77 protein-coding genes, 1 tRNA gene and 1 pseudogene are annotated in these 97097 nt (G+C 71.7%); 48 read left to right on the plus strand and 31 right to left on the minus strand.

The annotated features are described in order from the left end of the window. Positions 1–127 precede the first annotated feature (127 nt). From ACFYXC_RS06160 to ACFYXC_RS06235, 16 genes are all read left to right on the plus strand, one after another. Positions 128–1309, plus strand: a complete 1182-nt coding sequence (locus ACFYXC_RS06160) for an ROK family protein (RefSeq protein ID WP_388917412.1) — start codon at positions 128–130, stop codon at positions 1307–1309. A gap of 108 nt (positions 1310–1417) precedes the next feature. Next, entirely contained in the window at positions 1418–2935 is a 1518-nt protein-coding gene (locus ACFYXC_RS06165) for a sugar ABC transporter ATP-binding protein (RefSeq protein WP_388916966.1), read from the plus strand. After that, positions 2932–3951 carry an ABC transporter permease gene (locus ACFYXC_RS06170; RefSeq protein WP_388916963.1) on the plus strand — a complete coding sequence of 340 codons (1020 nt, stop codon included), beginning with the start codon at positions 2932–2934 and terminating at the stop codon, positions 3949–3951. The genes ACFYXC_RS06165 and ACFYXC_RS06170 overlap by 4 nt, the downstream gene beginning before the upstream one ends. A 136-nt stretch (positions 3952–4087) precedes the next feature. Beyond that, on the plus strand, positions 4088–5125 hold the full coding sequence (locus tag ACFYXC_RS06175) for a substrate-binding domain-containing protein (RefSeq protein WP_388916960.1): 1038 nt from the start codon (positions 4088–4090) through the stop codon (positions 5123–5125). Positions 5126–5210: 85 nt separating this feature from the next. After that, positions 5211–6449, plus strand: coding sequence for a Gfo/Idh/MocA family protein (locus tag ACFYXC_RS06180; protein ID WP_389547518.1), 1239 nt, complete (start codon positions 5211–5213; stop codon positions 6447–6449). 14 nt (positions 6450–6463) lie between these two features. Continuing rightward, positions 6464–7468, plus strand: coding sequence for a sugar phosphate isomerase/epimerase family protein (locus ACFYXC_RS06185; RefSeq protein ID WP_389547522.1), 1005 nt, complete (start codon positions 6464–6466; stop codon positions 7466–7468). A gap of 90 nt (positions 7469–7558) precedes the next feature. Further along, positions 7559–10120: a PQQ-dependent sugar dehydrogenase gene (locus ACFYXC_RS06190; protein ID WP_388916951.1), complete on the plus strand. Its 2562-nt coding sequence runs from the start codon at positions 7559–7561 to the stop codon at positions 10118–10120. Between the two features lie 12 nt (positions 10121–10132). Further along, positions 10133–11533 (plus strand): ThuA domain-containing protein, encoded by a 1401-nt coding sequence (locus ACFYXC_RS06195; RefSeq protein WP_389547526.1) that lies wholly within the window; start codon positions 10133–10135, stop codon positions 11531–11533. Between the two features lie 186 nt (positions 11534–11719). After that, positions 11720–12922: an inositol-3-phosphate synthase gene (locus ACFYXC_RS06200; RefSeq protein WP_389547529.1), complete on the plus strand. Its 1203-nt coding sequence runs from the start codon at positions 11720–11722 to the stop codon at positions 12920–12922. Beyond that, positions 12919–14313, plus strand: coding sequence for an SCO3242 family prenyltransferase (locus tag ACFYXC_RS06205; protein ID WP_389547532.1), 1395 nt, complete (start codon positions 12919–12921; stop codon positions 14311–14313). Before ACFYXC_RS06200 ends, ACFYXC_RS06205 begins: the two co-directional genes overlap by 4 nt. Next, positions 14310–15356 carry a sugar phosphate isomerase/epimerase family protein gene (locus ACFYXC_RS06210; protein WP_389547535.1) on the plus strand — a complete coding sequence of 349 codons (1047 nt, stop codon included), beginning with the start codon at positions 14310–14312 and terminating at the stop codon, positions 15354–15356. The genes ACFYXC_RS06205 and ACFYXC_RS06210 overlap by 4 nt, the downstream gene beginning before the upstream one ends. Continuing rightward, positions 15353–16096 (plus strand): EboA domain-containing protein, encoded by a 744-nt coding sequence (locus ACFYXC_RS06215; RefSeq protein ID WP_389547539.1) that lies wholly within the window; start codon positions 15353–15355, stop codon positions 16094–16096. Before ACFYXC_RS06210 ends, ACFYXC_RS06215 begins: the two co-directional genes overlap by 4 nt. Continuing rightward, on the plus strand, positions 16096–17061 hold the full coding sequence (locus ACFYXC_RS06220) for a TatD family hydrolase (RefSeq protein ID WP_389547542.1): 966 nt from the start codon (positions 16096–16098) through the stop codon (positions 17059–17061). Before ACFYXC_RS06215 ends, ACFYXC_RS06220 begins: the two co-directional genes overlap by 1 nt. Positions 17062–17064: 3 nt before the next feature. Beyond that, the gene (eboE, locus tag ACFYXC_RS06225) at positions 17065–18234 is read left to right on the plus strand and encodes a metabolite traffic protein EboE (protein ID WP_388916928.1); all 1170 of its coding nucleotides are present in this window, start codon (positions 17065–17067) and stop codon (positions 18232–18234) included. 122 nt (positions 18235–18356) lie between these two features. After that, positions 18357–19700 carry an alkaline phosphatase family protein gene (locus ACFYXC_RS06230; RefSeq protein ID WP_388917409.1) on the plus strand — a complete coding sequence of 448 codons (1344 nt, stop codon included), beginning with the start codon at positions 18357–18359 and terminating at the stop codon, positions 19698–19700. A gap of 177 nt (positions 19701–19877) precedes the next feature. Further along, positions 19878–21053, plus strand: coding sequence for a sugar phosphate isomerase/epimerase family protein (locus ACFYXC_RS06235; protein WP_389547546.1), 1176 nt, complete (start codon positions 19878–19880; stop codon positions 21051–21053). Positions 21054–21291: 238 nt separating this feature from the next. Here the strand turns inward: ACFYXC_RS06235 and ACFYXC_RS06240 are convergent, their stop codons facing one another. From ACFYXC_RS06240 to ACFYXC_RS06255, 4 genes are all read right to left on the minus strand, one after another. Next, positions 21292–22680, minus strand: coding sequence for an OFA family MFS transporter (locus ACFYXC_RS06240; protein ID WP_388916922.1), 1389 nt, complete (start codon positions 22678–22680; stop codon positions 21292–21294). Between the two features lie 123 nt (positions 22681–22803). After that, the gene (locus ACFYXC_RS06245) at positions 22804–24948 is read right to left on the minus strand and encodes an acetate--CoA ligase family protein (protein WP_389547549.1); all 2145 of its coding nucleotides are present in this window, start codon (positions 24946–24948) and stop codon (positions 22804–22806) included. 3 nt (positions 24949–24951) lie between these two features. Then, entirely contained in the window at positions 24952–26229 is a 1278-nt protein-coding gene (gene frc / locus ACFYXC_RS06250; protein WP_388916916.1) for a formyl-CoA transferase, read from the minus strand. 10 nt (positions 26230–26239) lie between these two features. Beyond that, on the minus strand, positions 26240–27925 hold the full coding sequence (locus tag ACFYXC_RS06255) for a thiamine pyrophosphate-binding protein (protein WP_389547552.1): 1686 nt from the start codon (positions 27923–27925) through the stop codon (positions 26240–26242). Between the two features lie 200 nt (positions 27926–28125). On the opposite strand from ACFYXC_RS06255, the gene sucC reads away from it, so the two are divergent. From sucC to ACFYXC_RS06275, 4 genes are all read left to right on the plus strand, one after another. Continuing rightward, the gene (gene sucC / locus ACFYXC_RS06260; RefSeq protein WP_389547555.1) at positions 28126–29256 is read left to right on the plus strand and encodes an ADP-forming succinate--CoA ligase subunit beta; all 1131 of its coding nucleotides are present in this window, start codon (positions 28126–28128) and stop codon (positions 29254–29256) included. An 11-nt stretch (positions 29257–29267) separates the two neighbouring features. Further along, positions 29268–30167, plus strand: coding sequence for a succinate--CoA ligase subunit alpha (gene sucD, locus ACFYXC_RS06265; protein WP_388916907.1), 900 nt, complete (start codon positions 29268–29270; stop codon positions 30165–30167). 133 nt (positions 30168–30300) lie between these two features. Continuing rightward, the gene (locus tag ACFYXC_RS06270) at positions 30301–31854 is read left to right on the plus strand and encodes an aldehyde dehydrogenase family protein (RefSeq protein ID WP_389547558.1); all 1554 of its coding nucleotides are present in this window, start codon (positions 30301–30303) and stop codon (positions 31852–31854) included. A 218-nt stretch (positions 31855–32072) separates the two neighbouring features. Then, positions 32073–32157 (plus strand) — tRNA-Leu (locus ACFYXC_RS06275). 184 nt (positions 32158–32341) lie between these two features. Here ACFYXC_RS06275 and ACFYXC_RS06280 read toward each other — a convergent pair. Together ACFYXC_RS06280 and ACFYXC_RS06285 are read right to left on the minus strand one after the other, a co-directional pair. Continuing rightward, positions 32342–33253: a hypothetical protein gene (locus ACFYXC_RS06280; RefSeq protein WP_389547561.1), complete on the minus strand. Its 912-nt coding sequence runs from the start codon at positions 33251–33253 to the stop codon at positions 32342–32344. Positions 33254–33340: 87 nt separating this feature from the next. Beyond that, positions 33341–34102 (minus strand): SDR family oxidoreductase, encoded by a 762-nt coding sequence (locus ACFYXC_RS06285; protein WP_389547563.1) that lies wholly within the window; start codon positions 34100–34102, stop codon positions 33341–33343. 191 nt (positions 34103–34293) lie between these two features. Between ACFYXC_RS06285 and ACFYXC_RS06290 the strand changes: the two genes are divergently transcribed. The 5 genes from ACFYXC_RS06290 to fusA all read left to right on the plus strand — a co-directional run bounded on the left by ACFYXC_RS06290 (position 34294) and on the right by fusA (position 41014). Further along, positions 34294–35145, plus strand: coding sequence for a helix-turn-helix transcriptional regulator (locus ACFYXC_RS06290; protein ID WP_389547566.1), 852 nt, complete (start codon positions 34294–34296; stop codon positions 35143–35145). A 55-nt stretch (positions 35146–35200) separates the two neighbouring features. Continuing rightward, on the plus strand, positions 35201–35596 hold the full coding sequence (locus ACFYXC_RS06295; RefSeq protein WP_388916891.1) for a hypothetical protein: 396 nt from the start codon (positions 35201–35203) through the stop codon (positions 35594–35596). Positions 35597–35830: 234 nt separating this feature from the next. Further along, positions 35831–37486, plus strand: a complete 1656-nt coding sequence (locus ACFYXC_RS06300) for a serine/threonine-protein kinase (protein ID WP_389547569.1) — start codon at positions 35831–35833, stop codon at positions 37484–37486. Positions 37487–37524: 38 nt separating this feature from the next. Further along, positions 37525–38346 carry an N-formylglutamate amidohydrolase gene (locus tag ACFYXC_RS06305; protein WP_389547572.1) on the plus strand — a complete coding sequence of 274 codons (822 nt, stop codon included), beginning with the start codon at positions 37525–37527 and terminating at the stop codon, positions 38344–38346. A 523-nt stretch (positions 38347–38869) separates the two neighbouring features. Continuing rightward, entirely contained in the window at positions 38870–41014 is a 2145-nt protein-coding gene (gene fusA, locus ACFYXC_RS06310) for an elongation factor G (protein WP_389548391.1), read from the plus strand. A gap of 504 nt (positions 41015–41518) precedes the next feature. On the opposite strand, the gene ACFYXC_RS06315 is transcribed toward fusA, so the two are convergent. Next, positions 41519–42559 (minus strand): hypothetical protein, encoded by a 1041-nt coding sequence (locus tag ACFYXC_RS06315; protein ID WP_389547575.1) that lies wholly within the window; start codon positions 42557–42559, stop codon positions 41519–41521. Between the two features lie 391 nt (positions 42560–42950). Between ACFYXC_RS06315 and ACFYXC_RS06320 the strand changes: the two genes are divergently transcribed. From ACFYXC_RS06320 to ACFYXC_RS06330, 3 genes are read left to right on the plus strand one after another with little or no spacing between them, the layout of a single operon-like run. Continuing rightward, complete coding sequence (locus ACFYXC_RS06320) at positions 42951–43679, plus strand: DUF1684 domain-containing protein (protein WP_389547577.1); 729 nt, start codon at positions 42951–42953, stop codon at positions 43677–43679. 42 nt (positions 43680–43721) lie between these two features. Beyond that, entirely contained in the window at positions 43722–43814 is a 93-nt protein-coding gene (locus ACFYXC_RS06325; protein WP_389548393.1) for a hypothetical protein, read from the plus strand. A 30-nt stretch (positions 43815–43844) separates the two neighbouring features. Beyond that, positions 43845–44606: a DUF1990 family protein gene (locus tag ACFYXC_RS06330; protein ID WP_389547580.1), complete on the plus strand. Its 762-nt coding sequence runs from the start codon at positions 43845–43847 to the stop codon at positions 44604–44606. Between the two features lie 233 nt (positions 44607–44839). Here ACFYXC_RS06330 and ACFYXC_RS06335 read toward each other — a convergent pair whose 3' ends face one another. From ACFYXC_RS06335 to ACFYXC_RS06345, 3 genes are all read right to left on the minus strand, one after another. Beyond that, positions 44840–45511 (minus strand): response regulator, encoded by a 672-nt coding sequence (locus ACFYXC_RS06335; RefSeq protein WP_388916870.1) that lies wholly within the window; start codon positions 45509–45511, stop codon positions 44840–44842. Then, positions 45480–46826 carry a sensor histidine kinase gene (locus ACFYXC_RS06340; RefSeq protein ID WP_389547583.1) on the minus strand — a complete coding sequence of 449 codons (1347 nt, stop codon included), beginning with the start codon at positions 46824–46826 and terminating at the stop codon, positions 45480–45482. The genes ACFYXC_RS06335 and ACFYXC_RS06340 overlap by 32 nt, the downstream gene beginning before the upstream one ends. Before the next feature lie 170 nt (positions 46827–46996). Then, on the minus strand, positions 46997–47575 hold the full coding sequence (locus tag ACFYXC_RS06345; RefSeq protein ID WP_388916864.1) for a TetR/AcrR family transcriptional regulator: 579 nt from the start codon (positions 47573–47575) through the stop codon (positions 46997–46999). 359 nt (positions 47576–47934) lie between these two features. Here ACFYXC_RS06345 and ACFYXC_RS06350 point away from each other — a divergent pair, with 359 nt between their 5' ends. After that, entirely contained in the window at positions 47935–49410 is a 1476-nt protein-coding gene (locus tag ACFYXC_RS06350; RefSeq protein WP_389547586.1) for an MFS transporter, read from the plus strand. 156 nt (positions 49411–49566) lie between these two features. On the opposite strand, the gene ACFYXC_RS06355 is transcribed toward ACFYXC_RS06350, so the two are convergent. After that, positions 49567–50349 (minus strand): CDP-alcohol phosphatidyltransferase family protein, encoded by a 783-nt coding sequence (locus ACFYXC_RS06355; RefSeq protein ID WP_389547589.1) that lies wholly within the window; start codon positions 50347–50349, stop codon positions 49567–49569. Between the two features lie 144 nt (positions 50350–50493). On the opposite strand from ACFYXC_RS06355, the gene ACFYXC_RS06360 reads away from it, so the two are divergent. The 5 genes and pseudogenes from ACFYXC_RS06360 to ACFYXC_RS06380 form a co-directional block, all read left to right on the plus strand. Then, positions 50494–51477: a dehydrogenase gene (locus ACFYXC_RS06360; RefSeq protein ID WP_389547592.1), complete on the plus strand. Its 984-nt coding sequence runs from the start codon at positions 50494–50496 to the stop codon at positions 51475–51477. Positions 51478–51697: 220 nt separating this feature from the next. Next, positions 51698–52096, plus strand: a complete 399-nt coding sequence (locus tag ACFYXC_RS06365) for a 6-pyruvoyl tetrahydropterin synthase family protein (protein ID WP_388916851.1) — start codon at positions 51698–51700, stop codon at positions 52094–52096. A gap of 23 nt (positions 52097–52119) precedes the next feature. Continuing rightward, positions 52120–53220: a glycosyltransferase family 4 protein gene (locus ACFYXC_RS06370; protein ID WP_389548396.1), complete on the plus strand. Its 1101-nt coding sequence runs from the start codon at positions 52120–52122 to the stop codon at positions 53218–53220. Further along, complete coding sequence (locus ACFYXC_RS06375; protein ID WP_389547595.1) at positions 53217–54209, plus strand: class I SAM-dependent methyltransferase; 993 nt, start codon at positions 53217–53219, stop codon at positions 54207–54209. The genes ACFYXC_RS06370 and ACFYXC_RS06375 overlap by 4 nt, the downstream gene beginning before the upstream one ends. Further along, a pseudogene (locus ACFYXC_RS06380) lies at positions 54209–55273 on the plus strand (lysylphosphatidylglycerol synthase transmembrane domain-containing protein); the annotation flags it as partial. The gene ACFYXC_RS06375 and the pseudogene ACFYXC_RS06380, both read left to right, overlap by 1 nt. A 161-nt stretch (positions 55274–55434) precedes the next feature. Here the strand turns inward: ACFYXC_RS06380 and ACFYXC_RS06385 are convergent. Continuing rightward, the gene (locus ACFYXC_RS06385) at positions 55435–56226 is read right to left on the minus strand and encodes a creatininase family protein (protein WP_388916844.1); all 792 of its coding nucleotides are present in this window, start codon (positions 56224–56226) and stop codon (positions 55435–55437) included. A gap of 39 nt (positions 56227–56265) precedes the next feature. Here ACFYXC_RS06385 and ribA point away from each other — a divergent pair, with 39 nt between their 5' ends. From ribA to tgmB, 3 genes are all read left to right on the plus strand, one after another. Beyond that, positions 56266–56925, plus strand: coding sequence for a GTP cyclohydrolase II (ribA, locus tag ACFYXC_RS06390; protein WP_388916841.1), 660 nt, complete (start codon positions 56266–56268; stop codon positions 56923–56925). A gap of 926 nt (positions 56926–57851) precedes the next feature. Beyond that, complete coding sequence (gene tgmA / locus ACFYXC_RS06395; RefSeq protein ID WP_388916838.1) at positions 57852–58043, plus strand: putative ATP-grasp-modified RiPP; 192 nt, start codon at positions 57852–57854, stop codon at positions 58041–58043. A 16-nt stretch (positions 58044–58059) separates the two neighbouring features. Then, positions 58060–59049: an ATP-grasp ribosomal peptide maturase gene (tgmB, locus tag ACFYXC_RS06400; protein WP_388916835.1), complete on the plus strand. Its 990-nt coding sequence runs from the start codon at positions 58060–58062 to the stop codon at positions 59047–59049. 46 nt (positions 59050–59095) lie between these two features. On the opposite strand, the gene ACFYXC_RS06405 is transcribed toward tgmB, so the two are convergent. Together ACFYXC_RS06405 and ACFYXC_RS06410 are read right to left on the minus strand one after the other, a co-directional pair. Continuing rightward, positions 59096–60451 (minus strand): MFS transporter, encoded by a 1356-nt coding sequence (locus ACFYXC_RS06405; RefSeq protein ID WP_389547599.1) that lies wholly within the window; start codon positions 60449–60451, stop codon positions 59096–59098. 252 nt (positions 60452–60703) lie between these two features. Next, complete coding sequence (locus ACFYXC_RS06410; protein WP_388916829.1) at positions 60704–61369, minus strand: TetR family transcriptional regulator; 666 nt, start codon at positions 61367–61369, stop codon at positions 60704–60706. A 164-nt stretch (positions 61370–61533) separates the two neighbouring features. Between ACFYXC_RS06410 and ACFYXC_RS06415 the strand changes: the two genes are divergently transcribed. Both ACFYXC_RS06415 and ACFYXC_RS06420 read left to right on the plus strand, forming a co-directional pair. Continuing rightward, complete coding sequence (locus ACFYXC_RS06415) at positions 61534–62439, plus strand: shikimate dehydrogenase (RefSeq protein ID WP_389547602.1); 906 nt, start codon at positions 61534–61536, stop codon at positions 62437–62439. 89 nt (positions 62440–62528) lie between these two features. Further along, the gene (locus tag ACFYXC_RS06420; RefSeq protein WP_389547605.1) at positions 62529–64328 is read left to right on the plus strand and encodes a bifunctional sugar phosphate isomerase/epimerase/4-hydroxyphenylpyruvate dioxygenase family protein; all 1800 of its coding nucleotides are present in this window, start codon (positions 62529–62531) and stop codon (positions 64326–64328) included. A gap of 222 nt (positions 64329–64550) precedes the next feature. On the opposite strand, the gene ACFYXC_RS06425 is transcribed toward ACFYXC_RS06420, so the two are convergent. The 7 genes from ACFYXC_RS06425 to tkt form a co-directional block, all read right to left on the minus strand. Next, a complete protein-coding gene (locus ACFYXC_RS06425; RefSeq protein ID WP_388916820.1) occupies positions 64551–65138 on the minus strand; it encodes a histidine phosphatase family protein in 588 nt (195 codons plus the stop codon). A gap of 14 nt (positions 65139–65152) precedes the next feature. Further along, positions 65153–66037, minus strand: a complete 885-nt coding sequence (gnd, locus tag ACFYXC_RS06430; RefSeq protein WP_389548399.1) for a phosphogluconate dehydrogenase (NAD(+)-dependent, decarboxylating) — start codon at positions 66035–66037, stop codon at positions 65153–65155. A gap of 15 nt (positions 66038–66052) precedes the next feature. Further along, positions 66053–67702, minus strand: a complete 1650-nt coding sequence (gene pgi, locus ACFYXC_RS06435) for a glucose-6-phosphate isomerase (RefSeq protein WP_389547608.1) — start codon at positions 67700–67702, stop codon at positions 66053–66055. Then, a complete protein-coding gene (gene opcA, locus ACFYXC_RS06440) occupies positions 67695–68657 on the minus strand; it encodes a glucose-6-phosphate dehydrogenase assembly protein OpcA (protein ID WP_389547610.1) in 963 nt (320 codons plus the stop codon). Before opcA ends, pgi begins: the two co-directional genes overlap by 8 nt. Then, positions 68654–70237 (minus strand): glucose-6-phosphate dehydrogenase, encoded by a 1584-nt coding sequence (zwf, locus tag ACFYXC_RS06445; RefSeq protein ID WP_389548401.1) that lies wholly within the window; start codon positions 70235–70237, stop codon positions 68654–68656. Before zwf ends, opcA begins: the two co-directional genes overlap by 4 nt. Positions 70238–70416: 179 nt before the next feature. Then, positions 70417–71562, minus strand: coding sequence for a transaldolase (tal, locus tag ACFYXC_RS06450; RefSeq protein ID WP_389547613.1), 1146 nt, complete (start codon positions 71560–71562; stop codon positions 70417–70419). 19 nt (positions 71563–71581) lie between these two features. After that, complete coding sequence (gene tkt, locus ACFYXC_RS06455; protein ID WP_389547615.1) at positions 71582–73657, minus strand: transketolase; 2076 nt, start codon at positions 73655–73657, stop codon at positions 71582–71584. Between the two features lie 145 nt (positions 73658–73802). Here tkt and ACFYXC_RS06460 point away from each other — a divergent pair, with 145 nt between their 5' ends. Beyond that, positions 73803–74771: a helix-turn-helix domain-containing protein gene (locus tag ACFYXC_RS06460; protein ID WP_389547618.1), complete on the plus strand. Its 969-nt coding sequence runs from the start codon at positions 73803–73805 to the stop codon at positions 74769–74771. An 80-nt stretch (positions 74772–74851) separates the two neighbouring features. Here the strand turns inward: ACFYXC_RS06460 and ACFYXC_RS06465 are convergent, their stop codons facing one another. The 4 genes from ACFYXC_RS06465 to ACFYXC_RS06480 all read right to left on the minus strand — a co-directional run bounded on the left by ACFYXC_RS06465 (position 74852) and on the right by ACFYXC_RS06480 (position 78700). Next, positions 74852–76228 (minus strand): glycoside hydrolase family 16 protein, encoded by a 1377-nt coding sequence (locus ACFYXC_RS06465; RefSeq protein WP_389547621.1) that lies wholly within the window; start codon positions 76226–76228, stop codon positions 74852–74854. Between the two features lie 178 nt (positions 76229–76406). Further along, the gene (locus ACFYXC_RS06470) at positions 76407–77357 is read right to left on the minus strand and encodes a DUF72 domain-containing protein (protein ID WP_389547624.1); all 951 of its coding nucleotides are present in this window, start codon (positions 77355–77357) and stop codon (positions 76407–76409) included. Positions 77358–77454: 97 nt separating this feature from the next. Further along, a complete protein-coding gene (locus tag ACFYXC_RS06475; protein WP_389547627.1) occupies positions 77455–78216 on the minus strand; it encodes an IclR family transcriptional regulator in 762 nt (253 codons plus the stop codon). Between the two features lie 13 nt (positions 78217–78229). Continuing rightward, a complete protein-coding gene (locus ACFYXC_RS06480) occupies positions 78230–78700 on the minus strand; it encodes a MarR family winged helix-turn-helix transcriptional regulator (protein WP_388926626.1) in 471 nt (156 codons plus the stop codon). Positions 78701–78972: 272 nt separating this feature from the next. Here ACFYXC_RS06480 and ACFYXC_RS06485 point away from each other — a divergent pair, with 272 nt between their 5' ends. Genes ACFYXC_RS06485 through ACFYXC_RS06500 form a run of 4 tightly spaced genes read left to right on the plus strand, consistent with a single transcriptional unit; the run spans position 78973 to position 82763 of the window. Next, positions 78973–79890, plus strand: coding sequence for an SDR family NAD(P)-dependent oxidoreductase (locus tag ACFYXC_RS06485; protein WP_389547630.1), 918 nt, complete (start codon positions 78973–78975; stop codon positions 79888–79890). Between the two features lie 2 nt (positions 79891–79892). Further along, positions 79893–80798 carry an amidohydrolase family protein gene (locus tag ACFYXC_RS06490; RefSeq protein WP_389547632.1) on the plus strand — a complete coding sequence of 302 codons (906 nt, stop codon included), beginning with the start codon at positions 79893–79895 and terminating at the stop codon, positions 80796–80798. Continuing rightward, positions 80788–82296 (plus strand): o-succinylbenzoate--CoA ligase, encoded by a 1509-nt coding sequence (gene menE / locus ACFYXC_RS06495; RefSeq protein ID WP_389547635.1) that lies wholly within the window; start codon positions 80788–80790, stop codon positions 82294–82296. The genes ACFYXC_RS06490 and menE overlap by 11 nt, the downstream gene beginning before the upstream one ends. Before the next feature lie 11 nt (positions 82297–82307). After that, positions 82308–82763 (plus strand): MaoC family dehydratase, encoded by a 456-nt coding sequence (locus ACFYXC_RS06500; RefSeq protein ID WP_388926614.1) that lies wholly within the window; start codon positions 82308–82310, stop codon positions 82761–82763. 66 nt (positions 82764–82829) lie between these two features. On the opposite strand, the gene ACFYXC_RS06505 is transcribed toward ACFYXC_RS06500, so the two are convergent. The 6 genes from ACFYXC_RS06505 to ACFYXC_RS06530 all read right to left on the minus strand — a co-directional run bounded on the left by ACFYXC_RS06505 (position 82830) and on the right by ACFYXC_RS06530 (position 90935). Then, entirely contained in the window at positions 82830–83657 is an 828-nt protein-coding gene (locus tag ACFYXC_RS06505) for a PaaX family transcriptional regulator C-terminal domain-containing protein (protein ID WP_389547638.1), read from the minus strand. Positions 83658–83755: 98 nt separating this feature from the next. Further along, the gene (locus ACFYXC_RS06510) at positions 83756–86689 is read right to left on the minus strand and encodes a glycoside hydrolase family 2 TIM barrel-domain containing protein (RefSeq protein ID WP_389547640.1); all 2934 of its coding nucleotides are present in this window, start codon (positions 86687–86689) and stop codon (positions 83756–83758) included. After that, the gene (locus tag ACFYXC_RS06515; RefSeq protein ID WP_388926605.1) at positions 86689–87588 is read right to left on the minus strand and encodes a carbohydrate ABC transporter permease; all 900 of its coding nucleotides are present in this window, start codon (positions 87586–87588) and stop codon (positions 86689–86691) included. Before ACFYXC_RS06515 ends, ACFYXC_RS06510 begins: the two co-directional genes overlap by 1 nt. Before the next feature lie 14 nt (positions 87589–87602). Beyond that, the gene (locus tag ACFYXC_RS06520) at positions 87603–88565 is read right to left on the minus strand and encodes a carbohydrate ABC transporter permease (protein WP_388926601.1); all 963 of its coding nucleotides are present in this window, start codon (positions 88563–88565) and stop codon (positions 87603–87605) included. Then, positions 88565–89851: an extracellular solute-binding protein gene (locus ACFYXC_RS06525; RefSeq protein WP_389547646.1), complete on the minus strand. Its 1287-nt coding sequence runs from the start codon at positions 89849–89851 to the stop codon at positions 88565–88567. Before ACFYXC_RS06525 ends, ACFYXC_RS06520 begins: the two co-directional genes overlap by 1 nt. Before the next feature lie 37 nt (positions 89852–89888). Beyond that, positions 89889–90935, minus strand: a complete 1047-nt coding sequence (locus ACFYXC_RS06530) for a carbohydrate kinase family protein (RefSeq protein ID WP_389547648.1) — start codon at positions 90933–90935, stop codon at positions 89889–89891. 156 nt (positions 90936–91091) lie between these two features. Between ACFYXC_RS06530 and ACFYXC_RS06535 the strand changes: the two genes are divergently transcribed. The 4 genes from ACFYXC_RS06535 (at position 91092) to ACFYXC_RS06550 (ending at position 97041) form a co-directional block, all read left to right on the plus strand. Further along, complete coding sequence (locus ACFYXC_RS06535; protein WP_389547651.1) at positions 91092–91841, plus strand: DeoR/GlpR family DNA-binding transcription regulator; 750 nt, start codon at positions 91092–91094, stop codon at positions 91839–91841. A gap of 79 nt (positions 91842–91920) precedes the next feature. Beyond that, the gene (locus ACFYXC_RS06540) at positions 91921–93258 is read left to right on the plus strand and encodes a 6-phospho-beta-glucosidase (RefSeq protein WP_389547654.1); all 1338 of its coding nucleotides are present in this window, start codon (positions 91921–91923) and stop codon (positions 93256–93258) included. Between the two features lie 86 nt (positions 93259–93344). Further along, the gene (locus ACFYXC_RS06545) at positions 93345–96407 is read left to right on the plus strand and encodes an alpha-mannosidase (protein ID WP_389547657.1); all 3063 of its coding nucleotides are present in this window, start codon (positions 93345–93347) and stop codon (positions 96405–96407) included. A 112-nt stretch (positions 96408–96519) separates the two neighbouring features. Beyond that, positions 96520–97041: a cupin domain-containing protein gene (locus ACFYXC_RS06550; RefSeq protein WP_389547660.1), complete on the plus strand. Its 522-nt coding sequence runs from the start codon at positions 96520–96522 to the stop codon at positions 97039–97041. Positions 97042–97097: the final 56 nt, after the last annotated feature.

Below are 97097 nucleotides of genomic sequence, written 5' to 3' on the forward strand. Positions count from 1 at the left end.
CTGTGAGTGGAAAAAGTCGTGGGTAATTCCTGCGCAACTTCTTCCCAGGTTCGGCAGCCGCTGCTACGTTCCCCTCGAAAGACAACGACGGCGGTGCCGATGAGGCGGGGAGGGGCTCGTGAGACGTATGACAGCGCGACCCGGGAACGCCCACCAGGCGCGGCTGCTCAGACTGCTGCGCGACGGCGGCCCCAACTCCCGCGCCCAACTGGGGGACCAGGTCGATCTCTCGCGGTCCAAGCTGGCCGTGGAGGTCGAACGGCTCCTGGAGACGGGCCTCGTCGTGGCCGACGGCCTCGCCGCCTCGCGCGGCGGACGCCGGTCCCACAACATCCGGCTCGCTCCCGCGCTGCGCTTCCTCGGCGTCGACATCGGGGCCACCTCGATAGACGTCGCGGTCACCAACGCGGAGCTGGAGGTGCTGGGGCACATCAACCAGCCCATGGACGTACGCGAGGGCCCGGTCGCGGTCTTCGAGCAAGTCCTGTCCATGGCGGCGAAGCTGAAGGCTTCGGGACTCGCGGAGGGGTTCGACGGCGCCGGCATCGGGGTACCCGGACCGGTTCGCTTCCCCGAAGGTGTCCCGGTCGCCCCGCCGATCATGCCGGGCTGGGACGGGTTCCCGGTGCGCGAGGCGCTGAGCCAGGACCTCGGCTGCCCCGTCATGGTCGACAACGACGTGAACCTGATGGCGATGGGGGAGCAGCACGCGGGCGTGGCCCGCTCCGTGGGCGACTTCCTCTGCGTCAAGATCGGCACCGGTATCGGCTGCGGGATCGTCGTCGGCGGTGAGGTCTACCGCGGTACGACGGGCAGCGCGGGCGACATCGGCCACATCCAGGCCGTGCCGGACGGCCGCCCGTGCGCGTGCGGCAACCGGGGCTGCCTGGAGGCCCACTTCAGCGGTGCCGCCCTGGCCCGCGACGCCACGGACGCCGCCCATCAGGGGCTCTCCCAGGAACTCGCGGCACGACTGGAGGTGGTGGGCGCCCTGAGCGCCGTCGACGTCGCCGCCGCCGCTGCCGCGGGTGACGCCACCGCACTCGACCTGATCCGTGAGGGCGGCACCCGCACGGGCCAGGTCATCGCCGGACTCGTCAGCTTCTTCAACCCGGGCCTGGTGGTGATCGGCGGCGGAGTGACCGGCCTCGGCCACACCCTGCTCGCCGCGATCCGCACCCAGGTCTACCGCCAGTCGCTGCCTCTCGCGACCGGCAACCTGCCCATCGTGCTGGGGGAGTTGGGCCCCACCGCCGGAGTCATCGGCGCGGCCCGGCTCATCAGCGACCACCTGTTCTCACCCGCGTAACACCCGCGTCCGCACACCCACGTCCACACACCTTCACCACTCGACCGGCTCCGCCCTGCCCTACTCCGCCCTGCCCTGCAACCGGCCCGCATGCCGAGGGGAACCGTCATGGCACCAGAACCACCCCTTCTCACGATGTCCGGCATCACCAAGTCGTTCCCCGGTGTCCGGGCCCTCGACGGCGTCGACCTCGACGTCCAGTCCGGTGAAGTGCACTGCCTGCTCGGCCAGAACGGCGCCGGAAAGTCCACTCTCATCAAGGTCCTCGCCGGCGCCCACCAGCCCGACGACGGCACGATCGGCTGGCGCGGCGAGCAGGTCACGCTCCGCTCGCCCATCGCCGCCATGCGCCTCGGCATCGCCACCATCTACCAGGAACTCGACCTGGTGGAGGGCCTGTCGGTGGCCGAGAACGTCTACCTCGGCCACGAACCGACCTCGGCCGGATTCGTCGTACGCGGCAAGGACGCGCGGGCCTCGACGGCCGCACTGCTCAAGCGGCTCGGGCACCCGGAGATCGACCCGGCGCGGCTCGTCGGCGAACTGTCCGCCGCGCACCAGCAGATCGTCTCCATGGCCCGGGCACTCTCCCACCACGTGCGCCTCATCGTCATGGACGAACCGTCAGCGGCCCTCGACCCGGACGAGGTCGACAACCTCTTCCGCATCGTCGGGGACCTCACCGCCGAGGGCGTCGCCGTCGTCTACATCTCGCACCGCCTGGAGGAGATCCGGCGCATCGGCGACCGGGTCACCGTACTCAAGGACGGCCGGGCGGTGGCCGGCGGACTGCCCGCGAAGTCGACACCGACCCGTGAGGTCGTCGCGCTGATGACCGGACGGAACGTCGAGTACGTCTTCCCGCCCCGGCGCACGCACCAGGCGCTGCCCGACCCGGTGCTCGAAGTGCAGGGACTGTCCCGCGACGGTGAGTTCGAGTCGCTCGACCTCACCCTGCGCCCCGGCGAGATCGTCGGCCTCGCGGGACTCGTCGGCTCCGGCCGCTCCGAGATCCTGGAGACCATCTACGGCGCCCGCAAACCGTCCACCGGGCAGGTCCGCGTCGACGGCAAGCAGTTGAGGCCGGGCAGCGTCCGGGCGGCCGTCGCCGCCGGCCTCGGTCTGGCCCCCGAGGAGCGCAAGGCGCAGGCCCTGCTGATGCTGGAGTCCGTCACCCGCAACGTCTCCGTGTCCTCCATGTCCCGCTTCTCGTACGGCGGCTGGCTGGACCGGAACGCCGAACGGGACGCGGCGCGCAAGGCGACACGCGAGCTGTCGCTGCGCCCCGACAACCCCGCCGCCCTCATCCGCACACTCTCCGGCGGCAACCAGCAGAAGGCGGTCCTCGCCCGCTGGCTGCTGCGCGGCTGCCGGGTGCTGCTGCTCGACGAACCCACGCGCGGCGTCGACGTCGGCGCCCGCGCCGAGCTGTACGCCGTCATCCGCCGCCTCGCCGACGACGGCCTGGCCGTGCTCATGGTCTCCAGTGAAGTACCCGAGGTCCTCGGCCTCGCCGACCGCGTCCTGGTGCTCCGAGAAGGCCGGGTCGTCCACACGGCGCCCGCCGAGGAGCTCGACGAACACCGCGTACTCGACCTCGTCATGGAAGGAAGCCCGGCGTCATGACGCAGCCCGTGTCCCCGCCCCGGGACGACATACCGAAGCTGTCACCGCAGGCGGAACCCAGTCCGTGGCGGGTGGTCGTGGCCCGCGCCGACGTCCGCACCCTGTCACTGCTCGGTGTGCTCGCCGCCCTGATCCTCATCGGAGGCATCACCAAGCCCGACGAGTTCCTCGACACCCGCAACCTCCAACTCGTCCTCACCCAGGCATCGGTGATCGGCGTCGTCACGGTCGGGATGACCTTCGTCATCACCTCCGGCGGCATCGACCTGTCCGTCGGCGCGATCGTGGCACTCGCCTCGGTCTGGGCGACCACCCTCGCCACCCAGGAGTACGGCTTCGCGGGCGTCCTGTTCACCGCGGTGCTCGTCGGCGTCGGCTGCGGCCTGGTGAACGGGCTGCTGATCGCGTACGGCGCCATGGTGCCGTTCATCGCGACCCTCGCCATGCTCGCCTCGGCCCGCGGCCTCGCCCTGCAGATCACCGACGGCAACACGCAGGTCGTCACCATCGACGGCATCCTCGACCTCGGCGAGCGGGACTCCTACATCCTCGGCATCCCGCCGCTGGTCCTGATGTTCGCGGTCGTGACGGTCATCGGCTGGCTCGTGCTCAACCGCACCACCTTCGGACGCCGCACGGTGGCCGTCGGCGGCAACGCGGAGGCGACCCGGCTCGCCGGCATCGACGTACGCCGCCAGCGCCTCTACCTCTACCTGCTCTCCGGACTGTGCTGCGGCATCGCCGCCTTCATGCTGATCATCCTGTCCGGCTCGGGCCAGAACACCAACGGCAACCTGTACGAGCTCGACGCCATCGCCGCGGCCATCATCGGCGGCACCCTGCTCAGCGGGGGACGCGGCACCATCATCGGTTCGGTGCTCGGGGTCCTGATCTTCACCACGATCACGAACATCTTCGCCCTGAACAACCTGCAGAGCGACGTCCAGCAGATCGCCAAGGGCGCGATCATCGTCGCCGCGGTGCTCGTCCAGCGCCGCACCGCGAACACCACGTAGAGCCGCACGTGGAGCAGTACGTGAACCAGCGCGGGGAGCCCTCCGCGAAGCACCGCCCCGCACAGCCCTGCACCACCCCGCACAGCAGCGCCCTGCACGACCCGAGGGACACGCCTTGAGGAAAGGGACCACCGCCATGCCAGAGCTCACGAGCCGCAGAGGACTGCTCTTCGGCACCGCCGCCGTCTCGGCCGGTGTCCTCCTCGCCGGTTGCACCAGCAACGAACCCGACGACGAGCCGGCCTCCAACGACCAGCCCGCCGCCGACGACAAGAAGGGCAAGCAGGTCACCATCGGCTTCGCCGGTCCGCAGGCCGACCACGGCTGGCTCAACGCGATCAACGACAACGCCAAGAGCCGCGCCAAGAAGTACGAGGACGTGACGCTGGAGATCACCGAGGGCTCCAATGACACCGCGGCCCAGATCGGCCAGATAGAGACGCTGATCAACAAGAAGGTCGACGTCCTGGTCATCCTGCCCGCCGACGGCAAGGCCCTCACCCAGGTCGGCCTCAAGGCCATGCGGGCCGGCATCCCGGTGGTCAACCTCGACCGCATCTTCAACTCCCCGCAGGCGTACCGCTGCTACATCGGCGGTGACAACTTCGGCATGGGTCTCAACGCCGGTCACTACATCGGCGAGAAGCTCAAGGACAAGAAGAACGCCAAGGTCATCGAGCTGGCCGGACTCGACAACCTGGAACTCACCAAGCAGCGCACGGCCGGCTTCGACGCGGCCCTCAAGAACTACCCGAACATCAAGAAGGTGGCCCGCCAGGCCGCCGAGTTCACCGTCGAGTCGGGACAGGCCAAGATGTCCCAGCTCCTGCAGGCCCAGTCGAAGTTCGACGCGCTGTGGAACCACGACGACGACCAGGGCGTCGGCGCGCTGCGCGCCATCGAGCAGGCCGGCCGGGACGACTTCCTGATGGTCGGCGGAGCGGGCGCGCTGTCCGCCATGCAGGCCATCGAGTCGGACAACGGCGTCCTCAAGGCCACCGTCCTCTACCCGCCCACCATGGCCGCGTCGGCGATCGACCTCGCCCGCGCACTCGGCCAGGGCAAGGGCGTCGGCGGCCTCGCGGAGTTCGAGATCCCCTCGTCCCTGACCCTCTACTCGGCGGTCGTCGACAAGGAGAACGTGAAGACGTACCTGCCCACCGGCTTCAAGTAGGCCGTGCGCCCGTTCGCAACGGGGCGCCCGCCAGGGGCGCCCCGCACCCCCCACCGCGCGCCACGACGAAGAGGAGGACCTCCGCATGGCACAGCCGCAGCAGCCCGACGGGGCACAGGCACAGGCCGGGGCACAGGCCGAGGCGGCGGCCGGAAGGCCCCCGCTGGGCGTCGGCATGGTCGGATACGCGTTCATGGGCGCGGCCCACTCCCAGGGCTGGCGCACCGCGGGCCACGTCTTCGACCTGCCGCGCCGCCCCGTCCTCGCCGCCGTCTGCGGCCGTGACGCGGGAGCCGTACGCGTGGCGGCCGGCCGGCTCGGCTGGGCGGCCGCCGAGACGGACTGGCGGGCCCTGATCGCCCGCGACGACGTCGACCTCGTCGACATCTGCACCCCCGGCGACAGCCACGCCGAGATCGCCGTCGCCGCGCTGGCCGCGGGCAAGCACGTGCTGTGCGAGAAGCCCCTCGCCAACACCGTCGAGGAGGCCGAGGCGATGGCCGAGGCCGCCGAGGCCGCCGCCGCGCGCGGACAGGTGGCGATGGTCGGCTTCAACTACCGCCGGCTGCCCGCGACCTCACTCGCCCGGCGGATGGTCGCCGAGGGCCGCCTGGGCGCCCTGCGGCACGTACGGGTGACGTACCTCCAGGACTGGCTGGTCGACCGGGAGTTCCCGCTGACCTGGCGGCTGCGCAAGGAGTCGGCCGGCTCGGGCGCCCTCGGCGACCTGGGCGCCCACATCGTCGACCTCGCGCAGTACCTCGTCGGCGAACCGGTCACCGGGGTGTCCGCCCTCACCGAGACCTTCGTACGGGAGCGGCCGCTGCTCTCCGGAGCGTCCAGCGGCCTCTCGGCGGCCGGCGGCGGCGAGAGCGGGCCCGTCACCGTCGACGACGCCGCCCTGTTCACCGGACGGTTCGCCTCGGGAGCCCTCGCCTCCTTCGAGGCCACCCGGTTCGCGACCGGCCGCAAGAACTCCCTGCGCATCGAACTCAACGGCGAGAAGGGCTCGTTGGCCTTCGACCTGGAACGCCTCAACGAACTCCACTACCACGACGGCACCGAACCCGGCACACACGCCGGCTTCCGCCGCATCCTCGTCACCGAGCCCGACCACCCCTACCTGGACGCCTGGTGGCCGCCGGGCCACGGCCTGGGCTACGAGCACACCTTCGTGCACCAGGCCCGCGACCTGGTCCACGCGATCGCCGAGGGCGGGCAGCCGCTGCCCTCCTTCGCCGACGGGCTGCAGGTGCAGCGCGTGCTCGCCGCGGTCGAGGAGAGCGCCGAGAAGAACTCCGTCTTCACCCCCATAGCGAGCTGAGGAGGGCCCGTCCCATGCCGCGCACCTTCACGCTGTTCACCGGCCAGTGGGCCGACCTGCCCCTGGAAGAGGTCTGCCGCCTCGCCCGCGACTTCGGCTACGACGGCCTCGAACTCGCCTGCTGGGGTGACCACTTCGAGGTCGACAAGGCACTCGCGGACCCCACGTACCTGGACTCCAGGCGGGAACTCCTCGACAAGTACGGCCTCAAGTGCTGGGCGATCTCCAACCACCTGGTCGGGCAGGCCGTCTGCGACGCCATCATCGACGAACGCCACCGGGCGATCCTCCCGGCCCGTATCTGGGGCGACGGCGAGGCGGAAGGCGTACGGCAGCGGGCGGCGGCCGAGATCGCCGACACCGCGCGGGCCGCCGCCGCCTTCGGCGTCGACACCGTCATCGGCTTCACCGGCTCCGCGATCTGGCACCTGGTCGCGATGTTCCCGCCCGCCCCCGAGTCGATGATCGAGCGCGGCTACGAGGACTTCGCGACCCGTTGGAACCCCATCCTCGACGTCTTCGACGCCGAGGGCGTGCGGTTCGCCCACGAGGTCCACCCCAGCGAGATCGCGTACGACTACTGGACGACCCAGCGCGCGCTGGAGGCCGTCGGTCACCGGCCGGCCTTCGGGCTGAACTTCGACCCGTCGCACTTCGTGTGGCAGGACCTCGACCCGGTCGGCTTCCTGTGGGACTTCCGCGACCGCATCTACCACGTCGACTGCAAGGAGGCGCGCAAGCGCCTCGACGGCCGCAACGGCCGCCTCGGCTCGCACCTCCCGTGGGGCGACCCGCGCCGCGGCTGGGACTTCGTGTCCGCGGGCCACGGCGACGTCCCGTGGGAGGACGTCTTCCGCATGCTGCGCTCCATCGACTACAAGGGACCGATCTCGGTCGAGTGGGAGGACGCGGGCATGGACCGCCTCCAGGGCGCACCGGAGGCACTCACCCGCCTGAAGACCTTCGACTTCGACGCGCCGACCGCCTCATTCGACGCGGCCTTCGGCGGCAACGACTAGCCACCCCCCTCGCAGAGTTCCTCCCGGGGTGACGGCGCACCCCGGCGTATCGCACCCGCATGAACCACCAGCCCCATCCTGGAGGCACCCGTGCACGCGAACGACCCCACCAGCACATCCAGAACCGAGAGCACCGCAGCCGACAGCACCAGAGCCGGCACCACCACGACCGACCGTCACAGAGACCGCCCGAAGATACGGTTCCGCAAGGCGCTCGCCCTGCTCACCGGAGCACTCCTCGCCGGTGCCTCGCTCACCCTCGCCACACCCCCGGCGGGCGCGGCCGTCGCCGACCCGGGCGCCGCCCCCGCCGCGCCGGCCGCCGCCGAGGACTTCCAGCAGGTCACCCTCGCCAAGGGGGAACCGGAGGTCGGCGAACCCATGTCCCTGGCCGTCCTCCCGGACCGCTCGGTGCTGCACACCTCGCGCGACGGCGAACTGCGGATCACCGACAGCGCCGGCAACACCCGGCTGGCGGGCAAGCTCGACGTCTACTCGCACGACGAGGAAGGTCTGCAGGGCGTCGGCATCGACCCCGGCTTCGCCGACAACCGCTTCATCTACCTCTACTACGCGCCGCCGCTCGACACCCCGGCCGGCGACGCCCCCGAGACGGGCACCGCGGCCGACTTCGCGCCCTTCGACGGCGTCAACCGCCTCTCCCGGTTCGTCCTGAAGGCCGACGGCACCCTCGACAACGCCAGCGAGAAGAAGATCCTCGACGTCCCGGCCACCCGCGGCATCTGCTGCCACGTCGGCGGCGACATCGACTTCGACGCGGCCGGCAACCTCTACCTGTCGACCGGTGACGACTCCAACCCGTTCCAGTCCGACGGCTACACGCCCATCGACGAGCGCCCCGACCGCAACCCCGTCTTCGACGCCCAGCGCACCTCGGGCAACACCAACGACCTGCGCGGCAAGATCCTGCGCGTCAAGGTGAACGCCGACGCCTCGTACTCGATCCCCGACGGCAACCTCTTCGCGCCGGGCACCGACAAGACGCGCCCCGAGATCTACGCGATGGGCTTCCGCAACCCGTTCCGCTTCAGCGTCGACAAGAAGACCGGCATCCTCTACGTCGGCGACTACGGCCCGGACGCCGGCGCCGCCGACCCCGCGCGCGGCCCCGCCGGACAGGTCGAGTTCGCCCGGGTGACCGGGCCCGGCAACTTCGGCTGGCCGTACTGCACCGGCGACAACGACGCCTACGTGGACTACGACTTCGCGACGGAGACCTCGGGCGCCGCCTTCGACTGCGCCGCACCGAAGAACACCTCGCCGAACAACACCGGTCTCACCGACCTGCCCCCGGCCCAGGCCGCCTGGATCCCCTACGACGGCGCGTCCGTGCCCGAGTTCGGCAGCGGCTCCGAGTCCCCGATGGGCGGCCCGGTCTACGACTACGACGCCTCGCTCGACTCCCCGGTCAAGTTCCCGGAAGCCTACGACGGGGACTTCTTCGCCGGTGAGTTCGGCCGCCAGTGGATCAAGCGGATCTCGTCGGACGACAGCGGCACCGTGCAGTCCATCGCCGACGTGCCGTGGACCGGCACCCAGATCATGGACATGGCCTTCGGCCCCGACGGCGCGCTCTACGTCCTCGACTACGGCCTGGCCTGGTTCGGCGGCGACGAGAACTCCGCCCTGTACCGCATCGAGAACGCCACCGACGGCCACTCGCCCGTGGCACAGGCCGCCGCCGACAGGACGTCCGGACAGGCACCGCTGAGGGTCAGGTTCTCCTCCGCGGGCTCCACGGACGCCGACGGCGACACCCTCACGTACAGCTGGGACTTCGGTGACGGCTCCACGTCCACCTCGGCCAACCCGACGCACCGGTACCGGACGAACGGCACCTACACCGCGACCCTGACGGCCAAGGACCCCGACGGCCGCACCGGCAGCAGCAGCGTGCAGATCGTCGTCGGCAACACCGCACCCAAGGTGACGCTCGAACTGCCCCAGGACGGGCAGCTGTTCGCCTTCGGTGACGCGGTGCCCTTCAAGGTGAGGGTGACCGACCCGGAGGACCGCACCATCGACTGCGCCAAGGTGAAGGTCACCTTCGTCCTCGGCCACGACAGCCACGGCCACCCGGTGACCTCGGCGAACGGCTGCTCGGGCACCATCCAGACCAGCGCCGACGGCGGCCACGACGAGGACGCCAACATCTTCGGAGTCTTCGACGCGGAGTACACCGACGGCGGAGGCGGCGGCCAGCAGGCCCTCACCACGCACGACCAGTCCGTCGTCCAGCCCAAGCACCGGCAGGCCGAGCACTTCGGCACCTCCGAGGGCGTGACCGTCACGGAGCGGGCCGGCGCGCACGGCGCGAAGACCGTCGGCGACATCGGCAACAGGGACTGGATCTCCTTCGAGCCGTACGTCCTGAGCAACGCCACGAAGCTCACCGCACGGGTGTCCTCCGCGGGCACGGGCGGCAAGCTGGAGGTCCGTGCCGGCTCGCCCACCGGCCGTCTGCTGGGCAGCGCGACCGTCCCGGTGACCGGCGGCTGGGAGACCTTCCAGGACGTCAGCGCCTCCCTGTCCAAGGCACCGCGCGGCACGACCACGCTCTACCTCGTCTTCAAGGGCAGCGGCACCGGTGCCCTCTACGAGGTGGACGACTTCACCTTCACGACCCGCTGAGGGAGGCCCGCCATGCGAGCAACAGGACGTACCGTCACCGCGGTCGTCGGCGCCGCCCTGCTCATCGGGTGCGTGTCGGGACCGGCCGCGTCGAAGCAGTCGCAGGGACCGACCGGGGGACCGACGGGGTCGAAGGGGTCCTCACAGGGCGAGCGGGTCCTGGTGTTCTCCAAGACCGCCGGGTTCCGGCACCACTCCATCCCCGAGGGCGTCGCCGCGGTGAAGGCCCTCGGAGTGGAACACGGGTTCGCGGTGGACGCCACCGAGGACGCGCGCGCCTTCTCCGCACGCTCCCTCGCGCGGTACGACGCCGTGGTGTTCCTCTCCACCACCGGGGACGTCCTGGACAAGGGACAGCAGAAGGCGTTCGAGCGGTACATCGGCCGGGGCGGCGGTTACGTGGGCATCCACGCGGCCGCCGACACCGAGTACGACTGGGAGTTCTACGGCGGCCTGGCCGGCGCCTACTTCCGGTCGCACCCGGCGATCCAGCCCGCCCGCGTCGAGGTCGAGGACCGGTCCCACCCGGCCACCTCGCACCTCGGGGAGTCCTGGAACCGCACGGACGAGTGGTACGACTACCGCTCCAACCCGCGCGAGAGGGCCCATGTCCTGGCCTCGCTCGACGAGTCGTCGTACACCGGCGGCACGATGGGCGGCGACCACCCGATCGCCTGGTGCCAGGAGTACCGCGGCGGCCGCTCCTTCTACACCGGCGGCGGCCACACCAAGGAGTCGTACGCCGATCCCGCCTTCCGGCAGCACCTGCTGGGCGGCATCCGCTGGGCCGTCGGCGCCGCACAGGCCGACTGCCGGCCGGAGAAGGGGTACACCCCCCTCTTCGACGGGACCGCGGAGTCCCTGGCGGACTGGAGGCAGGCGGGGCCGGGCTCGTTCTCGCTCGCGGACGACGGGACCCTCACGTCGTCCGGCGGCCTGGGCATGCTCTGGTACGGCGCCGCGGAGTTCGGCTCGTACTCGCTGAAGCTCGACTGGAAGATGGCGAGCGCCTCCGGTGACGACAACTCCGGTGTGTTCGTGGGCTTCCCGGCCTCCGACGACCCGTGGTCCGCGGTGGACAACGGGTACGAGATCCAGATCGACGCGTCCGACGCCCCCGACCGCACCACCGGGGCCGTGTACAGCTTCCAGTCCGCCGACGTGGACAAGCGCGACCGTGCGCTGAACCCGCCGGGGGAGTGGAACACGTACGAGATCCGCGTGGAGGGCGAACGCCTCCGCGTCTGGCTCAACGGCGTGAAGATCAACGACTACACCAACACCGATCCGGCGCGCAGCCTGCGGGACGGTCATATCGGCATCCAGAACCACGGTGCCGAGGACCGGGTCTCCTTCCGCGACGTCCGGATCAAGCACCTGCCGGCGCGAGCCGCCGCCGCGCAGGGCGACTGAGCGACGGCGGGCGGGGGACGCCGGACCCCCGCCCGCCGTCTTGTCCCCGCCACCCCTCCGGCACCGTCCGTACCGCTTCTTTGCCTGCTGTGCCGGATCCACCGCAGTTCCCGGACCGCGTACGACCGCGCCTCCGGTCCGCGTGCGAGTTCACGCATGAGTTCGCGTATGAGAGGGAGGCTGCCCATGTCCGCCGAACCGTCTGTTTCCCCTTCTCGGGTCGGAGTGTGGCTGATCGGAGCGAGGGGCTCCGTCGCCACGACCGCCGTCGCGGGCTGCGCGGCCGTCACGGCCGGGCTCCATCCGCCGACCGGCATGGTGACCGAGACCGGCGTCTTCCAGGACGCCGGCCTGCCCCCGCTGTCCTCCCTCGTCTTCGGCGGCCACGACGTGGTCGACTGCCCGCTGCCCAAACGGGCCGAGTCCCTCGCCGCCGGCGGTGTCCTGCCCCCCGACCTGCCCTCCGCCGTGACCGCCGAACTGGAGGCCGCCGACCGCGAGATCAGGATCGGCGGCCCCCTGCGCGGCGACACCCGCAGCGAGGACGAACTGGTCGAGGACCTCGCCCGCGACATCCGCGACTTCGTCCGCCGGGGCGCCCTCACCCGGGCCGTCGTGGTGAACGTGGCGTCCACGGAACCCGTCCCCGAGGGCGACGCGCTTCCCGCCAGCTCCCTGTACGCGGCCGCCGCGCTGCGGGCGGGCTGCCCGTACGTCAACTTCACCCCCTCCGCGGGCCTGCACCACCCGCGGCTCGCGCCGGCAGCCGCCGCGTCCGGGCTGCCGTACGCCGGCCGCGACGGCAAGACCGGCCAGACGCTGCTGCGGTCCGTCCTCGGCCCGATGTTCGCGCAACGCGCCCTGGCGGTCCGCGCCTGGTCCGGTACGAACCTGCTGGGCGGCGGTGACGGCGCGGCCCTCGCCGATCCGGCCGCCGCGGCGGCGAAGAACGCCGGCAAGGAACGCGTCCTCGCCGACACCCTCGGCACGGTTCCCGAGGGCGAGACCCACATCGACGACGTCCCGTCCCTCGGCGACTGGAAGACCGCCTGGGACCACATCGCCTTCGACGGTTTCCTCGGCACCCGCATGGTCCTCCAGACGACCTGGCAGGGCTGCGACTCCTCCCTCGCCGCCCCCCTGATCCTGGACCTGGCCCGCCTGGTGGCCCGGGCCCACGAGGCCGGCCTCGCGGGCCCGCTGTCCGAACTCGGCTTCTACTTCAAGGACCCGGTGGGCGCGGGGCCCGCCGCCCTGGGCGAGCAGTACGCGGCCCTGGTGGACCTCGCCGGCCGCCTGGGGACCACGGAGCAGCCGCCGGGGCCGGGGGATCCGCAGGCTGCCTCCGGTGACGGTGACGCGGACCGCCTCGCCGGGGGACCCCGATGACCGGCGTCCCGCGCGGGCTCGGCGGCCTGAGCGCGCTGACCGTCCTGAGCGGCCTGATACGACCCGAGCGGCGCGCGGTGTCCGGCCGACGCGAGACGTCCGGCCGACGGGGGAGGCCCGGCCGGCAGGAAGGGTCCGGGGAGGGCGTGACGCCCGCCGGGTGGCGCGAGCGCATCGGCCGGCGGGCGGGTTCGGGAACGACCGCCCGCTCCGCCGCGCCGACCCACCGGGCGGTCGAGGAGCCCACGTCGCGATCGAGGCCGGGGCCCGGCCCGGCGGGGCCGGCCGGGACGGCCGGCTCGGGACTGCGCGCCTGGGCCGAACTCCTGCGCCTGCCCGCGCTGTTCACCGTCCCCGGTGACGCACTCGCCGGCGTCGCCGCCGCCGGGGCCCGCCCCACCCCCCGCACCCTGCTGGCCATCGGTTCCTCCCTCTGCCTGTACGAGGCCGGTATGGCCCTCAACGACTGGGCCGACCGTGCCGAGGACGCCGTGGACCGCCCGCACCGGCCCCTGCCCTCCGGCCGCGTGCGACCGGCCGCCGCCCTGGCCGCGGCCGGCGGCCTGACGATGGCGGGTCTGGCCCTGGCATCCCGCGCGGGCCGCCGGCCGCTCGCGGTCGCCGGCGCCCTGGCGGCCACGGTCTGGTCGTACGACCTGGTCCTCAAACGCACGCCCGCCGGCCCCCTGGCGATGGCCGCGGCCCGAGGACTGGACCTCCTCCTCGGCGGGGTGACCGCAGGCGGCGACACCCGCAAGGTCGCGCCGTCCGCCCTGACCCTGGCCACCCACACCCTCGCCGTCACCACGGTCTCCCGCCAGGAGACCCGGGGCGGCTCCCCCTGGGCCCCCCTGACGGCCCTCGCCACGACCACGGCCCTGACCTGGACCCTGACGCGGAACGCCAGGACGAGCGACGGCTCCCGACCGGGGCGCGCGCAACCCCGCCGCGCCCGGAAGGCGGCCCTCGAGGAACCGCTCTCCGCGGCCCCAGCCCTCGGACAGGCCCCAGCCCTCGGACAGGCCCCAGCCCTCGGACAGGCCGCCGCAAGCGGCACGACCGCCTCAAGCAGACCGGCCGCCTCAAGAAGCCCCGCCTTCGGCGAACTCCCCTTCCAGGGTGCCCCTCCCAGGGGATTCACCCTGGACATCGCCACCTTGACCGGAGCGCTCACCGCCCTCTACGCCGCCACCTCCGCCCGCCCACTCCTCCACGCCGTCCTCAACCCGTCGCCCCCGCTCACCCAGAGAGCCGTCGGCGGCGGCATCCGGGCCATGATCCCGCTTCAGGCGGCGCTCGCCGCCCGCTCGGGGGCCCCGGTCACGGCCCTGCTGACGGCCGCCCTCGCCCCGGCGGCCCGCAGGTTCAGCCGAAAGGTGAGCGTGACATGAGCCCACAGCCGCGCCCCCACCCCGACGCCCGGCCGGCCCCGCACCCCCTCCGTTTCTCCTACGGCACCAACGGCCTGACCGACCTGCGCCTGGACGACGCCCTCTCCCTGCTGGCCGACCTCGGCTACGACGGCGTGGGACTGACCCTCGACCACATGCACCTCGACCCGTTCGCCCCCGACCTGGCGGCCCGCACCGACCGGCTCGCCCGCCGGCTGGACGCACTCGGTCTGGGCGTCACCCTCGAGACCGGCGCCCGCTACGTACTGGACCCGAGGCGCAAACACGGTCCGTCCCTGCTCGACCCGGACCCGGACCAACGTGCCCGGCGCGTCGACCTCCTCCTCCGCGCCGTCCGCATCGCGGAGGAACTCGGCGCCCACGCGGTGCACTGCTTCAGCGGCATCCTTCCGGTCGAGCCGTCCGGCGCCTTCGCCGCACCGGGGAGCGCCGTCACGGACGGCCCGGCCGAGGATCACGCCGACGACGTGGACGGCACGGCGGCCGAGGACGCCGCCTGGAAGCGCCTCGCCGAAGCCCTCACCCCCGTCCTCGACGCCGCCACCGCCGCCGGCATCCCCCTCGCCGTCGAACCCGAACCCGGTCACCTCCTCGCCACACTCGCCGACTTCCACCGCCTGCGCACCGCACTCGGCAGCCCGGACGCCCTCGGGCTCACCCTCGACATCGGCCACTGCCAGTGCCTCGAACCGCGGTCACCCGCCGACTGCGTGCGCGAGGCCGCCCCCTGGCTGCGGCACGTCCAGATCGAGGACATGCGCCGCGGTGTCCACGAACACCTCCCCTTCGGCGACGGGGAGATCGACTTCCCACCCGTACTCGAAGCCCTTGCCGGCACGGGCTACCGGGGACTGGTCTCCGTCGAACTGCCCCGCCACTCCCACGCCGGCCCACAACTCGCCCAGCAGTCCCTCCCCTTCCTCCAGCACGCGGCCTCGTCCTCCGTCCCCCCGCCCCCGGACACCGCCCGGCCGACCGTCCCCGGTGAGGGCCCCACCGCCTCCGAAGGGAGAACCCCGTGAACGACCTCCACGACGCCCCCGGCGCCGCCCGCACCTCCCCGACGGAGTCCCCGTCCGTGCTCACCGTCCTGCGCTCCCGGCTGAACTCCTCCCTGGGCGGCGCGGCCAGGGCCTGGCTGGACCAGGCCCTCGACGAGGCGGCCGCCCACCCCGGCACCAACGGCCCCGTCTCCGTGTGGGAACTGCGGCTCGCCGAGGCGGGCCGACGCTGCGGACCCGAACACGCCGAGGCGGTCCGTGTCCTCCTCCTGCACGCGGCCCGGGCCGACGCCCCGACCCTCGCCCGCGTCTACCGCCAGGGCACCGCCGACGAGCGCCGCGCCGTCCTGGAGGCCCTGCCCCACCTCGTGGACGGCCCCGAGGCCCTGCCGATCGTCGAGGACGCCCTGCGCACCAACGACACCCGGCTGGTGACCGCCGCCGTCGGTCCGTACGCCGCCCGGCACCTGGATGCCCACAACTGGCGGCACGCCGTCCTGAAGTGCCTGTTCACCGGTGTCCCCGTGGACGCCGTGGCCGACCTTCCCCGCCGTGCCCGCGCCGACGCCGAACTGGCCCGCATGCTCGGCGCCTACGCCGACGAGCGCCGCGCCGCCGACCGCCCCGTCCCCGACGACCTGCACCGCGTCCTGGCCCTCACCGGGCACCCGGCCACCCCCACCGGAACCGACGTGCCGGCCGAGCCGACCGCCCCCGGCGGTACGGACGGCACGTGCGGCCCCGACGGCAAGGAGTCCTGATGCGCATCTTCGACCCCCACATCCACATGACGTCACGGACCACCGACGACTACGAGGCCATGTACACCTCCGGTGTCCGCGCCGTCGTCGAACCCGCCTTCTGGCTCGGCCAGCCCCGCACCTCACCCGCCTCCTTCTTCGACTACTTCGACGCCCTCCTCGGCTGGGAACCCTTCCGGGCGGCGCAGTACGGCATCGCCCACCACTGCACCATCGCCCTGAACCCCAAGGAGGCCAACGACCCCCGCTGTGTCCCCGTCCTCGACGAACTGCCCCGGTATCTCGTGAAGGACCACGTGGTGGCGGTCGGCGAGATCGGCTACGACTCGATGACGCCCGCCGAGGACACCGCCCTCGCCGTACAGCTCCAGCTCGCCGCCGAGTACGCGCTGCCCGCCCTCGTCCACACGCCGCACCGCGACAAGCTGGCGGGCCTGCGCCGCACCCTCGACGTGGTCCGGGAGTCCGCACTGCCCCCGGACCACGTCCTGATCGACCACCTCAACGAGACCACGGTCAAGGAGGCCAAGGACGGCGGCTGCTGGCTCGGCTTCTCGGTCTATCCGGACACCAAGATGGACGAGGAACGGATGGTCGCGGTCCTGCGGGAGTACGGACCGGAGAAGGTGCTGGTCAACTCCGCGGCCGACTGGGGCAAAAGCGATCCCCTGAAGACCCGCAAGGTCGCCGACGCCATGCTGGAGGCCGGCTTCACCGAGGACGACGTCGACCGGGTGCTGTGGCGCAACCCCGTCGCCTTCTACGGCCTCAGCGGCCGCCTCGACCTCGACGTCGCGGGCACCGACGCCACCCACGAGGGCAACTCCATCCTCCGCGGCGTCCCCAAGACCGCCCCGCCCGCCGAGTCCGCACCCGCCCAGACTCCGCCCGCCGAGACCGAGGCCGGCCCGCGGTCCGGCGTCCGGACCGGCCACCGGTCCCTCCCGGCGACCACGGAGGCGTGAGCGATGCGCTTCCGGCACCCCGACGGCTCCACCGTCCACCTCGCCTACTGCACCAACGTCCACCCCGCCGAGACCCTCGACGGCGTCCTCGCCCAGCTCCGCGACCACTGTGAACCCGTACGCAGGCGACTCGGCCGCGACCGGCTCGGCATCGGCCTGTGGCTCGCCAAGGACGCCGCCCACGCCCTCGTCACCGACCCGTCCGCCCTGCGCGGCCTCCGCTCGGAACTCGACCACCGCGGCCTCGAAGTCGTCACCCTCAACGGCTTCCCGTACGAAGGATTCGGGTCCGAGGAGGTCAAGCACCGCGTCTACAAGCCGGACTGGGCCGACCCCGAGCGCCTCGACCACACGACCGCCCTCGCCCGCCTCCTCGCCGGTCTGCTCCCCGACGACGTCACCGAGGGCACCATCTCCACGCTCCCGCTCGCCTGGCGCACCGTGTACGACGACGACCGCGCCGCCAAGGCGCACACGGCTCTGCGCACACTCGCCGAACGCCTCGACGTGCTGGAGGAACTGACCGGACGCTCCATCCGCGTCGGCCTCGAACCCGAACCGGGCTGCACCGTCGAGACCACGGCCGACGCCATCGCCCCGCTCGACGCCATCGGACGCGACCGCATCGGCATCTGCGTCGACACCTGCCACCTCGCCACCTCCTTCGAAGATCCGCACACCGCCCTGGACCGGCTGGCCGCCGCAGGCATTCCCGTCGTCAAGTCCCAGCTGTCGGCCGCCCTGCACGCCGAACACCCCCACCTGCCCGAAGTCCGCGAGGCACTCGCCGCCTTCGACGAACCCCGCTTCCTGCACCAGACCCGCACCCTCACCGCCGCCGGACTCCGCGGCACGGACGACCTCGGCGAGGCCATCAAGGAGGACGCCCTGCCCGACGCCTCCCCGTGGCGCGCCCACTTCCACGTGCCGCTGCACGCGGACCCCGCCGCACCCCTCACCTCCACCCTGCCCGTCCTCAAGGACACCCTCGCCCGGCTGGTCGGCGGCCCGCGCCCGCTGACCCGCCACCTGGAGGTCGAGACGTACACCTGGCAGGCACTCCCGCCGGAGCTGCGCCCCCGGGGCCGGGCCCAGCTCGCCGACGGCATCGCCGCCGAACTCACCCTCGCCCGGGACCTGTTGACGGACCTGGGCCTGAAGGAGCTGCCGTGAACACCCCCGAGCCCCCTGCCGGCACGCCGGCCCGCACCCCGTCCGGAACACCGGCCGAGACCCCGTCCGGCCCCGCCGCAGGCAGCCCCGCGTCCCCCACCCCGCTCCTTGTCCTCGACGTCGTGGGCCTCACCCCCCGTCTCCTCGACCACATGCCCCACCTCAAGTCCCTCGCCCAGTCCGGCTCGCAGGCCCACCTCGGGACCGTGCTGCCCGCGGTCACCTGCGCCGCCCAGTCCACCTTCCTCACCGGCACCCACCCTTCCGAGCACGGCATCGTCGGCAACGGCTGGTACTTCCGAGACCTCGGTGACGTCCTCCTGTGGCGCCAGCACAACGGCCTGGTGTCCGGGGACAAGCTCTGGGACGCCGCCCGACGCGCCCACCCCGGCTACACGGTCGCCAACATCTGCTGGTGGTACGCCATGGGCGCCGACACCGACATCACCATCACCCCCCGTCCCGTCTACTACGCCGACGGCCGCAAGGAACCCGACTGCTACACCCGGCCCCCGGCCCTGCACGACGAACTCACCGAGAAATTCGGCACGTTTCCGCTCTTCCACTTCTGGGGTCCCGGCGCGGATCTCGTCTCCAGCCAGTGGATCATCGACGCCACCCGTCACGTCATCGCCACCCGCCGTCCGGACCTGACCCTCTGCTACCTCCCTCATCTCGACTACGACCTGCAGCGCTTCGGCCCCGACGACCCGCGCTCCCTGAAAGCGGCCGCCGACCTGGACAGGGCCATGGCGCCCCTGCTCGACGACGCCCGCGCGGAAGGCCGTACCGTCGTCGCCCTGTCCGAGTACGGCATCACCCGCGCGGACCGGCCGGTCGACATCAACCGTGCCCTGCGCCGCGCCGGACTCCTCGAGGTGCACACGCAGGACGGCATGGAGTACCTCGACCCGATGGCCTCGCGTGCCTTCGCCGTCGCCGACCACCAGATCGCCCACGTCTACGTACGCCGCCCCGAGGACCTGGAAGCCACGAAGGCGGCGCTCGCCGACCTGCCCGGCATCGAGCAACTCCTCGACGACGAGGGCAAGAAGAGCCATCACCTCGACCATCCGCGCTCCGGCGAACTCGTCGCCGTGGCGGAACCGGACGCCTGGTTCACGTACTACTACTGGCTCGACGACGCCCGAGCGCCCGACTTCGCCCAGCTCGTCGAGATCCACCGCAAACCCGGCTACGACCCGGTCGAGCTCTTCATGGATCCGCTCGACCCGTACGTCAAGGTCAAGGCCGCGGGTGCGCTGGCCCGCAAGAAGCTCGGCATGCGCTACCGCATGGCGGTCGTGCCCCTCGATCCCTCACCTATTCGAGGCAGCCACGGCCGCCTCCCCCTGAGCGACGACGAAGGTCCGCTCATCATCTGCTCCACCCCCCGCGCTGTCGGCGACCGCGTCGCGGCCACCGATGTGAAATCCCTGCTGCTCGACCTGGCCGGCCTCGGGTGACAGCACCCGGGAGCGACCGGACGGGCGAACACGAAAAGTGAAACACACGGCACCGACAGCGTGCTCGGCCTGTGGATAACTCACGTACGCCTCGGTATCCACCGTGGTCAGAGGCTTGCGGCCGCAGCTGAGCGCGCCCCCGCACCTGGCTGGACACCCAACCGAAAGAGAGACACCGTGACCGCGTTCAACGACGAATCCGGAACCGGCGACGCCCTGCGTCGCACTCTCGGCGTCGACCGCCGCCGTTTCCTCAGCACCTGCACCGCCGTCGCCGCCGGGGCGATCGCCGCCCCGGTGCTGGGCGCCGCACCCGCCCTGGCCCAGGACCGGGGCAGAGGCCACGACCACGACCACGGTCACGGCCGCGGTCACGTCCTCGTCCCGCCCGGCAAGCGCGGCATCATCCTCTACACCGTCCGCGACGCCACGGCCCGCGACCCGCTCGCCTCGGACCTGCCCTCGGGCTTCCGCGAGGTCTTCAAGCAGCTGGCCCGCCACGGCTACCGGCAGGTGGAGTTCGCCGGCTACAACCAGCACGCCAACGCGCCCGGCGGCGCGAGCCTCGAGTCCGTACAGGGTGCCAGGCTGCTGCGCTCCTGGCTCGACGACTACGGCCTGCGCGCCCAGGGCAACCACGGCTTCATACCGCCCTCCTGGCCGCTGACCAGCACCGACCTGGACACCTTCAAGAAGCACCTGGAGATCGCCAACATCCTCGGCATGGACCACATGGGAACCGGCGGCGACCCCACCGGCAGCTCCTACCGCGCCGACTGGGACGTGGCGGCCGACAAGTGGAACGCGCTGGGCGCGATCGCCCGCCGTGAGGGCATCAAGCTGTACACGCACAACCACGACTCGGCCTACGGCTTCCTGCTCGACGGAGGACCGAAGGACGACCAGGGACGGCCCACCCGCAGTTCCGGTGTCCGCAAGCTGGAGTACTTCCTGAAGGTCACCGACCCGAGGCTGGTCTGGCTGGAGATGGACATCTTCTGGGCGCACGTGGCCCAGTACAAGTTCCACACCTACACGGCCCTCGACGGCTCCACTCGCAAGCAGGTGTTCGACCCGGCCGGACTCGTCGCCCGGCACAACAGGCGCTACCCGCTGTTCCACGCCAAGGACGGCGTCGTGAGCACCACCAACGGCATGGGCTACGACATGGTGCCCTTCGGTACCGGCGTCATCGACTACCGGACGTTCTTCTCCCGTGTCGGGGAGCGGAACTACCACAACCCGATGATCGAGGACGACAACTCGCCCAGTGCCACCGACCCCGCGCAGTCGCTGCGTGAGGCCAAGATCAGCTACGACAACCTGGCGGCCCTCCGCTCGAAGCGCCACTGAGCCGGGACGTACAGCGGGCGGTCCTCCCCATGCGGTGCTGTGGGGAGGACCGCCGTCGTTCTCAAGGACTTGAAGGGCCTGTAGGACCTGTAGGACCTGTAGGACCTGAAGCGGATCGTGGGGGGACCAGGACGTCGGGGACGGGGACGGGGACGGGAACGGGGACGGGAGCAGGGACGGGGACGGAAACCGGGGTGGGGGACAGGAACGGGAACGGATGCGGCGCGGACGGCACGGCTCAGGCGGTCTCCTCACCGATCGGGTGCGGGTTGGGCACGACGCGCTTGGCGTGTGGCCGGCCGGGCGCGCGGAGGAAGAGCGCCAGGACCGCGGAACCGAGTCCGATGCCGCCGGCCAGCGCGAAGGCTCCTCCGTAGCCCCAGGCGCTCACCACGACGGCTCCCACGCCGGAGCCGACGAGCCCCGAGATGAGCTTGGAGCTGTAGACCATGCCGTAGTTGGAGGCGTTGTTGTTCTCACCGAAGTAGTCCGCCGTCATGGCCGCGAACAGCGGGAAGATCGCGCCGCCGCCGAATCCGGAGACCATCGAGCAGACCAGGAAGAACGGCATCGAGCCCATGTTCCCGGAGAAGAACACGCCGAACTGCGAGCAGCCGAGCACGATGCAGACGATGACGAGGGTGTTGCGGCGGCCGTAGCGGTCCGAGATCCAGCCGATGACACCACGTCCGGTGCCGTTCACGATGGCCTTGAGCGACATGGCGGTGGCCACGATGCCGCCCGCGAAACCCATCTCCTTCCCGAACGGGACCTGCATGGCGATGCCGAAGATGTTGATGCCGGCCGTGCACAGCAGGCAGAACCACATCATCCACAGCACGGGCGTCCTGGCCGCCTCGCGCGGTGTGTACTGCTTGACCGCCGGCGGGTTCTTCGCCAGGGCCCGCACGACCCGCGGGTCGGTCGAGGTCTTCAGCGGGTCGACGTGCGCGGGCCACCAGTTCTTCGGCGGGTCCTTGAAGAACCAGCCGGCGAACGCGACGACCGTGCAGCAGATCACGCCGACGGAAACCAGCACCGTCTCGTAGTTGGACAGGTCCATGTACGAGGTGAACAGGAACACGAAGGGCACGGAGCCGTAGGCGAAACCGCCGTTGACCATGCCGGTCTTGCCGCCCTTGCGCTCCGGATACCACTTGCCGACCATGTTCACACAGGTCGCGTAGACGAGGCCGGCGCCGATACCGCTGAACATGCCGAAGCCTATGTACGCGACGATCACATGCGGTGCGAAGGCCAGCGAGAGATAGCCCAGGACCGTGCCGAGCGCGCCGAGCATCATGGCGTACCGCGCGGGCAGCTTTCCGCTCTCGCGCAGCTGGCCGGCCGGGAAGGCCACGGCCGCCTGGAAGAACACCCAGACACCCATCAGCCAGAAGATGTGCCCGCTGTCCCAGAGGTGGGCCTCGTGCAGGGTGTCCTCGGCTGATGTGAACGCGTACTCCGAGGAGCTGATGCCCATCATGCCCATCCAGGGAAAGAGCACCATGGTCCAGCGTGGTCGCCCCATGATGTCCCGGTCGGTCTCGCCGATCCGGTACAGGCGGCCGTTGCGGTCCGTCACCTCCCTGTAGGGGACGGATGTCGTGAAGTCGGTGGTTGTCATGTCGCGTAGCACCCCTTGCGTCGAAAGATCTGGCCAGCGCCCCCTGTCCAATGCCTTTCGTGTGCGCACGGGTCCCGGGGCGGGCCGACGCGCACCGTCGGCCCGCCCCTTCGCCGGGTCATGTCATGAACCGCCCCCCAACAGCCCGGCCGCCCGTGCCCACCGGTACTTCGCGCCGAGCGCCGCCACCGGCTTCTCGGTCGTGTACGGGTACGCCACGACCCCGTGTTCGAAGAGGTACTGGCAGGCTTCCTCGACCTCGACGTCGCCCGCGAGCGACGCCACGACGGGCTTCTCGATGCCGCGCTCCCTGAATTCGGCCACCACGCGCGCGGTGAGCTCGGCGAAGACCATGGGAGGGGTCACGATGGTGTGCCAGTAGCCGAGGACCAGCGAGTGGATCCGGGGGTCCTCCAGACCGAGCCGGATCGTCGCCTCGTACGTCGACGGGGGTTCGCCGCCGGTGATGTCCACCGGGTTGCCGGCGGCCCCGAAGGGCGGGATGAACTCCCGGAAGGACGCGTCCAGGTCCGGCGGGATCTCCATCAGGGAGAGACCGTTGTCGGTCACCGCGTCCGACAGCAGTACGCCACTGCCGCCGGCGCCCGTGATGATCACGATGTTGTCGCCCCGGGGCGTCGGCAGCACCGGCAACGCGCGCGCGTACTCCAGCATCTCGTTCAGACCGGGCGCCCTGATGACACCGGCCTGCTTCAGGATGTCCTCGTACACGGCGTCGTCGCCCGCGAGGGCGCCCGTGTGCGAGCCCGCGGCCCTCGCCCCGGCCGCCGTACGGCCCGCCTTCAGGACGACCACCGGCTTCTTCGGGACGGTCGCCCGCGCGGCGGCCACGAAGGCACGGCCGTCCTTGAGGTCCTCCAGGTGCATGGCGATGCACTTGGTGTGGGGGTCCTCGCCGAACCAGGTCAGCAGGTCGTCCTCGTCGAGGTCCGACTTGTTGCCGAGCCCCACGATCGCGGAGACACCCGTCTTCGTGGTGCGCGCGAAGCCCAGGATGGCCATCCCTATGCCGCCGGACTGCGAGGTGAGCGCGACGCCGCCCTTCACGTCGTACGGCGTGCAGAACGTGGCACACAGGTCCTGCCACGTCGAGTAGTAGCCGTAGATGTTCGGACCCAGCAGCCGGACGCCGTACCGCTCGCCGATGGCCACGATCTCGTCCTGGAGTTCCTGCTCGCCGGTCTCCGCGAACCCGGAGGGGATCAGCACGGCGTTGGCGATCCCCTTGCGTCCCACCTCCTCCAGTGCCGCGGCCACGAACTTGGCGGGGATAGCGAAGACCGCCACATCCACCTCACCGGGAACGTCGGTGACACTCTTGTACGCCTTGCGGCCGAGAATGTCATCGGCCTTGGGGTTCACCGGATGGATCTCTCCGGAGAAGCCGCCGTCGATGAGGTTGCGCATGACCGAATTGCCGATCTTGCCCTGCTCGTTGGAGGCGCCGATCACGGCCACCGACGACGGCTGCATCAGCCGCCGCATCGATGTGAGGATCTCCTCGCGGCCGTACGTACGGCGGGGTTCGGGAACCGACTCGGCGAGGATGACCCGGATGTCCGCGGCCACCGCGCTCTCCGGGGTGGCGATCACCGGGTTCAGGTCCACCTCGGCGATCTCCGGGAAGTCCGACACCAGCTCGGAGACCCGGCGGATCTGCTCGGCGATCGCCCACCGGTCCACCGCCGGCGCGCCCCGCACACCGCGCAGGATCTCGGCGGCCCGGATGGAGTCCAGCATCGACAGTGCCTCGTCCGCGTCGACGGGCGCCAGGCGGAACGTGACGTCCTTGAGGACCTCGACCAGCACACCGCCGAGCCCGAACGCCACGACCTTCCCGAACGTCGGATCGGTCACCGCGCCGACGATGACCTCCTGCCCCTGGGGCAGCAGTTCCTGCACCTGTACGCCGTCGATGCGGGCCTGCGGGTCGTAGGCCCGGGCGCTCTCGATGATCTGGTGGAAGGCGTTCCGTACGTCGGCCGCTCCCTCCACGCCGACGATCACACCGCCCGCGTCGGTCTTGTGCAGGATGTCCGGCGAGACGATCTTCATCACGACGGGGCCGCCGAAGCGCGCCGCGTACGCGACGGCCTCGTCGACGTCGGTCGCCAGTTCTTCGCCGGGGACGGCGATCGCGTACGCGTCGGCGACCACCTTGCCCTCGGGTGCGGTCAGCGCCGTCCGTCCCTGGGCCCGCACGGCGTCGAGGAGCGCACGCACCCTCAGCACGCGGTCTTCGGCCATCAATCAGATCACTCCGTTCGACTTGAGCAGGCGCAGCTCCTCGTCGCCGAGACCGAGCTCGCCGACGTACACCTCTTCGTTGTGCTCGCCGAGCAGCGGCGAACTGGTCACGTCCACGGGGGAGTCGGAGAGCTTCAGCGGGCTGCCCACGGTCACGAAGTCGCCCCGCTCGGGGTGCGGCACCGTCACGACCATCTCGTTGGCGACCAGCGACCGGTCCTCGATGATCTCCTTGGTGGAGAGGATCGGACCGCACGGGATGTTGTGGGCGTTGAGTTTCTCCAGCACCTGCCATTTGGGGAGCGTGGACGACCACTCCTCGATCAGCTGGAACATCTTGGTGAGCTGCGGGAGGCGCGCCTCCGGGGTCGCCCACTCGGGGTCGTCGGCGAGCTCGGGCCGGCCGATGAGCTCGGTCATCGGCTTCCAGCCGACGGGCTGCACGATGACGTACACGTAGTCGTTGGGGCCGCCCGGTGCGCACTTGACGGCCCAGCCCGGCTGGCCGCCACCGGACGCGTTGCCGGACCGGGGAACTTCGTCGCCGAAGTCGTCGTTGGGATATTCAGCCAGCGGCCCCTGCCCGAGGCGCTGCTGGTCCCGCAGTTTCACCCGGCACAGATTCAGCACGGCGTGCTGCATCGCCACGTTCACGCGCTGCCCGCGCCCCGTGTTCTCCCGCTGGAACAGGGCGGCGAGGATCGCCGCCACCGCGTGGATGCCCGTGCCCGAGTCACCGATCTGGGCGCCCGTCGCCAGCGGCGGTCCGTCCTCGAAGCCGGTGGTCGACATCGACCCGCCCATGGCCTGAGCGACGACCTCGTACGCCTTGAAGTTGGTGTACGGGCCGTCCCCGAACCCCTTGATGGAGGCATAGACGATTCGCGGATTGATCTCCTGGATACGGTCCCAGGTGAAGCCCATGCGGTCGACCGCGCCCGGTCCGAAGTTCTCCACCATGACGTCGGAGCGCCGGATCAGCTCGGTGAGGATCTCCTTGCCGCGCTCGGTCTTGGTGTTGAGGGTGATGCTCCGCTTGTTGCAGTTGAGCATCGTGAAGTAGAGGGAGTCGACGTCCGGGAGGTCGCGCAGCTGCTTGCGCGTGATGTCTCCGGTCGGCGCCTCCAGCTTGACGACGTCCGCGCCGAGCCAGGCGAGCAGCTGGGTGGCGGAGGGACCGGACTGGACGTGCGTCATGTCGAGGACGCGGATGCCTTCGAGCGCCTTGCCCGAAGTTCCTGCCGCGGAGGCCGTCGGGGCCGTGGAGGTCACGGGGGTCATCGGGGACACCTCACTTGTACATCGTCTGGTTCATGGTTCCGGGGGCGTACGCGTCCGGGTCGACCCAGACGTTGATGAGCGACGGCTTGCCCGACTCACGGGCGCGCCGGAGCGCCGGGCCGATGTCGGCGGGGTCGCGGACCTCCTCGCCGTAGCCGCCCAGCATCTGCGCGAACTTGTCGTAGTGGACGTCGCCGAGGGTGTTGCCGACGCGCTCGCGCTCCAGGCCGTACTTGGCGGCCTGGCCGTAGCGGATCTGGTTCATCGAGGAGTTGTTGCCGACGATGCCGACGAAGGGGAGGTCGTAACGGACGAGGGTCTCGAAGTCCCAGCCGGTGAGGGAGAAGGCGCCGTCCCCGAACAGGGCGACGACCTCCTTGTCGGGCCGCGCCTTCTTGGCGGCGAGCACGAAGGGGACGCCGACGCCGAGCGTGCCGAGCGGTCCCGGGTCCATCCAGTGCCCGGGTGACTTGGGCTGCACGACCTGCCCGGAGAAGGTGACGATGTCACCGCCGTCGCCGATGTAGATCGAGTCCTCGGTCAGGAAGTCGTTGATCTCGCTGACCAGGCGGTACGGGTGGATCGGTGCGGCGTCCGACTTCAGGCTCGGCAGCCGCTTCTCGATGGCGGTCTGCTCGGCGGCGCGCAGCTCGTCGAGCCACTCCTTGCGCTTGGACGCACCCCCGTTGACGCGTCCGGAGGCGGCCTCGGTGACCGACTTCAGGACCAGCCCCGCATCCCCGACGATGCCGAGGTCGATGTCCCGGTTCTTGCCGACGGTCCGGTAGTCGAGGTCGATCTGCACGACGGTCGCGTCCTGCGACAGCCGCTTGCCGTAGCCCATGCGGAAGTCGAAGGGGGTGCCGACGATGACGATGACGTCGGCGTTGGAGAAGGCGTACCGGCGCGAGAGCTGGAAGTGGTGCGCGTCCCCGGGCGGCAGGGTGCCGCGTCCTGCGCCGTTCATGTAGGCGGGGATGTTCAGGGTGCGGACCAGGTCGATGGCGGATTCGGTGCCGCGGGTCGTCCACACCTGGCTGCCCAGCAGGATCGCCGGCTTCTCGGCGTGCACGAGGAGGTCGGCGAGCTTCTCGACGGCCTCGGGGTCACCGGCCGAGCGGGTCGAGGCCCGGTACCGGCCGGCGGCGGGCACCCGGGCCTTGTCCACCGGCACCTTGGCGTCCAGGACGTCGCGCGGGATCTCCAGGAAGGAGGGCCCGGGCGCCCCGTGGTAGCACTCGCGGAACGCCATGGACACCATGTCCGCGGCCCGGGCGGTGTCCGGGACGGTCGCCGCGAACTTGGTGATCGGCGTCATCATGTCGACGTGCGGCAGGTCCTGCAAGGACCCCATCTTGTGCTGCGTATGCGCTCCCTGGCCGCCGATCAGCAGCATCGGGGACTCCGCGCGGAAGGCGTTGGCGACGCCCGTCACGGCGTCGGTCGTGCCGGGTCCCGCGGTGACGACGGCGCAGCCGGGCTTCCCGGTGATGCGTGCGTACCCGTCGGCGGCGTGGGCGGCGACCTGCTCGTGGCGTACGTCGACCACCTCGATGCCTTCGTCGACGCAGCCGTCGTAGATGTCGATGATGTGGCCGCCGCAGAGCGTGTAGATGACCTCCACGCCCTCCGCTTTGAGTGCCTTGGCGACCAGGTGCCCACCGGAGATGAGGTTCTGGCTGTTGTCGTCGGGCATGGCGAAGTCCTGTCCCTTCGTAGGGGATTGGGCGCGCCGAAGCGCAGCTCATACGTGCAGCTCATACGTGGTGCGCGCACCGTTCGTGGATGCCGTCGCAGTACATTGCATACAGTCGACGAATACTGTATGAAGCTTGTTATCCCGCATCCGGTGGGTGGTGTCCAGGGGGCGTGCGGCACTTTTCAGAGGGAGTCGAGATGGACCTGTTCGAGCACCAGGCAAGGGAACTCTTCGAGGAACACGGCATCTCGGTGCCGAGGGCGGAGGTCACCGACTCGCCCAAGGAAGCACGCGGGATCGCTCGCGGACTGGGCGGCCGCGTCGTCGTCAAAGCGCAGGTCAAGACCGGGGGACGAGGCAAGGCCGGCGGTGTGAAACTCGCCGCCGACCCGGCCGCCGCCGAACTGACGGCACGCCAGATCCTCGGCATGGACATCAAGGGCCACACGGTCGGAAAGGTGATGCTGGCCCAACCCGTCGACATCGCGGACGAGTTCTACGTCGGTTACGTACTCGACCGGGCGGCCGGCCGGTTCCTCGCGATCGCCTCGGCGGAGGGCGGCATGGACATCGAGGAGGTCGCCGCCACCCGGCCGGACGCCGTGGCGCGCATCCACATCGACCCGGCGGAGGGGGTCACCTCGGCGAAGGCCACCCAGATCGCCGAGGCGGCCGGTCTGCCCCCGCAGACCGTCGACGTCCTCGTCAGGCTGTGGGACGTCCTCGTCCGCGAGGACGCCGTCCTCGTCGAGGTCAACCCCCTGGTGCGTACGGCGCGGGGGCAGATCCTCGCCCTCGACGGCAAGGTCACCCTCGACGACAACGCACGTTTCCGGCAGGCACGGTGGGGCGGTGAGCAGTCGGCGCACGACGACCCGCTGGAGGCAGCGGCCGCGGCCAGGGGCCTCAACTACGTGAAGCTGGACGGCGAGGTCGGCATCATCGGCAACGGTGCCGGCCTCGTCATGTCGACCCTCGACGTCGTCGCCGGCTGCGGCGCGCGCCCCGCCAACTTCCTCGACATCGGCGGTGGTGCCTCCGCCCAGATCATGGCCGACGGGCTCGCCGTCATCCTCTCCGACCCGGCCGTCAGGTCGGTCTTCGTCAACGTCTTCGGCGGTATCACCGCCTGCGACGCGGTCGCCGACGGCATCGTGCAGGCGCTGGACACCGTCCAGTTGACCAAACCGCTGGTCGTGCGCCTCGACGGCAACAACGCCGCGCGCGGCCGCGCGATCCTGGACGGCCGCGCGCACCCCCTGGTCCAGCAGGCCACCACCATGGACGGCGCCGCGCGCCGCGCCGCCGACCTCGCCAACGCAGCCTGAAGGAGCGGGACATGGCCATCTACCTGACCAAAGAGAGCAAGGTCCTCGTCCAGGGCATGACCGGCGGCGAGGGAATGAAGCACACCCGCCGCATGCTCGCCGCGGGCACGGACGTCGTCGGCGGCGTCAACCCGCGCAAGGCGGGCCGGAGCGTGGACTTCGACGACCGTGCCGTCCCCGTCTTCGGCTCCGTACGCGAAGGCGTCGAGGCGACCGGCGCCGACGTCAGCGTCGTCTTCGTCCCGCCCGCGTTCGCCAGGGCGGCAGTCGTCGAGGCCGCCGACGCGGGTATCGGGCTCGCCGTCGTCATCACGGAGGGCATCCCGGTCCACGACTCGGTCGCCTTCACCACGTACGCGAAGTCCAGGGGCACCCGGATCGTCGGCCCCAACTGCCCCGGCCTGATCACTCCGGGTCAGGCGAACGCGGGCATCATCCCCGCCGACATCACCAAACCCGGCCGCATCGGTCTGGTCTCCAAGTCCGGCACACTCACCTACCAACTCATGTACGAGCTGCGGGACATCGGCTTCTCCACCTGTGTCGGCATCGGCGGCGACCCCGTCGTCGGCACCAGCCACATCGACTGCCTGGCCGCCTTCCAGGACGATCCCGACACCGAACTCATCGTGCTCATAGGCGAGATCGGCGGTGACGCCGAGGAGCGCGCGGCCGCGTACGTCCGCGACCACGTCACCAAGCCCGTCATCGGCTACATCGCCGGCTTCACCGCGCCCGAGGGCAGGACGATGGGCCACGCGGGCGCCATCGTGTCCGGCTCGTCCGGCACGGCCCGAGCGAAGCAGGAAGCCCTGGAAGCCGCCGGAGTACAGGTGGGCGGCACCCCGACGGAGACGGCCCGACTGGTCCTCACGCGCCTCGAGACGCAACGTGATGTCACTCATAGGTGACACGGCGTCACTTACGGAAGCCGTCATGCCTCGCTAGCGTCCCCTTACGACGTCCCCGTACGTCCGCGTACGACCCCGCGGGACCAGCCATGTACGACCGCCCCCGACTGTGCACCGAGAGCGGAGCAACCGAATGGCATCCACCCATACGCCCACCCTCACCCTCAAGGCCCACACCGCGTGGGCCGACGCCTGGCGGCGCTGCCTGACCGCGGCTCCCGAGGCATTCCAGGACGACCGCGTCCTCAACCTCTGGAACGCCGCCTGGCAGGCCGACGGCCGGGCACTGCCCGCCACCAGCCCCGTCGACGGCAGCCCCATCGCGGGCCCGCCGCGACTGGACGGCGCCACGGCCCACCAGGCCGTCCGCGCCTCCCTCGACCACCACCGCGCCTGGCGGCACGTACCCCTCGGAGAACGCCGGGCCCGCGTCGCGGCCACCCTCGACGCACTCACCGAACACCGCGAACTGCTCGCCCTCCTCCTCGTCTGGGAGATCGGCAAGCCCTGGCGGCTCGCGCAGGCCGACGTCGACCGGGCCATCGACGGCGTGCGCTGGTACGTCGACGGCATCGAACCCATGATCGCGGACCGGGCCCCGCTGGACGGGCCCGTGTCCAACATCGCGAGCTGGAACTACCCGATGAGCGTGCTCGTTCACGCAGTGCTGGTGCAGGCACTGGCAGGCAACGCGGTCATCGCCAAGACCCCGACCGACGGCGGCGTCGCCTGCCTCACCCTCGCCTGCGCGCTCGCCGCCCGCGAGGGCATACCCGTCACCCTCGTCAGCGGCAGCGGACGCGAGCTGTCGCAGGCGCTCGTGCGCGCGCCCGAGATCGGCTGCGTCTCCTTCGTCGGCGGCCGCGACACGGGTGCCGCGGTGGCCACCGCCGTCGCCGACCTGGGCAAACGACACGTACTGGAACAGGAGGGCCTGAACACCTGGGGCATCTGGAACCACACCGACTGGGACGCGCTGACGGCAGTCATCCCGAAGCTCTTCGACTACGGCAAACAGCGCTGCACGGCCTACCCGCGCTTCGTCGTCCAGCGAGAGCTGTTCGACGAGTTCCTGGCCGCGTACCTCCCGGCGGTCCGCACCCTCCGCGTCGGCCACCCCCTGGCGGTCGAGCGGCCGCAGGACCCGTACCCGCAGCTGGACTTCGGACCGGTGATCAACGCGGCCAAGGCGAAGGAGCTGCACGACCAGGTCGCCGAGGCGATCGACCGCGGCGCCGTCCCCCTGCACCGCGGCAAACTCGCCGACGCCCGCTTCCTGCCCGGCCAGGACACCTCGGCCTACGTCCAGCCGGTCACGCTCCTGAACCCGCCCCCGTCCTCCCCGCTCCACCACGCCGAACCCTTCGGCCCGGTCGACACGATCGTCCTGGTCGACACGGAGGCGGAACTGCTCGCGGCCATGAACGCGTCGAACGGCGCGCTGGTCGCCACCCTGTCCACGGACGACGAGGCCACGTACAAACGCCTGGCCCCGCAGATCCGGGCCTTCAAGGTGGGGCACGGCCGGCCCCGGTCCCGCGGCGACCGTGACGAGCTCTTCGGCGGCTTCGGCGCGTCGTGGCGGGGCGCGTTCGTGGGCGGCGACCTGTTGGTGCGCGCGGTGACGCAGGGTCCGGCGGGGGAGAGGCTGCCGGGGAACTTCCCGGAGTACCACTCGATGCCGTAACGGGTGGCCGAACGACCACCCGGTCGTATTGCACGTGCAGTCACACCGCACGTGCAGTCACCCTGCACGTGCGCCCTACCTGGTCGCCTCCTCGCCCCGGCGGAGCTCCGCCGGACCCCCGCCGGGGCGAGGAAACGCAGGTGAAGGCCACTCCGAAAGCTTGGTATTGTTGTCCACGTCGCTGCGGGGAACACCCCCGTCCAGGCGGCAGACACCTGGTCCGGGTGGCGGAATGGCAGACGCGCTAGCTTGAGGTGCTAGTGCCCTTTATCGGGCGTGGGGGTTCAAGTCCCCCCTCGGACACTCGCTGAATCCCACAGCAACAGCACGTACATGAGGGTCCCGACCTGACGGTCGGGGCCCTCGTTTCGTGTGCGCCGCCGCATCCGCCGGTCGCAGGTAATAACAGGCCCTTAGGGCTGGTCATTACATGATCATTTACGAAAGAAAAAGCACCCGAAGGAGGGGAGGTTCGAAGGCGGGAGGTTCAGTCGGTGGGTGGGGCGAAGGGAGTCGGCGGGGTCTGGTCGAGGACGGCGCGGCGGAGTTGTTCCAGTTTGGGTGGCAGCAGCGTCATCAGGTCGTAGCGGGCCCGGCCGGCGCGGTAGCTGAGGAGCAGACCCTTTTCCTCCAGGGGCAGGCCGGGTGGGCGCAGGACGGCGCGGCCGTGCTGGTGGAGGGTGCCGTCGTGGTTGACGAACAGGCTCACCCACAGCCGGCTGGTGCCGTGGGCGCGTTCGACCAGTGGGGCGCGGACCGCGAACCAGCGTTCCACCGCGGCCTGTGCGAGGGGGGAGAGGGCGTACCAGACGTCCTCCGGGGTGTCGCCGCCGTTCTGGGGGCGCCGCTGTATGTACACCGCTGTGCGGTCGGGTGTGAGGTGGGACACGCGCAGTGCGGTCAGTTCTCCGGCGCGCGCAGCCGTGTCCAGGACCAGGGACAGGAGTGCGGTGAGTCTGGTGTGTCCCGGCGACATCACGGTGGCGAGGTCCTGGTCGAGGCGGCGGCGCAGGGCGGTGAGGGTGCTGTGGTCGGGGGTGGGGCGAAGCGGTATCCGGCCACCGCCGCCCAGGTGCAGCGGGGGCAGCCCGTGGGCGGCGCGCAGCAGGTGCAGGCACCGGTACCGGGCCGCGTTGGTGGCCTGCGAGGTGGGCGGACGGCCACCGTCGACCTGGCGCTCGCGCAGCGCCCCGGACTCGGCGAGGCGCAGGTAGGTCGTGAGCGCCTCCTTCTCCAGGAGGCGTCGCAGGCTGCGCCGGGCGCTCACCGGCAGGCCGCCGCGGTCCAGGGCCCGGTGCAGTTCCCCGCGGACCATGGCGAGCTGGCGGTACCGCGCCTCGCCGACCCGGAGGTCGTCGAGGAGCGTGTCGAGTGTGGTGATCGAGGCGTACTCCGGCACGTACCCGATTGTCCCGTACGCAGGTGCTGAGGTGATCCAGAGAAGGTTCGGTGGAGCGGACGGAAGACGTGCGCTGCCCGGGGGGAGTCAGTCCTGGCGGCCGGGGAGCATGCTCAGGGCCCGGGAGCGCTGGGCGACGAGGTCGTCGTAGGTGCCGTCGCGCTCGGCCCAGCGGTGCATGTGGACCCCCTTCACGAGGATTTCGCGGGGGGTCGGGTCGGTGGAGAGCAGGTGCATGACCTCGGTGGCGAAGTCGTCGAGCGGCAGCGCGTGCGGGTTCACCTTCTCCTGGCCCGCTGTGGCGACGGCCGGGGGGACGAGTTCGACGACGCCGACGCCGGTGCCGTCGAGCTGCGCGCGCAGGGCCTCGGAGTAGGCGTGCACCGCGGCCTTCGACGCGGCGTAGGTGGGCATGGGCGGGAAGGGCAGGAAGGCGATGCCGGAGGTGACGGTGACGAAGGTGCCGGCGCCCCGCCGGACCAGGTGCGGGGTGAACGCGTCGATGACCCGGATGGTGCCCACCAGGTTGGTGTCGATCGTCGTCTGCGCCGCCGCGAAGTGCGCGGGGTCGCGCAGGTCCTCCAGGAGCATGACGCCGGGCATCGTCACCACGGTGTCCAGCTCGGGATACCGGGCGAGTGCGGTGTCACGGGCCGCCGCGACGGAGGCGTCGTCGGTGACGTCGATCCTGAGGGTGCCGAAGCCTTCTTCCGCGAGTTCCGAGAGGGCCTGCGTGCTGCGGCCGCCGACGGCCACCGTGCTTCCCGCCGCGGCGAACCGGCGGGCCAGTTCCCGCCCGATACCCGAGGTCCCGCCGACGACGAGAACGGTGCGGTTGGAGAGATCCATTGACATCTTCCCTGCGGTCCAGGGCGCCGACGGGATGGGGGACCGTGGCGCCTTCGGTGGTGTTCCGCGGTTCTCCGCGGAACGCTGTTCCCGCAGTCTCGGCAGAATCTGCCGGCGGTGGGTAAGCCCCGGTCCTCCCTGGTCCTGCCAGGGCCCCCGCTGCGACATGCCCACCGCATTACGGTGGAGGGATGAAGGACGAGGACGCCGGCAACCGGCTCGGCGGCTACCTGCGGGCCAGGCGTGAACTGGTCTCCCCGGCGCAGGCGGGGCTCCCGCCCGGCGGCAACCGCCGGGTGCCCGGGCTGCGCCGTGAGGAAGTGGCCCTGCTCGCCGGTATCAGCCCCGACTACTACCTGCGCCTGGAACGTGGCCGCGACAGGAATCCGTCGCCCCAGGTCCTCGAATCCCTCGCGCGGGTCCTCCGTCTGGACGACGTCGAGCGGACGTATCTGCTCGGCCTCGCCGCGGTACGCCCCAGGTCACCGCGGCGGGCACGACCCGAGCGCGTACCGGTACGGGTGCACCAGCTCCTGGCCCACCTCACGATCCCGGCGTTCGTCGAAGGACGCGCCTTCGACGTCCTGGCCTCCAACCCCCTGGCCGTCGCGCTCTCCCCGCGCCTGCGGCCCGGCCAGAACCGATTGCGTTCCCTGTTTCTCGATCCCGAGGAGCAGGCGTTCCACCAGGACTGGACGAAGGCCGCCGTCAGCTTCGTCGCCGCTCTTCGCACCACCATCGGGGACGACACCGACAACCCCCGGTTCGTGGAACTCGTCGGGGAGCTCGCCCTGGCCAGTCAGCGGTTCCGCACCCTCTGGGCCCGCCATGACGTCCGTACCCTCGACGGGGGCACCACCACCGTCCACCACCCCGTGGTCGGTGACCTGCGGCTGCACCGCGACAAACTCCCCGTCGACGACGTCATCCTCGTCGTCTACTACCCCGACAAGGACAGCGACAGCGACGAGAAGCTGCACCTCCTCGCCGCACTCGCCCAGACCGGACCCACCGACGCGGCTCCCCTGCGGGGCACCTCGTAGTGCCGCCGGGTGGGGGACAGTACTGGGCGGCGAACGTAAGACTGGAGAATCACCTGTGGATTGGCTGTTCATCGTGAAGCCCGCGGATGCCTCCGCGAGCGGCGGCTCCGCCGCCAAGGACGACATGCTGGCACTCGCCGAGACCGCGCCCCGCCGGGAGTGGTGCCTGTCCAGGTGGCGGCGCGTGGCGGCCGGCGACCGTCTGTGGATCTACTTCGCCTCGCCGGTACAGGAGATCGCCGCGGTGGCCGACATCGAGGACGAGCCGTACGAGGTGGCGGGAAACCCACGTCAGCCGTGGCGGTTCGCCGCGACACTGAACCCGGCCGCGACCCGTCGGCTGCACCGCGACCCCGTCCCGCTGCGCGCCCTGTCCAACCGGAATCCGCAGGGGGTCACCCGGGTGAAGGACGGCGACCTGGGGCTGCTGCTGGAGCGCGCAGGTCTGTGACGGCTTCCGGCGGACCCGGGGCCCGTCAGGCGCCGCGTGGGGGCGGGCTCCGAACTCCCTCCGGTAGCCGGCCCGTCCTTCTTCTCCGACTGTCGTCCCGACTTCCTCGGCTGTCGTTCGGACTTCCTCGGCTGTCATTCCGACGTCAGTTCCCACCGCTATGCTCGCGGGTGTTCGAGTGATACATGGGGCCGGTGGCAAGGAAGCCGCCGGGAGGGGCGTGAGGCGGGCGTGATGTCCGGCAGTGATGATCAGCAGGGGGCGGCGTACGCGGCTCGGGGTGCCGGGCGTCTGATCGCCGGCCGGTACCGGCTCGGCGAGCAGCTCGGCAGAGGCGGCATGGGTACGGTCTGGCGGGCCCACGACCAGCTGCTCGCGCGTGATGTCGCGGCCAAGGAACTGCACGTCTTCACCCAGGGCGACGAGGACCAGCGCGTATGGCTGCGCCGTGCCGTGCGCGAGGCGCGGGTGGTGGCCAGGGTGCCGCACCCGCACGTGGTCGGCGTGCACGACCTGGTCGAGTACGAGGACCGGCTCTGGATCGTCATGGAACTCATCGACGGTCCTTCGCTCGCCCAACTCATCGCTCAGGCGGGCCCGTTGGCGCCGACGCGGGTGGCCGCGCTCGGGGTGCAGCTGCTCGGCGCGCTGGACGCCGTACACGCCGTCGGAGCCCTGCACCGCGACGTCAAGCCGGCCAACGTCCTGCTGCGCCGCGACGGCAGCGCGGTCCTGACGGACTTCGGCATCGCCGTCCTCGACGACGGCGAGATGCTGACCAACTCCGGTGAGTTCGCCGGTTCCGTCGAGTACATGGCGCCCGAACGCGTCAACGGCGGTGTGGTCGGCCCTGCTTCGGACCTGTGGTCGCTGGCCGCGACACTCGTCACCGCCGCCACCGGATCGTCGCCGTTCCGGCGGTCCGCGTACGCCGCCACCCTGCACGCCGTGGCGTACGAACAACCCAACCTGCCCGCGCAGTTGGGCCCGTTGCTGCCGGTCGTCGAGGCGCTCCTGCGCAAGGCGCCCGAGGAACGGCCCTCCATCCCCGACGCGACGACCGCCCTGCGGCACGCCGCCGAGGGGGTCGCCGCGGACCCGGGGGCGCTGCCCTCGGCCACCGTCCGGGTCGCGGTGCCGGCGGCCCTCTCCCTCGCGGACGAGGAGACCCGGACCCGCCGGCACGTTCCGTGGGCGGACCAGGCGCCGCCGACCTCGCGCTACGACGCCGCGACCGCGTCCGAGCTGCTGCGGCAGGACACGCTGCGGCAGGACACGCGACGGCGTGACAGACGGCTCGTGGGCTGGGTGGCCTCCGCGGTGGCCCTCCTCGTCGTGGGAACCGGTGTCGGCCTCTTCGTCGCCGGGGCCCCGCCCTTCGACCGGGCCGCCGAGTCCGACGCGGCGGGCCCGGGGGACCAGGGCAGCGGCGGATCGGGGACCGCCGGGCCGGCTGCCACCCCCCTGCCGCCGACGCCCGTCGCCAACGACTCGGTGGTGCACGCGGCCCAGGGCTGGCAGCGGGCCACCGAGACGCTCATCCAGGCCGGTGACACGGTCACCGTCCGCTTCACGTCGGGGCAGTGGACCGTCGACGACCCCGAGATGCCGCTGACCGGACCCGACGGCTATGACGCCGAGACAGACAAGTCACTGGATTTCGCGGCGGCGGACTGCAAGGTCAACGAGTCGGCTCCGTTCGGAGCGCTCCTCGGCCGGTTCACCGAGGGCGGGCAGGGCGAGGAGAGCCGCATCGTGGGCAAGGAGTGGACCTTCGAGGCGACGGCCCGGGGCACGCTCGAACTGCGCATCAACGACGGCGACGAAAGCTGCATGACCGACAATTCGGGCGACCTCTCGGTGACCGTGACCGTCACCAAGAAGGTCTAGAGCCTCAATCTGAAGGTCTGTAGGTGTGTACGTCTGACATGAACGGCTCGCCGGCCCCTTACCGCCTCACGCCGGGTGCCCCCGACTCGCCGGTGATCCTGCACGTGCCGCACTCCTCGCGGACCGTCCCGGCGGACGTGCGCGAGGGAATCGTCCTCGACGACGGCGCGCTGGAACGGGAGTTGGACCACATCACCGACTCGTACACCGACCGCATCGCCGCGGAGGCCGCCGCTCGCAGCGCCACCGGGTCCGCCCCACGGCCCTGGCTGTTCGTCAACCGACTGTCCCGCCTGGTCGTCGACCCCGAACGCTTCCCGGACGAACGGGAGGAGATGCGGGCCGCCGGCATGGGCGCCGTCTACACCCGCACCACCCACGGGGAGGCGCTCCGACCGGACGGCCACCGTGAAGAGCCGCTGCTCGACCGCTACTTCCACCCGTATGCCGCCGCCATGACCGACACCGTGACCGAGCGGCTGGCTGCCGTCGGGCGGGCTGTCGTCGTCGACGTGCACTCCTACCCGAGCGAGCGGCTTCCGTACGAACTCCACGGCGACGGTCCCCGCCCGCCGGTCTGCCTCGGACACGACCCCTTCCACACCCCGCCCGACCTGCTCGCCCACGCGGAGAGGGCGTTCGCCGGCTTCGGCGGTACGGGCGTCAACAGCCCCTTCGCCGGCACGTACGTCCCGTTGACGTACTACGGCAGCGACCGGCGGGTCGGTGCTCTGATGATCGAGATCCGGCGGGACGTCTACATGACCGAGCCGGGCGGTCCCGCGGGGCCCGGACTCGACCGGGTGGCGGCCGCGCTGGCACAACTCGTCGACGCGGTGACGGGTGAACCCGGGGTGTGAGCCCCGCCAATAACCGGGTGCCACCGCCCAGTTGCGTTCCCTACACTCGCCACACGACACGACGCGCGTCACGCATCGCCGGGGCGCGCACCGTGACCACCGAGGGCCACGCCGTCGTGGGCCATCGATAGCCGTCGAGAACCAGTGAGGGGAGTCCGGCCATGCGGTACCGCACCGCTGTTGTCGTTCCCCTGTCGCGGTACGAGGTGATCCTCGTGTCTCGGTGGACCCGGTGCAGGCTGCGCGGCCTGTGCCGGATGTCCTTGACGAATCCCGTCTGACCTCCGCGCCTCCTCCCTGCTGTTGCGAGCTCGCTGTCGCTGTCGCGAGCTCGCGCCGCGCGCTCTCGCGGGGCCGGTGGGGGCCTTCGGTCAGATATGGCTTCGTACGGGAATCGCGCCGACCCCGACCGGAACTCTGATCAGCTCTGATCAGTCCCGAAAGGCCATGGGCCGTGCGTACTGAACTCCACCGCCATCTCCACGACAACCGCTCCGCGCCTGCCGCGCCTGCCGCGCATGGCGTGCGTCCCGCGGACCCGCTGGGCGCCGTGCGTAATCTCGGCATCCTCGCTCACGTCGACGCGGGCAAGACCACCGTCACCGAGCGGATCCTGTATGTCACCGGGACCACGCACAAGCGTGGTGAGGTGCATGACGGGACGACCGTCACCGACTTCGACCCGCAGGAACGCGATCGTGGGATCACCATCTTCGCCGCGGCCGTCAGCTGCGACTGGGACGGGCATCGGCTCAACCTGATCGACACGCCTGGGCACGTCGACTTCTCCGACGAGGTCGTACGTTCGCTGCGCGTGCTCGACGGGGCCGTCGCGGTGTTCGACGCCGTCGCGGGGGTCGAACCGCAGAGCGAGTCCGTGTGGCGGCAGGCCGACCGGTTCGGGGTGCCGCGGATCGCCTTCGTCAACAAGCTGGACCGGGCCGGGGCCGACCTGGACTGGGCGGTCGCGTCGATCCGGGAGCGCCTGCATCCGGCGCCGCTGGTGGTGCAGTCGCCCATCGGCTCGGAGGACGGGTTCGAGGGAGTCGTCGACCTGGTGCGTATGCGGGCGTGGGTCTGGGCCGACGGGCGCGACGGGGGAGCGGACGGGCGCGGGAGCGGGGGCGGAGTCAGGGAAGGGGCCGTGCCCGAGGTCCTGCGGGAGGAGGCGGAGCGGCGTCGACGCGTGCTGGAGGAGGCCGTCGCCGAGCTCCATCCCGGCGCGCTGGAGGAGTTCTGCGCGGGCTCCGGTCTCTCCGCGCGGACGCTTGCCGGCGCGCTGCGCGACCTGACCCGCACCGGGGAGGGCGTGGTCGTGCTGTGCGGTTCGGCCTACCGCAACCGGGGGATCGAGCCGCTGCTGGACGCCGTGGTGGCGTACCTGCCCTCGCCGTCGGACGTGCCCGCCGTACGCGGCACGCCGGACGGCGCCGACCGTACCCAAGGTGCTGGCCGTCCCGACGGTGCCGACGGTGTCGAGCAGGAACGTGCCGCCGATCCGGACGCGCCGTTCGCGGCACTGGCGTTCAAGGTGAACGCGACCGCCACCGGGCGGCTGACGTATCTGCGGGTGTACTCGGGAACGATCCGGAAGGGGGACGCCGTGTGGGACACGGGCGCGAGGCGTACCGAGCGGGTCGGCCGCATCCTGCGGGTGCAGGCCGGCCGGCACGCCCAGGTGGACCGCGCGGTGGCGGGCGACATCGTCGCCGTGGTCGGACTCAGATCCGCCCGCGCGGGGTCGACTCTCTGCGCCCCGGACGCCCCGCTGGTCCTCGAACCGCCGGTCACGGCCGAACCCGTGGTCTCGGTCGCGGTCGAGGCCCTTACCGGCACGGACACGGACCGGCTGGTGGCGGCGCTGGCACGACTCGTCGAGGAGGATCCCTCGCTGGTCGTCCGGACCGACGACGAGACCGGTCAGACGGTGCTGTCCGGCCTGGGCGAACTGCATCTGGAGGTGGCCGTGGAGAAGATCCGCCGCGCCCAGGGTCTGGACGTCCGGGTCGGCCGGCCGCGGGTGGCGTACCGCGAGACGGTCGTACGCGGCGTCGCCGGGCTGGTCCACCGGCATGTCAAACAGGACGGCGGGGCCGGGCAGTTCGCCCAGGTCGTCCTCGACGTCGAGCCGCTGGAGGTGGCCTCCGAGAACGCGGACGGTGACCTCGGCGGCAGCGCGACCGGGTTCGAGTTCCGGTCGGCCGTCGTCGGTGGCCGCGTGCCGCAGGAGTACGTCCGGGCAGTGGAGGCCGGATGTTGGGACGCGCTCGGCGAAGGACCGCTCGGCGGTCATCCCGTGACCGGGCTGCGGGTCGTCCTGAAGGACGGGGCGACCCATGTGAAGGACTCCTCGGAAATGGCGTTCCGGACGGCCGGACGGCTCGCCCTGCGCGAGGCGCTGCGGGCGAGCACGATGGCACTGCTGGAGCCCGTGGTCGAGGTCACGGTCACCGCTCCCGACGACGCCGTGGGCGGGGTCCTCGGGGACCTGGCGGCGCGGCGCGGCCGGGTGACCGGTTCGACCACGCGGGCGGGTGCCGCCGTGGTCACCGCCACCGTTCCGCTGGCCGAGCTGTTCGGCTACGCGACGCGGTTGCGGAGCCGTACGCAGGGCCGGGGCGTCTTCACCGCCCGGCCCGTCGGGTACGCCCCGGCGCCGGCCCGGTAGTCCCGTCGGACACCGGCCCGTGGTGCGCACGACGGTCCCGCCCTTGTGCGGGCGGGACCGTCCTCGGCGGACGGCCACCGGGACAGCACGCCACCAGGACAGCAGGTTCGCGGGACAGCAGTTCCCGGGACACTTGGCCGCCGGGACAGTCGACCGCCGGGACAGTCGACCGCTGGGACAGCCAACCGCTGGCTCAGCCGACCGCCGGGACAGCGGGCCGCCCGCCCGCCTGTGCAGCAGGCGTTCGGGCATCCGGGCGTCCGGACGCGGGGCATCCGGGCGTCCGGACGACGCGATCGCAGCGCGTCGGGCGCCGGACTCCGCCTCAACGGCGTGCCGGACTCGGCCTCGGCTGCAGCGGCATGCGGGCAACACTGCGGGCCCCGGCCCCGGCCGCAGCCCCGGCCCCGCCGCGGTCCCGACCGCAGCCCCAGCGCCAGCCCCTGCCCCAGCGCCGGCCCAGTCCCAGCCCCGCCCCCAGCCCCGCCCCCAGCCCCGGCCGGTTCAGGTGCGCGCCGATCGCCCCCCGCCGGGGCGGAGCAGGATCCGTCCGCCCGCTCCGGTGCGTGCGCCGGACGTGAGCAGTCCCGCTTCGTCCAGCCCCGCCAGGACCTCCCGGGCGTAGGCGGCCACCGGGCCCGGCCGGTCGTCGAGCAGGGCCGCGTAGTCCCGTACCACGAGGGCGTTCTCCGCGGGTGTGGCGGCCAGCGCGCGCAGGAACAGCAGGGACGACGCGGACTCCGCGTGCGTGCCGTCCTCGCGCAGTCGCCCGAGAAGATGTCTGACGAGTGCGGCGCGTTCGGGGGCCACCCGGGCGTGTTCGGCCGGGGTGAGGGCGAGCGCGTCCAGCACGACCGCGGCCTCGGACCCCCGCGGCGGGTCGGCGGCCATGTCCGCAAAGAGGCCGTCGACCAGTTCGGCACGGTCGGCGACCCCTTCGGCGGTCAGGGCGACCAGCGCTTCCAGCAGCCACACCGGCCGTCCGAGGACGAGGCGCCCCGGTCTCGCCACGGCCAGCGGGACCAGCGCCGGAGTGAAGGAGTCCGCGCGCAGCCGCTCCAGGAGGTCGGCGCCCGGTGCTCCGCCCCGCACCCGCGCGGGCCGCTCCCGGTTGTGGGCACGGTTGAACAGCCAGGCCAGGATGAACTGCCGGGACGTCGGCACCGGGCAGCCGGTGTCGTGGACGAGGTGTTCGGTGAGTGTGTACACCGTGTCCGAGGCCGTCGCCCGGTCGCCCAGCCGTGCGACCAGCTCGGTCCGCCACGCGGTGGAGTACAGGTTCAGGACGTCCACCGTCCAGGTGTCCATCGTGAAGTACCTGTACGTCAGGAGCCAGGCCGTCGCGGCCGCGGGCGTGACCCGGCAGCCCAGTTCGGCGGCGGACAGCGCGGCTTTCTGTTCCGCGGTGGGTCCGGTCCGGGCGATCGCCTTGCGGTGGGCCGCCAGCGCGGGGGCGCACGCCTGGCGCTGGTCCGGCCTCAGCGCACTCAGCTCCCGTACGACGCCCGCGATGTCGCCGGCCCGCACGAGTCCGACCAGCTTCACCGCGCCGCCTCTGCCGTGCGCGTCCGAGCCTGTGTCCGCTTCCGCGCGGCCATGCCGGCCGGCTCCGGAGCGGGCGCGCTTCCAATGAGCGCGCTTCCAGCGGGCGTGCTTCCGGCCGCGCACCGGTGCGCTACCCGGGGGCGTAAGTAGACGTATAAGGAGGTGAGTTGGGTCACATGGAACACGCTAAGGCCGTGGCTCCACAGGACGAAGGAAACGTTCAAGTGACAGCGATCTTGTAGGGATGAGACCAGTTGTCTCATTCTTCGAGAGGCATGTTTGACATTAGGTGTTCTTATGAACGATAAAGGTCATGCTTTGACCATCTATTAACGATCCGTGTTCGCCGGGCAGCGCGCCCGGCGCGCACTCCTAGCCGAGTGAGTCCGCCGTGTCCCAGTCCACCGCCTCCCCGGCCTCCGTCGACCCGGGGGAGGAGTGGCACGCCTGGCGCGCCGAGCGGCACCGTTCTCTCACCTCGCCCACCGGGAACCTCGCCCTCGTCGAGACCCGCTGGCTGCCGGCCGGTGAGGAGCCCGACGTCGAGGCGGCCCGTGCCGGACAGCCGGACGGTGTGACGGTCACCACGCTCCGGCGGACCGACCTCGTCACCGGCGAACCGGAGCACGGTCTGCGTCTCTGGGCCGCGGGCGCGCCCGCCATCAGGCACTTCGAGGGCGTCAGTGCCTTCCCGTACGACCCCGCCTGGGTCCTGGAAGCGACCTACACCCCCGTGCCGGGCGCCCGCCGTGTCGCCTTCGAGCACCTCCGGGACAACGGCGGCACCCGCGAGCTGGTCGTCCCGGGCGACATCACGCTCACCGTCGACGGCCGCGCGTACACCCTCAGCGCGTTCGACGACGACGGCACCCTGCTCCTCGTCTTCGGTGACCCCACCAACGGGGACACCACCTACGGCGTCGGCCGCTTCCTGTTCGTACGGCGCACCGAGGACGACAGCCGGGTCGTCCTCGACTTCAACCGGGCCTTCGTACCGCCCTGCGGGTTCTCCGATCAGTACAACTGTCCGATGCCGCCGCGGCAGAACCGCTTCCACCTGGCCGTCGAGGCCGGCGAGAAGCTCCCCCTCTTCCGCGACGGCTTCCCGGCCCAGCACTGATCACCCCGGCGGATCCCGCGGTACCCCGCGGTCGCCCGCCGGATCCCGCAGGGTGACACCGCCCAGGTGCTGGGCGCCCCGGCCCACCCGTACACCCGGCGCCTGATCGACAGCGTGCCGCGGCTGCCGGTCTGAGCGGGGCCGGCCGTGTGGGACCGTAGCCGCATGACGGGGGAGCATGACACGACGACGGCTGCGGACACCGCGGGCCGGCCGGCCCCGCCCGACGGACTGAGCTACGGCACGCCGGGCGCGACCCGGCCGGCCGACCCCCTGTGGGGCGACGGCCCGTCCGGGTTCCGGCGCTTCGAACGGACCGTCGTGATCGGCCGCGGCGAGGACGACTGGCGCACCGCGGCGGACGCCGTGCTGCGCTGGGAGGTCAAACGGCGCAGCGGCTTCTCGGTCGCGGCCGAGGACGGGGGCGGCACGCGGGCACGGCTGCGGGGGCGGTACGGCATCACGGCGGGCCCGGGCCCCTTCACCGTCCGGGAACCCGTCGAGGTCGTCGCCGTCGTGGAGACCTCCGACCGGTGCGGCTTCGCGTACGGCACCCGCCACGGCCACCCGGTCAGCGGCGAGGAAGCCTTCGTCGTCCACCGCGACGGCGAGGGCACGGTCCGGCTCACCCTCAGATCCCTGACGCGCGCGGCCCCCTCGGGTCCCTGGCGCCGGCTGTTCCCGCTGCTTCTCCTGGCCCAGCGGGTCGCCCGGCGACGCTACCTGCGCGCACTGGTCCGGCCCCCGACGGATCAGGAACGGTCGCCGCGGTGCCTGTCGACGCGTTCGTCCAGCGGAAGCGGGGTCTCAGCGAGGCCGTCGACCGACCCGCACAGCATGCGCGCGCACGTTCCGCGGCAGGCGAGCAGCTGTCCGCCGTCCCGGTGGGAGACCACCACGCCGTCGGCGTCGGACGACGTGCGGTAGTCGGCGCCGCACATCATGCAGGCCAGCCCGGAGAGCATCTCGGCGGTCGGCTCGGGGCGGCCGCGGCGGTGGCCGGAGATCGCGTCCTGTGAATACATGTGTTCCCGCATCCTCTGTGTCGACTGCTGAAGGTTCGCTGAACGAGGTGCGCACGGTGACGCAACCGTACTCCCTACCGATACTGCCCCCCTTTTACTCTTGTAGGGCTGTGTCCGGCACGGAGGAGTACCCCGTCACCGCGCGCCGCGCGGCACGACCAGACCGCAGTCGTACGCCAGGATGACCGCCTGCACCCTGTCGCGGAGCCCGTACTTCTCCAGGATGTGGGCGATGTGCGTCTTGACCGTGGTCTCTCCCACCCCCAGTTCCAGCGCGATCTCCGCGTTGGACAGTCCGCGGGTCAGGGCGCGCAGGACGTCGAGTTCGCGGCCCGTGAGGGCGCCGAGGCGGGACGGTACGTCCGGGGTCGCGGGCGCGGCGAGATGGGCGAAGCGGTCCAGCAGGCTGTGGGTGATCCGGGGCGAGAGCACGGCGTCACCGGAGGCCACGGTGCGGATGGCGCCGACGAGCGAGTCGGCGGGACCGTCCTTGACGAGGAAGCCGCTGGCCCCGGCGCGCAGGGCGTCCACCACGTGGGCGTCCAGGTCGAAGGTGGTCAGGATGACGATGCGGCTCGGTGATCCCGTCTCCACGATGCGGCGCGTGGCCTCGACGCCGTCCATGTTCGGCATGCGGATGTCCATCAGGACGATGTCGGGGGACAGCGACCGGGCGCTCTCGACGGCGGCGACACCGTCCGGCGCCTCGCCGACGACCGTGATGTCCGGTTCGGCCTCCAGGATGAGCCGGAAGCCCGTCCGGATCATGGGCTGGTCATCGACCAGCAGGACGCGGATGGCGTGCATACGGGGAGTGCCCTTCCTGCGGGGGTTCGTCGTGCCGGGTGACCTGCCATGAGCTGTCGTACGGGGGACCCGCGGGCCCGGGCAGCGGCACGAGCGCGTGGACGCAGAAGCCGCCCCCCTGCCGTGCGCCGGTGTGCAGGGAACCGCCCACGGCGGCGACGCGTTCCCGCATGCCGACCAGTCCGTGACCGGGCCCGTCGGGCGCGACGGGCGGCCGCGGCGCCGCCCCGTCGCCCGGCCGGGGCCCGTCGTCGCAGAGCCGGACGGTCAGCCGCCGGTGCTCCGCCTCCCAGGCGACGGTGACCTCGGTACGGGTGCGGCCGGCGTGCTTGAGCGTGTTGGTGAGGGCCTCCTGCACGACGCGGTAGACGGTCAGCTGTGCCCCGGCCGGCAACTCCTCGGGCGTCCCGGTCGTCGTGAAGCCGACGGTGAGGCCCGCCGCGCGCACCGAGTCCAGCAGCGCGGGTATGGCCCCGATGGTGGGCTGCGGCGGCTCCTTGTTCGGATCGGTGTCCGCGGCGTCCTCCGTGCGCAGGACGTCGAGGAGCCTGCGCAGTTCCGTGACGGTCGCCCGGCCGGTCTCCTCGATCGTGCCGTGCAGTTCGTGGGTCTTGGCGCCGTCGCGGTCCTGGACCCGGTCGGCGGCGATCGTCTGGACGACCATGAGGCTGACGTTGTGGGCGACGATGTCGTGCAGTTCGCGGGCGATCCGGGCCCGCTCCTCCATGACGGCGGCGCGCGCGTTGGCCTCCTGCGCGCGTTCCAGCGCCGCCGCCCGCTCCAGCGCCTGGTCGCGGATGGCGGCGCGGGCCCGGGTGAGCCGGCCGAGCGCCCACGCGGCGACGAGCAGCACGGCTTCCGCCAGGAGCGTGGCGGCGCGGTGCCCGGCCGGGGCGAGGAACGCCTCCGTGACGGACGCGGCCGGAATGAGGACGGCCACGACCAGCGTGGCCGTCCGGGGCGCCCCCCGCAGGGCGGTCAGGAACACCGCGGTCGCCACACCGATGTAGGCGGGTCCGATGGAGGTGCCCTCGGGGCCCGACAGGTGCGGGATGTACTGCCGCCCCTGGAGCGCGGCCACCGCCGCCGTCATCGCCACCAGGGCCGGCAGGGGGAACCGCCGGTGGACGGCCAGCGGCAGCGCGGACAGCAGGGCGAGTACGAAGAACGAGGCGTCCGGAGTGCGCAGTTGGGGTCCGCCGGGCGGCATCGGCGCGAGGGGGGCGAGCGCCCCGGCGGTGAAGAGCAGGGCCAGACCCGCGTCCGTGACGGCCGGGGGCACACGCCGTCCCGCGAACGAGTCCATCAGCTCCATGCCCCCACGGTAGACGCGTCGTGGCGGGCGCCCCCTCTCGCCTGGGGAGGAACGGTTTCCGGCCGCCTCCTCCGTGAAGGCATCCTCCGCAGGGAGGAGAAGCCCACGCACCACGTGCGGACAGGCCGGCGCACCAGGTGCGGACAGGCCGGCGTTCCGGTGCGGACGGGTCAGCGGGCGGCGCGCACGCCGTCGAGGGCGATGGACAGGACCCGGTCGCGCTGGGCGTCGTCCTCGAACGTCGTCGCGGTGATGCCCGAGACCATGCGCAGCAGGTCGACGAAGTCCATGTCCGTACGCGCCTCGCCGGCCCGCTGGGCCCGTTCGAACAGGGGGGTGCCGGCCGCGTACATCGAGTCGCGGCAGGCGGCGAAGATCGCCGACTCGTCGTTGAGGGCCTCGCGGACGGCCCGCTTGGTGACCATGTAGCCGGCGAAGCGGTCCAGCCAGGCCGTCAGCGCCTCCCACGGTTCGAGACCCGAGACCTCCCCGGCGACCTGGCACAGGGCGTCGACCTCGTCCGCGTACAGGCTCTCGAAGAGGTGCCTGCGGGTCGGGAAGTTGCGGTAGAGCGTGCCGATGCCGACGCCCGCGCGACGGGCGATGTCCTCCAGGGAAGCCTCGGCGCCGTGCTCCGCGAAGGCTTCCCTGGCGGCGGCGAGCAGGGCGTCGTAGTTGCGCGCCGCGTCCTTCCGGTGCGGCCGCCGGGACGCGACGATCTCGCTGACGGGGAACGGCTGGGCGGTCACTGCTGCCTCCAGGGGCGGTACGAGGTTGAAGCGGAGGTATGCCTCCGCTAGAGTGGAGGCGTACCTCCACTTTAGCAGTGCGGGGTGCGTCCACCGGGGACGCGTGCGGCCGCACGCGTCGGCGGCGCGACGCCCCCGTCTCCGTCCGGGCCCGGCGCCGAGCGCACGGCACCGCCCGGCTTCACACTCCCTGACATCCTCCGCGACCTTCCCCTGTCCCCGGCTGCCGCTTCCGGCCGCGCCCGGCCAGGGGGGCCCCGTCCCACGGTCACCGCCGCGCCCTGCGCCGCCCCGGCACGCGCAGGACCCGTACGAACGCGGTCCGGGCCTCGGCCGCAACCAGTTCGGAGAGGCTTTTCATGCCCCGCACGTCCACCCGCCTCACCTTCGCGGTCCTCGCGACCGGTGCCGGCGTCTTCTCCATGCTGCAGTCGCTGATCGCGCCGGCCCTGCCGACCGTCCAGCACGAACTGCACACCTCGCAGTCCACCGCGACCTGGGTGATGACCGCGTACCTGCTGTCCGCCTCGGTCTTCACGCCGATCCTCGGCCGCGTCGGCGACCTGATCGGCAAGAAGCGCACCCTCGTCGCCGTCCTGGTGACCGTGCTGGTCGGCTGTCTGATCGCCGCGCTCGCCCCGACCATCGGCGTGCTGATCGCCGCCCGGGTCGTCCAGGGCATCGGCGGGGCCCTGTTCCCGCTGTCCTTCGGCATCATCCGGGACGAGTTCGACGCGGCCCGGGTGAGCCCCAGCATCAGCAACCTGTCCGCCGTGATCGCGGCCGGCGGCGGTGTCGGCATGGTCGCGGCCGGTCCCATCGTGACCGCGCTCGACTACCGGTGGCTGTTCTGGCTGCCCGTCGGCGTCGTCGCCGTCACCGCGCTGATCGCCCTCAGGTACGTCCCCGAGTCGCCGGGGCGCGCCGAGGGCCGGGTGAACTGGCTCGGCGCCGTCCTGCTGTCGGCGTGGCTGGTGGCCCTGCTCCTGCCGCTCAGCCAGGCGACCCGGTGGGGCTGGGGTTCGTCACGGGTCGTCGGGCTGTTCGCCGCGGCCGTCGTCCTCTTCGTCCTGTGGCTGCTCGCCGAGGCGCGTTCCCGCTCGCCCCTGATCGACCTGAGGATCATGCGGCTGCCCGCCGTGTGGACCACCAACACCGCCGCGCTGCTGTTCGGCGCGGGCATGTACGCGATCTGGTCCTTCCTGCCCGCCTTCGTCCAGACGCCCGGTTCCGCCGGGTACGGATTCGGGGCGAGTGTGACCGAGTCCGGGCTGCTCATGCTGCCGATGCTGGTCGCGATGTTCTTCTCGGGCATCCTGAGCGGCCGGCTCGAGCCCGTCGTCGGTGCGAAGAAGCTGCTCACGACCGGTGCCGCGCTCGGTGCGGTCGCCTGCGGGTTCCTCGCCCTGTGGCACGCCGAGCAGTGGCAGGTGGCCTTCGTGTCCGGTGTGTTCGGCCTCGGCATCGGTCTGGCGTTCGCCTCGATGGCCCACCTGATCGTGGGCAGCGTGCCGCCCGAGCAGACCGGCGCCGCGACCGGCATGAACGCCAACATCCGTACCATCGGCGGGTCCGTCGGAGCCGCGGTGACCAGCGTCCTGGTGACCGGCCATCTGCAGCCCTCGGGCCTGCCGGAAGCCTCCGGCTACACCCAGGGGTTCACCCTGCTGGCCGTGCTGTGCCTGGCCGCGGCACTGGCCGCGCTCCTCGTCCCGGTCCAGCACGTGCGCCGGATGTCCGCCGTGCCGCGGGCCGCCGGAGCCACCGCCACCGACGACGTGACCCGTCCGGACCAGGAGACCACCGTGACGGTCGCTCCCGGCCCACGAGGCTGACACCGCCGGGACCCGGCGGGACGACCGTCCCGCCCAAGGGGCGCGGGGAACCGCGCGACCGGCCACGGACGACCCGCAGCCGACGTGGTACGCCGACTGCGGGTCCGTGGGGGCCGAGCGCGCAGCTCCCCGCGCCCCTCAGGGGGCTCAGTGGGCTTACGGGGCGCCGACCGTCGCCGTCTCGCGGGGGCGGGCCGGTTCGGGCCGCGCGACCGCCCGCCCGGCGGGGCCCCGCTCGCGGAACAGCCAGCCGATGTCCCGGCCGAACGACCACGTCAGCAGGCCCAGCGCCAGGGCGACGACCCCGAACGTCAGGGCGTACGGGAGGATTCCGGAGCCCGCGAGCAGCAGCAGGACCCCCTGGAGGGCGGCCACCGTCTTGCGGGCGGTGCTCGGCGGAAGCGTGTTGTTCAGCCACGGCAGGAACCGCGCGGCGGCCACGAACGCGTACCGCATGGCGCCGATGACGAGTGCCCACGGGCCCACCGACGCGGCGACGTACACGCTGAGCACCAGGATGAGGAACGCGTCGACCTCCATGTCGAAGCGCGCTCCGAGCGCCGTGGAGGAACCGGTGCGGCGGGCGACCTTGCCGTCGACCGCGTCGAGGATCAGGGCGACCGCGGTGAGCGCCACCAGCACGGTGACCGGCGGCGGGCTCTGGAAGGAGTCGGCGACCAGGGCGGTCACCCCTCCGACGAGAGTCGCCCGGCCGAGCGTCACCCGGTTGGCGATGCCGAACGAGCGGGGCCGCGAGCGGTGCAGGGCCCGGGAGAGCACGGCCCAGGTGGCGAGGCCGAACGCCAGCCCCGTGAGCCAGCCCGCGGGGCCGAGGCCGATCGCCGTGCCGAGCACGGCCAGCAGCAGCAGCTGCACGCCCGCTCCCACGGCCGTCTCCTGCTGCAAGAGCCTCGCGTCATACGTGTTGTTCAGGGCCACCGCACATCCTCCGGCCAGGTGACAGAGTCGATCATTGCCGCGTACCTTGTGCGCGGCTTCGCAAAGGTCGGTACGTGGCTCGCCGCCGGATCGTTCAGCCCGTTCGCTCAGCCGACTCACATGAATCACTCAGGAGGATGCCGAATGGACCGCTCCGCCCGCGCCTTCTGGCTCAGTTCTCCCGGCCGTGGTGAACTCCGGGACACCGAACTGCCGGAACCCGCCGAAGGCGAGGTTCTGGTGCGAACACTCTTCTCAGGGGTGAGCCGCGGAACGGAGACGCTCGTCTTCCGCGGCGGGGTCCCCGAAAGCCAGTACTCCGCCATGCGGGCGCCCTTCCAGGAGGGCGAATTCCCCGGACCCGTCAAGTACGGGTACCTCAGTGTCGGAACCGTGGAGGAAGGGCCCGCCGAACTCGTCGGACGGACCGTCTTCTGTCTCTATCCGCACCAGAGCCGGTACGTCGTCCCCGCGAGCGCGGTCACGCCCGTCCCGGAGAACGTGCCCGCCTCACGGGCCGTGCTCGCCGGCACCGTCGAGACCGCCGTCAACGCCCTGTGGGACGCGGCGCCCCTGATCGGCGACCGGATCTCCGTGGTCGGCGCGGGCATGGTCGGCGCGAGCGTCGCCGCGCTCCTCGCCAGGTATCCGGCCGCCCGCGTCCAGTTGGTCGACGCCGACCCGGCCCGCGCGGACCTCGCACGCGCCCTGGGCATCGGTTTCGCGCTCCCGGCGGACGCCGAGGGCGGGCGCGACCTCGTCGTCCACGCGAGCGCCACCGAGGCCGGGCTCTCCCGCGCGCTCGAACTCCTCGCCCCGGAGGGGACCGTCCTCGAACTGAGCTGGTACGGCGACCGGAAGGTCGCTCTGCCGCTCGGCGAGACGTTCCACTCCCGCCGCCTGGTCATCCGCAGCAGCCAGGTCGGGACCGTCTCACCGGCCCGGAGCTCCCGCCGCACGTACGCCGACCGGCTCGCCCTCTCCCTCGAACTCCTCGCCGATCCCGCCTTCGACGCCCTGATCACGGGTGAATGCGCCTTCGAGGACCTGCCCGAGGTGATGAACGGGCTGGCCACGGGGGAGACCACGGCGATGTGTCATCTGGTCCGGTACGAGACCGACAACTGAAAAGCACCTTCGCTCGCGAAACGGTCACGTCCGTACGCCGAGTGGCCAATTCCGCACCCTGGTAACCACATTCGCACCACGCGCCCATCTGGCGCCCCTGCCGCGGGAAACGCGTCCGAAACTCCGACCCGAACCCTCTGAACACGGAGAACGGACCGGCCGTACTACACGGCACGCCCCGGCAGAGGGGTCAGACGCACCGCACCTGGAGGGTCGTCCGTTGTTCAGCATCACCGTCCGCGATCACCTGATGATCGCCCACAGCTTCCGCGGAGAGGTCTTCGGACCCGCGCAGCGCCTGCACGGAGCGACGTTCCTCGTGGACGCCACGTTCCGCCGCGCCGAGCTGGACGACGACAACATCGTCGTCGACATCGGACTGGCCACCAGGGAACTCGGGGAGGTGGTGGCCGAGCTGAACTACCGCAACCTCGACAACGAGCCGGTGTTCGCCGACACCAACACCTCGACCGAGTTCCTGGCGAAGGTCGTCGCCGACCGCCTCGCCGAGCGCGTCGAAAAGGGAGCACTGGGCGAGGGCGCCCGCGGCCTGGCCGGCATCACGGTCACCCTGCACGAGTCGCACATCGCCTGGGCGAGCTACGAGCGTGCCCTGTGAACCACCACGCCGACATCATCCCCATGTCCCTGCGCGCCCTGCACTTCGTGATGCCCGGCGCGGTGAACGACCCGACCGTGCCGAGCGGCGGCAACGTCTACGACGCCCGGGTCAGCCTCGACCTCCCCGGCTTCGGCTGGCAGGTCCACAAGCACGCCGTCGACGGCAGCTGGCCCGAACCCGAGGCCCCCGCCCGCGACGAACTGGCCCGCACCCTCGCCGAGCTGCCCGACGGCACCGTCGTGCTCCTCGACGGCATCGTCGCCTGCGCGGTCCCCGAGATCGTCGTTCCGGAGGCCGAACGGCTGCGCCTGGTCGTCCTCGTGCACCTGCCGCTCGGCGACGAGATCGGACTCACGCCCGAACTCGCCGCGGACCTGGACGCCCGGGAACGCCACACCCTGCGGGCCGTACCGGCCGTCGTGGCCACCAGCGAGTGGGCGGCCCGCAGGCTCGTCGCCCACCACGGACTCGCGCCCGACCGCGTCCATGTCGCCGCCCCCGGCGCCGACATCGCGCCGCTCGCCCCCGGCACCGACGGCGTCTCCAGACTGCTGTGCGTCGCCTCGGTCACCCCGCGCAAGGGACAGCACCGGCTCGTCGAGGCCCTCGCCACCGTCACCGACCTGCCCTGGACCTGCGTCCTCGTCGGCGGCCTCAACCAGGACCCCGAGTACGTGGCCGAACTGCGGGCCCTGATCGAGCGGCACGGCCTCGGCGACCGGCTGGAACTCGCCGGGCCCCGGTCCGGTGCCGCGCTCGACGCGAGCTACGCCTCGGCCGACCTGATGGTCCTCACCTCGTACGCCGAGACGTACGGCATGGCCGTCACCGAGGCGCTCGCCCGCGGCATCCCCGTACTGGCCACCGACGTCGGCGGTCTCCCCGAGGCGGTCGGACGCGCGCCCGACGGCGGGGTCCCCGGCCTGCTCGTCCCGCCGGAGAACCCCGCGGCCCTCGCCGCGGAACTGCGCGGATGGTTCGGCGAGGCCGACGTGCGCCGGCGGCTCAAGGCCGCCGCGCGCGCCCGCCGCGCCTCCCTCGGAGGCTGGGCCGCCACGGCCCGGAGTCTGTCGGGTGTCCTGGGGCGACTGAAGAGCGAGGCAAGGAGGGGGGCGGCATGAGCGGCACCCGTACGACGCCGACCGAGGTTCCCGGGGCCGACGCGACGACCGCGCCGGCACCGGGCGAGGAGACGGCGGCCGGCCCCGGAGCCCAGGAACGCCCACGGGACACAGGAACGATTCGGCTCGGCGACCGCACCCGCGGCGAGGCCACCGACGACACCACCCGTTACGCCCCCGAGTGGCTGCAGCTGCGGGAGGGCGTCGACGCCGCGGCCCGGGCGTCCGAACTGCTCGATCCGCTGCGGATCCGGCTCGCGAACCTGCCGCGCAGGGCCAACGGGTTCGTCATCCACGACCTCGGCTGCGGCACCGGCTCCATGGGGCGGTGGCTCGCGCCCCGCCTCGACGGACCCCAGCACTGGGTGCTGCACGACCGCGACCCGTATCTGCTGCACTTCGCCGCCGTCGGGTCGCCCCGTTCGGCGGCCGACGGCAGCCGGGTCACCGTGGAGACCCAGCGCGGCGACGTCGGCCGGCTGACCGCCGACGCCCTGGCCGGCGCCTCGCTGGTGACGGCCTCCGCCCTGCTGGACGTCCTGGACGCCGAGGAGATCGAGGCACTGGCCGCGGCCTGCGCCGGAGCCGGCTGCCCCGCCCTCCTCACCCTGTCGGTGGTGGGGCGCGTCGAACTCACCCCGGCCCACCCGCTGGACGCCGAGATCGCCGACGCGTTCAACGACCACCAGCGGCGCGGGGACCTGCTCGGCCCCGAGGCGGTCAGCACGGCCTGCGACGCCTTCTCCCGGCACGGCGCGACGGTCAGGGTGCACCCGAGCGCCTGGCGGCTGGGCCCGGACGAGTCGGCCCTGACGGCGGAGTGGCTGCGCGGCTGGGTCGGCGCGGCCGTCGAACAGCGCCCCGAACTGGCCGCCCGCGCCGAGGACTACCTCCGTGAGCGCCTCGCGGCCTGCGAGGCGGGGGAACTGACCGCGGTGGTCCACCACGACGACCTGCTCGCGCTGGCCCGCCCGGTGGGAGGCGTCTGATGGCCGGCACGGGGGCCGTCGCGGAGCAGGAACGCTCCCTGACGGCCCTGGCCGCCCTGGACGAAGAGCTGTCGGCCGCGGAAGGGACCACGGGGGCGCCCGACGCCGGCGACGGCTCCGACGACCCCGCCCCGCGGCCCACGGCCGGCCGTGGCGCGCCCGCCGCGGACGCGCACGGCGGTGGCGTCACGACTGCCACGCTCCCGGGCGGCGGCCCGGCCCGTGTCCGCGCCGCCCTCGGCTCGCGGTTCCTGCGCACCCACTTCGGTACGGTCGCCGGTGTCGTCATCCTCACCGTGCTGACCTGGCGGCTCGGCACGGGTGTCTTCCTGGACGGCCTGCGCCGGATCGACGGGGGCACGCTCCTCGCGGCGCTCGGCATCGGGCTGCTCACCACGGTGTTCAGCGCCTGGCGCTGGCGCGTCGTCGCCCGGGGCATGCGGCTCGGGCTGCCGCTGGGCGCCGCCGTCGCCGACTACTACCGCGCGCTGTTCCTCAACGCGGCGCTGCCCGGCGGGGTACTCGGCGACGTGCACCGGGCCGTACGGCACGGACAGAGCGCCGGCGACGTCGGGCGCGGAGTCCGTGCGGTCGTCCTCGAACGGGTCGCGGGACAGGTCGTCCTGGCCGTGGTCGGCCTGGCCGTACTGCTCACCCGGCCCTCGCCGGTACTGACCGAGGTCCGGCACCTCGTCGCGCTGCTGGCCGTCGTCTCGCTGTGCGGGGTCGTCACCGTGGGCGCCCTGCGCGGCAGGAGCAGGACGCCGCGCACCTCCCGCCGCCACCGGGCCGTGCGGGCCACGCTCACCGAGGCGCGCGGGGCACTGCTGGCCCGCGGCAGCTGGCCGGGCGTGCTGCTCTCGTCCGTCGTGGTCCTCGCCGGGCACGTCCTGATGTTCCTGCTCGCGGCCCGGGTGGCCGGATCGGACGCCCCCGCCGCCGCGCTGGTGCCCCTCGCGCTGCTGGCTCTGATCGCCATGGGCCTGCCGCTGAACGTCGGCGGCTGGGGGCCCAGGGAGGGCGTCACCGCCTGGGCGTTCGGCGCCGCGGGCCTGGGCGCGGCCCAGGGCCTGACCGTGGCCGTCGTCTACGGCGTGCTGAGCTTCGTCGCGAGCCTGCCCGGAGTCGCCGTCCTCGCCGGACGCTGGTACGTGGGACTGCGCGGCCCGCGGGGGACGGGCGCGGCGGCCGGAGCCGGCCCGGACGCACGGGAGACCGGGGACGCTCAGTGCGGACCGGTGACCGGTGGGACGTCGGAGTCCGATGTCAGTAGGGAGAAGTACGCTCCGAAGGAGTCGGCGAGCGAAGCCAGCAGTTCCTTCCCCTTCCCCGCGGACGCCCTCGAAGGGCGGCCGATGACACCGGACTTGGTATAGGCCGACATGCCGAGGGAGAGCAACTGCCGACGGTCGTCGGCGACGACGTCGGAGGTCTCGTACCCGGGCTTGAGGAATTCCGGATGGGTGTGCAGCAGAATGGAGGTCTCGATTTCCCCCGCGTGCATGTCGGTGAGCAGTGAGGTCTCCACCCCGGCCGCCTCCCGTGCCGCTTCCCAGTCCTCGACCGCCGGGAACAGAGCCATTCGTCCACCGGCCGCGGAGGATTCCTGAACGACATTGCCCAACACGTAGTTGCCGCCGTGACCATTGATCAGTACGAGTGTGTCGACACCGGACCGACGCAGTGAATCGGCTATGTCCCGCACCATCGCATGGAGTGTCACGGAGGAAATGCTCACCGTTCCCGGCCAGGCCGCGTGTTCGTGCGAGCAGGAAATCGTCACCGGAGGAAGGAGATGCACGGGGAATGCGGCAGCGACCTCCCGGGCGATCGCACACGCGACCAGCGTGTCGGTCGACAGCGGCAGATAAGGACCGTGCTGTTCGAAGCTGCCCACGGGGAGTACGGCGACCTGCCGGGCGACACCGGCACCTCGCGCCCTCACGTCCTCCGTGGTGTCCGCGGGCAACGGCCCCGACACCGTGAGCCGTATCTCCGAACCGCCCGAATCGACCATGTTCTCGCGACCTTTCGTCTCTGCTTAGGAACCAGAATCATGACAGAAATAGATGGCGTTCTCGCCGGGGAATCCCGGACCTCGGGTGTCGAGCGGGTCGTGAATGCCCCGCTGCCCACTGTGTACGGTGATTTCCAGGCCGTCGGCTACCTGGACCGTACCCGCGGAGACGAACAGGTGGCCCTGGTTCTCGGCGACATCCAGGAAGAGGGAATGCTCACCCGGCTGCACTCCGAGTGCCTGACGGGCGACGCGTTCGGGTCCCGGCACTGCGAGTGCGGTCCCCAACTGTCCACCGCGCTGCGGGAGATGGCGGCTGAGGGCCGCGGCATCCTGATCTACCTCCGGGGGCACGAGGGCCGGGGCATCGGCCTGTTGGCCAAGCTCCAGGCGATGAAGCTCCAGTCGGAGGGCCTCGACACGGTGGAGGCGAACCTCGCGCTCGGACTGCCCGTGGACGCCCGCGACTACGGCGTGGGCGCGGACATCCTGCACGACCTCGGCGTCCGCTCGGTGCGACTGCTGTCCAACAACCCGCGCAAGCGCGAGGCGTTGGTGCGCAACGGCATCAGGGTCGACGCGCAGGTACCGCTGCTGATCCCGCCGTGCGACGACAACATCACCTACCTGCGGACCAAGCGCGAGCGCCTGGACCACGACCTGCCCCACCTGGACGCCGTGGTGGGCCACCGCGCCTGAACCCGCCGCACCGGCAGCCGTCCTTCCGCAGCCCGTGCTTCAGCTGTCCATCGGCAGCCGTCCACCCGTAGCCGCCCCGCGCGCCGCCGGCCTCTCCCGCGGCGCGCGGCGGCCGTGCACCGTCGCGGACACCGCGACCGGGGCCACGCCCCACGACGCACCGCGCGGGCGTCCCGACAGTGACCCGCCCAACTCGCGCGCGGCACCGCCGACTTCACTCCGGCGGACAGCGGCGCCGACGCGACCCTGCGCACACGCCCGACCACGGTCGGGGACCGGCCGGAGAGCTTCCGAAACCTCCGGGCGGACCTCATGACATGAGATGTGCGCCACATCCGTGACGAGGCGCGGAATTCACGTACCCGGGCAGACGAGTGTCGTCCGGTCGTCCACGCGCCGGGCGAAGAGGCGGTCCGAGCAAGGCGCGCGCCGTCGGCGCGGGCCGGTTCCGCCCGGTTCCGCTCCTTGCTCCGAGTTGCTCCAACTCGCTCTCGGCACGCCCCCGGTCGGCGGCCGAACGCGGTACGAGGGAGGTGCCCGCCGGGTGAAATCCGTGGTCACGGCCGCGCAGGCGCGAAGCCCCGCGCGCCGGCCCACACGGACAGCGCCCGCCGCCGGGCACCCGACGGGCGCGCGAGACGTTCGACAGGCACGGTTGTGCCCGTGCGACGGACCACGGCGCGGCCCCGGGATCCGTGGGCCCGGGACGCGCGTCCTACGGGTGCACCCGACTGCCCCGTGCACGCAGGATCGGCCTCACCGGAACGAGTGACGGATGATACCGCTTGCGTGACTACGCAGCGTGAGGCAACCATTCTCCAGTTCGATTCGTATATCTCCGTGGAAGCCCAGTGGGCCCGCCGGGTACCGTGATGCCGGAGCGTCACGATCCGCTTGGGCGGGTCCGCACCGAGCAAGGAGAACCGATGCGACCGTTCGCGCTCAACTATGCCCGTCCGGCCCAGCAGTTGGAGGTCAGCGCTGCGTACGCCTATGACTCCAGACTGCAGTTGAACGTCCTGCCGGACGGGCGGCTCGCCGCTCATGACTACGCCGTGTTGCGGGAGCTGGGAGCCACCACCTCCACGGCCGGCTCGAAGACCCACTTCGACGACTGAATCCGGACCTCCGAAAATGACGGTTCTGGTCCTGACGTGCGAACAGGATGTGACCGCGGACATGGTGGTGGCCGAACTCGACGGGACCGGCGTCCCGGTCGTCCGCCTCGATCCCGCGGACCTGCCGGGCCCGGTGGCCCTGTCGGGCGAGTACGTGCGCGGGGGCTTTCACGGACATCTGTCCGTCGGCGGCCGCCTGGTGAGCATGAGCGGGCTGCGGTCCGTCTGGGTCCGCAGGCCCGGTGTGCCCGCGGCCCACGCGGCCGAACCCTCCGACTGGCTGACCGAGGAGTCCGCACAGGCCCTCTACGGCATGCTGCGTGCCACCGACGCGCGCTGGATGAACCACCCCGACGCGGCCCGCCGGGCCCGCCACAAGCCCTGGCAGCTCCATCTGGCCCAGCGCAGCGGCCTGCCCGTACCCGCCACGCTGATCACCACGTTCCCGCAGGCCGCCCGCGACTTCGCCGGGCGCTTCCCGGACCTGGTGGTCAAGCCCGTCTCGGGCGCACACCCGCAGGAACCGCCCAGGGCGGTGCCCACCAGCCGGGTCGCGCCCGGCACCGACTTCACGGCCGTGGCCTTCGGCCCGACCCTGCTCCAGCGACGGGTGGCCAAGCGGGCCGACATCAGGCTGACCTGCGTCGGCGACCGGATCTTCGCCGCGCGCAAGGCGGTCGCCGCGGACGCCGACCCCAACGACGTGGACGTACGGTTCGCGCCCTCCGGATCCCCGTGGCAGGCGGTGGACGCGCCGTCGTCCGTCGCCGCCGGGGTGCGCACGTACCTCCGTGAGGCCGGACTGGCCTTCGGGGCCTTCGACTTCGCCGAGGACGCCGAGGGGATGTGGTGGTTCCTGGAGTGCAACCAGTCCGGCCAGTTCGGCTTCGTGCAGATCGAGTCGGGCCAGCCGATAGCGGCCGCGGTGGCCGACTGGCTGGCCGCCCCGACCGCCCCCCGCCCCTCCATGAAGGGAGCCAGGTCATGGGCCATGGAGGGCCACTGAACGACGCGCCCGCGGGGGCGTGCGTCCCCGAGCGGTGACGGCAGGGCTACGCCGAGATCCTCGGACGGGTGGAGGGTGACTCCTGGCGCGGCTGCTCGCCCAGCTGCTCGGTGGGCAGCTTGTGGGTCTCGCGGGCCGTGAGAGCGGCGATCACCGGCGGGACGCACAGCGCCGCCGTGAACAGGGCCACCGCCATCCAGTCGTCGCCGTCCGGGCCGGCGATCTGCGCGGCGAAGGTCACCGCGAAGCCGGCGACCGCGAAGCCGATCTGTGTGCCGATGGCCATGCCGGAGAGGCGGACCCGGGTGGAGAACATCTCGCCGTAGAAGGACGGCCAGACACCGTTCGCGGCGCTGTAGACGACGCCGAAGGTGACGATGCCGAGGACCAGAATCAGCGGGTACGAGCCCGTGGAGATCGCCCACAGGTAGAGGAACATCAGGACGGCGCTGCCGGCGGCGCCGACCAGGAAGACCGGGCGGCGGCCGATGCGGTCGGACAGCGTGGCCCACAGCGGGATCGCGCCGAGCGCGACGAGGTTGGCGAGCGCGCCCACCCACAGCATGGACGTGCGGTCCATGCCGACCGAGTCGCTGGTCGCGTACGCCAGCGCCCACACCGTGAAGATCGTGCTGACGGAGGCGACGAGGGCGGCCGCGACGACCCGCAGGACGTCCGCCCAGTGGTCGCGCATCAGCACGGCGAGGGGCATCTTCGCGACGCCCTCGGTGGCGGCCTGCTGGGTGAAGGTCGGCGTCTCCTCCAGGGTGCGGCGGATGACGTAGCCGACCACGGCGACCGCGATGCTCATCCAGAACGGGACGCGCCAGCCCCAGGAGAGCAGCTGGTCCTCGGGCAGTGCGGCCACCGGGATGAACACCAGGGTGGCGAGGAGCTGTCCGCCCTGCGTACCGCTGAGCGTGAAGCTGGTGAAGAACCCGCGTCTGTCCGCCGGCGCGTGTTCGAGCGACATGGAGTTGGCGCTGGCCTGCTCGCCCGCGGCCGAGATGCCCTGGAGGACCCGGCACAGGACCAGCAGCACGGGCGCCAGTGTGCCTACCTGGTCGCGGGTCGGCAGACAGCCGATGAGGAACGTGGAGACGCCCATCAGGATCAGCGTGAAGACCATGATCTTCTTGCGGCCGACCTTGTCACCGAAGTGCCCCAGGAACAGCGCGCCGACCGGGCGGGCCGCGTACGCGACGCCGAACGTGGCCAGGGACAGCAGGGTCGCGGTGGCCGGGTCCGACTCGTCGAAGAAGACCTCGGGGAAGATCAGCGCGGCCGCGCTGCCGTAGATGAAGAAGTCGTAGTACTCCAGCGCGCTGCCGATCCAGGCGGCGGTCGCGGCCTTCCTGGGCTGGCCGGGTGGCGCGTCGAGGGGTGCTGCGGGGACGGACACGGCGGTGCTCCTTCGGGGGAACTCCAACGTAGGCGGAGTGAGCGGTGTGGGCGGAGAAGGGGACGTGCCGGCTCCCCGGGGTGACGGGACGGCCGCGCCGGGCGCTGCCCGGCTAATTAACCCACTGGGTAGTTAGTAGCGGTGGCACGGATGTTGCGCTCACGTTTCCCGGGTGTCAAGAGGTCGCGCCGAAGGATCTTGCCGCCGCACACCGGCGCCACACTGGGGCCGCACCGCCGCCGCGGGCCACGGTCAGTGCGTCGCGCGGTCCGCGGTCAGATAGGCGATGACCATGTCGCCCAGCATGCTGCGGTAGTGCTCCCGTTGTGCCGGGTCGACCAGGTCGCGGCCGAACAGGGCGCCGAAGGTGTGCCGGTTGGCGACCCGGAAGAAGCAGAACGAGCTGATCATCGCGTGCAGGTCCACGGCGTCGACGTCGGCCGTGAACAGGCCCGACTCCCGTCCCGACGCCAGGATGCGGCGGATCACGTCCAGGGCGGGCGAGCCGATCCTGCCGAGTTCCTCGGAGGCGGCGATGTGCTCCGCCCCGTGGATGTTCTCGATGCTGACCAGGCGGATGAAGTCCGGGTGCGCCTCGTGATGGTCGAAGGTCAGCTCGGCCAGCCTGCGGATGGCCGCGACCGGGTCCAGGTGCTCGACGTCGAGCCCCTGCTCGGCCTCCCGGATGACGCCGTACGCCCGCTCCAGCACGGCGGTGAACAGCTGCTCCTTGCCGCCGAAGTAGTAGTAGATCATCCGCTTCGTGGTCCGGGTGCGGGCGGCGATCTCGTCCACCCGGGCCCCGTCGTAGCCGGCCCTGGCGAACTCCTGGGTCGCCACGTCGAGGATCTCGGCCCTGGTGCGGACGGCGTCGCGGACGCGCCCGTTCGGCCTTGCCGGTTCTTCGACGCTGGTCATCGGGTCTGGGGTTCCTTCGGGCGAGGGGGGGCGATGCCGGGAATTGTAGAAGCAGGCGCCGGCCGGCGGGCGCGGGTCCGTCGGTGGGCCTGTCCGACACCGCGGGAAACTGATATAGCTAACGTACTAGTTCGTACATTAGTAAGCCGCTCAGGAGGTCCGTCGTGGTCAAGGACTCGTATCTCGTCGGGCTGATCGGCGCCGGCGTCGGCCCGTCGCTGAGCCCCGCCCTGCACGAGCGGGAGGCCGACCGACAGGGACTGCGCTACCTGTACCGGCTCATCGACATCGACGAGCTCGGCGTCGCGCCGGAGGCGGTCGGAGACCTGCTCCGCGCGGCCCGCGACCTCGGCTTCGACGGGCTGAACATCACCCACCCCTGCAAGCAACTGGTCATCGAGCACCTCGACGCCCTCTCACCGCAGGCCGAGGCGCTCGGCGCGGTGAACACCGTCGTCCTGGACGGCGGGCGCGCGATCGGGCACAACACGGACGTGACCGGTTTCGCGGCATCCTTCGCGCGCGGGCTGCCCGATGCTCCCCTTGAGCGGGTGGTGCAGTTGGGTGCGGGGGGCGCGGGGGCGGCCGTCGCACATGCCCTGCTCACCCTGGGGGCCGGGCATGTGACCGTCGTGGACGCGCTGGCCGACCGGGCGCGGGCGCTGGCCGCCGCGCTGAACCGGCACTTCGGTGCGGGGCGGGCGACCGCCGGCACACCGGACCGCCTGGCCGGGCTGCTCGGCGGCGCCGACGGTGTCGTGCATGCCACGCCCACCGGCATGGCCGCGCATCCCGGGATGCCGTTCGCGGCCGAGTTGCTGCATCCCGGGCTGTGGGTGGCCGAGGTCGTCTACCGGCCGTTGGAGACCGCGCTGTTGCGTGCGGCCCGGGAGGCGGGGTGTGCGGTGCTCGACGGCGGGGGGATGGCCGTGTTCCAGGCGGCGGACGCGTTCCGGCTGTTCACGGGGCGTTCGCCGGACGCGGTGCGGATGCTGGCGGACATCGCTGAACTGGCCGGGTCCGGAGCCGGCTCCGAGTCCGGGACGGAGGCCGCGGGAGCGCGGAGCTGAGGGCGCCTTGTGGGTGGGCCTGTGTGGACGGGCCTGTGTGGGCGGGGCGCGGGTGGCCCGCGCCCCGGAGAAGACGAGGAGTGACACACGTGCGTACGTCCATCGCCACCGTTTCTCTCGGTGGAGGACTCACCGAGAAACTCACCGCCGCCGCCCGGGCCGGGTTCGACGGGGTCGAGATCTTCGAGAACGATCTGCTGGCGAGTCCCCTCCGCCCGGAGGAGATCCGTGCTCGCTGCGCCGATCTCGGCCTGAGCATCGATCTCTACCAGCCGATGCGTGACATCGAGGCAGTCCCCGGGGAGGAGTTCGAGCACAATCTGCGCCGCGCCGAGCACAAGTTCCGGCTCATGGAGCGGCTCGGCGCCGACACCGTCCTCGTGTGCTCCAGCGTCTCACCGCACGCCGTCGACGACGACGCGCTCGCCGCCTTCCACCTGCGCCGCCTCGCCGAGCTGGCCGACGGCTTCGGCATACGCGTCGCGTATGAGGCGCTGGCCTGGGGGCGGCACGTCAGCACGTACGACCACGCCTGGCGCATCGTCGAGGCCGCCGGCCATCCCGCGCTCGGCACCTGTCTGGACAGCTTCCACATCCTGGCCCGCGGTTCCGACCCCAAGGGGATCGAGGACATCCCGGGGGAGAAGATCTTCTTCCTCCAGCTCGCCGACGCCCCGCTGATGGCGATGGACGTACTCCAGTGGAGCCGCCACTACCGCTGCTTCCCCGGCCAGGGCGGCTTCGACCTCGCCGGGCTCGTCGGGCACGTGATCCGGACCGGATACCGGGGGCCCCTCTCCCTGGAGGTCTTCAACGACGTGTTCCGGCAGGCCGAGGCCGGGCCGACCGCCGTCGACGCGCTGCGCTCGCTCCTCGTCCTGCAGGAGGACGTCGGTCTCACCGAACCGCCCGCGCCCGTCGTGCCGAGCGGCATCGCCTTCGCCGAACTGGTCGCCCCCGACGTCGAACCCGTCACGGAGATCCTCGAAGCGCTCGGCTTCGCCCGGGCCGCCCGGCACCGCAGCAAGCCGGTCGACCTCTGGCAGCAGGGCGAGGCCCGGGTACTGCTCAACACGGGTCCGGTCGCCCGCCGCGACGGTACGCGACTCGCCGCGGTCGGGCTGGAGTCGCCGGACCCGGCGGGCGCGGCCCGGCGGGCCGAGTCGCTCCTCGCCCCCGTGCTCCCGCGCCGTCGCGCGCCGCAGGACGTGCCCCTGGACGCCGTCGCCGCACCCGACGGCACGGAACTCTTCTTCTGCGCCACCGGCCGGCCCGGACTGCCCAGCTGGACGGACGACTTCGAACCGGTCGGACCCACGGGCGCCCCGGAGCCTGCTGCCGGCGGGGTGCGGCGCATCGATCACCTGGCCCTCACCCAGCCCTGGCACCAGTTCGACGAGGCCGCCCTCTTCCACCGCAGCGTCCTCGGGCTCGGCGCCCAGGAGAGCGTGGACGTGGCCGATCAGTACGGGCTCCTGCGCAGCCGTGCCGTCACCAACGCCGACGGCAGCGTCCGTATCGCCCTCGGTGTCGGGCCGGCCCCGAGCGCCGACGAGGGGGGCCGGGCCCAGCACCTCGCGCTCGCCACCGACGACCTCGTGACGGCGGCCCGCCGCTTCCGTGCCGCGGGCGGCCGGCTGCTGGCCATCCCCGCCAACTACTACGACGACCTCGCGGCCAGGTACGAGTTCGGCGACGGCGAACTGGAGACCCTGCGCGAACTCGGCATCCTCTACGACCGGGACGCGGACGGCGCCTTCCGCCACTGCTACACGCAGACGGTCGGCCGGGTCTTCTTCGAACTGGTCCAGCGGGACGGGGGCTACCGGGGGTACGGCGCGCGGAACGCGCCGGTACGGTTGGCGGCCCAGCGGGCCCGGGGGCTTTGAGGGGCGGGGGCCCCGGGGGTGTTCGTCGGCTGCGGGCCGGTGGGGGTTGAGCGCGCAGTTCCCCGCGCCCCTGAAAGACGGGGCTGCGCCCCTGTCTTTCATCGGGGGCGGTAGCCCTTGTCCTTGAGGGGCGCGGGGAACTGCGCGAACGGCCCCCACCGGCCCGCGGGTGAAGACCACACATGGGGCCCGCCCTTCACAAGGGCGCGGGGCCCCGAATTCCTACGGTTTGGCGTTCCACTCCGCCAGGACCGGGCGGCCGTGCTCCAGGGAGAGCCGGCTGACGGTGGCCGTGTCCAGCCGGAACAGGCGCCCGTCCGAGGCGGGCAGGCCCAGCCGCCGGGCGGTCAGGACGCGCAAGAAGTGCGAGTGCGCCACCAGCACCACGTCACCGTCGTCGAGCGACTTCGCCGCGTGGGCGAGCACCCGGTCGGCCCGCTCGCCCACCTCCGTGGGGGACTCGCCCGGATGTCCGTCCGGCCCCGGCGGCACCCCGTCGTTCCACAGGTACCAGTCGGGGCGGGTGCGGTGGATGTCGACGGTCCTGATGCCCTCGTACGCCCCGTAGTCCCATTCGTGGAGATCGGGGTCGACGACGGCCCCGGTCAGGCCCGCCAGCTCGGCGGTCCGTATCGCACGCTGGAGCGGACTGGTCAGCACGAGGACGCAGGACCGCCCGGCGAAGAGCGGGAGGAGGGACTTCGCCTGCTCCTCGCCGTGTGCGGTGAGGGGCAGGTCGGTCCAGCTGGTGTGCTGTCCCGATCTGCTCCACTCGGTCTCGCCGTGCCGGACGAGGAGGAGATCACCCATGACTGCCGCGACTCCTACTTCTGCTTCGCGGACTCGACGGCGTGGCCGCCGAACTGGTTGCGCAGGGCCGCGATCATCTTCATCTGCGGTGAGTCGTCCTGCCGGGAGGCGAACCGCGCGAACAGCGACGCGGTGATCGCGGGCAGCGGCACGGCGTTGTCGATGGCCGCCTCCACGGTCCAGCGGCCCTCGCCGGAGTCCTGGGCGAAGCCGCGCAGCTGCTCCAGGTGCTCGTCCTCGTCCAGCGCGTTGACCGCGAGGTCGAGCAGCCAGGAGCGGATGACGGTGCCTTCCTGCCAGGAGCGGAAGACCTCCCGCACGTCCGTGACGGAGTCGACCGCCTGCAGGAGCTCCCAGCCCTCGGCGTACGCCTGCATCATGGCGTACTCGATGCCGTTGTGGACCATCTTGGAGAAGTGGCCGGCGCCGACCTTGCCGGCGTGGACGAACCCGGCGTCGCCCTCGGGCTTGAGGGCGTCGAAGACCGGCTGGACCTTTTCGATGTGCCCGGCGTCGCCGCCGACCATGAGGGCGTAGCCGTTCTGCAGGCCCCACACGCCGCCGGAGACGCCCGCGTCGACGAAGCCGATGCCCTTCGCCTCCAGCTCCGCGGCGTGCTTCTCGTCGTCGGTCCAGCGGGAGTTGCCGCCGTCCACGACCACGTCACCGGGTTCCAGGAGCTCGGCGAGCTCGTCGATCGTGGACTGGGTCGCGGCACCGGCCGGGACCATCACCCACACCACACGCGGCCCTTCGAGCTTGCCCACCAGCTCGGTCAGGCTGCTCACGTCGGCGAGCTCCGGGTTGCGGTCGTATCCGATGACGGTGTGGCCCGCGCGGCGGATGCGCTCGCGCATGTTGCCGCCCATCTTGCCGAGGCCGATGAGTCCCAGCTGCATCGCAGTCATGTCAGTTCACTTCTTCCGGAGAGTGCGGTACGTGGCCACGAGGGCGGTGGTGGACGGGTCGAGGCCGGGGACGTCGGCGCCCTCGGTGAGGGCGGGTTCGACGCGCTTGGCGAGGACCTTGCCGAGCTCGACGCCCCATTGGTCGAAGGAGTCGATGTTCCAGACCGCGCCCTGCACGAACACCTTGTGCTCGTAGAGGGCGATCAGCTGGCCGAGGACCGACGGGGTCAGCTCGCGCGCGAGGATCGTGGTCGTCGGGTGGTCGCCGCGGAACGTGCGGTGCGGCACCTGCTCCTCGGGCACCCCCTCGGCCCGTACCTCGTCGGCGGTCCTGCCGAACGCGAGTGCCTGGCCCTGCGCGAAGAGGTTCGCCATCAACAGGTCGTGCTGGGCGGCGAGTTCACCGCCGAGCTCGGCGACCGGGTTGACGAATCCGATCAGGTCGGCCGGGATCGTCCTCGTGCCCTGGTGGAGCAACTGGTAGTAGGCGTGCTGTCCGTTGGTGCCGGGCGTGCCCCAGACGACGGGGCCGGTCTGCCACTCGACGGGGTGGCCCTGCCGGTCCACGGACTTGCCGTTGGACTCCATGTCCAGCTGCTGCAGGTACGCCGTGAACTTGGACAGGTAGTGCGAGTACGGCAGCACCGCGTGCGACTGGGCGTCGAAGAAGTCGCCGTACCAGATGCCCAACAGGCCCAGCAACAGCGGTGCGTTGGCCTCCGCCGGGGCCGTGCGGAAGTGCTCGTCGACGAGGTGGAAGCCGTCGAGCAGCTCCCGGAAGCGGTCCGGGCCGATCGCGAGCATCAGGGACAGGCCGATGGCCGAGTCGAACGAGTAGCGCCCGCCGACCCAGTCCCAGAACTCGAACATGTTGGCCGTGTCGATACCGAAGTCGGCGACCTTCTCCGCGTTCGTCGACAGGGCCACGAAGTGCTTCGCCACGGCTGCCGCGTCACCGTCGAGGCCCGCGAGCAGCCAGGACCGCGCCGACGTGGCGTTGGTGATCGTCTCGATGGTGGTGAAGGTCTTCGAGGCGACGACGAACAGCGTCTCGGCCGGGTCCAGGTCCCGCACGGCCTCGTGCAGGTCGGCCCCGTCCACGTTCGACACGAAGCGGACCGTCAGGTCCCGGTCGGTGAAGGCGCGCAGCGCGTCGTACGCCATGGCCGGGCCGAGGTCGGAGCCGCCGATGCCGATGTTGACGACGGTCCGGATGCGCCGGCCGGTGTGACCGGTCCACTTGCCGGAGCGGACCTGCTCGGCGAAGTCGGTCATCCGGTCGAGCACGGCGTGCACCTTGGGCACGACGTTCTCGCCGTCGACCTCGACGACCGCGTCGCGCGGGGCGCGCAGCGCGGTGTGCAGGACCGCCCGGTCCTCGGTGACGTTGATGCGCTCACCGCGGAACATCGCGTCGCGCAGGGCGAACACCCCGGTGGCGAGGGCGAGTTCCTGGAGCAGTGCGAGTGTCTCGTCGGTGATCAGGTGTTTCGAGTAGTCGATGTGCAGGTCGCCCACGCGCACCGTGTACCGCCGGGCGCGGTCCGGGTCCGCCGCGAACAGCCCACGCAGGTGCGGATGGAGGAGCGGGCCGGCCCGGTGGTCCTCCAGGGCGGTCCACTCGGGGCGGCGGGTCAGCCTCGGTGTGTCAGACACGGCTCGCCCCCTCGGCGCCCGCCTCGGCACCGGTACCGGTGCCGGTCTCGTCGCCGCGCAGGGCGACGGCGTACATCTCGTCCGCGTCGAGCCGGCGCAGTTCCTCGGCGATCAGTTCGGAGGTGCTGCGGACCTTCAGCGCGAGGGTGCGCGAGGGCTGGCCCGGCAGGGACAGCGTCGCGAGCGGGCCCTCGGGCCGGTCGATGACGATCTCGCCGTTCCCGGTGCCGAGTCGCACGGCGGTCACCACGGGCCCCGCGGTGACGATCCGCTCGACGGACACCTTGAGACGGGCCTCCAGCCAGCGGGCGAGGAGTTCCGCGCTCGGGTTCTCGGCCTCGCTCTCGACGGCGGCCGAGGTGATCTCCGTACGGGCCTGGTCGAGGGCGGCGGCGAGCATGGAACGCCACGGGGTGAGCCGGGTCCAGGCCAGGTCGGTGTCACCCGGCGCGTACGCCGCGGCGCGCGCCTCCAGGGCCTCCAGCGGGGTCTCCACCGCGTACATGTCGGTGATGCGGCGCTGGGCGAGCGCGCCGAGCGGATCCTTCACCGGGACCTCCGGAGCGTCCACCGGCCACCAGACGACGACGGGCGCGTCCGGCAGCAGCAGCGGCAGGACCACCGAGTCGGCGTGGTCCGACACCTCGCCGTACAGCCGCAGGATGACCGTCTCACCGGTCCCCGCGTCGGCGCCGACCCGTACCTCGGCGTCCAGATGGGAGTTGGTGCGGTCGCGAGGGGTGCGGGCGTGCCGCTTGATGACGACCAGGGTGCGCGAGGGATGCTCGTGCGACGCCTCCTCGGCCGCCTTGATCGAGTCGTACGCGTTCTCCTCGTCCGTCACGATGACCATCGTCAGGACCATGCCCACGGCAGGCGTGCCGATGGCGCGGCGGCCCTGTACGAGAGCCTTGTTGATCTTGCTTGCCGTGGTGTCGCTCAGGTCGATCTTCATGGCCTGCGCCAGCTCCGTCCGTCTCGTGCGAGCATCTCGTCGGCTTCCCCGGGGCCCCAGCTGCCCGAGGCGTACTGCGCCGGCTTGCCGTGCGCGTCCCAGTACTCCTCGATCGGGTCGAGGATCTTCCAGGACTCTTCCACCTCCTGGTGACGGGGGAAGAGATTGGCGTCGCCGAGCAGTACATCCAGAATCAGGCGTTCGTACGCCTCCGGGCTGGACTCCGTGAACGACTCGCCGTACGCGAAGTCCATCGACACGTCCCGGATCTCCATCGACGTACCCGGCACCTTCGATCCGAAGCGCACCGTCATGCCCTCGTCGGGCTGCACCCGGATGACGATGGCGTTCGCGCCGAGTTCCTCGGTGGCGGTGGAGTCGAAGGGGGAGTGCGGGGCGCGCTGGAAGACGACGGCGATCTCGGTGACGCGCCGGCCGAGCCGCTTGCCGGTCCGCAGGTAGAAGGGGACGCCCGCCCAGCGGCGGTTGTCCATCTCCAGCCTGACCGCCGCGTAGGTGTCGGTCGTCGACCCGGGGTCGATGCCCTCCTCCTCCAGGTAGCCGGACACCTTCTCGCCGCCCTGCCAGCCCGCCGCGTACTGGCCGCGCACGGTGTGCTCGCCCAGGTCCGCGGGCAGTTTCACGGACTTGAGGACCTTGAGCTTCTCGGTGAGCAGCGAGTCGGCGTCGAAGGCGATGGGCTCCTCCATCGCGGTCAGCGCCATCAGCTGCAGGAGGTGGTTCTGGATGACGTCACGGGCCGACCCGATGCCGTCGTAGTAGCCGGCGCGACCGCCGATGCCGATGTCCTCGGCCATGGTGATCTGTACGTGGTCGACGTACGACCGGTTCCAGATGGGCTCGTACATCTGGTTGGCGAAGCGGAGCGCCAGGATGTTCTGGACGGTCTCCTTGCCGAGGTAGTGGTCGATGCGGAACACCTGCTCCGGGTCGAACACCTCGTGCACGACCCGGTTCAGCTCGCGCGCGCTCTTCAGGTCGCGGCCGAACGGCTTCTCGATCACCGCGCGCCGCCAGGACCCGGCGGGCGCCTCGGCCAGGCCGTGCTTCTTGAGCTGCTTGACGACCTTGGGGAAGAACTTCGGCGGTACGGAGAGGTAGAAGGCGTAGTTGCCGCTCGTACCGCGGGACTTGTCCAACTCGTCCACGGCCGACCGCAGTTGTTCGAACGCCTGGTCGTCGTCGAAGTCGCCCGGGATGAACCGCATGCCCTCGGCGAGCTGCTGCCAGACCTCCTCGCGGAACTCGGTGCGCGCGTGGTCGCGGACCGAGTCGTGCACGATCTGGGCGAAGTCCTCGTCCTCCCAGTCCCGCCGGGCGAAGCCGACGAGGGAGAAGCCGGGCGGGAGCAGGCCGCGGTTGGCCAGGTCGTAGACGGCCGGCATGAGCTTCTTGCGCGACAGGTCGCCCGTCACGCCGAAGATGACCAGACCGGAGGGCCCGGCGATGTTCGGCAGACGGCGGTCCTGGGGGTTGCGCAGCGGGTTGACCCAGCCGTCCGTGAGATCCGGGGCCTCGGATCCGGGGGCGGCCTGCTTACCGCTCTCCGCCACCCTCATGGCCTCGGAGACCTCAGAGGTACTGGAGACCTCAGAGACTCCAGAGGTCTTGGATGCCTTCGAGACCTTGGAAGCTTCCGCGGTCTTCGCGGCCTTCGTGGCCGGGGCGCTCGCGTCCGGTGCCGCATCCTGGCCGGTGCCGGCCGCCTTCGCCTGCTCCCCCTCGGGGGTCTTCCTGCTCATTCGCCGTCAACTCCCTTGCTGTCCAGCGAGACCTGAACGGCGTCCAGCAGCTCGTTCCAGGCCGCCTCGAACTTCGCGACGCCCTCGTCCTCCAGCTGCCGCACGACCTCGTCGTACGAGACGCCCTGCTTCTCGACGGCCGCCAGGTCCGCGCGGGCCTGCGCGTAGCCGCCGCTCACCGTGTCGCCGCGGATCTCGCCGTGGTCGGCGGTGGCGTTCAGCGTGCCCTCGGGCATCGTGTTGACTGTGCCGGGCGCGACCAGCTCGTCGACGTACAGCGTGTCCTTGTAGGCCGGGTCCTTGACGCCCGTCGAGGCCCACAGCGGCCGCTGCCTGTTGGCGCGGGCCCCGCCGAGGGCGGTCCAGCGGCTCCCGCCGAAGACGTCCTCGTACGCCTCGTAGGCCAGCCGCGCGTTGGCGAGCGCCGCCCTGCCCCTCAGCGCGAGGGCCTCGTCCGTGCCGACCTTCTCCAGCCGCCTGTCGATCTCGCTGTCGACGCGGGACACGAAGAAGGAGGCGACGGAGTGGATCGTGGCGAGGTCGAGGCCCGCGGCCCGGGCCTTCTCCAGACCGGCGAGGTAGGCGTCCATCACCTCGCGGTAGCGCTCCAGCGAGAAGATCAGCGTGACGTTGACGCTGATGCCGAGGCCGATGACCTCGGTGATCGCGGGCAGTCCGGCCCGGGTCGCCGGAATCTTGATCATCACGTTCGGCCGGTCGACCAGCCAGAAGAGCTGCCTGGCCTCGGCGACCGTCGCCCTCGCGTCGCCCGCGAGACGCGGGTCGACCTCGATGGAGACCCGGCCGTCCCGGCCTCCGGTCGCGTCGTACACCGGCCGCAGTATGTCGGCGGCGGCGCGCACGTCGGCCGTGGTCATCATCCGTACGGCCTCGTCGACCGTGACGCGGCGCGTGGCGAGGTCGGCGAGCTGCTCCTCGTACCCCTCGCTGGAGCCGATCGCGGTCTGGAAGATGGAGGGGTTGGTGGTGACGCCGACGACGTGCCGCGTCGCGATGAGTTCGGCGAGGTTGCCGGACGTGATGCGCCGACGGGACAGGTCGTCGAGCCAGATGGAGACGCCTTCGCCGGAGAGGGCCTTCAGGGGTTCGGCGGTGGTGGTTGTTTCGGTCACAGTGATCATCTTCCTTCGTGCGGTCGGATCAACCGCGGACTGCGGCAAGAGATTCCCGCGCGGACGCGGCCACGTTCTCGGCGGTGAAGCCGTACTCGGCGAACAGGGTCCCGGCGTCGGCGGAGGCGCCGAAGTGCTCGAGGGAGACGATGCGTCCGTGGTCACCGACGTACCGGTACCAGGTGAGGCCGATGCCGGCCTCGACCGCCACGCGGGCCCGCACGGATGTCGGCAGGACGCTCTCCCTGTACTCGGCGGACTGCTCCTCGAACCACTCCACGGACGGCATCGACACCACTCGTGTGCCCACTCCCTCGGCTTCCAACTGCTCATGTGCCGCGACGGCGAGGTGGACCTCGGAGCCGGTGGCGATCAGGATCACGTCGGGCGTCCCGGTGGAGGAGTCGCGCAGGACGTATCCGCCCTTCGCCGCGTCCTGGTTCGCCTCGTACGTCGGTACGCCCTGACGGGTGAGGGCCAGACCGTGGGGGGCCGGGTTCGTGGCATGCCGCCGGGTGATCTCCGCCCAGGCGACGGCGGTCTCGTTGGCGTCGGCCGGGCGGACGAGGTTCAGCCCGGGAATGGCGCGCAGCGAGGCCAGGTGCTCGACCGGCTGGTGGGTGGGGCCGTCCTCGCCGAGGCCGATGGAGTCGTGCGTCCACACGTAGGTCACGGGGAGCTGCATGAGGGCGGAGAGGCGGACGGCGTTGCGCATGTAGTCGGAGAACACCAGGAAGGTGCCGCCGTAGACGCGCGTGTTGCCGTGCAGCGCGATGCCGTTCATCTCCGCCGCCATGGAGTGCTCGCGGATGCCGAAGTGGATCGTGCGGCCGTACGGGTCCGCCTCCGGCAGCGGGTTGCCCCGGGGGAGGAACGAACTCGTCTTGTCGATGGTCGTGTTGTTCGAGCCGGCGAGGTCGGCGGAGCCGCCCCACAGCTCGGGCAGCACACCGCCGAGCGCCTGGAGGACCTTGCCGGAGGCCGCGCGGGTCGCCACGGAGGTGCCCGCCTCGAACACCGGCAGCGCGCTCTCCCAGCCCTCGGGCAGCTGCCCGGCCACGATCCGGTCGAAGAGCTCCGAGCGCTCGGGCTGCGCGGTACGCCACTCGGCGAGCCGCTTGTTCCAGGCGGCGTGGGCCTCGGCGCCGCGGTCGAGTGCCTGACGCGTGTGCGCCAGCACCTCGTCGGACACCTCGAAGGTCTGCTCCGGGTCGAAGCCCAGCAGCCGCTTGGTGGCCGCGATCTCCTCGGCGCCGAGCGCCGAGCCGTGCGCCGCCTCGGTGTTGCGGGCGTTCGGGGCGGGCCAGGCGATGACCGTGCGCATCGCGATGATGGAGGGGCGGCCGGTCTCGTCCTTCGCGGCGGTGAGGGCGGCGTGCAGCGCGTGCACGTCGATGTCGCCGTCCGTCGAGGGCTCGATGCGCTGCACGTGCCAGCCGTACGCCTCGTACCGCTTCAGCACGTCCTCGGAGAAGGCCGTGGCGGTGTCGCCCTCGATCGAGATGTGGTTGTCGTCGTAGAGGAAGACGAGGTTGCCGAGCTTCTGGTGACCGGCGAGCGAGGACGCCTCGGCGGAGATGCCCTCCTCAAGGTCGCCGTCGGAGACGATCGCCCAGACGGTGTGGTCGAAGGGGGACCCGCCCTCGGGCGCGTCCGGGTCGAAGAGGCCGCGCTCGTAGCGGGCGGCCATGGCCATGCCCACCGCGTTGGCGGCACCCTGGCCCAGCGGTCCCGTGGTGGTCTCGACCCCGGCGGTGTGGCCGTACTCCGGGTGGCCCGGCGTCTTCGAGCCGTGGGTGCGGAACGCTTTCAGGTCGTCGAGCTCCAGCTCGTAGCCGGAGAGGAAGAGCTGGGTGTAGAGGGTCAGCGAGGTGTGGCCGGGGGAGAGGACGAAGCGGTCGCGGCCGGTCCACTCGGGGTCCGCGGGGTCGTGACGCATCACCTTCTGAAAGAGGGTGTACGCGGCCGGAGCCAGACTCATCGCCGTGCCGGGGTGGCCGTTGCCCACCTTCTGCACGGCGTCGGCGGCCAGCAGACGGGCCGTGTCGACGGCTCGCCGGTCCAGTTCGGTCCACTCCAGGCTGTCAGGTGTCCGCTCACTCATGTTCAACAAATCCTCGCTGGAAGCCCAATGAATGCTCTATTGCGTTCAACCTTAAAAGTCTGACTTTTTCTCTGGAAGGTGCGTCTGTGTCAGCCTTCGGTGAAAGTGGGACAACGGCCACGGGACCGAGCGGTACGAGAAGGACATGGCGGACACGAGCAGCCGATACACGGACGGACACGAGGACGGGCAGGGGGACGGACAAGGAGACGGGCGGGGAAGCGGGCGGGGCGACGGACAGGGCAGCGACCGGACCGGGATCAGGACCTTTCCCTTCCCCGTCGGCCTGAGCGTCCTCGGCGTGGGCATGCAGGTGGGCCCGATGGAGTCGGGCCGTGGCTGGCATCCGGGTGAACGGATCGAGCGGGTCCACCGCATCGACTACCACGTGGTCCTGCTCTTCCGCGGGGGCCCCGTCCGGCACATGATCGACTTCGACGAGTACGAGGCCGGGGACGGCGACATCCTGTGGATCCGACCGGGTCAGGTGCACCGCTTCTCCTCGGCGGCGGACTACCGCGGCACGGCCCTCCTCATGCAGCCCGGCTTCCTGCCCCGCGCCACCGTCGAGGCGACCGGCCTCTACCGCTACGACCGGCCCCCGCTGCTGCACCCCGACCCGGCCCGGCGCACCGCCCTGGAGAACTCCCTGGCCCAGCTGGAGCGGGAGTACGTCGACACGGGCACCCTGCCGCTCAGCCTGCACACCGCGGTACTGCGGCACAGTCTGACCGCGTTCCTGCTGCGCCTCGCCCATCTGGCGGCCGGCGCCACCGGTCCGGCACACGAACAGGCCGACAGCACCTTCGTCCGCTTCCGCGAGGCCGTGGAGAAGGGCTTCGCCACCAACCACAGCGTCAGTGCCTACGCCGACGCCCTCGGCTACTCCCGGCGCACGCTCGTCCGCGCGGTCCGCGCCGCGACCGCCGAGACCCCGAAGGGATTCATCGACAAACGGGTGATCCTGGAGGCCAAACGCCTGCTGGCCCACACGGACATGCCGATCGGCCGTATCGGCGCGGCCGTGGGCTTCCCCGACGCGGCCAACTTCTCCAAGTTCTTCACCCAGCACACGGGGGCGACACCGGTGGCGTTCCGGGCGGAACTGCGCTGAGACACGCCGTGGCGGGGCGGCCAGGACGGCCGCCCCGCCACGTCCCGGGTGCGTGTCGCGGTTCCCTCGGCCGGTACCGGTCAGCGACCGAAGGTGAACCAGTTCACGTTCACGAAGTCCGCCGGCTGACCGCTCGTGAAGGTCAGATAGACGTCGTGGGTCCCGGTGACGCCGCTGATGTTCGCGGGCACGGTCCGCCAGCTCTGCCAGCCACCGGTGTTGCCCACGGAGAAGCTGCCGACGGGTGCGTTCGTCCTGCTGTCCAGGCGGACCTCGACGAGGCCGCTGACCGCGTTCCCCGCACCGCTCGCGACCCGGGCGGAGAACTGCCTGGCCGCCGTGGAGCCGAAGTTGACGCCCTTGTAGTGGGCCCAGTCGCCGTTGGCGAGGGCGCCGATGTTCTGGCCGCCGCCCGAGTCGGTGGTGGTCTCGGTGAACGTACCGCTCTGCCCGTCGAAGGACTCGGCCTGGATCGCGCTGTACGCGTCACGGTTCCCGGTCGGGGGAGGAGTGGTGCCGCCGCCCGACGTGAGTACCTGGACGTAGTCCACGACCATCGGGTGACCGGGCACCGTGGCGCCGTCGGGTCCGCCGCCGAAGGCGTCCACGAAGCCGCCGCCCATCGCCACGTTCAGGATGATGAAGAAGCCGTGGTTCGTGGCGTTCGCCCAGGTCGTCGCGTCGACCTGGTTCGCCCGCACGGTGTGGTAGTTGTTGCCGTCGACGTAGAAGCGGATCTCCTCCACGCTCGTCGAGCGGTCCCACTCCATGCCGTACGTGTGGAAGCCCGCCTGGCAGGTCGCGCCCGGACAGGCGGTGGAGCCGCCGAGGCCGGTCGTCTCGTTGCACGGCCCGCCCGGGTTGGTCCCGCAGTGCATCGTGGACCACACGGTGTTCAGACCCTGGACGTTCTCCATGATGTCCAGCTCACCGACGCTCGGCCAGTTCTGGTAGTTGCCGCGGTAGGGCGCGCCCAGCATCCAGAACGCGGGCCAGTACCCGCGGGCGGCGGCGCCCGTCACGTTCGGCATCTGGATCCGGGACTGGACGCGCAGCTTGCCCCCGGCGGGCGGCTGGAAGTCGGTGCGGTTGGTCTCGATCCGGCCCGACGTCCAGTTGCCGGCGGCGTCGCGCCGCGGGGTGATGCGCAGGTTGCCGCTCCCGTCCAGCGCCACGTTGTTCGTGCTGGAGGTCATGTTCTCGATCTCGCCCGTGCCCCAGTTGGCGGGCCCGCCCGGGTAGCCGTGGCCGGTGGCGTACTGCCAGTTGGCGGTGTTCACACCGGTGCCCGCGGGGCCGTTGAAGTCGTCGACGAAGACCTGGGTCCAGCCGCTGGGCGGCGCGGGGGCGTCGGCCGCCGCCGACCCGGCCGCCGCCAGGCTCAGCACGCCGACCAGTGCGACGAGCGCGCGTCCTAGTCGGGCGCGTCTCGGGGATGTGCCGGAAGTGTCCCTCATGGGTGCCTCTTCGGATGCGGAGTGGGGGTGCGCGGATGCGGTTTCTGAGAGCGCTCTCATCGCAGCTGCGCGGCCAATGTGCTCTCCGGCACTCCGGTCGTCAAGGGGTGCGGCGGTTTCGGTGCGGGGTGAGGTTCCGGCCGGGGTTCCCGGGCCGGGGGCGGACGGCCCGGGAACGTCAGCGAGCGGGCCGGGAGGCGGTCGGCGCGGTCGGCGCCTGCGCGGGTGCCGGCACCGACGCGGGTGTGGGTGCGGGTGTCGATGCCGGTCCGGGTGCGGCGAGCAGGTCGCTCATCGTCTCCGCCGCGCGGACGGCCGCGTCGGCGCAGCAGTTGTTGAACAGGACGTGGAGCTCCTCGGCGCGCTCCGCCATCGAACGCAGCCGCGGCAGCCACCCCGTCAACTCGTCGGGCGTGTACGTGTGCCGGAAGCGGTCCTCCTTGCTCCCGGACCCCCATGACCGGCTGCGCCCGTGGAAACGGACCACCGCCAGCCGCGGCGTGCTGACGACGTCGACCGGCGGGACGGCGTCGACGACGGACTGCGCCATGTCCACGCTGACCGCGCTCATGTCCAGCCGCGTCAGCAGGTCCGCGGACGCCGCCCACCGCTGCGGCGACCACCAGTCCGGATGCCGGAACTCCACGGCGAGCGGCCACCCGGCGGCCCGCCGCGCCCACCCGCGCAGGACGGCCTCGGCCCGGTCGCCCGGCCCGAACCACGGCGGGAACTGGAACAGCAGCGTGCCCAGCCGTCCGGTCCGCCGCAGTGGTTCGAGTGCCGAGGTGTACCGCTCCCACAGCTCGTCCAGCAGCCCGGGATCGCCCGAGTCACGGGCGTGGAGGGAGCGGAGGTCGGCCGGCAGGGCGGCGGCCCGGGTGGGGTGGCCGGTGAACAGCGAGAAGGCTTTCACGTCGAACCGGAAGCCGTCCGGGGTCCGTTCGGCCCACAGGACGCTGTTCCGCTCACTGGGCAGACCGTAGTACGTGGAGTCGACCTCCACGACGGGGAAGCGCTCGGCGTAGTACCGCAGCCTGCCTTCCGCGTCACGGTGGCCCGACGGGTACCAGCCGCTGGCCACCAGCTTCGGATCCGTCCACGAACAGGTACCGACACGTGTGTTTCCCATGTCCCACCAGTAGCCCGGTGGCGCTGCTCGACACCTGTACGGACGATCGTTCCGGGGGCGCGGGGAACCGCGCGAACGGCCCCCGCCGCCCCGCGGGTCACGGACTGCGCGGATCGTCCGGCTGCCACCCCAGCGCCCGGGAGATCCCGCGCGCGGCGAGCCGTACCGCGGGGATCAACGCGGGGGTCCGCGCGTCGCGTTCGGGCACCACGACCGAGACGGCCGCGACCACCGGCCCGCCCGCACCGCGTACCGGCGCGGCCACCGACAGCGCGTCGTCGGTGATCTGACGGTCGCTCACCGCCGCGCCGGTGCGGCGGACCTCGGCGAGAGCGCGGCGCAGCGCGGCCGGATCGGTCAGGGTGTGCGGGGTGAAGCCGGTGAGCGGCCCGGCGCAGTACTCCTCCTGGAACGCCGGCTCGCAGTGCGCGAGCAGCGCGAGTCCCACGCCGGTCGCGTGCAGTGGCCAGCGCGCGCCCACCTGGATCTTCACGCCGACGGCCGACCGGCCCGAGATCCACTCGATGTAGACGACCTCGGACCCGTCGCGGACGGCCAGCTGCACGTTCTCGTGCGTGGCTTCGTAGAGGTCCTCCAGATACGGCAGCGCGATCTGCCGCAGCGCGAGCCCGCGCGGGGAGAGCGCCGCGATCTCCCACAGCCGCAGGCCCACGTGGTAGAGCCCGGCCGGGTCGCGCTCCAGGGCGCCCCAGTCGGTGAGCGCGCCCACGAGCCGGTGCGCGGTGGTGAGGGACAGGCCGGCCCGGCGGCTGATGTCCGTGAGGGAGAGCGCCGGGTGGTCGTGGTCGAAGGCGGCGAGCACGGCCAGCAGGCGGCCGGGCGCGGACAGCGAGGTCATGGGCCGCGCCGCTCTACGAGCCGGCGCCGAGCTCGGTCTCGGCGATCCGCCGCAGCAGGGTGTGCAGGGTGTCCCGCTCGCCGGGGCCGAGCGGCCGGAGCAGGTCGTTCGTCACGCGCAGTCCCGCTTCGTCGGTGTCACGCAGGAAGGCGCGCCCGTCCCCGGTCAGTACCACGGTGCGGCTGCGGCGGTCGTCGGGGGAGGGGCGGCGCTCGGCGAACCCGAGTCTCTCCAGGTCGTCGACGAGGCCGACGATCGCGCTCGGGTCGTAGCCGAGCCGCGCGCTCAGCTCCCGCTGGAGCGCGCCCTCGGAGGTGGCCAGGAAGCGCAGCAGCGCGTAGTGCCGCAGCCGCAGCCCCGACTCCTGGAGGAACGCGTTGAACAACTGACCCGAGCGCAGGCCCAGTCGGTACAGCAGGTAGCCGGTGTCCGCGTGCAGGCCGCGCATCCACGGTTCCTGGTCGTCGAGGGGCGCGGGCTCCACGGCGGGGTCGGCGGCATGCGGCTGGCGGGCGATGGCGGGCTCCCTGGTCCTGGCTCCCCGCGAGGGGTGCGGTGCGGCGTACGGGAACCAGCATGGCGCACGGACCGAACGGCAACAACTATTGACGTCGACAACTGTTGTCCTTAGCTTCGATTGTGGACCGCCCAGGCGGCCCGGGCCGTTCGGGCCACACGGCTGTGCGGCCACGCGGCTGTGCGGCCACGCGGCTGTGCGGCCGGTCGAGCCGAGTACGTTCGCCGAAGGGACCCCTCGTGCCCAGCATCGATCTCACCGGCAAGGTCGCCGTCGTCACGGGCTCCGGCCGTGGCCTCGGTCTGGCCTACGCGCACGCCCTCGCCGCCGCGGGCGCCCGCGTGGTCGTCAACGACGTGGACGAGGCCGCCGCCGGACAGGCCGTCAAGTCGGTCACGGCGGCGGGCGGCACCGCCGTGGCCGAAGTCGTCGCCGTCGGTACCACCGAGGCCGCGGACCGGCTGGTGGCCCGCGCGGTGGGGGAGTTCGGCCGCCTCGACGTGCTGGTCACCAACGCGGGCATCCTGCGCGACCGGGTTCTGTGGAAGATGACCGACGACGACTTCGACGCGGTGCTCACCACCCACCTGAGAGGCACCTTCACCTGCGCCCGCGCCGCCGCCGTACGCATGCGCGAGCAGGGCGCGGGCGGCACGCTGATCCTCGTCGGCTCACCGGCCGGGCAGCGCGGCAACTTCGGCCAGACCAACTACGCCGCCGCGAAGGCCGGCATCGCCGCCATGGCCCGTACCTGGTCGATGGAGCTGGGCCGCGCCGGCATCACCGTCAACGCGATCGTCCCGGTCGCCGCGACCGCGATGACCGAGACCGTCCCCGCCTTCGCCCCGTACGTCGAGGCCGCGCGCCAGGGCGAGCCGCTGCCGGACTTCCTGCGCAGGGGCGAGGGCTTCGGCACCCCCGAGGACTGCGCCGCCCTCGTCCCGTTCCTGGCCTCCGAGGCGGCCCGCGGGGTCACCGGGCAGGCCATCGGCATCGGCGGCGACAGGGTGACCCTGTGGTCGCACCCCCAGGAGATCAAAGCGGCGTACGCCGACGGCGGCTGGACGCCGGACGCGCTCGCCGCCGTCTGGCCGGCCACGCTGGGCGCCGAGCCGCAGAGCGTCGGCATCCCCGCGCCGAAGCTCCCGGAGGCGTGACCATGGCGGCCATCGACGTGGACGAACTCGTCGCGATCGACGTCCACACCCACGCCGAGGTGTCCTCCAAGGGCGCGTCCTCGCTCGACGACGACCTGCACGCGGCGTCCAGCGCCTACTTCAAGGTCGAGGGGAAACGGAGACCGACCCTTGAAGAGACGGCGGCGTACTACCGCGAGCGCAGGATGGCCGCCGTGATCTTCACGGTCGACGCCGAGTCCGCCACCGGCACCGAACCCGTCCCGAACGAGGAGGTCGCCGAGGCGGCCGCCGCCCACCCGGACGTACTGATCCCCTTCGCGTCCGTCGACCCCTTCCGCGGGAGGGCGGGCGTGCGGCGGGCCCGCCGCCTGGTCGAGGAGTACGGGGTGAAGGGCTTCAAGTTCCACCCGAGCATCCAGGGCTTCTTCCCCGACGACCGTGCCGTGGCGTACGCGTTGTACGAGGTGATCGAGGAGACCGGCACGATCGCCCTGTTCCACACCGGGCAGACCGGCATCGGCGCCGGGGTGCCGGGCGGCGGAGGCATCCGGCTCAAGTACTCCAACCCGCTGCACGTGGACGACGTGGCCGCGGACTTCCCGCACATGAAGATCATCCTGGCGCATCCGTCCTTCCCCTGGCAGGACGAGGCCCTCGCGGTCGCCACGCACAAGCCGGGGGTCCACATCGACCTGTCCGGCTGGTCGCCGAAGTACTTCCCGCCGCAGCTCGTCCAGTACGCCAACACGCTGCTCAAGGACAAGGTGCTGTTCGGCTCGGACTACCCGGTCCTCACCCCGGACCGCTGGCTCGCCGACTTCGCGAAGCTGCCCGTCAAGGACGAGGTCCGCCCGAAGATCCTCAAGGAGAACGCCGCCCGCCTGCTCGGACTCACCGAGCCGGAAGGGGTACGGCATGCGCAATGAGGGACTGGGGTCGTGGCCGGCCCGACGGGCCCGCAAGACCCCCCACCGCACCGCCCTGATCCACCACGACACGACGCTCACGTACGGCGAACTCCACGAGCGCACCACCCGCCTCGCGCACGCCCTGCGCGCCCGCGGGGTGCGCCGCGGCGACCGGATCGCCTATCTCGGCCCCAACCACCCCTCCTACCTGGAGACCCTGTTCGCGGCCGGCACGCTGGGCGCGGTCTTCGTACCGCTGAACACCCGCCTCGCCGGACCTGAGATCGCCTACCAGCTGAGCGACTCCGGCGCACGGGTCCTCGTGTACGGGCCCTCGGCGAAGGGGCTGGTCGCGGGGCCGGCGGACAGCGGCGAGGCGCGTGCGTACGTCGAAGTGGGCGCCGCGTACGACGCGTGGCTCGGCGCGGCTTCCGACGAGCCGATCGACGAACCCGTCACCGCCGACGACACCTGCGTCATCATGTACACCTCGGGGACGACGGGCCGTCCCAAGGGCGCGATGCTCACCCACGGCAACCTCACCTGGAACGCCGTCAACGTCCTGGTCGACCAGGACCTCGTCGCGGACGAACGCGCGCTGGTCAGCGCCCCGTTGTTCCACACGGCGGGCCTGAACATGCTGACGCTCCCGGTCCTCCTCAAGGGCGGCACCTGCGTCCTCGTCGAGGCATTCGACCCGGCCGAGACCCTGGAGCTGGTCGAACGGCACCGGATCACCTTCATGTTCGGCGTGCCCACCATGTTCGCGCGGGTGGCCCGCCATCCGCGCTGGGCCGACGCCGACCTGTCCTCGCTGCGGATGCTGAGCTGCGGCGGCGCGCCCGTGCCGACCCCGCTCATCACCGCCTACCAGGAGCGCGGCCTCACCTTCCTCCAGGGCTACGGCATGACCGAGGCCGCGCCCGGCGTGCTCTTCCTCGACGCCGAACACGCGGTCGCCAAGGCGGGCTCGGCGGGCGTACCGCACTTCTTCAGCGACGTCCGCGTGGTGCGGCCCGACCTCACCCCGGCCGACGTGGGCGAGACCGGCGAGATCGTCGTACGGGGGCCGCATGTCATGCCCGGCTACTGGGGGTTGCCCGAGGAGACGGCCGCCGTGTTCAGCGACGGCTGGTTCCGCAGCGGGGACGCCGCCCGGGTGGACGAGGACGGGTACGTGACCGTCGTCGACCGCATGAAGGACATGATCATCTCCGGCGGGGAGAACATCTACCCCGCCGAGATAGAGGACCAGCTCCTCGCCCACCCCGGCATCGTCGAGTGCGCGGTCATCGGCGTGCCCGACGAGACGTGGGGCGAGGTGCCGCGGGCGGTCGTCGTACCGCGCGAAGGCGTCGAGCTGGACCCCGGCGAGGTCCTCGCGTCCCTTGCCGCACGACTCGCCAGGTACAAGATCCCGAAGTCGGTGGTGCTCGCGGACGAACTGCCGCGGACCGCCTCCGGCAAGCTGCTCAAATCCCGTGTCCGTGAGCGGTACGGGACCGGGTCCCCGTGAAGGAGTGCGCCATGAGCATCATCGTGAACGGGGTCGACGAACTCCGGAAGCTGGCCGGAAGTGACCTCGGGACCAGTGCGTGGACCGAGGTCACCCAGGAGCGGATCAACACGTTCGCCGACGCCACGGGTGATCACCAGTGGATCCACGTCGACGCGCGGAGGGCCGCGAAGGGGCCGTTCGGGGCACCCGTCGCGCACGGGTATCTGACGCTGTCGCTCTTCATCCCGCTCTTCACGGAGCTGTTGGACGTCCGGGGGGTGACCACGAAGGTCAACTACGGGCTGGACAAGGTGCGGTTCCCCTCGCCGGTGAGGGCGGGATCGCGAATCCGGCTCGCCGGGAGACTGGCGGACGTCCAGGACGTGGCGGGGGGTGTGCAGATCGCGGTCGACGGCGTGATCGGGATCGAGGGGGTGGACAAACCGGCGGCGGTGCTGCGGAGTCTGTCCCGGTTCTACGTGTGAGGAACGGTTTGCGGAACGCGGGTAGGTCAGGCCCCGCGTGACCGGTCGCGTGCTTTCCCGCGCCCCCTAGAGGGGCGGTCGCACGGGGACCAGGTCGAGGAGGCGGTCCGCGGCCTCCTGGGCGAGGGGGGTCAGGCGGGTGTAGACCGTCCGGAAGGTTCTCTCGGCCTGGGCGGCGGGCCAGTCGTCCGGCAGGTGCTTGACCGGGAGGCGGGGGTCCCGCCGGACCACCTGCAGCCACTCGGTCGACAGGCGCAGCCGCAGCGCGAGCGCCTCGTCGGCCGCGGGCTCCGCCGTCTCCCAGGGCTGCCAGCGGACCGCGAACGCCTCGTGGCGCGCGGCGAGTTCGGCCAGTCCCCAGGTCTCCTCGATCATCGCGCCGATGTCCATGCCGGCGTCCGCGTGGGCACGGAAGATCTTCACGTGCGCGGACAGGCCGAGTTCGGCGACGAGTCCGGAGACATCGGTCTCGCCCGGCGCGATCCACAGCCCGCCGTACAGCGGGCCGAAGCCGCTCCACGTCAACCGCGCCCGCAGGTCGTGGCGTTGCCGCTGCCAGGACTCGGGCAGCGAGAAGCCGAGCAGTGTCCAGGTGCCGTCCCACTGGCGGTTGACGGCACCCTCCTCCCAGATCCGCTGCTCGCCGTCCCGCAGCACGGCCTCGGAACGCCCGGTCAGGCCGAAGTACATCCGGCGTCCCTCGCGCTGCCGCCGCAGCAGACCGCGGCCGACCATGCGCGTGAGGGTCGAGCGGGTCGCCTGCTCGCCGACGCCCGCCCGCCCGAAGACGTCGATGACACTCCCCGAGTACACACAGACGTCCCGGCCGAGCACCTGGTCACCCAGGAACGACAACATGAGGGACTGCGGCCGCAGCACCTCGTCACCGGTCACCCACCTCACGGTACGCCCCACGACACCCCCCCGCGCCCTCAGGGGCGCGCGGAACGACGCGCGCAGCCACGGCCCACCCTGTCGGTGGTCGTCGGGACTCAGAGCACGCGCAGCGTCCACTCCCACCGGTGGGTGCCCGGCGCCACGAGGTACCCGGCGGAGGTGTCGGGCCCGCAGGACGCCGTACCGAGCCCGCGGTGCGCCGCGTCGAGGTGGACCACGCAGCCGGGCCGCGGCACCAGCTCGTCGTGGTGCGCGGCGGCGGCCAGGTCCTGCGCCCGGTACCGGTTGACCGAGACCTGCGCGGGCGCCCCGAGCTCCACGGCGAGACCCGTGGCGTCCGGGGCCGACAGCGTGAACCGGCGCACACCGTGCCGCCCACCGCTCTCCTGCGGTCGCAGGTACGGCGTGAACAGCTCGTCCACGGGCAGGGAGTGGTGCCCGACGAACGCGCCCGCGCTCCGGTCCGGGTACGACTCCCAGGGGCCCTGCCCGTACCAGTCCAGGACATCGAGTCCGGGGACCGTCTCGAAGACCGTGCCGACCCTCGCCACGTCGTCGAGCCCGGCCGGCAGTTCGGCGCGCTCCTCGACCCGGACACCGCCGGTCACCGGGGTGAACACCTGCTCGTGGCGCACGGGCCCGGCACCGGTCGCGTACTCGCTGAGCACGACGACCCGGGAGCCCTCCTCGCGTACGTCCACGACCTTGCGTACCGTGCGGGCGGGCGCGTCGAGCCCCCAGTCGTGCCAGCGGGCCGCCATGCCGCCCAGCTCGTCGTTGTCGGTGGGCGCCCGCCACAGCGAGAGCACCGGTGCGGACGTCAGCAGCGGATGGACCAGCAGCGCGTCCTCGTCCAGCGTGACGGCGGGTCCGGAGGCGGGCCGCGGCGGCGCGCCGGCGACCGCGGGGCTCAGCAGGACCTGCGGCACACACACCTCCGTGCCGAGCGGTGCCCATGCCTCGTCGTCCGCGGTCGTGACCCGCAGCGTCAGCCAGACCTCACCGGCGGCGGGCTCGGGAAGCGGGAACGGCAGCGGCACCTCGGCCGACCCGCCCGGCAGGACGTCGGGCAGCGCGGCCGGTGCGCTGCGCGCCGTGCCGTCGGCCTGCACGAGACGCCATTCGGCGGCCAGCCATCGCAGCCCCCGGAAGTGCTGCCGGTTGTGGATCCGCAGCACCCCGTCGTCGTACGTCAGGCGTACCGGACCGGCGATCTCGCGGTGCTCGTACATCACGGGCTTGGGGGTCCGGTCGGGGAACACCACGCCGTCGGCGATGAACGCCCCGTCGTGGACCGCCTCGCCGAAGTCGCCGCCGTACGCCCAGCGGTGACCGGGCGCGGTGACACCGCTGTCGTACAGGCCCGCGCCACCCCGGCCGGCCGGTCGTCCGTCGTTCACCCGCTGGAGGATGCCGTGGTCCCAGAACTCCCAGATGAAGCCGCCCTGAAGGCCCGGGGTGGACTCGATGGCGGCCCAGGTGTCGGCCAGCGTGCCGTTGCTGTTGCCCATGGCGTGCGAGTACTCGCACTGGATGAGCGGCTTGGTCTGCCTCCCGGACAGGGCGTGCGCGACGCAGTCCTCGATCGGCGCGTACATCGGGCAGGCGATGTCCGAGGCGAGCGCCGGGTCCGCCCAGTCGAGCTTGGCGGCTCCCTCGTACTGGATCGGCCGGGTCGGGTCGTGGCGGCGCACCCAGCCCGCCGCCGCGTCGTGGTTGGCGCCGTAGTCGGACTCGTTGCCCAGCGACCAGATGATCACGGACGGGTGGTTCTTGTCCCGCAGCACCATCCGCGAGACCCGGTCGACGAACGCCGGCAGGTAGCGGGGGTCGTCGGCGATCTCGTGGGCGTGGTCGTGCGACTCGATGTTCGCCTCGTCCACGACGTAGAGACCCAGTTCGTCGGCGAGGTCGTACAGCGCCGGGTCGTTCGGGTAGTGGGAGGTGCGGACCGCGTTGAAGCCGAACCGCTTGAGGAGGACCAGGTCCGCGCGCATGTCCTCGGCCGTGACGGTGCGCCCGGTCAGCGGATGGAAGTCGTGCCGGTTCACGCCCCGGACGAAGATCCGCTCGCCGTTGACCAGCAGGTCCCGGCCGACGATCGCCACGTCACGGAACCCGACCCGGTGGTGCGAGGCGTCCGCGACCGAACCGTCCGCCCGGTGCAGCCGCACCACCAGGCCGTACAGCTCGGGTGTCTCCGCGGTCCACGTGCGGACGTCCGGTACGACGGTCCGCAGCCGTGCCTCGCCGAGGAAGTCCGACACCCGCATGTCCTGTGCGTTCCGGCGGTCGAACTCGGTGTCCTGGGCGAGCAGCTGGCCGTCCAGGGCCGCGGTGACGTACCAGCCCTCGGGGAGCGGTCCCGTCGTGTCGCGTACCGTGCAGTCCACCCGCAGCCGGCCGTCCTGCCGGGCGCGCACGGTCACGTCCGCGAGGTGCAGCGGATCGGTGGCGTACAGCAGAACCGAGCGGGTGAGGCCCGCCTGCCACCACTGGTCCTGGTCCTCGATGTGCGAGGCGTCGGACCACTTGACGACCGTCAGCCGTACGGTGGCCTGCTCCCCGGGGCGTACGAGGTCGGTGAGGTCGAACTCGGCCGCCAGGTGGGAGTCCTTGGACAGGCCGGCCGGTGTGCCGTTCACCTGGACGAGGAGCACGCTCTCGACCGCGCCGACCTGGAGGACGATCCGCCGGCCCGCCCACTCGGCGGGGATGTCCACGGACCGCTCGTAGACGCCTGTCGGGTTCGCGGTGGGTGACTCGGGAGGGAAGTCGCCGAACGGCATCCGCACGTTGGTGTACTGGGGCGGGTCGTCGGCGCCGTCCATGGTCCACGCGCCGGGCACGTCGGTGACCGTCCACTCGCCCGGGGAGCTGTCCGGCGAGGGCAGCAGCCGGAAGTGCCAGGAGCCGTCCAGACAGAGCGCGCCGGAGCGCCGGTCCACCGCGTTCATCGGCAGCCGCCGCCAGGAGGTGATCTCCGGGGACGCCCAGGGGCGCAGCGAGAGCAGGTGGTCGCGTGGCATCAGCGGATCGCTCCCTTGCCGAGGTCGGCGATGATCTGCTTGGCGCCGATCGCGAAGACGATCAGCAGCGGGATCAGGGCCAGCACCGCACCCGTCATGACCATTCCGTAGTCCGTCGTGCCGTGGACGCCGTTGAGCTGGGACAGCGCGACCTGGAGGGTCACGTTGTCGGGGTTGGTGAGGGCGATCAGCGGCCAGGCGTAGTCGTTCCACTGGCCCATGAACGTGAAGATGCCGAGGAAGGCGAGCCCGGGGCGGACCACCGGCAGCGCCACGTGCCAGTACTGGCGCAGGAAGCTCGCCCCGTCGATCTTCGACGCGTCCAGCAGCTCGTCGTGGATCGCGCTCTTCATGTACTGCCGCATCCAGAAGATGCCGAAGGCGTTCGCGGCGGCCGGCACGATCAGCGAGGTCATCGAACCGATCCAGCCGAGCTTCGCCATGATCACGAACTGCGGGATGGCCGCGAGCTGGGCCGGCACCATGAAGATCGCCATCATCATCGCGAACAGCGTCCGGCGGCCCGGGAACCGGAACTTGGCGAAGACGAACGCGGCCAGCGAGTCGAAGAACAGCACGAGGAACGTCACCGAGACGGCGACGAGCAGCGAGTTGAGCATCGAACCGAAGAAGTCGACGCTGTCGAAGAGCTTGCCGAGATTGTCACCGAAGTGCGAGCCGGGCAGCAGCTTCGGCGGGTACGAGAAGATGTCGGTCGACGTGTGCGTCGACATGATCACGGCCCAGTAGAACGGGAACGCGGAGAGCAGCACCCCGAAGAGCAGCGAGAGGTGCAGCGCGATGCCCCTGCGCCGCGTGCCCCGGATGCGCGTGCCCCTGCCGGGCTCGGCGCGCGGGGGCTCGGTACGGGTGGGCTCGGTCTGTGTGGTGGTTGCCATGGTGACGGGCCTCCCTAGTCTTCGCCCCGGCGCTGCACCAGGCGCCAGTTGATGATCGAGAAGATGACGACGACGAGGAAGATGCCCCAGGCCACGGCGGCCCCGTAACCGAAGTCGTTGTTGTCGAAGGTCTGCTGGAAGAAGTAGAGGACCATCGTCCGGCCGGCGTGGTCGGGGCCGCCGGAGAACGTCGACTCGTTGGCGGTGGACTGCAGCAGCACCTGCGGTTCGGAGAAGCTCTGCAGTCCGGTGACCGTCGAGATGACGAGCACGAACAGCAGCACGGGCCGCATCAGCGGCAGCGTGATCCGGAAGAAGGTCTGCACGGGCCCGGCGCCGTCCATCCGCGCCGCCTCGTACAGCTCGCCCGGGATCGTCTGGAGTCCGGCGAGGAAGATGATCGCGTTGTATCCGGTCCACTGCCAGGTCATCAGGGTGGCGATGGCGACCTTGATGCCCCACGGGGTGTTCAGCCAGGCCACCTGGTCGAGGCCGACGGCCTGCAACAGGGCGTTCACCAGGCCGAAGTTGGTGGAGAACACCGAGCCGAAGATGATGGCGACGGCGACCACCGAGGTGACGTTCGGCAGGAAGTACGCGAAGCGGTAGACGTTCTTGAAGCGGACCGCCGAGTTGAGCATCACGGCCGTCACCATCGCCAGGAAGATCATGGGGAAGGTGGCCAGCGCCCAGATGATCAGCGTGTTGCCGATCGAGCTCCAGAAGTCGGTGTCGGTCACCAGGTAGCGGTACTGCGAGAGGCCCGCGTACTCCATCGGGCCGAGGCCGTCCCACCGGTGGAACGACAGATAGAGCGAGAAGCCGACCGGGATCAGACCGAAGGCGAGGAAGAGAAGGTAGAAGGGGGAGATGGCGGCGTACAGGCGCCAGTGACTGAGGATCCCCTTCCCGGGGTTGGCGGACGGCGGCCCGGTGACGGGCGCCGGGGGCTTGTCGACCATGGGTGCGGTGGCCATCAGTGGCTCACCCCCAGGTGGTCGGCGATGCGCCGGCACTTGCTCATGGCGTCCTTCCATGCCTGCTCGGGGTTCTTGCCGAGGACACCGACGTTCTTGATCTCGTCCCTGACCGGCTGTCCGAGCGCCACGTCGTAGGGGCTGTTGAAGGCGACCGGGATCTTCTCCGCGGCGGGACCGAAGACGTCCATGGTGATCTGGCCGCCGAAGAACGGGTCGGGCTCCCGCAGCTTCTTCATCCCGTACGAGGCGGGGGTCGACGGGAAGAGTCCCGCGTCCATGAAGCCCTGCGCCTGGTTGTCCGCGCCCAGCAGCCAGGTGATGATCTCGAACGCCTTCTCGGGTTCGCGGCACGCCTTGGTGATCGCCAGGAACGAGCCGCCGACGTTCGAGGGGCCGCCCGGACAGTTCGCGACCCGCCACCTGCCCTTGGTCCTCGGGTACTGCAGCTTGAGGTCGCCCGCCGCCCAGGAGGCGTTGAGCTGGCTGGGCAGTTCGCCGCTCTCGGTGGCCGAGACGGAGTCGGGCGTACCCGTCACGATGCTCGACGCGAGCCCGCGCCGCTTGGCCTCCACGGCCCGGTCCCAGCAGACCCGCACATGTTCCTGGTCGCCGATGAAGTGCTTGTCGCGGTCGACGAACCGCTCGGTGCCCTGCCCGATCGACATCTCGAAGACGCTGGTGATGTCGGTCAGGATGAACGCCCCGCGCACCCGCTTCTTGAGCTGCTCGCCCGCCGCGAAGAACTGGTCCCAGGTGCCCATCTCCTTCGAGACGTCCTCCGGTTCGTGCGCCAGCCCGGCCTTCTCGTAGACGGCAGGCTGGTAGTACTGCACGACCGGGCCCACGTCGATGGGGAAACCGACGAGGCTGCCGTCCGGGGCGACCCCCTGCTCCCACTTCCAGTCCAGGTACCGGCCCTTGAGCCGCTCCGCACCGAGCGTGCGCAGGTCCACGAACTGGTCGGCGTTCGGCAGGTACGACGCCATGTCCTCGCCCTTGAGCCCCGCGATGTCGGGCACATGGGCCTGGCCCGTCATCGTGGTGATGAGCTTGGAGCGGTAGTAGCCGCCGATCTGGATCGCCTTGAGGTCGACAGCGTCGTCGTAACGCGCCGCGGCCTTCTTGACGACGGTGTCGCTCAGGCCGCCGCTCCAGTACCACAGCACCATGTTCCGGCCCGTGGAGCCGGTCGGTACGGCGCAGCCGGACGCCAGGCCGCCGAGCGCGGTCGCGGCCGTACCGGCCAGACCCGCGCGGAGCAGGCCCCTTCGTGAGAGCCGCACAGCTCCCACCGCCTTTCACAAGTGTTCGGTCTTCGCATCAGGGGAGATCGGGGGTGCCGTGGGGGGCGGGTGGGGTCACCGGGGCGTGGGGGACCGGTGGGCCGGGATCGGCGGGCAGCCGGTCGGCCAGGAAGCCGTACGCGCGCCGCAGCCCGGGATCGTCGAGCGAGTGCCACCACCGGTGGACGCCGTACCAGCCGGGCGCGGCCAGGGCCCCGCCGTGCCGGCGTACGGAGAGCCCGGCGGCCAGCACCGCGAAGCGCAGCCGCTCCTTCAGGGGCCAGCCCTGGAGGGAGGCCGCGACGAAACTCGCGCCGAAGACGTCACCGGCGCCCGTCGCGTCCAGCACGTCGGTGGCGAGGGCGGGCACCTCCGCGTACTCGCCCGTGCTCTGGTCGACGGCGATCGCGCCGTCGCCGCCGCGGGTCACCACGGCCACCGGCACCAGCTCGGCGAGCCTGCGCAGCGCGCCGCTCGCGCTGTCGGTCCGGGTGTACGCCATCGCCTCGGCCTCGTTCGGGAGGAAGGCGTGGCACAGGGCGAGCTGGTCGAGGAGGGCCGGGGACCACTGCTCACTGGGGTCCCAGCCCACGTCCGCGTAGATCCGGGTGCCGTTCGCGGCGGCCTTGGCGAGCCAGTCGCGGGGCTCGGCCTCGATGTGCACGAGGGCCGTGCGCGCGGGGGGCGGGTCGCCCATCAGCGCGTCCTGCGAGAACGGCGGCTCCTGGCCGTGGGTGACCAGGGCCCGGTCGTGCCCGTACGCGAGGGAGACGGTGACCGGGGTGTGCCAGCCGTCCGCGGTGCGGGAGAGCGAGAGGTCGACGCCTTCCTGGCCGGCCAGGATCTCCCGGCTGTACGCGCCGTAGTAGTCGTCGCCGAACACCGTGGCCAGGGAGGTCCTGAGGCCGTAGCGGGCGGCGGCCACGGCCAGGTTCGCGATGCCGCCCGGGCTCGTGCCCATCCCCCCGGTCCAGATCTCCTCGCCGGGGGTCGGCGGTCGGCGCAGACCGGTCAGGACGAGGTCGTAGAAGAGCAGCCCGGTCAGCAGCACATCGGGCCGCGCGTCGGGCCGTTCGTCACCCACGAGCGCATCCTCTCGTCAAAACTCTTCATTTCCGGTGCGCAGGTGCACGGAATTGTGGTGCGGTGGACAGGATCGTGCGCGTCTCTGGCCGATTTGGCAAGAGTCGAGCAGAAGTGAGCATAGAAATGATCGGCAATGACGAGTACTGTTCGGCGCGTGCTGGCAGAGCGACGACATCAACTCATCCTGCGGGCCCTGCGCTCCGGTGGCCCCGCGGCCGTGACCGACCTCTCGGAGCAGCTCGGCGTGAGCCCCGCCACCGTCCGGCGTGACCTGCTCAAGCTGGAGGAGGAGGGCCTGCTCACCCGGGTGCACGGCGGGGCGGTCGCCGAGGAGGGCGACCAGCCCTTCGCCGAGGTGGCCGAGGTGCGCGTGGCCGAGAAGGACGCCATAGCCGAGCGCGCGGCGGAACTCGTCGAGGACGGCCAGTCCGTGCTGCTCGACATCGGCACCACCGCCTACCGGCTGGCCCGGCAGCTGCACGGCCGCCGTCTCACCGTGATCACCAGCAACCTCGTGGTCTATGAGGAACTGGTCGACGACGAGGCCATAGAACTCGTGCTGCTCGGGGGCATGGTCCGCCGCGAGTACCGCTCGCTGGTCGGCTTCCTCACCGAGGACAACCTGCGCCAGCTGCATGCGGACTGGCTGTTCCTGGGAACCAGTGGGGTGCGGCCGGGCGGGCAGGTGATGGACACGACGGTCGTCGAGGTACCGGTGAAGCGCGCCATGATCGGGGCGGCCGACCGGGTCGTCCTGCTCGCCGACCGCGCCAAGTTCCCGGGCACGGGAATGGCGAAGGTCTGCGGGCCCGAGGAACTGGACGTCGTCGTCACCAACGGACCGGCGGACGCCGGGACGCGGGCGGCCCTGGAGGAGGCGGGCGTGCGCGTGGTGCTCACATGACCGCGGCGACGGGCGCGACAGGCACGACCGGCGTGCGCGGGGGCCCGACGGCCCTGAGGAACAGCGAAAGGGCAGTTGCGTGAAGCTGACGATTCTGGGCGGCGGCGGATTCCGCGTGCCGCTCGTGTACGGGGCGCTCCTCGGGGACCGCGGCGAGGGCCGTGTCACCGACGTCGTCCTGCACGACCTGGACGCGGGACGGCTGTCCGCCGTCGCCCGGGTCCTCGCCGAGCAGGCGGCCGGCGTCCCGGACGCCCCCGCCGTGACCGCCACCACGGATCTCGACGAGGCACTGCGCGGCGCCGACTTCGTCTTCTCCGCGATCCGGGTCGGCGGCCTCGAAGGCCGCGCCGCCGACGAGCGGGTCGCCCTCGACCAGGGCGTCCTCGGCCAGGAGACCGTCGGCGCCGGCGGCATCGCCTACGGCCTGCGCACCGTGCCCGTCGCCGTCGACATCGCCCGGCGGGTGGCCCGCCTCGCGCCCGACGCCTGGCTCATCAACTTCACCAACCCGGCAGGACTGGTCACCGAGGCCATGTCCCGCCACCTCGGCGACCGCGTCATCGGCATCTGCGACTCACCGGTGGGCCTCGGCCGCCGTATCGCCCGCGTGCTGGGCGCGAACCCGCGCGAGGCATGGATCGACTACGTCGGCCTCAACCACCTCGGCTGGGTCCGCGGACTGCATGTCGCCGGACGCGACGAACTCCCGCGGCTGCTCGCCGACCCCGACCTCCTCGGCTCCTTCGAGGAGGGCAAGCTCTTCGGCACCGACTGGCTGCGGTCACTCGGCGCGATCCCGAACGAGTACCTGCACTACTACTACTTCAACCGCGAGGCCGTCCGCGCCTACAGCCAGGCGGAGAAGACCCGCGGCGCGTTCCTGCGCGACCAGCAGGCGCGGTTCTACGAGGAGATGAGCCGCCCCGGCAGCGCCGCCCTCACCGCCTGGGACCGTACGCGCGCCGAGCGCGAGGCCACCTACATGTCCGAGAACCGCGAGACGGCCGGCGCGGGCGAGCGCGACGCCGACGACCTGTCCGGCGGCTACGAGAAGGTGGCGCTCGCCCTGATGCGGGCCATCGCCCGCGACGAGCGCACCACGCTCATCCTCAACGTCCGCAACCAGGGCACCCTCTCGGTGCTCGACGCGGACGCCGTCATAGAGGTCCCCTGCCTGGTCGACGCCAACGGCGCGCACCCGGTCGCCGTGGCCCCGCTGCCCGACCACGCCACCGGCCTGGTCTGCGCGGTGAAGGCGGTGGAGCGCGAGGTCCTCGCCGCCGCCGGGTCCGGCTCGCGCGCGACGGCCGTGAAGGCGTTCGCGCTGCACCCGCTCGTCGACTCCGTCAACGTCGCCCGCAACCTGGTCAACGGCTACACCGCGGCCCACCCCGGCCTGGCGTACCTCAAGTGAGCGCCGGCGAGAAGTAGGCCACAGCGGCAGGCAGACCCGATCGGGCAGCCCGCCCCGTCCCGTATCCCCGCCACCTGGAGACCCGTATGCACGACGAACGCCGGCGCATCGAGGAGCGCGTCCAGCGCCTCCACGACCAGCGCGTCAAGGCCGCCATCTACGCCGCCGCCGTGCCCTTCGAGGTGGCGGCGTGGCAGGTACCGGGGGAGCCCGTCCCCTTCGAGGAGGCCGAGGCCGCCCCGTACGAGCCCTTCGCGATGGACACCCCGTGGGGCCCGCCCTGGGGCACCACCTGGTTCCGGATGCGCGGGCAGGTGCCCCCGGAGTGGGCGGGCCGGCGCGTCGAGGCCGTCATCGACCTGGGGTTCGTCGGCGACTGGCCCGGCAACCAGGCCGAGGCCCTCGTGCACCTCACGGACGGCACCCCTCTGAAGGCGGTGAACCCGCTCAACCAGTACGTACCGATCGCCGACCCGGCGACCGGCGGCGAACAGGTCGACTACCTGGTCGAGGCGGCGTCCAACCCGGACATCCTCGCCGACGACTTCTCGAAGGTCACACCCATGGGCGACGTCCGCACCGCGGGCGACAAGCCGCTCTACACCTTCCGGCGGGCCGACCTGGCGATCCTCGACGAGGAGGTCTGGCACCTCGACCTGGACCTCCAGGTGCTGCGCGAGCTGATGGTGGAGCTGGGCGAGCACGACCCCCGCCGGCACGAGATCGCCCACACCCTGGACCGGGCCATGGACCTGCTGGACCTCGACGACGTGTCCGGCTCGGCGGCCGCCGTACGGGCCGTGCTCAAGCCCGCGCTCGCCAAGCCCGCCCACGCCAGCGCCCACATCGTCTCCGGCGTCGGCCACGCGCACATCGACTCCGCGTGGCTCTGGCCGATCCGCGAGACCAAGCGCAAGACGTCCCGCACCTTCTCGAACGTCACCTCGCTCGCCGACGAGTACGAGGAGTTCGTCTTCGCCTGCTCGCAGGCCCAGCAGTACGAGTGGGTGCGCGACAACTACCCGAAGATCTGGGCCCGTATCCAGGACTCGGTCAAGAAGGGCCAGTGGGCGCCGGTCGGCGGCATGTGGGTGGAGGCCGACGGCAACCTGCCCGGCGGCGAGGCCGTCGCCCGCCAGCTCGTCCACGGCAAGCGGTTCTTCATCGAGCACTTCGGCGTCGAGACCAAGGGCGTCTGGCTCCCGGACTCCTTCGGCTACACCGCGTCCTACCCGCAGCTGGCCAAGCTGGCGGGCAACGAGTGGTTCCTCACCCAGAAGATCTCCTGGAACCAGACCAACAAGTTCCCGCACCACACCTTCTGGTGGGAGGGCATCGACGGCACGCGGATCTTCACGCACTTCCCGCCGGTCGACACCTACAACGCCAGTTTCACCGGCGAGGAGATGGCCCTCGCCTCGCGCAACTACCGGGAGAAGGGCGTCGGTACGCGCTCGCTGGCCCCCTTCGGCCACGGCGACGGCGGCGGCGGCCCCACCCGCGAGATCATGGAACGGGCCCGCCGGCTCGCCGATCTGGAGGGCTCGCCGAAGGTCGTCGTCGAGCACCCCGACGACTTCTTCGCCAAGGCCCGCGAGGAGTACCCCGACGCCCCGGTCTGGGTCGGCGAGCTCTACCTGGAGCTGCACAGGGCCACCTACACCTCGCAGGCCCGTACCAAGCAGGGCAACCGCAGGAGCGAACACCGGCTCCGTGAGGCCGAGTTGTGGGCCACGACGGCCGCGCTGCACGCGCCCGGCTACGCCTATCCGCAGGAGAAGCTCGACCGGCTCTGGAAGACGGTCCTGCTCCACCAGTTCCACGACATCCTGCCGGGCTCCTCCATCGCCTGGGTGCACCGCGAGGCCGAGGCCGAGTACGCGCGCGTCGCGAAGGAGGTCGAGGAACTGACCGCCGAGGCCGTCGCCGCGCTCGGCACGGGCGGCCCCCGCGTCTTCAACACCAGCCCCGTCGAGCGCCGTGAGGTCGTACGCGCCCCCGACGGCTCCCTGGTCCACACCGTGGTCCCGGCGAACGGCAGCGCACCCCTCGGCACCGGCTCGGGCTCCGGTGAGGAGCCCGCGCCGGTGACGGTCACCGGCCGGGTCCTCGACAACGGGCTGGTCCGCGTCGAGCTCGCCGAGGACGGCACCCTGTCCTCCGTACGCGACCTGCGGGCCGGCGGCCGGGAGGTCCTGGCGGACCGGGGCAACCTGCTCCGGCTGCACACGGACCTGCCGAACTACTGGGACGCGTGGGACGTCGACAAGCACTACAAGAACCGCTACACGGACCTGCTGGACGCCGAGTCCGTGACCGTGGTCGAGGAGGACCCGTTGCGCGGGGCGATCCGTGTCGAGCGCTCCTTCGGCAACGGCTCGCGCATCACCCAGACGATCAGCCTGCGCGCCGGCAGCCCCCGTATCGACTTCGAGACGGACATCGACTGGCACGAGGCCGAGAAGTTCCTCAAGGCGGGCTTCCCGGTGGACATCCGGGCGGCCCACTCCTCCGCCGAGATCGCGTTCGGCCACATCCAGCGGCCCACGCACACCAACACCAGCTGGGAGTCGGCCCGCTTCGAGGTCTCCGGCCACCGCTGGGTCCACCTCTCGGAACCCGGCTACGGCGTCGCGGTGATCAACGACTCCACGTACGGCCACGACGTCTCCCGCACGGTCCGCGAGGACGGGGGCACCACGACCACGGTCCGGCTCAGCCTGGTCCGCGCCCCGCGCATCCCGGACCCGGGGGCCGACCAGGGCAGGCACCGCTTCACGTACGCGCTGCTGCCGGGCGCGACCATCGCGGACGCGGTCGCCGAGGGCTACGCGCTCAACCTGCCGCTGCGCGTGGCCGACTCGGCGGGCACCCCCGAACCGGTCGTCTCCGTGGACGGCGAGGGCGTGACCGTCGAGGCGGTCAAGATCGCGGACGACAGCTCGGGCGACGTCGTCGTCCGCGTCTACGAGTCGCGCGGCGGCCGGGCGCGGGGCACCCTGCGCACCGGCTTCCCGCTGGCCGGCGCCGAACTCACCGACCTGCTGGAACGCCCGCTGTCGACCGTCGGCACGGACGGCGACAGTGTTCCTGTCACCCTGCGTCCCTTCGAGGTGCAGACACTGCGGCTGGCCGTGGGCAAGGGGTGACCACACGCGGCCGGCCGACCGGGCCGGCCGCGGTCCGCGACCGGATTGACCCACGGAACCGGACGTCGAATGCCCCCTGTCACCGGTCGGCCGGCTCCCTAGGGTCGTGGTCATGACGACGAACGAGCAGTACGGGACCTCGCGCACGGCGCGGTTCGAGCCGGTCCTCATCCGCGCCGCCGAGGCCGAGACGACGAGCGACCCCAGCAGCGTGATGACGCTGCTCGCGGACTCCGGCGCCACGGGCGGGCGGCTCACCTGCTACCGGTCGACGTTCGCGCGGGGCGCGCTCGGAGCCCCCGCCCACCTGCACACCAAGGCGTCCGAACTGTTCTTCGTGATCGACGGGTCGCTGCGGGTGCTGGTGGGCGAGGAGATCACCCTCCTGGAGGCCGGCGACTTCCTGGTCGTACCGCCGGACACCCCGCACGCCTTCGCCGCCGCGCCCGGCGCGACGGCGGACGTGCTGTTCGTGTTCACACCCGGCGCCGGACGCTTCGACTATCTGCGGCTGCTGGGCCGGGTGATGCGCGGCGAGGCCGATCCGCAGGAGATCAAGGACTCCTCCGAGCGGTTCGACAACCACTACGTCGACAGCCCCGTATGGCGCGAGGCGCTCGCGGCCCGGAACTGAGACGCGCGGGCCCGGCACCTGTACGGTGCCGGGCCCGCGCGTTCGTAAGCCTTGGC

This window comes from Streptomyces sp. NPDC002701 (assembly GCF_042889045.1).
In the GTDB taxonomy this organism is placed as follows: domain Bacteria; phylum Actinomycetota; class Actinomycetes; order Streptomycetales; family Streptomycetaceae; genus Streptomyces.

Bases quoted from the DNA above. Each gene is read 5' to 3' on its own strand.
- ACFYXC_RS06160 (WP_388917412.1), top strand. From the start codon at position 128: ATGACAGCGCGACCCGGGAACGCCCACCAGGCGCGGCTGCTCAGACTG.
- ACFYXC_RS06165 (WP_388916966.1), top strand. From the start codon at position 1,418: ATGGCACCAGAACCACCCCTTCTCACGATGTCCGGCATCACCAAGTCG.
- ACFYXC_RS06170 (WP_388916963.1), top strand. From the start codon at position 2,932: ATGACGCAGCCCGTGTCCCCGCCCCGGGACGACATACCGAAGCTGTCA.
- ACFYXC_RS06175 (WP_388916960.1), top strand. From the start codon at position 4,088: ATGCCAGAGCTCACGAGCCGCAGAGGACTGCTCTTCGGCACCGCCGCC.
- ACFYXC_RS06180 (WP_389547518.1), top strand. From the start codon at position 5,211: ATGGCACAGCCGCAGCAGCCCGACGGGGCACAGGCACAGGCCGGGGCA.
- ACFYXC_RS06185 (WP_389547522.1), top strand. From the start codon at position 6,464: ATGCCGCGCACCTTCACGCTGTTCACCGGCCAGTGGGCCGACCTGCCC.
- ACFYXC_RS06195 (WP_389547526.1), top strand. From the start codon at position 10,133: ATGCGAGCAACAGGACGTACCGTCACCGCGGTCGTCGGCGCCGCCCTG.
- ACFYXC_RS06200 (WP_389547529.1), top strand. From the start codon at position 11,720: ATGTCCGCCGAACCGTCTGTTTCCCCTTCTCGGGTCGGAGTGTGGCTG.
- ACFYXC_RS06205 (WP_389547532.1), top strand. From the start codon at position 12,919: ATGACCGGCGTCCCGCGCGGGCTCGGCGGCCTGAGCGCGCTGACCGTC.
- ACFYXC_RS06210 (WP_389547535.1), top strand. From the start codon at position 14,310: ATGAGCCCACAGCCGCGCCCCCACCCCGACGCCCGGCCGGCCCCGCAC.
- ACFYXC_RS06220 (WP_389547542.1), top strand. From the start codon at position 16,096: ATGCGCATCTTCGACCCCCACATCCACATGACGTCACGGACCACCGAC.
- eboE (WP_388916928.1), top strand. From the start codon at position 17,065: ATGCGCTTCCGGCACCCCGACGGCTCCACCGTCCACCTCGCCTACTGC.
- ACFYXC_RS06240 (WP_388916922.1), bottom strand. From the start codon at position 22,680: ATGACAACCACCGACTTCACGACATCCGTCCCCTACAGGGAGGTGACG.
- ACFYXC_RS06245 (WP_389547549.1), bottom strand. From the start codon at position 24,948: ATGGCCGAAGACCGCGTGCTGAGGGTGCGTGCGCTCCTCGACGCCGTG.
- frc (WP_388916916.1), bottom strand. From the start codon at position 26,229: ATGACCCCCGTGACCTCCACGGCCCCGACGGCCTCCGCGGCAGGAACT.
- ACFYXC_RS06255 (WP_389547552.1), bottom strand. From the start codon at position 27,925: ATGCCCGACGACAACAGCCAGAACCTCATCTCCGGTGGGCACCTGGTC.
- sucC (WP_389547555.1), top strand. From the start codon at position 28,126: ATGGACCTGTTCGAGCACCAGGCAAGGGAACTCTTCGAGGAACACGGC.
- sucD (WP_388916907.1), top strand. From the start codon at position 29,268: ATGGCCATCTACCTGACCAAAGAGAGCAAGGTCCTCGTCCAGGGCATG.
- ACFYXC_RS06270 (WP_389547558.1), top strand. From the start codon at position 30,301: ATGGCATCCACCCATACGCCCACCCTCACCCTCAAGGCCCACACCGCG.
- ACFYXC_RS06285 (WP_389547563.1), bottom strand. From the start codon at position 34,102: ATGGATCTCTCCAACCGCACCGTTCTCGTCGTCGGCGGGACCTCGGGT.
- ACFYXC_RS06290 (WP_389547566.1), top strand. From the start codon at position 34,294: ATGAAGGACGAGGACGCCGGCAACCGGCTCGGCGGCTACCTGCGGGCC.
- ACFYXC_RS06300 (WP_389547569.1), top strand. From the start codon at position 35,831: ATGTCCGGCAGTGATGATCAGCAGGGGGCGGCGTACGCGGCTCGGGGT.
- ACFYXC_RS06305 (WP_389547572.1), top strand. From the start codon at position 37,525: ATGAACGGCTCGCCGGCCCCTTACCGCCTCACGCCGGGTGCCCCCGAC.
- ACFYXC_RS06330 (WP_389547580.1), top strand. From the start codon at position 43,845: ATGACGGGGGAGCATGACACGACGACGGCTGCGGACACCGCGGGCCGG.
- ACFYXC_RS06335 (WP_388916870.1), bottom strand. From the start codon at position 45,511: ATGCACGCCATCCGCGTCCTGCTGGTCGATGACCAGCCCATGATCCGG.
- ACFYXC_RS06340 (WP_389547583.1), bottom strand. From the start codon at position 46,826: ATGGAGCTGATGGACTCGTTCGCGGGACGGCGTGTGCCCCCGGCCGTC.
- ACFYXC_RS06350 (WP_389547586.1), top strand. From the start codon at position 47,935: ATGCCCCGCACGTCCACCCGCCTCACCTTCGCGGTCCTCGCGACCGGT.
- ACFYXC_RS06360 (WP_389547592.1), top strand. From the start codon at position 50,494: ATGGACCGCTCCGCCCGCGCCTTCTGGCTCAGTTCTCCCGGCCGTGGT.
- ACFYXC_RS06370 (WP_389548396.1), top strand. From the start codon at position 52,120: ATGTCCCTGCGCGCCCTGCACTTCGTGATGCCCGGCGCGGTGAACGAC.
- ACFYXC_RS06375 (WP_389547595.1), top strand. From the start codon at position 53,217: ATGAGCGGCACCCGTACGACGCCGACCGAGGTTCCCGGGGCCGACGCG.
- ACFYXC_RS06385 (WP_388916844.1), bottom strand. From the start codon at position 56,226: ATGGTCGATTCGGGCGGTTCGGAGATACGGCTCACGGTGTCGGGGCCG.
- ribA (WP_388916841.1), top strand. From the start codon at position 56,266: ATGACAGAAATAGATGGCGTTCTCGCCGGGGAATCCCGGACCTCGGGT.
- tgmA (WP_388916838.1), top strand. From the start codon at position 57,852: ATGCGACCGTTCGCGCTCAACTATGCCCGTCCGGCCCAGCAGTTGGAG.
- tgmB (WP_388916835.1), top strand. From the start codon at position 58,060: ATGACGGTTCTGGTCCTGACGTGCGAACAGGATGTGACCGCGGACATG.
- ACFYXC_RS06410 (WP_388916829.1), bottom strand. From the start codon at position 61,369: ATGACCAGCGTCGAAGAACCGGCAAGGCCGAACGGGCGCGTCCGCGAC.
- ACFYXC_RS06425 (WP_388916820.1), bottom strand. From the start codon at position 65,138: ATGGGTGATCTCCTCCTCGTCCGGCACGGCGAGACCGAGTGGAGCAGA.
- gnd (WP_389548399.1), bottom strand. From the start codon at position 66,037: ATGCAGCTGGGACTCATCGGCCTCGGCAAGATGGGCGGCAACATGCGC.
- opcA (WP_389547610.1), bottom strand. From the start codon at position 68,657: ATGAAGATCGACCTGAGCGACACCACGGCAAGCAAGATCAACAAGGCT.
- zwf (WP_389548401.1), bottom strand. From the start codon at position 70,237: ATGAGGGTGGCGGAGAGCGGTAAGCAGGCCGCCCCCGGATCCGAGGCC.
- tal (WP_389547613.1), bottom strand. From the start codon at position 71,562: ATGATCACTGTGACCGAAACAACCACCACCGCCGAACCCCTGAAGGCC.
- tkt (WP_389547615.1), bottom strand. From the start codon at position 73,657: ATGAGTGAGCGGACACCTGACAGCCTGGAGTGGACCGAACTGGACCGG.
- ACFYXC_RS06460 (WP_389547618.1), top strand. From the start codon at position 73,803: ATGGCGGACACGAGCAGCCGATACACGGACGGACACGAGGACGGGCAG.
- ACFYXC_RS06465 (WP_389547621.1), bottom strand. From the start codon at position 76,228: ATGAGGGACACTTCCGGCACATCCCCGAGACGCGCCCGACTAGGACGC.
- ACFYXC_RS06470 (WP_389547624.1), bottom strand. From the start codon at position 77,357: ATGGGAAACACACGTGTCGGTACCTGTTCGTGGACGGATCCGAAGCTG.
- ACFYXC_RS06475 (WP_389547627.1), bottom strand. From the start codon at position 78,216: ATGACCTCGCTGTCCGCGCCCGGCCGCCTGCTGGCCGTGCTCGCCGCC.
- ACFYXC_RS06490 (WP_389547632.1), top strand. From the start codon at position 79,893: ATGGCGGCCATCGACGTGGACGAACTCGTCGCGATCGACGTCCACACC.
- menE (WP_389547635.1), top strand. From the start codon at position 80,788: ATGCGCAATGAGGGACTGGGGTCGTGGCCGGCCCGACGGGCCCGCAAG.
- ACFYXC_RS06500 (WP_388926614.1), top strand. From the start codon at position 82,308: ATGAGCATCATCGTGAACGGGGTCGACGAACTCCGGAAGCTGGCCGGA.
- ACFYXC_RS06510 (WP_389547640.1), bottom strand. From the start codon at position 86,689: ATGCCACGCGACCACCTGCTCTCGCTGCGCCCCTGGGCGTCCCCGGAG.
- ACFYXC_RS06515 (WP_388926605.1), bottom strand. From the start codon at position 87,588: ATGGCAACCACCACACAGACCGAGCCCACCCGTACCGAGCCCCCGCGC.
- ACFYXC_RS06520 (WP_388926601.1), bottom strand. From the start codon at position 88,565: ATGGCCACCGCACCCATGGTCGACAAGCCCCCGGCGCCCGTCACCGGG.
- ACFYXC_RS06545 (WP_389547657.1), top strand. From the start codon at position 93,345: ATGCACGACGAACGCCGGCGCATCGAGGAGCGCGTCCAGCGCCTCCAC.
- ACFYXC_RS06550 (WP_389547660.1), top strand. From the start codon at position 96,520: ATGACGACGAACGAGCAGTACGGGACCTCGCGCACGGCGCGGTTCGAG.